This window comes from Microcoleus sp. PH2017_08_TRC_O_A (genome assembly GCF_020738665.1).
Lineage (GTDB): Bacteria > Cyanobacteriota > Cyanobacteriia > Cyanobacteriales > Microcoleaceae > Microcoleus.
In genome coordinates this window covers 955-91,068 of record NZ_JAEQCE010000042.1, presented here as the reverse complement: position 1 = coordinate 91,068, position 90,114 = coordinate 955, and the positions used below count along the sequence as shown (strand labels likewise).

General features: G+C 45.5%; 76 protein-coding genes. 33 read left to right on the top strand and 43 right to left on the bottom strand.

Features of this window, described 5'->3' with window-relative positions; all coding sequences use genetic code 11:
* Positions 1-322 precede the first annotated feature (322 nt).
* The 3 genes from JGK22_RS16695 to JGK22_RS16685 all read right to left on the bottom strand — a co-directional run bounded on the left by JGK22_RS16695 (position 323) and on the right by JGK22_RS16685 (position 2,210).
* A complete protein-coding gene (locus JGK22_RS16695) occupies positions 323-1,138 on the bottom strand; it encodes an alpha/beta fold hydrolase (RefSeq protein WP_293186563.1) in 816 nt (271 codons plus the stop codon).
* Positions 1,125-1,319, bottom strand: coding sequence for a hypothetical protein (locus tag JGK22_RS16690; protein ID WP_293193378.1), 195 nt, complete (start codon positions 1,317-1,319; stop codon positions 1,125-1,127). The genes JGK22_RS16695 and JGK22_RS16690 overlap by 14 nt, the downstream gene beginning before the upstream one ends.
* Before the next feature lie 165 nt (positions 1,320-1,484).
* Positions 1,485-2,210 (bottom strand): lysophospholipid acyltransferase family protein, encoded by a 726-nt coding sequence (locus JGK22_RS16685; RefSeq protein WP_293193377.1) that lies wholly within the window; start codon positions 2,208-2,210, stop codon positions 1,485-1,487.
* Positions 2,211-2,756: 546 nt separating this feature from the next.
* On the opposite strand from JGK22_RS16685, the gene JGK22_RS16680 reads away from it, so the two are divergent.
* The 5 genes from JGK22_RS16680 (at position 2,757) to JGK22_RS16660 (ending at position 5,863) form a co-directional block, all read left to right on the top strand.
* Positions 2,757-3,071 carry a hypothetical protein gene (locus tag JGK22_RS16680; protein ID WP_293186559.1) on the top strand — a complete coding sequence of 105 codons (315 nt, stop codon included), beginning with the start codon at positions 2,757-2,759 and terminating at the stop codon, positions 3,069-3,071.
* A gap of 130 nt (positions 3,072-3,201) precedes the next feature.
* Complete coding sequence (locus tag JGK22_RS16675; RefSeq protein WP_293313230.1) at positions 3,202-4,929, top strand: succinate dehydrogenase/fumarate reductase flavoprotein subunit; 1,728 nt, start codon at positions 3,202-3,204, stop codon at positions 4,927-4,929.
* Between the two features lie 148 nt (positions 4,930-5,077).
* A complete protein-coding gene (locus JGK22_RS16670) occupies positions 5,078-5,323 on the top strand; it encodes a hypothetical protein (protein ID WP_293186555.1) in 246 nt (81 codons plus the stop codon).
* A complete protein-coding gene (locus JGK22_RS16665) occupies positions 5,316-5,660 on the top strand; it encodes a hypothetical protein (protein WP_293186554.1) in 345 nt (114 codons plus the stop codon). The genes JGK22_RS16670 and JGK22_RS16665 overlap by 8 nt, the downstream gene beginning before the upstream one ends.
* Positions 5,657-5,863 (top strand): hypothetical protein, encoded by a 207-nt coding sequence (locus JGK22_RS16660; protein ID WP_293127010.1) that lies wholly within the window; start codon positions 5,657-5,659, stop codon positions 5,861-5,863. Before JGK22_RS16665 ends, JGK22_RS16660 begins: the two co-directional genes overlap by 4 nt.
* Before the next feature lie 78 nt (positions 5,864-5,941).
* Here the strand turns inward: JGK22_RS16660 and JGK22_RS16655 are convergent, their stop codons facing one another.
* Together JGK22_RS16655 and JGK22_RS16650 are read right to left on the bottom strand one after the other, a co-directional pair.
* A complete protein-coding gene (locus JGK22_RS16655) occupies positions 5,942-6,853 on the bottom strand; it encodes a Uma2 family endonuclease (protein ID WP_293186552.1) in 912 nt (303 codons plus the stop codon).
* A 326-nt stretch (positions 6,854-7,179) separates the two neighbouring features.
* Entirely contained in the window at positions 7,180-8,115 is a 936-nt protein-coding gene (locus JGK22_RS16650) for a tetratricopeptide repeat protein (RefSeq protein WP_293313228.1), read from the bottom strand.
* A gap of 796 nt (positions 8,116-8,911) precedes the next feature.
* On the opposite strand from JGK22_RS16650, the gene JGK22_RS16645 reads away from it, so the two are divergent.
* On the top strand, positions 8,912-10,153 hold the full coding sequence (locus tag JGK22_RS16645; RefSeq protein ID WP_293186549.1) for a hypothetical protein: 1,242 nt from the start codon (positions 8,912-8,914) through the stop codon (positions 10,151-10,153).
* Positions 10,154-10,405: 252 nt separating this feature from the next.
* Here JGK22_RS16645 and JGK22_RS16640 read toward each other — a convergent pair whose 3' ends face one another.
* Positions 10,406-11,581 (bottom strand): homocysteine biosynthesis protein, encoded by a 1,176-nt coding sequence (locus JGK22_RS16640; protein ID WP_293186547.1) that lies wholly within the window; start codon positions 11,579-11,581, stop codon positions 10,406-10,408.
* Between the two features lie 422 nt (positions 11,582-12,003).
* On the opposite strand from JGK22_RS16640, the gene JGK22_RS16635 reads away from it, so the two are divergent.
* Positions 12,004-12,630 (top strand): Uma2 family endonuclease, encoded by a 627-nt coding sequence (locus tag JGK22_RS16635; RefSeq protein ID WP_293313226.1) that lies wholly within the window; start codon positions 12,004-12,006, stop codon positions 12,628-12,630.
* A gap of 255 nt (positions 12,631-12,885) precedes the next feature.
* Here JGK22_RS16635 and JGK22_RS16630 read toward each other — a convergent pair whose 3' ends face one another.
* Both JGK22_RS16630 and JGK22_RS16625 read right to left on the bottom strand, forming a co-directional pair.
* A complete protein-coding gene (locus JGK22_RS16630; protein ID WP_293313224.1) occupies positions 12,886-14,070 on the bottom strand; it encodes an AI-2E family transporter in 1,185 nt (394 codons plus the stop codon).
* A 128-nt stretch (positions 14,071-14,198) separates the two neighbouring features.
* Positions 14,199-14,816 (bottom strand): Uma2 family endonuclease, encoded by a 618-nt coding sequence (locus tag JGK22_RS16625; RefSeq protein ID WP_293313222.1) that lies wholly within the window; start codon positions 14,814-14,816, stop codon positions 14,199-14,201.
* Positions 14,817-15,230: 414 nt separating this feature from the next.
* Here JGK22_RS16625 and JGK22_RS16620 point away from each other — a divergent pair, with 414 nt between their 5' ends.
* The gene (locus JGK22_RS16620; protein WP_293313220.1) at positions 15,231-15,815 is read left to right on the top strand and encodes a Uma2 family endonuclease; all 585 of its coding nucleotides are present in this window, start codon (positions 15,231-15,233) and stop codon (positions 15,813-15,815) included.
* Positions 15,816-16,118: 303 nt separating this feature from the next.
* Here the strand turns inward: JGK22_RS16620 and JGK22_RS16615 are convergent, their stop codons facing one another.
* Positions 16,119-18,329, bottom strand: coding sequence for an O-linked N-acetylglucosamine transferase, SPINDLY family protein (locus JGK22_RS16615; RefSeq protein WP_293313218.1), 2,211 nt, complete (start codon positions 18,327-18,329; stop codon positions 16,119-16,121).
* Between the two features lie 365 nt (positions 18,330-18,694).
* On the opposite strand from JGK22_RS16615, the gene JGK22_RS16610 reads away from it, so the two are divergent.
* The 3 genes from JGK22_RS16610 to JGK22_RS16600 all read left to right on the top strand — a co-directional run bounded on the left by JGK22_RS16610 (position 18,695) and on the right by JGK22_RS16600 (position 23,121).
* Positions 18,695-20,017 (top strand): class I SAM-dependent methyltransferase, encoded by a 1,323-nt coding sequence (locus tag JGK22_RS16610; RefSeq protein WP_293205930.1) that lies wholly within the window; start codon positions 18,695-18,697, stop codon positions 20,015-20,017.
* A gap of 129 nt (positions 20,018-20,146) precedes the next feature.
* Positions 20,147-20,716, top strand: a complete 570-nt coding sequence (locus JGK22_RS16605) for a type IV pilin-like G/H family protein (RefSeq protein WP_293205927.1) — start codon at positions 20,147-20,149, stop codon at positions 20,714-20,716.
* Positions 20,717-20,880: 164 nt separating this feature from the next.
* Positions 20,881-23,121, top strand: a complete 2,241-nt coding sequence (locus JGK22_RS16600; RefSeq protein ID WP_293205925.1) for an O-linked N-acetylglucosamine transferase, SPINDLY family protein — start codon at positions 20,881-20,883, stop codon at positions 23,119-23,121.
* 33 nt (positions 23,122-23,154) lie between these two features.
* On the opposite strand, the gene JGK22_RS16595 is transcribed toward JGK22_RS16600, so the two are convergent.
* The 12 genes from JGK22_RS16595 to JGK22_RS16545 form a co-directional block, all read right to left on the bottom strand.
* Positions 23,155-24,873 (bottom strand): FkbM family methyltransferase, encoded by a 1,719-nt coding sequence (locus JGK22_RS16595; RefSeq protein WP_293205922.1) that lies wholly within the window; start codon positions 24,871-24,873, stop codon positions 23,155-23,157.
* Positions 24,874-24,889: 16 nt separating this feature from the next.
* On the bottom strand, positions 24,890-31,777 hold the full coding sequence (locus tag JGK22_RS16590) for an FkbM family methyltransferase (protein ID WP_293205947.1): 6,888 nt from the start codon (positions 31,775-31,777) through the stop codon (positions 24,890-24,892).
* A gap of 122 nt (positions 31,778-31,899) precedes the next feature.
* Positions 31,900-32,424 (bottom strand): tetratricopeptide repeat protein, encoded by a 525-nt coding sequence (locus tag JGK22_RS16585; RefSeq protein WP_293205919.1) that lies wholly within the window; start codon positions 32,422-32,424, stop codon positions 31,900-31,902.
* Between the two features lie 64 nt (positions 32,425-32,488).
* Positions 32,489-33,220, bottom strand: a complete 732-nt coding sequence (locus JGK22_RS16580) for a Uma2 family endonuclease (protein ID WP_293205916.1) — start codon at positions 33,218-33,220, stop codon at positions 32,489-32,491.
* 195 nt (positions 33,221-33,415) lie between these two features.
* Positions 33,416-33,568, bottom strand: a complete 153-nt coding sequence (locus tag JGK22_RS33295) for a hypothetical protein (protein ID WP_363319134.1) — start codon at positions 33,566-33,568, stop codon at positions 33,416-33,418.
* 39 nt (positions 33,569-33,607) lie between these two features.
* Positions 33,608-34,003, bottom strand: a complete 396-nt coding sequence (locus JGK22_RS16575) for a Uma2 family endonuclease (protein WP_363319133.1) — start codon at positions 34,001-34,003, stop codon at positions 33,608-33,610.
* 44 nt (positions 34,004-34,047) lie between these two features.
* The gene (locus tag JGK22_RS16570; protein WP_293205914.1) at positions 34,048-34,809 is read right to left on the bottom strand and encodes a Uma2 family endonuclease; all 762 of its coding nucleotides are present in this window, start codon (positions 34,807-34,809) and stop codon (positions 34,048-34,050) included.
* Positions 34,810-34,891: 82 nt separating this feature from the next.
* Positions 34,892-35,686 (bottom strand): Uma2 family endonuclease, encoded by a 795-nt coding sequence (locus tag JGK22_RS16565; protein ID WP_293205911.1) that lies wholly within the window; start codon positions 35,684-35,686, stop codon positions 34,892-34,894.
* Positions 35,687-35,859: 173 nt separating this feature from the next.
* Complete coding sequence (locus JGK22_RS16560) at positions 35,860-37,383, bottom strand: MlaD family protein (RefSeq protein ID WP_293205909.1); 1,524 nt, start codon at positions 37,381-37,383, stop codon at positions 35,860-35,862.
* A 125-nt stretch (positions 37,384-37,508) separates the two neighbouring features.
* Positions 37,509-37,883, bottom strand: coding sequence for a four helix bundle protein (locus JGK22_RS16555; RefSeq protein ID WP_293182666.1), 375 nt, complete (start codon positions 37,881-37,883; stop codon positions 37,509-37,511).
* A 118-nt stretch (positions 37,884-38,001) separates the two neighbouring features.
* Positions 38,002-38,160, bottom strand: coding sequence for a hypothetical protein (locus tag JGK22_RS16550; protein WP_293313216.1), 159 nt, complete (start codon positions 38,158-38,160; stop codon positions 38,002-38,004).
* Positions 38,153-38,935 (bottom strand): ABC transporter ATP-binding protein, encoded by a 783-nt coding sequence (locus tag JGK22_RS16545; RefSeq protein WP_293192047.1) that lies wholly within the window; start codon positions 38,933-38,935, stop codon positions 38,153-38,155. Before JGK22_RS16545 ends, JGK22_RS16550 begins: the two co-directional genes overlap by 8 nt.
* Before the next feature lie 168 nt (positions 38,936-39,103).
* Here JGK22_RS16545 and JGK22_RS16540 point away from each other — a divergent pair, with 168 nt between their 5' ends.
* Together JGK22_RS16540 and tsaE are read left to right on the top strand one after the other, a co-directional pair.
* Positions 39,104-40,504, top strand: a complete 1,401-nt coding sequence (locus JGK22_RS16540) for a gluconeogenesis factor YvcK family protein (RefSeq protein WP_293205905.1) — start codon at positions 39,104-39,106, stop codon at positions 40,502-40,504.
* Between the two features lie 282 nt (positions 40,505-40,786).
* Positions 40,787-41,236: a tRNA (adenosine(37)-N6)-threonylcarbamoyltransferase complex ATPase subunit type 1 TsaE gene (gene tsaE / locus JGK22_RS16535; RefSeq protein ID WP_293205902.1), complete on the top strand. Its 450-nt coding sequence runs from the start codon at positions 40,787-40,789 to the stop codon at positions 41,234-41,236.
* Positions 41,237-41,275: 39 nt separating this feature from the next.
* Here tsaE and JGK22_RS16530 read toward each other — a convergent pair whose 3' ends face one another.
* From JGK22_RS16530 to JGK22_RS16520, 3 genes are all read right to left on the bottom strand, one after another.
* Complete coding sequence (locus tag JGK22_RS16530) at positions 41,276-41,617, bottom strand: DUF5615 family PIN-like protein (protein ID WP_293192040.1); 342 nt, start codon at positions 41,615-41,617, stop codon at positions 41,276-41,278.
* Positions 41,618-41,620: 3 nt separating this feature from the next.
* Positions 41,621-41,944 carry a DUF433 domain-containing protein gene (locus tag JGK22_RS16525; RefSeq protein WP_293182674.1) on the bottom strand — a complete coding sequence of 108 codons (324 nt, stop codon included), beginning with the start codon at positions 41,942-41,944 and terminating at the stop codon, positions 41,621-41,623.
* Between the two features lie 131 nt (positions 41,945-42,075).
* The gene (locus JGK22_RS16520) at positions 42,076-43,398 is read right to left on the bottom strand and encodes a dihydroorotase (protein WP_293182676.1); all 1,323 of its coding nucleotides are present in this window, start codon (positions 43,396-43,398) and stop codon (positions 42,076-42,078) included.
* Between the two features lie 245 nt (positions 43,399-43,643).
* Here JGK22_RS16520 and lepB point away from each other — a divergent pair, with 245 nt between their 5' ends.
* On the top strand, positions 43,644-44,252 hold the full coding sequence (gene lepB, locus JGK22_RS16515) for a signal peptidase I (protein ID WP_293182678.1): 609 nt from the start codon (positions 43,644-43,646) through the stop codon (positions 44,250-44,252).
* A 348-nt stretch (positions 44,253-44,600) separates the two neighbouring features.
* Here lepB and JGK22_RS16510 read toward each other — a convergent pair whose 3' ends face one another.
* Together JGK22_RS16510 and JGK22_RS16505 are read right to left on the bottom strand one after the other, a co-directional pair.
* Positions 44,601-46,127 (bottom strand): peptide ligase PGM1-related protein, encoded by a 1,527-nt coding sequence (locus JGK22_RS16510; protein ID WP_293182680.1) that lies wholly within the window; start codon positions 46,125-46,127, stop codon positions 44,601-44,603.
* Positions 46,128-46,510: 383 nt separating this feature from the next.
* A complete protein-coding gene (locus JGK22_RS16505) occupies positions 46,511-48,331 on the bottom strand; it encodes a glycosyltransferase family 39 protein (protein ID WP_293182682.1) in 1,821 nt (606 codons plus the stop codon).
* A gap of 350 nt (positions 48,332-48,681) precedes the next feature.
* Here JGK22_RS16505 and recA point away from each other — a divergent pair, with 350 nt between their 5' ends.
* The 4 genes from recA (at position 48,682) to JGK22_RS16485 (ending at position 51,289) form a co-directional block, all read left to right on the top strand.
* Complete coding sequence (gene recA / locus JGK22_RS16500) at positions 48,682-49,821, top strand: recombinase RecA (protein ID WP_293182686.1); 1,140 nt, start codon at positions 48,682-48,684, stop codon at positions 49,819-49,821.
* 736 nt (positions 49,822-50,557) lie between these two features.
* Positions 50,558-50,767, top strand: a complete 210-nt coding sequence (locus JGK22_RS16495) for a hypothetical protein (RefSeq protein WP_293182688.1) — start codon at positions 50,558-50,560, stop codon at positions 50,765-50,767.
* Positions 50,768-50,863: 96 nt separating this feature from the next.
* A complete protein-coding gene (locus tag JGK22_RS16490; protein WP_293182690.1) occupies positions 50,864-51,031 on the top strand; it encodes a hypothetical protein in 168 nt (55 codons plus the stop codon).
* Positions 51,032-51,061: 30 nt separating this feature from the next.
* Complete coding sequence (locus JGK22_RS16485) at positions 51,062-51,289, top strand: helix-turn-helix transcriptional regulator (protein ID WP_293148388.1); 228 nt, start codon at positions 51,062-51,064, stop codon at positions 51,287-51,289.
* Between the two features lie 632 nt (positions 51,290-51,921).
* On the opposite strand, the gene JGK22_RS16480 is transcribed toward JGK22_RS16485, so the two are convergent.
* From JGK22_RS16480 to JGK22_RS16470, 3 genes are all read right to left on the bottom strand, one after another.
* Positions 51,922-52,818, bottom strand: coding sequence for an alpha/beta hydrolase (locus JGK22_RS16480; RefSeq protein WP_293182692.1), 897 nt, complete (start codon positions 52,816-52,818; stop codon positions 51,922-51,924).
* Positions 52,819-53,154: 336 nt separating this feature from the next.
* Positions 53,155-54,627: a D-alanyl-D-alanine carboxypeptidase/D-alanyl-D-alanine-endopeptidase gene (gene dacB / locus JGK22_RS16475; RefSeq protein WP_366025952.1), complete on the bottom strand. Its 1,473-nt coding sequence runs from the start codon at positions 54,625-54,627 to the stop codon at positions 53,155-53,157.
* Positions 54,628-55,059: 432 nt separating this feature from the next.
* Positions 55,060-55,386 carry a (2Fe-2S) ferredoxin domain-containing protein gene (locus JGK22_RS16470; protein WP_293196226.1) on the bottom strand — a complete coding sequence of 109 codons (327 nt, stop codon included), beginning with the start codon at positions 55,384-55,386 and terminating at the stop codon, positions 55,060-55,062.
* Positions 55,387-55,634: 248 nt separating this feature from the next.
* Here JGK22_RS16470 and JGK22_RS16465 point away from each other — a divergent pair, with 248 nt between their 5' ends.
* Both JGK22_RS16465 and nblB read left to right on the top strand, forming a co-directional pair.
* Complete coding sequence (locus JGK22_RS16465) at positions 55,635-56,096, top strand: CBS domain-containing protein (RefSeq protein WP_293182698.1); 462 nt, start codon at positions 55,635-55,637, stop codon at positions 56,094-56,096.
* 126 nt (positions 56,097-56,222) lie between these two features.
* On the top strand, positions 56,223-56,897 hold the full coding sequence (gene nblB, locus JGK22_RS16460; RefSeq protein ID WP_293182700.1) for a phycobilisome degradation protein NblB: 675 nt from the start codon (positions 56,223-56,225) through the stop codon (positions 56,895-56,897).
* A gap of 807 nt (positions 56,898-57,704) precedes the next feature.
* Here the strand turns inward: nblB and JGK22_RS16455 are convergent.
* Positions 57,705-57,854: a hypothetical protein gene (locus tag JGK22_RS16455; protein WP_293182702.1), complete on the bottom strand. Its 150-nt coding sequence runs from the start codon at positions 57,852-57,854 to the stop codon at positions 57,705-57,707.
* Between the two features lie 156 nt (positions 57,855-58,010).
* Between JGK22_RS16455 and JGK22_RS16450 the strand changes: the two genes are divergently transcribed.
* Complete coding sequence (locus JGK22_RS16450; protein WP_293313214.1) at positions 58,011-59,345, top strand: CAP domain-containing protein; 1,335 nt, start codon at positions 58,011-58,013, stop codon at positions 59,343-59,345.
* Positions 59,346-59,739: 394 nt separating this feature from the next.
* On the opposite strand, the gene murQ is transcribed toward JGK22_RS16450, so the two are convergent.
* Both murQ and JGK22_RS16440 read right to left on the bottom strand, forming a co-directional pair.
* The gene (gene murQ, locus JGK22_RS16445) at positions 59,740-60,654 is read right to left on the bottom strand and encodes an N-acetylmuramic acid 6-phosphate etherase (RefSeq protein WP_293313212.1); all 915 of its coding nucleotides are present in this window, start codon (positions 60,652-60,654) and stop codon (positions 59,740-59,742) included.
* Positions 60,655-60,864: 210 nt separating this feature from the next.
* Positions 60,865-61,251 (bottom strand): DUF3110 domain-containing protein, encoded by a 387-nt coding sequence (locus JGK22_RS16440; protein WP_293182710.1) that lies wholly within the window; start codon positions 61,249-61,251, stop codon positions 60,865-60,867.
* A 409-nt stretch (positions 61,252-61,660) separates the two neighbouring features.
* Here JGK22_RS16440 and JGK22_RS16435 point away from each other — a divergent pair, with 409 nt between their 5' ends.
* Positions 61,661-68,305 carry a translocation/assembly module TamB gene (locus JGK22_RS16435; RefSeq protein WP_293313210.1) on the top strand — a complete coding sequence of 2,215 codons (6,645 nt, stop codon included), beginning with the start codon at positions 61,661-61,663 and terminating at the stop codon, positions 68,303-68,305.
* 198 nt (positions 68,306-68,503) lie between these two features.
* Here the strand turns inward: JGK22_RS16435 and JGK22_RS16430 are convergent, their stop codons facing one another.
* Complete coding sequence (locus JGK22_RS16430) at positions 68,504-68,629, bottom strand: hypothetical protein (protein ID WP_293182714.1); 126 nt, start codon at positions 68,627-68,629, stop codon at positions 68,504-68,506.
* A 661-nt stretch (positions 68,630-69,290) separates the two neighbouring features.
* Between JGK22_RS16430 and ltrA the strand changes: the two genes are divergently transcribed.
* From ltrA to JGK22_RS16410, 4 genes are all read left to right on the top strand, one after another.
* Positions 69,291-70,994: a group II intron reverse transcriptase/maturase gene (ltrA, locus tag JGK22_RS16425; protein ID WP_293182716.1), complete on the top strand. Its 1,704-nt coding sequence runs from the start codon at positions 69,291-69,293 to the stop codon at positions 70,992-70,994.
* 162 nt (positions 70,995-71,156) lie between these two features.
* Positions 71,157-71,522, top strand: a complete 366-nt coding sequence (locus tag JGK22_RS16420) for a hypothetical protein (protein ID WP_293182718.1) — start codon at positions 71,157-71,159, stop codon at positions 71,520-71,522.
* 117 nt (positions 71,523-71,639) lie between these two features.
* Positions 71,640-72,662, top strand: coding sequence for an Rpn family recombination-promoting nuclease/putative transposase (locus JGK22_RS16415; RefSeq protein WP_293182720.1), 1,023 nt, complete (start codon positions 71,640-71,642; stop codon positions 72,660-72,662).
* A gap of 462 nt (positions 72,663-73,124) precedes the next feature.
* Positions 73,125-73,340 (top strand): prevent-host-death protein, encoded by a 216-nt coding sequence (locus JGK22_RS16410; protein WP_293182722.1) that lies wholly within the window; start codon positions 73,125-73,127, stop codon positions 73,338-73,340.
* A 104-nt stretch (positions 73,341-73,444) separates the two neighbouring features.
* On the opposite strand, the gene JGK22_RS16405 is transcribed toward JGK22_RS16410, so the two are convergent.
* The 4 genes from JGK22_RS16405 to JGK22_RS16390 are packed head-to-tail and all read right to left on the bottom strand — an operon-like array spanning position 73,445 to position 74,803.
* Positions 73,445-73,687 (bottom strand): YgiT-type zinc finger protein, encoded by a 243-nt coding sequence (locus JGK22_RS16405; protein ID WP_293182724.1) that lies wholly within the window; start codon positions 73,685-73,687, stop codon positions 73,445-73,447.
* A gap of 12 nt (positions 73,688-73,699) precedes the next feature.
* A complete protein-coding gene (locus tag JGK22_RS16400; protein WP_293182726.1) occupies positions 73,700-73,924 on the bottom strand; it encodes a hypothetical protein in 225 nt (74 codons plus the stop codon).
* Positions 73,911-74,393 carry a type II toxin-antitoxin system HicB family antitoxin gene (locus tag JGK22_RS33290; RefSeq protein ID WP_366025930.1) on the bottom strand — a complete coding sequence of 161 codons (483 nt, stop codon included), beginning with the start codon at positions 74,391-74,393 and terminating at the stop codon, positions 73,911-73,913. Before JGK22_RS33290 ends, JGK22_RS16400 begins: the two co-directional genes overlap by 14 nt.
* A complete protein-coding gene (locus tag JGK22_RS16390) occupies positions 74,393-74,803 on the bottom strand; it encodes a hypothetical protein (protein WP_293182728.1) in 411 nt (136 codons plus the stop codon). The genes JGK22_RS33290 and JGK22_RS16390 overlap by 1 nt, the downstream gene beginning before the upstream one ends.
* Before the next feature lie 156 nt (positions 74,804-74,959).
* Between JGK22_RS16390 and JGK22_RS16385 the strand changes: the two genes are divergently transcribed.
* Positions 74,960-75,175, top strand: coding sequence for a prevent-host-death protein (locus tag JGK22_RS16385; RefSeq protein WP_293182730.1), 216 nt, complete (start codon positions 74,960-74,962; stop codon positions 75,173-75,175).
* Positions 75,176-75,246: 71 nt separating this feature from the next.
* On the opposite strand, the gene JGK22_RS16380 is transcribed toward JGK22_RS16385, so the two are convergent.
* On the bottom strand, positions 75,247-76,782 hold the full coding sequence (locus JGK22_RS16380; RefSeq protein ID WP_293182732.1) for a serine/threonine-protein kinase: 1,536 nt from the start codon (positions 76,780-76,782) through the stop codon (positions 75,247-75,249).
* Positions 76,783-77,011: 229 nt separating this feature from the next.
* On the opposite strand from JGK22_RS16380, the gene ispG reads away from it, so the two are divergent.
* The 3 genes from ispG to ctpC all read left to right on the top strand — a co-directional run bounded on the left by ispG (position 77,012) and on the right by ctpC (position 79,925).
* Positions 77,012-78,235, top strand: coding sequence for a (E)-4-hydroxy-3-methylbut-2-enyl-diphosphate synthase (gene ispG, locus JGK22_RS16375; protein ID WP_293182734.1), 1,224 nt, complete (start codon positions 77,012-77,014; stop codon positions 78,233-78,235).
* Between the two features lie 62 nt (positions 78,236-78,297).
* Positions 78,298-78,483, top strand: coding sequence for a hypothetical protein (locus tag JGK22_RS16370; protein ID WP_293182736.1), 186 nt, complete (start codon positions 78,298-78,300; stop codon positions 78,481-78,483).
* 86 nt (positions 78,484-78,569) lie between these two features.
* Positions 78,570-79,925, top strand: a complete 1,356-nt coding sequence (gene ctpC / locus JGK22_RS16365; RefSeq protein ID WP_293208487.1) for a carboxyl-terminal processing protease CtpC — start codon at positions 78,570-78,572, stop codon at positions 79,923-79,925.
* A 123-nt stretch (positions 79,926-80,048) separates the two neighbouring features.
* Here the strand turns inward: ctpC and JGK22_RS16360 are convergent, their stop codons facing one another.
* On the bottom strand, positions 80,049-80,231 hold the full coding sequence (locus tag JGK22_RS16360; RefSeq protein ID WP_293182740.1) for a DDE transposase family protein: 183 nt from the start codon (positions 80,229-80,231) through the stop codon (positions 80,049-80,051).
* A 430-nt stretch (positions 80,232-80,661) separates the two neighbouring features.
* Here JGK22_RS16360 and JGK22_RS16355 point away from each other — a divergent pair, with 430 nt between their 5' ends.
* On the top strand, positions 80,662-83,181 hold the full coding sequence (locus JGK22_RS16355; RefSeq protein ID WP_293196236.1) for a heavy metal translocating P-type ATPase: 2,520 nt from the start codon (positions 80,662-80,664) through the stop codon (positions 83,179-83,181).
* A gap of 92 nt (positions 83,182-83,273) precedes the next feature.
* On the opposite strand, the gene JGK22_RS16350 is transcribed toward JGK22_RS16355, so the two are convergent.
* Positions 83,274-83,621 (bottom strand): hypothetical protein, encoded by a 348-nt coding sequence (locus JGK22_RS16350; protein ID WP_293158409.1) that lies wholly within the window; start codon positions 83,619-83,621, stop codon positions 83,274-83,276.
* Between the two features lie 104 nt (positions 83,622-83,725).
* Here JGK22_RS16350 and tmk point away from each other — a divergent pair, with 104 nt between their 5' ends.
* Positions 83,726-84,370 (top strand): dTMP kinase, encoded by a 645-nt coding sequence (gene tmk / locus JGK22_RS16345; protein WP_293182744.1) that lies wholly within the window; start codon positions 83,726-83,728, stop codon positions 84,368-84,370.
* Between the two features lie 365 nt (positions 84,371-84,735).
* Here the strand turns inward: tmk and JGK22_RS16340 are convergent, their stop codons facing one another.
* Positions 84,736-84,870 carry a hypothetical protein gene (locus JGK22_RS16340; protein WP_293217010.1) on the bottom strand — a complete coding sequence of 45 codons (135 nt, stop codon included), beginning with the start codon at positions 84,868-84,870 and terminating at the stop codon, positions 84,736-84,738.
* A gap of 1,513 nt (positions 84,871-86,383) precedes the next feature.
* Complete coding sequence (locus tag JGK22_RS16335; protein WP_293313208.1) at positions 86,384-87,280, bottom strand: aspartoacylase; 897 nt, start codon at positions 87,278-87,280, stop codon at positions 86,384-86,386.
* Positions 87,281-87,482: 202 nt separating this feature from the next.
* On the opposite strand from JGK22_RS16335, the gene JGK22_RS16330 reads away from it, so the two are divergent.
* Entirely contained in the window at positions 87,483-88,430 is a 948-nt protein-coding gene (locus JGK22_RS16330) for a LysR family transcriptional regulator (protein WP_293192009.1), read from the top strand.
* A gap of 421 nt (positions 88,431-88,851) precedes the next feature.
* Here JGK22_RS16330 and JGK22_RS16325 read toward each other — a convergent pair.
* Positions 88,852-90,114: calcium-binding protein (locus JGK22_RS16325; protein WP_293313206.1), on the bottom strand; the 1,263-nt coding region annotated here is incomplete at its 5' end.

Below are 90,114 nucleotides of genomic sequence, written 5' to 3'. Positions count from 1 at the left end.
TTAAGATAGCTCGCGAGTCTTAAGATAGCTCGCGAGTCTTAAGATAGCTCGCGAGTCTTAAGATAGCTCGCGAGTCTTAAGATAGCTCGCGAGTCTTAATATAGCTCGCGAGTCTTAAGATAGCTCGCGAGTCTTAATATAGCTCGCGAGTCTTAATATAGCTCGCGAGTCTTAATATAGCTCGCGAGTCTTAATATAGCTCGCGAGTCTTAATAATATAGCTCGCGAGTCTTAATATAGCTCGCGAGTCTTAATATAGCTCGCGAGCGGGGACGCTCGCACTAAAAAAAAATACAAAAATGAGATGCTCCCTGACTGCTCACTAATGACTCCTGACTAATGATAAATATTCTTCTGATTCTGCCAAAAAATTGCGAGCTTGCATAATTGCGTAAAGGTCAACATCAGTTTCCAACAAACAAGCATGACCGCTATTAGCCAGCATCACCATTTCAGGATTCGGAATTACCTTGACTAAAAGCTTCGCTTCTGCCATAGAAGGCAGCAGCCGATCGGCTCCGCTAGCAATTACTAACGTCGGCTGTTCGATCGCACGCAACTGATTTTCATCCACATTAAACGATCGCACTAACGCCAATCTCCACACAGACGTATTTTGCGGTACCGCTTGCATCGCTTCCAGCAAAGCTCGCCGATCGTCCCGCCCAATCTTTCCTAAGGATGCTAATATCGGCAACAGACCGATTACCGACAGCGGATAAAGATTCGCCGGCAGCCACTGAGTCAGGTGAGAACCCCACTGCACCCAAGGCTGTTGTCGGAATGAAGAAGCTGGATTAACTAAAATTAGTCGATCGCACAATTGGGGAGCTTCTAAAACAACTTTTATCGCTAAACAGCCCCCAAATGACTCGCCGCACAGATAAACTGGCCGCTGATTGGCTTTCTTTTCTGCTTCAATTAAGGCAATTGTTTCCTTAACCAGTACCTCCCAGCTAGCCATGTCGTCGGCCGGTATAGCTAAGCAGCGAATGTCGAAATGCGGAGCTAATTTAGGAATTTGCGATCGCAGCAGCAAACCTCCCCCGTCCATACCGGGCAGAAATACAAATAAAGGGCGATCGGGTTTGGGCGGTTTCGGGCTGAGAAAACGAACCTTATTGTTAGCAGTTGGCATGATTAAACTTAATCTGGTAATTGGTAGTTGGTAATTGGTAATTGGTAGTTGGTAATTGGTAATTGGTAATTGGTAATTGGTAATTGGTAATTAGTAATTGGTAATTGGTAATTGGTAATTGGTAATTGGTGATTGGTAATCTTGCTCGCGAAGCCGAAGGGTCGCAATTGGCAATTGGCAATTGGTAATTGGTAATTTATTGCTCATTTTTACAACTGTCAACTGTCAACTGTCAACTGTCAACTATCAACTGTCAACTGTCAACTGTCAACTATCAACTGTCAACTATCAACTGTCAACTGTCAACTATCAACTGTCAACTGTCAACTGTCAACTGTCAACTGACTTAAACACACCCTCGCTCGAGTAATTGTGCAATTTCCCCCTGACAGTGTTCTGTAAGTTCAGCCACCACTGCTTTGGCCTTTTTGCCTCGATACTGCTGCTGTCGATCGACTGTAATCCAGTAAGGGCGGCCGATTAAAATATTAACTCGTTGATAAACTATCACAGGATGCCACCCAGCGCGATCGAACAACGGTTCGGAAGGATCGAACAAACTCAGCAACTTCAGCGGTAAACCCGATCGCACCGACTTTTCCTCCATCGAAGCAATCGCCACCGGCAATACCGCCAAATCCCGCACCGGCGCCCGCAAAGCCAAATGAGCAAATCCCCGCTGAAACTTCCCGATGGTATTGGGTTGAGTAAAGTTCACCATCGGTTCTGCACCCTCAGGAAACACCCCCACCATCTCCCTGTCTTGTAGCAGCGCCGTCGCTTGAGCGAAAAAATGTTGCTGTCGGTGCTCCGGTGCTTCCAAGGGGAAAGCCCCAAAACTCGTGACAACTTCCCGAATCACCGGAACTTGACCCATGTAGTGATGACAAGCAAACCGGATCGATCGACCCAACGCTGCTGTCAGCACCAAAGGATCTAAGAAACTGCGGTGATTGCTCACCACCAGTACCGGACTTTCTTGCGGAATCCGCTGCTGGTGGTGTACAAACATCTGCGTTCCCACACCAGCCAGGAAACAGCGCGAAATCATTAATGTGCGATCGGAAGACATGGGCTAAAACACAGGTAAAACGCTTTCAACAGTTGACAGTTGACAGTTGACAGTTGACCGAAGGAGAGCGACCTCTACCCTTAAGTCCGAGGATTGGAGTAATGAATAGTCTGATTTTCATTTCTCCCGCTCCGGGTTCCGGCTTTCAACCAATTCTTTCTGGAAAAGGTTGATTCCATACCCATGCAGCTTAACATTACTTTACAAAAATCGCGATCGGTCAAAAAGTATACTTTCCCCTTGTGCCTTTCTGTCGTAGTCCTGCACGCACGGGGGGTCAGAAACCAGGTTTTTGCGAAAAGACTCGTTACAGGCGCCAAAACAGTAAAAAACCCAGTTTCTTTGTCGGAGTGCCTAAGTCTGGTTTGGTAAAATTTCCCAGTCAGAAGTAAAATTTTATAAAGTCTTGTTGCAAACTTCTATAAAAATGTTTAAAAGAACGCCAAAACCAAGTTGTAGCAGCTAAAATTATAAATTCACAGTGGGCATTGACGCACTGTCAAAGTATTTTTCGACAAGTCGTAATAGCAATCTCCCGAGGCATCAATGGATAACATTCACAACTATCGCCTTAAATGTACCCTCACCTTTGGCGACATTTACGGTCAAATCATTGTTTGGCTGATAGTCATCTTCCTGAGTCTAGCGTCCGCACTCGCCCTCTGGAGCAGCGCCCGCCAAATCTACGCCTTGGCTACAGTTGGCTTGATTTTAGTGCTGTCTCTGCCATTCTTGCTGTTTGCTTTCGTGACAACTCTACTCAATAACATAGAAGTGCTTTCTGTAGACCCCGCCACCGAAGATCAACCTTCTGCAACGGGAAATCAGTCCCATCAAAGGTCTGTCGAAAGCGTCGGCTAGTCGAATTTGAAATTTTAGATTTTGATTTTCGATTAAAATCAAAAGTTAAAAAACTTCCCGATCTTTTGGTAGGAAGTTTTTTTTTGCGTCACCATAAGTTGAGCAGAACACTCAAAATAATTAAAAAACAATGCTAGAACACGACGTGATAATAGTTGGCGGCGGTTTAGCAGGTTGCCGCGCAGCCGTAGAAATTGCCCGGACTGACCCAAGTTTAAAGGTAGCTGTTGTTGCCAAAACTCACCCGATTCGATCGCACTCCGTCGCAGCCCAAGGCGGCATGGCCTCCAGCCTGCAAAATGTCGATCCAGATGACAGTTGGAAAGCCCACGCCTTCGACACAGTAAAAGGTTCAGACTATTTAGCCGACCAAGACGCCGTAGAAATCCTCACCCGCGAAGCACCCGGTGTCATCATCGATTTAGAGCACATGGGAGTCCTGTTTTCGCGCCTCCCAGACGGCAGAATTGCCCAGCGCGCTTTCGGCGGACATTCCCACCGCCGCACCTGCTACGCCGCCGACAAAACCGGTCACGCCATCCTCCACGAATTAGTCAACAATCTGCGCCGTTGTGGAGTTCACATCTATCAGGAGTGGTATGTCACGCGCCTGATTTTGGAAGCAGGCCAAGCCAAGGGCGTAGTTATGTTTAACCTGATAGACGGCGAAATTGCCGTCGTGCGCGCTAAGGCGGTGATGTTTGCTACGGGGGGTTACGGTCGAGTTTACAACACCACCTCGAACGATTACGCCTCGACTGGAGACGGTTTGGCGATGGCGGCGATGGCTGGATTGCCGCTGGAAGATATGGAGTTTGTGCAGTTTCATCCGACTGGTTTGTATCCGGTGGGAGTGTTGATTTCAGAAGCTGTACGGGGTGAAGGGGCTTATTTGATTAATTCGGAGGGCGATCGATTTATGGCGAATTATGCCCCGTCGCGCATGGAATTAGCGCCCAGAGACATTACATCGCGATCGATTTCCTTAGAAATTCGTGCAGGTAGAGGAATTAATCTCGATGGTAGTGCAGGCGGCCCCTTTATCTACCTCGATTTGCGGCACATGGGACGCGAAAAAATCATGAGCAAAATTCCTTTTGCTTGGGAAGAAGCGCACCGCTTGCTAGGAATTGATGCCGTAGACCAGCCGATGCCAGTGCGTCCTACGGCTCACTATTCAATGGGGGGAATTCCAACGAATATTGGCGGACAAGTTCGCAGCAGTGCTGACAGTTTGGTAGACGGTTTCTTTGCGGCCGGCGAAGCAGCTTGCGTCTCTGTTCACGGCGCTAACCGTTTGGGGAGCAATTCGCTCTTAGAATGTGTAGTTTACGGCAAAGTTACTGGCGCGACAATAGCACAATTTGTCCAAAATCGCAAGTTACCCGCAGTAGACGAACAGCGTTACATCCAGGAAGCGCAAGAGCAAATTCAAGCACTTGTAGACCGTCCCGGACAATACCGAATTAACCAAATTAGGCAAAAGTTCCAAGATACGATGACTGAGTATTGCGGAGTATTTCGCAGCGCCGAATTGATGCAGGAAGGTTTGCATAAATTGGAGGAATTGGAAAAACAATATCAAGAAGTTTACTTAGACGACAAGGGTAAATCTTGGAATACGGAAATTGTGGAAGCTTTGGAATTGCGGAGTTTGATAATTGTGGGGAAAATGATTTTAACTTCGGCTTTTAACCGTCAGGAAAGTCGGGGCGCTCATTCGCGGGAAGATTTTTTGCAGCGGGATGATGAGAAGTTCTTGAAGCATACGCTGGCCTATTATTCGCCTGCGGGGATTGATTTGGCTTATATGCCGGTGGCGATTACGATGTTTGAGCCGCAGGAGCGGAAGTATTGATTTATAGGGTGTGTCAGCCCTAAATAAATTTTGTTTGTTACCTAATTACCAAATGGCTGACGCACCCTACTTACTAAATGGTTAGGGCTTGTAGCGTAAGGCTTTTAGACGTTCTAGCTATACCTCACCTCCCCTAGAAGTGCTATATATGAGTAAAACGACACAGACATCTCAATTCCAGCAAGCTCTTGAAGCTGTAGAAGTTTTATCACTAGAAGATCAAGCCATGCTTCTAGATATTCTTCAAAATCGTCTGCGACAACAGCGACGCAATGAATTACTCAAGGAGGTGGCAGAAGTTCGTCAAGAGTATGCTGAGGGAAATGTTAAATTTTGTTCTGCCGCCGATTTTATGGCGGAGTTGGATGATAGTGAGGAGAAAGTTCATGGCTGATTTGCCCGATAGAACTATTACAATTATCCTAGAATTACAGCGCCGACTGGTGCAGCTAATCAATCAAGCGGGAGCGACTGAACTATCTGTTTTTGAAATATTTGGAGAAACGGAGGCAACTGCTTCTGTGCTAGAACAATTGACAAACATTAGAGAACGAGCTACTTCTTCTTATTCTCGCCTTTCTAACCTGCTCCTGCGAATTTCGGAATTTCAGCCGATCGCTCCTACTGCTACCATAGAACTACTGACTCAAACGATAGAACAAGCTGAAGCTACAGCCGAGGCCGGAGAAGCTACTGTCCGAGAAGCTAAAAGTGATTGGAACCTACTATGACTCAACAACCGCAACCAGAACCCGAAAAAGTAAAGCAGACAGTTGCTAAAATGCGCGAAGTCTGTCGGCAGTTTGATAGTCTTAATTTTGCACTTGATGAACTGATTGCCCAGATAGAAGCAGATATTCGGAATAGTCCTCTCACAGCTTATCGTTTAGGGAGAGCCAAGTCTGTTGCTGGGCCTGCGGAGTCAGAAAGTTAGTGCTACTGTCATTGGTTGCGATCGCTTCCTAGCAAATTCAAGATCGATCGCCCTTTTCCCCAATTTCCCTCCACTATCTCACTCTCCACCATCCTCCCTAACTTCTTCGACAGATAAACTTAACGCCTCCGCCACCTGTTCGGCACTCAAACCCATTCCCAACAACCGGGGAATTGCAGCCCTTCTTGCCTGAAATTCAGCTTGTCGTGCCTGCTCTGCACTGTCAGCTCGCAATCTTTCTTGTTCGGCTCGCAATCTTTCTTGTTCGGCTCTTTCCCGTTGTTGTTCCCCTCGCAATCTCTCCAATTGAGCTCTTTCATCGCCAATCAACAGCAAATTACCTTCCTCATCCCACCAACGCAGCCAAAGCATGGTTTGATTTTGATAACTGCCTTGCCAAAGTCCCAATTCTACGCCTAAAGGTGCGATCGCAAAATGACCGCGCTGATTCAGTTCTAAAAGTTGATAATATCCGTCAATCAACCGATAAACTTCTAATCGCCCGCTGTTAATTTCATAGATGCCGTAATAGGGAATTCGCATCACTCGCTCGTAGGCCCAAAACTTGCCAGGTTTCGTGATTACCCCTTCATCAGTGCGAGACAACGGAGTGCGATCGCGCTCTTCATCGCCATTCCCGCTCGCAAATTCTAACGCGATTAACGGTGCTATGTGTTCCCGCCACAGCACGTAAGAACGGCGAATTTGACCGTCAATATTAGGAGGTACATTAGGAACATAAAACCAATCAGGAGCTTCTGCACCTTTTTCCGGTGGCTCGGTTTCTCGCCAGTAAATGCCGCAGTCTTGACCGATCGCATATTGTCCGTCAGGATGCCGCTGCTGCAAAATCGGGCCGATCGAATCTGTTAAAATTAAACTTTGTGGATGCTCCTGGAAATTCTTCACAAAAGTACCATCCGACTCTGGTAATTGAGTGTGGTCTGGAAAAGCAGGAGGTAGAACAACGCGGTCAACGCTTTGGGTCATAATTCCCTCCGAGGTCTGACTTAATTCATAATATCATGTCCTAGGTTCGTAGTGAGGACTTCAGTCCGCATCAATTTCATAAGACTGAAGTCCGAACGATCAGACCTTATAATCATAAGATGATTTCCTAGGTTTGTAGTGAGGACTTCAGTCCGCATCAATTTCATAAGACTGAAGTCCTCACTACAAACCTTATAATCGTTATTTTTGCGGATACTCTCTAATCTGTAATTCGGAATAAAATAAGAAGTTTTGAGTTAAAAGTATCAAATTTTTCACTCAAAATCGTGGGGCGGAAACTCTTCGTACCGCCCCTACAAATGTCCTTAAGGTTTCGGTAGCGCACCTTCTGGACTGGGAGAACTTGACGGTTCTGGACTGGGAGAAGCAGCAGGATCGGGACTCGCTTTTTCTGCCGCAGGAGAAGGCGAAGGAGTGCCGCTAGCTAACTGATTGATTTGATCTTTATAGTTAGGAGGAGCTAACTCAGTCGCTTTATCAAACAGCGTTTTTGCTTCGTCTGTTTTGCCCTGTTCCTTCAACACGATCGCATGAGCTAACGTCGGACGAAAATCTTTCGGATTCGCCTTAGCCGATTCGTCGTAAATCGCGATCGCCTCTGGGTAGCGCTTCTGCACAGCATAAACCTGCCCCAAAATCAACTGCACCGAAGTTACATCAATACTTCCCGGTTTCGCCTGATTCTGCGCCGGAGCAGCCTTGAGCGTATCTTGCAGCAGTCCGATCGCAGCTTCGGGCCGTTGTTGCACCAACAGCAAATTCACCAACCCCTGCAAAGCCTTAATTTCCCCAGGCTTAGACGCTAAAATTGACCGATAGGCCCCAGCAGCCCCTTCGCGATCGCCCGTGCGTTCCTTCGCCTGAGCCAGCAAAATCCCGTATTCCGTAGTTTCAGGATTCAGTTTAGCCAACTTTTCCAACGTCGGCACCACATCCTTGATCGCCCCCACTCCTTGTCCGATCAACTCCAGCCGTACCTGCAAAAGTCCCCGCAAAGCCGTTACATTGTCAGGTTCCCGCTGCAAAACCAATTCATACCCTCTCACCTGATCTTGCAGCAACTGCGATTGCTTATCGTTAGATGCGGCTGTCTGAGTTGGCGTTGGAGTCGATCGACTTTGCGCTTGATTGCCCTTGAGAATACTGTCCAAAATTGGAACCAGAGAAAATCCCACAAAAGCGATGAGCGCAAGCACTACCACTACAGTAATCAACCCGCGACCCTTGTTTGCTTTTTCCATAATTCAACTATCCCAACTTAAAATCTACTATTTTCTAAGAATCAACCCATCGCCTAGGGGCGTCTGCGATTTAACCAGATCTATGCAACCATAAAAGTTCTTAAGTTCAAAGTCCCAATTCACAAACCAGTCTTTTGCTTGCAGCTAATATGGTAACAGACCCGCAACTCCACGCTAGCCAAACTATTTTGGACACAAAGACCCGCAGCCCCAAGGAATGTGGCTTTCGTCCAATAAGAGTGCGGTCAAGCTCAAAATTACCGAAAATATGGCGGATCAGCCCGTTAGGTAATTGGATTAAGTAAAATAGGCAAGCTACTCCAGAGAGATTGGAATGGCGCCTTGGGGATTTTCCTCAAATCATTGCGAGATATTGCCGGGTTGGATGCTCAGGTATTCAACACGCTATGTCGGGATATATCCTAGATTGTCCGGACTTGAAGTATCTGAATATCCTAAACGCTATTAGCCAGCAACGCCAGCTTTCGGGCGATCGACCGATTCTTGGGTTAGCAACTCTCAAACTCTTTGCCAACAAGGATTAGAGCAGCCAGCAAATCCGGGATCGCTCGTAGCGCAGTAGAAAGTTGGCGTTGACGGGTCAAAACCAAACTTTCCGGCGCAAGCCTCAAGTCGGGTGCTAGTAGTTTTTAAATCAGTTTCTTCAGTTTATTCCTAATTTCCCTCAAGGGATGTGTCTCCGCTGCAAGGAGTTTTTATGAACCCCTCTCCCAACCGGTCTTCCAAATCGTCCAAATCTACTTCTGCTCGCAAGGCTCAGCCAACCGAGCCCGCCGTGAATCAGCCCGCAGTTACAGCCTCCGTGCCCGAGACACCAGACGAAAGTCCCGTGTCTTCCGCGTCGGCTGCACCTGTTGACGAAAATCAACCACCAGCGCCAACGGACGCCCCAGCGACAACGGACGCCCCAGCGCCAAATGACGCCCTAGCGCCAACGGACGCCCCAGCGACAACAGACGCCCCAGCGCCAAAGGATACGCTGCAACGACCACGCTACAGTTCTGCCCCCGATGGGGACAAAACAAAGCCAAAGCCCAGCGATGCTCCTGCGATCTCGGAGCCAGCAGCGCCTGCGGAATCTGCTGGTAAGACAACTGAACTCACGGTCGTACCTACCCCAACCCCCAAGCCTCCCACTAACGAAACTCAGGTCGATGATGATGACATACCCTCTGTCATGCGCCAACATCCCATTCCCCCTCCCAGTGAACCCAGACAGTACCGAGCTGTTGGTTTAGTGCGGGGCCGCTACACCCAATCTGAAGAGCAATTCACCCGAGGTATGTTGATAGCTGCCGACGGAACTGCCATCGACGCAGTTTTGCTGGGTAGAGTTATGAGTTTAGTCAAAAATCACCTGGATCTCGAACAAGAACACCTGTGGGTGGTCTATCCCCGCACCAGGCAAGAAGACGGCAACTTGCACGCCCAAATTATGGGTGTTTGGGAGCCGGAAACCCTGAAAAAATCTCCCGAAACTTCCTCTGATGAGGAAAATCAGGAAGCAGGGGAGATTGAGCAGGGCGGCGAACCATCGACTGCATCTTTGCCGCCCTCGGAACCTGATGTTGAAGATGGCTATTTTTCGATTCGAGGCGAGGTGATTTATCAACAATCGCAAGAGGAAGAAAAATATCTCATCGTCAAAATCAAGCAAGCTCCTCGCAAGAATGACGACAAGATGAAGTTTTTTAAGTTGAAACTCAAGGGGGATGTAGGAACAAAGGCGATCGGGTTTTTTTGGGATTTCCACGTCAAATTGCAAGCTGACAGTCTGATGATTGAGCAGGCCAACAATATTGGCGCCCTGCCGATTAAAAAGCGGAAATTCCCCCCCGGTAGCAAGCCGCCCGGTGGTGGCTACAAAGGAGGGGGAAACAAGCGTGCCTTTACTCCTAAGCCCAGCGGTGACGGTACTCCTGTAGGGCGTCCTACTATCAAGTCCGCAGCAGCACCGCCTGTCCCCAAGGAACCTCTTCCTAAGCCTGTGAAGAAGCCTAAGCTTGTTGAGGAATAAGACTATTTTAGATTCTTAGATTTTAGATTTTAGATTTTCGGTGAGTGCATCAGTTTCCCATGGGTGCAGTTTTTCACCAGAAGACTTCAATCTAAAATCTAGAATCCTGGACGCACTCGCAAGGATCGGAAACTGAGTTTCTTGACAACAAACCTCAGCTTTCAAGCAACGCCGGGGACAAGAAACCCGGTTTCTAAGACCTTGTGCTTCCACAAAAAAATCTAAAATCTAGAATCTAAAATCTCAAATTGTTTATTCAATCCTGACTTGGGCTCCCCACAAATCTTGGGGAAGAAATACTCGATCGACAGATAGAGGAGCAACTGGGGCCGTGAGGGTAAATAAACCCGCTTCAATTTGCTGCTTCAATTCCAAAGCTACTTGCCGCGAGAGAAACATACTCGCCAGCGGGGCGGCCCGCACGGGTTTACCCTCGATGAGAATGCGACCAGTTTTTAATTGAGCATAGCTAACTAAACCAAATGTGGGACGAACGCGCCGGGGGATAGAGAAATCTACCACCGGCGCTACTATTTTTTTGTCTGATACTGCACAGTGCGCCACGACTGTTTCGTTTAAAACAGGAAAAGGGATGCCGACTCCCAGCATCAAGGATGGGCCGTAGTTTTTGAAGTAGCAGCCGCGCACCCATTTGGAGTTCATCTGTTTGGCGTCGCCGATGAGTGCCAGGGTGGCGGCTGGGCCGATCGGAGTCCCGTTAGGCTGCCGTTTTTGCAGCGGGAAGTGTTGGGTTCCTTCCCAGGTGATGTAGCCCTGAGCACCTCCTAGGAAGATACGGGTGCCGATGCCGATGAGTTGGAGGTGGGGGTCGTTTAGCAGGGGTGACATGGCTCCCAGGCTCGAATAGACGGCGTTGCCGAGGTTCGGTTGCAGGGGGCCGAGGTAGGTGAACAGCGGGCGATCGCCCCCGTTGACTCCTACAATAAAGTTTTGATAGGCGTTCCGGGGATTGAATAAATAAAACTGGTTGATGGTATCGCGGGTAATCGTGGTTTCAAAGGAGGCGCGGGGATAGCAGTCTGTTACTTGCCCTAAAGCCCGCAACTGCACGGGTTTGCCGGCGATTAAGTCTTCGATGACGTGTCCGCCGCCCCGTTCCCGCGATTCTTCGCCGTCTTCGGCTACTTGGGTGGCTCCGAGGTACAGGTCTACGGCGCCGAAGCCGGAGTAGGCTAAAACGCCGTCCAGCCAGCACTGCCGGATTTTGATCGGGGGATCTGTATGGCCGAGGTTGATGATGGCGCCGGAGGATTCCATGGGCTCGAAGGTGCCGGTGGTAATCACATCGACTTGTTTGGCGGCTTCGGTAATGCTGGTTTCTCTGACTCTGGTTTTGAGTTCTTCGATTGTCCAGACTGTGGCTTTGCCTTGGCTGATTTTATCGTTGATTTCGTCGATCGATCTCATAACACTATTTTATTTGGATTTTAGTTTGATAGATTGGCGATCGGGCGATAGTTTGAGATAAAAGAAATGTATTATAACTGAGATGTTACACCATTCTCAATTAGCCTTTTCTGAACAGGCAAGATGCCTGTTCCACAAAGAGTTAATTTTCTTGTGGAACAGGCATCTTGCCTGTTCTTGATAATGATGCAAGATGTGAGTTATAACGCAATACGGTTCAGTTAACACTGTTAATTCCCCGGATATCCCCCTAAATCCCCCCTGATAGTCGGGGGATTTTGAGCAACTTCTTGTCCCCCCCCTTGTAGGGGCGGTGCCCCCGTTCCCGCCCTCTTGGCTAGGGGGGATCTGTCTTATCTGAACCGTATTGAGTTATAACGGATATAAGAATAATATCATAAATCAAATAAAGGGCGATCGCCATGACTCAAGCGATATTAAAACCAGTCACGTTCGATGAATTTATTGACTGGTATCCTGAAAATTCGATAAACCGTTACGAACTCCATAATGGAACGATTGTTGAGATGCCTAAAGCAACCGGAGAACATTCAGAGGTAGCCGGCTTCATCTGCCTGAAGCTAGGGATGGAAATCGAGAGGCTGCGGTTGCCCTACTTCGTACCGAAAGAATGCGTTGTCAAAGCTGATAACGAGCTATCTGGTTACGAACCGGATGCGATCGTTTTGGACAGACAAGGGACGAACAGCGAACCGAGATGGAAAAAGCAATCTATCATTACAATGGGTAGTTCTGTCCGGCTAATTGTCGAAGTTGTCAGTACCAATTGGCGGGATGATTATGGCTACAAGTTGGTTGATTACGAAGCTTTGGGTATTTCTGAATACTGGATTGCGGATTATTTGGGACTTGGTGGCAGACGCTATATTGGCAATCCGAAACAACCTACTTTTTTTGTTCACCATTTGGTTGATGGCGAGTATCAAGTTAGTCAGTTTCGGGGGAGCGATAGGATTGTTTCGCCCACATTTCCAGAGTTGAATTTAACGGTGCAACAGATTTTCAGCGCTGGACAAGATGCGGTTTAGAGTGCTAGGATAGAAGATAGATATTTAAAAAAATCGGCGATTAAAATCGCTTCTATAAAAACAAAGTCCGCCTTCGCGGACTGAAAAATAAACGGGAGCATCTCAGTTTTTTTACAGTGCTGTCCCCGCTCGCGTGCTTGTACAAGCACGCGAGCTCTTAAGCTCGCACTACCATAAAAAATGCTTCTTGCAAAACTGAGATGCTCCCAAATAAACTGCTATTTAAGCCAGATCTGGGATGAGTACAAACCTGAATTACTGATTTCCAGGAACGTCATTTGCGTCATTCTCTGGATCATCGGAAATGTCTGGTTTGTGTTCGGGTAAATTTTCTGATCGGCTTTGTGTGACTCCTATAGATTCGTACTCTTCATGAATAGCCGAATCAATTGCCGCCAACCTTTTAGGATTGGCGTCCCACTGGTTGAGAATGTCTTTAATTAGCACTTCCCTAATCCAAACTTGAGCGACAACTGTGAGGGGAAGGGCTAGCAATAAGCCTAAAAATCCAAAAAATGTGGCGAAGAATACTTGAGCTATTAAAGTTACTGCTGGCAGCAGCGATACTTGCTGTGCCATGACGTAGGGGGTGAGGATGTTGCTTTCAAACTGTTGAATTAGAAAGTAAAGAATGAGGACTAAACCTGATTTTAAGGGAGAGTCTAAAAGTGCGATCGTCATTGGCGGAATGACGCTAATAGTAGGGCCAATATTCGGAATCAAGTTCAGAAATCCTGCTACTACAGCGTGAGCTAACGGTAGGGGAACTTGCAAAACTGACAAACCAATTAAGCTCAAAAAAGCAATCACACTCATGCTAATTAAAGCGCCGATGACCCATCTACCGAGAGCTATTTCGCATTCATCTAAAATACCCTCGATTCGCCGCCGATAAAAAGAGGGAAATAGTTGTGTAAATGCTTTGCGGTAAGATAGGGGATCTGCTAAAGTCATCAAGGTCAAAACTAAGACTAACAAAAAACTCAGGATAACGCCTAATGTATTGCCGACAAATGCTCCTGCACCGCCAACGAGTTGGTTGAATAAAGGTTGCAGTTGCCGCATAATGTCGTTAACATCAAGATTTGGCAGGCGCTGGCCTAGTTGTCCCGAGAAGCGAGTTTCGATTTGATCTACCCAATCATTTAATCTTGCTATTCCTTGAGGAGCTCTTTGGGTAAGTTGTTGGAATTGCAGGGCGAAGGGCGGTACAATTATCAGGAACAAGCCTATGAATACGAGGAATAAGAAGGTAATTGAGCACAGTACGGCGATCGACCTTTTGAGTCGGAATTTTTTTTGTAAGTAGCGTGCTAGTTTGTTTAAGGCCGTGGCTAAGACGATGGCGGCAAACAGCAGCAGTAGGGCTTGCCTGATTTGCCAGAGGATGTAACAAGATGCGATGAGGGCTAATAAGCCCATCCACTGTCCTAGCTTCATGCGATTTTTAGATATTATAACGGGGAATTGCCGACCTTGCTTTAGATAGACGCTTTTGCAATCGCGTCTCTACAAGATAGCTTAAATGCGATCGCCTCTTTACAATATACTCCTACAACGCAGCCTCTTCAATTCCCTTTAGCTAACACCTGCTGCGCTGTCAGATTCAATTCTGGGAAAGTTGGGGACTCAATCACTTCAGCCCCTCGGAACTGTTTAACTTGGTATTCCCCATCAATTAGTTGGTAAACGGAAAAAGTTGGTTGCTTAGGATTGCCGATAAACCGTCTCCCGCCCAATCCTAGATAGTCTACAATCCAATATTCTTGGATGCCCATTGACTCGTAAGCCTCTAGTTTGCGGGCATAATCATCCGCCCAGTTAGTGCTAGTTACTTCTACGATTAGGGGAACTGATGAACCCATTGTAATAATTGATGATTTCTCCCAGCGCGGCTCGTTTCCAATTGCTTGCTCGCTGAGTACAATAATATCTGGTTCATACCCAGATTGCTCGCTGATAGGTTTGATGACAGATTCTTTGGGGATGAAGTACGGCAATTGTAGCCGTCTGATTTCAAAATTGAGATCGGCTACGAGAAAACCTGTCAGTTTAGAATGTTTGCCTGTTGCTTTTGGCATCTCAACAATCTCTCCATTGTGCAATTCATAGTGGTGTTCTGAGTTTTCAGGATACCAGTCAATGAATTCATCGAATGTTACAAATTCTGGTAGGGCTTGAATCATGGTGATGGCCTCTATTTTGGTTGTAATGGTTGTGCTGGGCTGGGATTTAGTTGCCTTTAGATAAGTGTAGCTCGATCGCGCTTCTCGATCGCGCTTCTCGATTTTGTCTCTACTAATGCCCAGAAGTGCGATCGCTCTTTCGAGGGCAGCCTTGTCCCTAGAATTGACCTTGAGTTGTATAATTAGGCATTGAGACTATGATGACAAGTCGGGCGCTGTGAGGCTTGCTTGGGGTTGGAAGGTAACGAAAGGGCGATCGAACAAATTTAGCAAGCTGGAAGTGCGATCGCACTTGATAAATTTTAACAAAAAATAGGCGATGAATGAGGAGATTGCCGGAAAGATTACAGCTTACCGGAGAGGTAAATGATGATTGTTTAAGATTATTCCAATAGTTTGATAGAGGTTCGCATAATGACACAAACACTTTTACGACCACTAGACCAACGATTCATTCATTCTGGGATTAGCTGGGAACAGTTCAAATTAATTGAACAGGGGTTTTCTGACTCTCCTGGAATCAAGTTGTTTTATTACAAAGGAGAGGTAGAAATCTTGGCAGTTTCCCCGGAACACGAATTTTTTAGTAGAACAATTTGTACGCTGCTGGCTATCTACTGCGCCGACAAGGAAATTGAGTTTGCACCTACGGGAAGCTTTACCCAAGCAGAGGAAGGGGTAGTTTCTCTACAAGCTGATGAATCTTATTTTATTGGCAGACGTATAACCCCCAATTCTCCTCCAGATTTATGTATTGAAGTTGTATTCACTAGCGGTACTGTGAAAAAATTGGAGCGCTATCGAGTATTGGGAGTGTCTGAAGTCTGGTTCTGGGAAGATGGTGTATTGGCTATGTATCGCTTGGGTTCTGAGGGTTATGCAAAAATTTCTGCAAGTGTTGTTTTGCCAGATTTAGATATTAACTTACTGTGTCGCTGCTTGCTGATGGCTTCGAGTGTGGAAGCGATGAGGGAGTTTCGGACAGGAATTGTTGGTTAGGGCGATCGCACTTATTGTTTATTCTTAACTTAATTTTAGTAGCCGTAGCGTGCGGATACATCGATAATCCTCAATCAACAGCAACAATCTCATAGCCACGCACCTGTTCTTTTCAATGCTCAGAAAACAACCCTCCGTTTCACTCCGCCCAACATTATCAAAAACATTTATTAAGATTACTTTAAATTTCAACAGGACTGACATAATAGCCACTCTTATAGAAGTTAATTTCTAGGTACGTAGTTGCGCTTCAGCGCTCTTTACAGATTTTAGCAAAGAGCGCTGAAGCGCAACTACGTACCTTTATTTAATGTGATAATTGGGTAAGTCTTGTGGAAGTCTTTCTCGAACAACTCCTTGATAAAAACTCTCTAAAGCTGTCACACAAACTTTATCATCAAACAGACGATCGTGTCGCTCACTCATGCGTCGTGAAATATCTCGCCGCCACTCTGAATCTAAACCCAATTTGACAGCAATTTCAATGTATTCCTCTTCGTTTTGGGCAATTGTGTCTGTCACTCCCAGCATCTTGAGAAAGCTATAAGCATGAAGTCCCCGCATAAATTCTCCAGGACAGGTTACTATAGGTAAATTGCAGGCGATCGCCTCCAAAGACGTATTTCCCCCCGACCAAGTGAAAGTATCCAAGAAAACATCGGCAAGAAAGTTCATGGCTATATACTCTTGTCGAGTTGCAATCGCTCGGAATAGACAGTAATCTTCGCTGTCGAGATTAACAGCAGCAAAAGCCCGCTTGAGCCGTTTTCGCAACAGTTCACCGCGGGGAAAAATAAACTGAGCTTGCGGAACGCGGCGGGCAATTTCTGCTAAAATAAAATCATATTGCGGTAAGTATTTGAAAGGAGCTTGGCAGCAAAAGTAAATTATTGCATCTTCTCGAAGGTCAAAATCTAAGCGACTATTGTTTAATTCTCCCACGAGTGGTTTTGGGTAGGAAACACCAATATTAGGCAACTTAACTAAGGTTTCTGAGTAATGCGATTGTGCATTTTCCGGTTCCATCAATTGGCTGGAAATAAAATAGTCAACTGTGGGTAAACCAGAGGTAACAGGATGTCCCCACGCCGAACATTGCACGGGTGCGAGGCGCAAAGCTGCTATTTGGATAGTTGGTGCATCCATGCCAATTTCCGGGAATACAAGAATGTGCAATTTGTCATCAATAATTTGTTGGCATACAGCTTCTAAGTTGTGAGGAATGTGGCGGAATACATGGCTATATTCGCGAAATTGTTCTGTAATCAGATCTGGTTCATTACCCGTGTAGTAACAGTAAATCTCAAATTGTTTTGTATCGGCATACCGCAACCAGCCGGTCAACCATAAAGTGCCGCTGTAAGAATGCAAGTAACTAGAAACATAACCGACTCTAATTTTACCATTTTCCGCCAGTTCTGGCATCTGTCGCGGTTCCACCCACTGGGGATAGTTAGCCGCCATGATTTGATGAACTAAATTGGCATATTTTGATTGCGATTCCACAACATTGTGGGCTTGATAGGCTAGGTAGAAATTAGTGAAACTCTGCAAGCCGAAAAAAGCATTTATTTTTTCTTGTGGAGTTTTCACAGATGTTTGCTGAATCAAGCTTTCTAATTCTCTGACAAATCTCAGCCTATAAAGCTGAATTTCTTCTTTATTATCGTAAATAATCGGCAATGTTAAGTGTTTTAAAAGCTGGAAAACGTATTCATTCGGTAGAATCTTTGCCGCTACTTCTGCATTTGATATAGCTGATTTTGTACGTCCACTTTGCTGGCAAATTTTGATAACTTCAAAATGCAGTTGTCCGGCTTTTGGGTGATTGCAAATTCCTTGTTCGAGGATTGCGATAGCTGCTGAGATTTTATTAATTTTTCGCCAGCAATCGCTGAAGTTCAAAAATAGTGATACATCTCCTACCTGGAATTGTGAAAATCTTTGATACTGCTTAATAGCTTCTTCATATCTTCCTTGATAGTAGAGTGTGTTAGCCAAATTCAGGGCCCTTGATGTTGGTGATTCCAGGGTGATATCGCCAAGTCGATCCAGTTCCAATAATGGGATAATTTCTGCGCCGGACAAGGCTAGTGCTATTTGATTTTCCGCAGTCAACTTAATTCTATATTGAATCTGTGGCAGAAGAGTTTGCCACTGGCTTTGAGTGAGGTTTTCTAATAAAATAATTTCTGGTTCGACGCTAGGATCTAAATCTTCTTCCATGCAGAGGTTCATGAGAATCCCGGACAAAATTAAATCAGCGTCTAACTCAGAGTCTTCTGAAATTTCGGTACTATCTATTAAAAGAGCTAGATTGTGGCGATCGCGATGAGTGACAATACTTTTGATAATTGGTGCCAACTCTAAATATAGCAATTCTTCTGGTTGGCTCCAATCGGGGAAAATGAGCAAATTTAAGGGTTTGAGATTCAAGGTGGTTAGATCCATGCGATCGTCTGTCCTGTATTGTTGGGTATTGTGGGGCTTTTGGTGTTTTGTGGGGCTGCTCAACTCCTACCTCGGCTGCTGTTGCCATGCCCGCCAGCCCAGAATCGCAGCTAGGATGATACTGGGGGTAAACACGGCGATGAGGGCGTTGAAGTCGGTTGAGGCTATGGATAGGCTGGGCCCTGCGTACTTGATGGCCAGGGAAAACGCTGCGGAGAAGGAGAATACTTTGAGGATGGGGCTGATGTTGGTGTTCATGGATGTGCTGGTTGGTTGTATAGTTAGGGATTGAGAGTATTATTGCAAGTATTGTGTTGCGGCTGCGATCGCGGGCGATCGTTTTTTGCGAGCGTAGGGTAAGATAAGTTTCGGTATTGTAACAGAGCAATTAGCGCAGCACAATTTAGAAGCATCAGGAGCGATTCAGAATGGATACCCAAGAATCAGAGTTAATAGAGAAAATTCGTCAGCAATTTGACAATGCCCCTTATCCTCGAATTCCCCTCGACCACTCTCCCAAAATTGACTATCAATCTCTGTACATTCATAACTTGGTAACAGCTTACTATTTAAGAAATCAAAAAGTTATACAAACTGACGGAAAAATTATTTTAGATGCAGGATGTGGTAGTGGCTGCAAGTCATTGGTTTTGGCTGAAGCAAATCCGGGATCCAAAATTGTTGGCATCGATTTATCCGAAGAGTCTGTTAAACTCGCTCGACAGCGCTTGCAATATCACGGCTTTGACAATGTTGAGTTTCATGCTCTGTCAATTGAGGATCTGCCTAGCTTAAATCAGCAGTTTGATTATATCAACTGTGACGAGGTGCTTTATCTCTTGCCAGACGCAGTTGTCGGATTGCAAGCCATGCAATCGGTTTTGAAACCGGATGGAATTATTCGGACTAACCTCCACAGTTCTCTACAGAGAAGTTCTTTCTTTGCCGTTCAAAAAGTTTTCAAAGTCATGGGATTGATGGATGATAATCCTAGAGAAATGGAGATAGAGCTAGCTAAAGAAATTATACAAAACCTCAAAGATGACGTGGCTATCAAAGCAAGAACCTGGAGTTCTCCTGCACAAAAAAACGAAGAATGGATGCTGGCTAACTATTTGCTACTGGGGGACAAAGGCTCTACAGTACCGGAAGTTTTTTCAGCATTAAAAGCTGCTGACTTAGAATTTATCAGTATGGTCTATTGGCGGTTGTGGGACTTGACGGATTTGTTCAAGGAGCCAAATGACTTACCTGCGTTTCTGGCAATGAGCTTGCCAGACATTACTGTGGAACAACGGCTGCACCTGTTTGAACTTTTACATCCAGTCCATCGTTTGATAGACTTCTGGTGCGGTCTGCCGAACCAAGCTCACTCGTTTGTACCTGTTTCGGAATGGACTGTGGCTGACTGGCAGCAGGCAAAGGTGCATTTGCATCCTCAGATCCGAACTCCCCAGTTAAAAGAAGAACTGATTAAATCTATCGCTAACCACAGTTCCTTCCAGATTAGCCGTTATGTCACTTCGCCAACCTTAGTGCCGATTTTGATAGAGAGCGGTATGGCAGCTTGCTTGCTGCCTCTGTGGGAGGGCGCGCAGCCTGCGATATCGTTAGCGGAGCGCTGGCTCAAGCTCAGACCCCTAGACCTTGCAACCCTGGAACCTGTTAGTCGGGAGAGGGCTTTCGATGAAATAAAGGAACTCTTGATGAGCCTAGAAGTCTTTATGTACGTGCTTTTGGAGCGTTATTGAGCTATCTGTACCTTTCACTGAGACTGCTAAAAACATTTTTACCAACAGTGATATGAAGTTGAGCAGAAGTGGGTAAGTTACATACAAGAGTTAGAAATCAAGCATCCCACCCTCTAGGAGAAACAACCAATGAAAACTGAATTTAAAGCCAGATTCCTGCAACACCTCAATCAAAAAAGACAAGATAAGGGTTTTACCCTGATTGAACTGCTGGTCGTTATCATCATCATCGGTATTCTGTCTGCTATTGCTTTGCCCTCCTTCCTCAACCAAGCGAACAAAGCCAAGCAGTCAGAGGCCAAGCAGTACGCTGGTTCAATGAACCGCGCCCAGCAGGCAGGGTTTGCTGAAAACGGCAAATTTGTCGGTTTCGTTCCTGCGTTAGGGCTTGGCATTAAAACTCAGACTCAGAACTACAAATATAGTATTGCCCCAGCAGCAACACAGGCAGAGCCAACTCTTGCTACGACTACCACTGCTGTAGGAAATATAGCACACGGTCAAAGCAACGTACTCAAATCTTACATAGGGGCGGTAGCACTAATTGCACAAGGTGGCGCGGATAAAACTAGCACCGCAGTCCTGTGCGAAAGTACAGCAGCAGGCGTTGGTCTGCCGGCGGGTCCAGCAGATGCTGCGGATATTACTGCTGAAAACATAAAATGTAATAATACCAGTTGGACAATAGTGTCCAAGTAGATAGTTTCCGATTTAGAAGTGTGTCAAAGTTGGTGTTGTTCCTGCAAGCCTAATTTGAACATTATCATCAAACAATGGGTAGTGTAGCTGACACTACCCATTGTTATTGAATGATGAATTTGCCTGAGATAGATATTCAGAAAAGATCGGACTGATACGCTACTATGACAATTTATTTGCAAAATATTTCATCAGATAGTCGCGCTCATTGGCAGCAACAGGCTAATCAATATTTAATTCAAGGAAATTACACTCAGGCTGAAAATTTATACGAGCAAGCAATTGCAGCGGAGCCGGAAGTCAAGTCCAACTACTGGTACTTGGGGTTGATGCTGCTGTTGCAGGGGCAAGAGATGGAAGCTCAAACAACTTGGCTGGTGGGCATGGCCGACGGGGAAGCGGAACAAGTTGATGAATGGACTGCTCAACTTTTAGGTGTGCTGCAAACGGAAGCCGACCGCCGAGAGAGCTTGTCAGACTATTCTCTTGCTTGGGCGCTCCGACAGCACATCCGGGAAATAGATCCGGCAGATATTAACAACCTGTTGCGCGCGATCGAGCTTTCGATCGAGCTTGAGACTTTTACACCAGATCAACTGACTTCTACAGGCTTGATTGAAATGCTCGAGGTAGAGCCTGGGATGCTCGCCACCGACACGGTTCTAGTGATGCGAGTGCTGCAAAGGGTTTTGAACTGCGTTTCCGCACACCCGTCCGCTTGGAAGTTGGCAGAGACCTGTATAGCTCATGTCCGCGAGCCTCAAACTTATATTAACATTATTATTGAAACCTGTGTTGAACTTGGGTACATCTTAAAGTTAACTAGATTGGCAATAAACTATATTGAATTGGGTTTGCGTTTAGCTCCCAATCAGCCAGAGTTAGTTCGCCACATGGCTTGTTTTTATCAAAATTTAGGTGAATTCGACGAAGGCATAAAAACAGCGAAGCTTTTCTATTCATTACAACAAGACTTACCCGCCAAAGTTTACGCTACTCACTTAATTTTACGGGGGTTGATGAGTGCTGGCGGATATTGGGCAGAAGCGCTTTCGACGCTCGATTGCCTCCACTCGCTCCTAGAATTGCTAATAGCTGAATATCCGACCTCGCTGTCATCTTCTACAGTCTGCGACTTGTTCGTTACCAGCTTTTTTTCCCCCTATTTTCAGGACGATCCGAAAACTAACAGAAAAATAGGCAACCAATTGGCTCAACTGTGCCAGAGCAACGTTCAAAACTATGCTAAGGAGGAGATAGAGCGATATCGGCAGCGACAGTTAGTTCGCAAGAGCCTCGGTATTTCTGGCAAGCCTCTGAAGATTGGCTACCTATCCCATTGCTTGAGGAGACATTCTGTGGGCTGGCTAGCGCGATGGCTGTTTCAGCATCACGATCGGGATAAATTTCAAATTCATGCCTACTTTATCGGCTACAAAGAGGAAGAACACTTTTTACAAAACTGGTATGTCAATCATGTTGATAAGCCGTATCGCTGCGGGATAGTCAGCACAAATATTGCCGAACAAATTGACAGAGATGAAATTGATATCTTGATCGATCTTGACAGTATTACTTTAGATGTGAACTGTGAAGTGATGGCAATGAAACCGGCACCGATACAAGTTACTTGGTTGGGTTGGGATGCTGTAGGATTGCCTGCAATTGACTATTTTATTGCCGATCCTTACGTTGTGCCGGAATCTGCTCAGGATGATTACAGTGAAAAAATTTGGCGATTGCCCCACACTTACATAGCTGTAGAAGGTTTTGAAGTGGGAGTACCGACTTTGCGCCGCGATATATTGAATATTCCGAGCAATGCAGTCGTATACCTCAGCAGCCAGACTGGCTACAAACGGCATCCAGATACAGCGCGACTCCAGGTGAAGATTTTGAAGCAAGTTCCTAACAGTTACTTTTTGATCAAAGGCGGGGCAGATCAAAAATCGATTCAAAAATTCTTTAACCAGTTAGCAGAAGAAGAGGGCTTGGAGGGCGATCGCCTGCGATTTTTGCCAGGAGTTTCTTCAGAGGAAGTTCACCGAGCTAACTTAGGTATTGCAGATGTAGTTCTGGATACTTATCCCTATAACGGAGCCACAACCACTCTAGAAACTCTTTGGATGTGCATTCCCTTGGTGACGCGAGTCGGGCAGCAGTTTGCGGCGCGCAACAGCTACACTATGATGATGAATGCAGGGGTGACAGAGGGTATTGCTTGGACTGATGAAGAATATGTGGAATGGGGAATTCGTTTAGGGAAAGATGCTGCTTTGCGGCAGCAAATTTCGTGGAAACTTCGGCAGTCAAGGCAAACTTCTCCCCTTTGGAATGCTCAGCATTTTACTCGCGAGATGGAAAAAGCCTACGAGCAAATGTGGGAAATTTATCTTCTAAGCTAGCATTATTGAATTGCCTTTCCAAAGGGGATGATTTTAATGACGTTGCTGCTGCATAGGAATATCTTCAATCAAAAGTTGATTGTTGAGCGGCTGTCTTGAGGCAATAAATACCGATCTTGTCAAAATTTCTGTAGGTGGAGGTGAAATCCAATCTATAGGAAACTCTTCGTGATTGGGTTGAGTAATTGGCATATAAACAAAGTTAAAGTATTGCTTCAGTTGGTTGTATACCCACTGCCTGGTAGGTTGGCATCCCTGACCTGATATTGCTTGTGATGGACTCTCTGCCGGTTCTACACAAGGATTGATCGATTCTTCATCCCCAAATGATACACAGGTCTCCAGCAGTAGCATATCTTTGCAGCACTGAGCCATGAACTCGATCGCCTGAGTCGGTTTTTGTAGGTGATACAACACCCCGTAGCAATAAATGATATCGAACTGCCGATTCATTGTTAAATCGGGTTGATCTAGGTTTAGATGCTTTACCTCTAGATTGGGATAGCGGGCAATCAAAATTTCTAGATTACCAGGTCTTGCTTCTGTCGTGACAACTTGACAGGCCCGGTCTAGAAAAAAGCTTGTATGGTCGCCAATTCCTGCTCCAACTTCCAGTACAGTTTTAGCAGCTATATCTAATCCCAAGCTCGCAAGATGCTCCAATCGTCTTTGGTTGTGTCGCTGCACGAAGAGTTGGCTAGAGCGATCGGATTGAAACATAGCTATTGGAGAAATCGACTGCTGATTTAGCGGTTGACTTGCCTGGAATGAGACAACATCGCGATCACTAATGTAATCTTGAATTCTTGCCACGACAGGCAGGGAACCCAGTCCTTGGCTGACAAGCTCTGGAAATTGAGCCAAACTCTCAACAATATTGTTAGCAAAGTTATAGTTAGGGTTGTTGCCGTACTCCAAAGTTAAATACTCTAGTAACTCCAGGGCATAGTCGGGAAAATTCAGAAGATCCGCGAGGCAAGCTAACTTAAGAATTTTATGCGGTGTTTTTAAGGGGCTGTCAAGGTCATGTTGAATTAAATCCCGAAAATAAAAAGCATCTCCCCAAAGCAATTGACCGTTCCGCACTGCTGAGCCAATAGGTGTTCTAGCGCGAAGCCGATATGCTTGTTCTAAATCAAATAGTGTAAAACCTTGTTTTCTAAGATGGGTGTCAACATCAGCAAATAGGGGCTGATTTGAGTATAAGTGTGAAAATTCTACTTCAGCCTGAACCGCTAGAACACTTAGGTTTAAAATTTCCGCAGCACCTTCTAAAACCTGAAGTTCTGCACCTTGAACGTCAATTTGCAGGAAATCTATTTCATCAATTCCTTCCTGCTGGCAAAACTCATCCAAAGTGGTGGTTTCAAATTCAATACAAAAATCTAATTTTACAAGTTCGGGTAGTCCAGAAAAACGCTCCAAGTAAGGTTCATTAGGTCGATAAAGCGAACTGCACATGGGATGTTGTGTGACATAAAGTGTAGATTCACCTACAGACTTGGCTAAGGCTAAAGGAATATGTTTTTCAGTCCAATTGACTTGTCGTGCTTCAAGGTCAGCATTGGCCGCTTCGCAAGCATCTGCATCTGCATCAAAACCGTAAATAGTCAGCCGAGGTGCAAAAATATTCCATCCCTGGCTGCCGTAGTCATCTTCGCTAGTTAATTTACGACAGCCAATATTACAGAGTGTCATGTAAATCCGGTCTAAATGACCGCTTTTTTTCAAACTGTTGAGAAAAACAGGCATACAGCGTCCTTTTGAATTATGAAAAGTTTTCGGATAGATTTAGAGATTGTAGATCGTTAAGATGGCTAGGTAAAGCGATGACATTAAGATTTCCTTGCAAATCTTCAGAAGAATCTACAGCAAGCAACTTTTGCAGATAAGGTTGATAGATAAATAATCGATATCCTCTACCTCTGAGATAATCAGCAGCAGCTAGATTGCTGCGTTGGCCTACGTCGGTATTTTCATAAAGGATTGCAGGCGAAAATTCAGACAAAATTTTGTCGCTGCCAGTCAATACAGAGAGTTCATGTCCTTCTGCATCTATTTTGATAAAATCTACTGTGGTTAGATTTTCTCGTTCAATGAGGCTGTCGAGAGTAAAGCAGGTAACATCTTCAAAGGTACCTGGCTCCATTTTTTCGGCAGATTCGCCAACCACAATTTTGTTTAGTTCACTGGCCAAAGAAAGAGACAACCGAGCTTTCCCTGCGCGATCGCTCGCAGCGCCGGCGCAGACTTTCACCCAGTCGAACTTGCCAATTTTACAGCTTTCTTGCAAACAGCGAACGCAGCTTGAAAAAGGTTCGACTGCTAAAACACGACCCTTAGATCCTACGCGGCGAGCTGCACTAAAGGTGTATACCCCCACATTCGCACCCACATCTATAATAGTCATGCCTGGTTTAATAGAATTGCGCCAAAATTCCATTTCTTTTTCAAACCAGTCTCCTTCTGAAATCAATACCCCAGTCGCATAACTTTGGAAATTTGATTCAACCGCCAATAAAATTTGGTCTTCAAAGGGCACGTAAGTGAAATAACTTTCCAATTTTAACTCTGTCCATCTCCACTCGAGAGAATGAGGACGATATTTGTATAAATTACGAGCATAATTTAGCCAGTAATTTGCTTTTTCTGTCTGTTCTAAATTTTTGTAGGCGAGGTAAAGCGCTTGCAAAATTGGTGCTGAATCGGGAGCTTTCTGTCTAGCGCGATGCAGGTATAACAACCCTTCCCATAAATTGTTGATCAAGCTCGATATTCCGAGCGTTAAATTAATCGAAATGGAATCTGGGAAAACTTGAGCTGCTAAGTGTTTGATGAAAAGTCCTCTAGTGTTGTAAGAGACAAGCAGTGACCGACAGAGCACTTCAGTCAACAACATAACTGCTTGAGTATAACCCTCTTTTGCTTGTATAATTTGAGTGAGATTTTCGTTCCGGTAGCTTCTAAAACAGTTATATATTTGGGGAAAATATACAATTGCTGGCAAAATTTGAGCTATCGAGCTATCAGCATAGTGTAGAGTATCGATAAATGATGCCAGCGAAATTTCACTGGCTTTTAATATTTCTCCTGTCATGGCAAGCACAACAGCAAGATGAGCGGTACAGAGAGGATGATCGCGCAACTCTACTCCTCTATTTAAAGCTTCTAGTGCCATATTAAAATAGAGTTCTTTGACGGATAAGTCTGGACACCTTTCGGCTTGTATCAATGCCACAACAGCAAAATTATTCAAATCTGCTGCGGATACAGGTTCGTCCCAAGATGTATTTTCAAGACTTGACTTTATGCGCAACCAAGTATTTAAATCTAGAGTCGGACAATTTGTTTTAATATATTGTAAGTAGCAATCTACAGGTGATTGTTCTTGAAAATAATTTTCTGTTTGAGAATCAGTCAGAGATTCTAGCTCTGGAGAAATGAAGTTCCAATCTCCTTCTTTTGACTGAACAACTCGCCTGTTACTGAAGCTATCGAACTCGCAGGAAGGCAGGCTTTCGGCTTTGACGGCTGCGATCGCCTGTTCATTTTCGTTTTCCAAAGCAAGTCTAGCTTGGATGCGGCCGAGCAGAACATCCCACTGCCTTTGCTCCAAATTTCCCACTAAGGATATTTCGGCAGATTCCGTAACCTCTAAATCTTCCTCCATCAAAAGATTCATCGCCACGCCCGATAAAGCCAGATTTGCCTCTTCCTGAGAAATGTTGGCAGTATCTACGAGTAATGTCATCTTCATTCTGTGAGGGTGAGTGGCGATCGCCCTAATCGCTTTTGTCAAATCTGTGCCAAGAGACTCTTCTGATGCTGACCAATCTGGGAAAACGATCAAATTAATTTCCCTCAGCTTTAAAGCTTGAAAAGCAGCATCTATCAAAGTCGTGCTAACTATCCTTGCCATTTTTGACCAAGAAAACTTTTTCGCTTGTTCTAGTCCTTCTGCAATTAAAGCTCTGCGGACATCTGGCTTTTGTACCTCACAAAGTGCCTTTGCAAGCTCGTTAACGTCAGTATCGCTAACAGATAAGGCTGCTTTACCCACAACTTCAGGGATAGAAGCGTTAAGACAAGTAATGACGGGACATCCGCAAGCGAGCGCTTCTAGAAGTGGTAGACCAAAACCTTCATATTTAGAAGGATAAACGAGGGCAACTGCACCAGAGTAGGCGACACTCAACTCGCGATCGCTAAGTTCCAGTATGTGGACTGCGCTGCCTGACGTATATTCTCTAAACTCATCTTTAAATGGGAAGCGTTTCCCCGTACAGACAATATCAAATGCTTGTCTTGTAGGAAGTTGACCAAAAGCTTGAAAGAACAAATCTGTATTTTTATGAACATCTCCAGCACCCACCACAAGGAAATAAGGTTTGAATATCCCATACCTAGTCTTAAAATAGGTAATTTCTTCTTGATTTGCTGGCGAAAAACTGCTGGCGACTCCACAATGAGCTACTGCGATCGACTCCACAGCAATATCTGGGAAAAATTTGACTAGATCGGAAGCGGTATTTTGAGAAATTGCAATATGAGCTGATGCGTGGTTAATAGCGCGATGCTTTTCTCGCCACATAGGCTTGTCGAGGTTAGCCCCCCATATTTCGGGAAGCATATCATAAGCCATGAATACAGAGGTTGTTGTGATCGGGGTTGTGTAGTAAGTGGAGATAAACAAGTCAGCCTCCAATTCGTCGCAAACTTGCTGTAGGATTTTCTGATCGGCATCTGTGCTGTCATAACTATAAGCGGGAACAGGACGGTAATTAATACCGGGTATTTTCGGTGCTGTTCCGGCCCGATCGAGCACAATTATATGCTTGGCAAAATCCTGTGTTACCCACTCTTCTAAGAGCGATCGCCACACGCGAGCAATCCCGGTATTGTAAAGCTGGAAAAACACGCCGTCCACAATAATCCTGAGAGGCTGTTCGGTAAGTGCAGTTTGCCTCTGCACCTTTTCTGGCTTGACAAAATGCCACTCATTACTATCCTTTTCTCGCCGCGCTATCGGTGCTATTCCCAATGCCTCTGCGGTATCAATCATCGTCCCATCTGATACCCAGGAAAAATAATTGCCTAGGCGCACGGGAAAAGTCGTTGCAGCTTGCAGTGACATCCATTCTGCCACTGCATTTTTGTAACCGTAATACCGTTCCTTAAAGCGCAGTTGTTCAGGAGTCACATAAGCAAAATGTTGAAACACCAAACCCAGTCTTTCTGTTTCTTCGTGAAGGAAAGGATTGACAGTAGCAATATCCCTAACTTCACCGTCTGCCAAAGGTTCAACTAATGTGGGGGGCGAATGTCTTTTCCACATCGCTCCCGGTTTATACCTCCAAGTCCGCAACCATTCCTGCTGGGGATGCTGAGAATAACAGTTGCGCGTGCTAACAGCTAGGTTTTCTCCGACAAAAAACCAAGACCAGTAGTAAGCTGCTGTTTTTTCTGGATAATCTGTAAACATCTGCCGGACTGTACAAATCTGCTCAACCGTCCACAGTTCATCTACATCTACTTGCCATAGCAAACACTCCCGATTAATCCTTTCCAAGGGTGCATTGACCATTTCTAGTTTTCCATCCCAGAAAACTCCCGCTCCTTTCCGATAAATTGTTACATTCTCTGGATAGATCTGCGCCAGTTCATCTAAGTATTCTGTTGTCCCGTCCTTGCTGCGGCCGTTGTCGTGAAGCTCATCGGTAATCTGCCCGCCGAATTTAAGCATCCAAGCACTATCGTGTTTTTGCTCAGCTACACCCTCAACAATATGCCAGTGCCACTTGAAGGGCAGTTGTTTAAATACTTCTATGTGGTAGCGGATAAAAGGCTGACCGTTGAGGACTATTGTCAAAAAGTTAATTGGCATAGATTCTCGAAAAATTGGTTCGCTATCCCAGGGGTCAAATGGTATTAATTTTTCCGCCGACAAGTGCGGGCGAAAGAAAAATTTTCCTGTTTCGTTTAGCATACAAGCTGCAAAGGAAAATGAGCTATTTGAAATTGCTACAATATCGCACTGGCTCAATAAATAAAAATCTGGATAAAACTCGCCTTCCGGTAACTCCAAACCTAAATCTTTTGCTGTGATGGGATTGTACTCCGCAAAATCACTTAAAACTTTTTCCGGTTCATCGCTGGCAATAAATAGTATCGGTTCATCAAGAGTTTCCCACAAACCTTTTAGCCATTCTTTGTACCATTCGCTCGGTGCGATGAAGAAATCGCTGTAGCCGTAGTCTCCCCGCCGCAAGTGCAAACCGACGATGGTTTTGCCGCGCGATCGCAAACAATCCAAGACCTCCTTCATTTTATTTTCTATTGCCGGTACCGGTTTGAACAGCGCTCTAAAATACTCCTTGCGCGGTGCATAATACTTTGTATGGTACTGAAAGTAACCCCAGAAATCCACATTTTTGAATGTTTCTTTTGCATTAGGTATGCGAGCTTCTAAAAGGTTATTAGTTGCTTCGCTAACTACAGGTAACTCCTGAGAAATTTGCTGCTCTTTGCAGCCAAAGAGAGCCTGACCAATCCAAGCTGGCGTCTCTACCTTCAAGTTATGTTCTTTTGCATATATTTTCAAGAAGGCATACTGAAATATTTGATTGGCAAACCGCCCGTTTCTACCCAGCGTGGACATTGTAATTACTGGCTTTTTCACATAAAACGCATCGCCCCAAGATGGATGGAACGGTGTTGTAGTTGCTACGCGATCGAAACCGCACATCTCCAGAAACTCATCAATTTCGTCAATTAAAGCACATCCTTCATACAGTTCTTTATAATTAACTTCTGTATTAATTGCCTCAATGTGTTTGAGAACATTGGTTGCTCCCTCCAAAGCCAAAAGCTCTGCACCTTGAATATCAATGTTTAATATATTAAAATCTGCGGCATTAATTTGAAGTTCTTCTAAAAGTGTATCCAGAGTCCTCGACTCCACAACTACACGATCGACTTCCTTTATTTCTGGATAAATATCCTGATGATACTTCAATGGCAATATGGAACTGCTTTGATCCAGAGAAGTCACATATAATGTGCTTGTGCCGTTGATATTGCTAATTGCACAATTCACAGCTAGCACGTTGGGAAAACCACCTATATTCGTTTTCAAACGTTCAAATACAGCAGGGTTGGCTTCAACAAATAGTACCCTTTCTACCCCCATCGTTTGATATGTTGCAATTTCCTTGCCTTCGTGTGCCCCAATGTGAATAACGCCACGCGGTACAACAGAATGTTTTACGCAAAGCTGCTGCAAATCGAGCAGTTTTGGTGCTCCAGTAAAAATCAAAGCTGTGAACCTTTCGTTTACCGCTAAAAAGTTGATATACTCATAATTCTCATGTTCTGGTGAAAACTGGGGTAAGGGTTGTAAAGCATTGGGCAGTATTTTAAATATTGTGTAACGAAATCTTTGTAAATGCTCAAATACTTGTTTTAATGTGATGTTAGCATCGACAAATGTTCCGCCATACTCAAACTGAATATAATCTACTTTGCCTTTCTGTAAAAGGTTAGTTGCTCCGTAAAGAACTTCTAGTTCGCCCCCTTCTGTATCAATTTTTAAGAAATTAATTCGCCTTATGCCCCTTGTTTGGACATAATCATCAAGGGTAGCTGTTAAAACCTGAAATGGCTGAGGCGACTGAATGTTATACTGTTTTTCGATTTCTAATCGGCGGTGAAATGTACTCCACCCTGAAAATTTTTCGTAATAATAAAATTCCCTGATTTCCGGTTGGTGTGCTATTGCCAAGTTGTTTAACACGAGTTGACCGCTTTTAATCGGTTCAGCCAGGTTTTGTAGAAGTGTTTGATATATTGGCGGTGCTGGCTCAAACAAATGGATTTGAACGTCGGGGCATATGTTTAATACTTGATTTGTCCAGCTACCTATGTTTGCGCCAATATCGAAAACTACATTGCCGGAAGCAATAAAATTTTCGATAATTTTCAATTCATAGTTATTTATAGACTCTCCGTTATTAAGATTGTTAACATACACGCCAGCGGTTTGATGATTTTCTTCCTGTTTGCCGCTGCTTGTATTGCCTAAAGTTGCAATCGAATCTTGGCAATACTGAACAATTAGTTCTTTTGTCAGCAGCGGAACAGCAATAATAATATCATCAATAATTACAATATGTCTGCTGTTTTTTCCTAAATTTAGCAAATTCAACACTGCGTTAATATCTGGCCATTGTTGAGATGAATGGGGCTGCGGTGGAGGAGATAAAAACAATCGGGCATCATCAATAAAAATAAAATGTTCGCAGTCAGAGCGGTTGATGATTTCGATTTCGGCGAGCAAGGGACACTCATCCCTTTCCCCATAAGTTAGCCCTCCGCTCCAATGAGCATCAAGCCAGAATAAACTTGAATTTTCAAGTTTTGAAACTGTTTCTTCCAGTAAGTTTCTGGTATCACCGTACAGAAAGTCTATGTTTTTGATATGACCATATTTTTGGGTGACTTTTTGATAAATGTCTTGAGAATACTCTATTGTAAAAACTTGTTCAAATACTTGGCTTGCCCAGTATGCTGTATGCCCTTGATAAGTTCCTGTTTCAATAAAATTATTAATCCCGTAAACTTCTTTCAGTTTGTATATAATTTCGGTCGGCGGCCCCATGCGTACTATGCCCATATTAAATCCTTTATGAAACTAAGTTAGCCATTTGAATTATGAAGAACCATTTAATTTGAAAGTTATAAATCTACTGTTATGATCACGGGTTACCGATCGCCCTTTCCTTACTTCTTCCCCTTCGCCTGCCGCAACAGTGCCTGATAATCAGCCCGATCGCCATTCAACTTCACCAACTTCTCCAAAGGCTCGATCGCCCCTTTCCCATTATTCATCTCCAACCGCACATTTGCCAACCCCTCAAGAGCCGTCTGATTCTGAGGTTCCCGCTGCAAAACCGTTAGATATCCCCGTTCCTGGGCCGCCAGTAGAGACTCCTGAGAAACAGCAACAGCTACAGGTTTTTGTTGGTGCTGGCTGCTCAAACCGCTGCTGAACAGACTCACAATACCAAAAATCGTAGAACCAGCAAAACCAGCCATCGATACAAACGCAAAAATCTGCTTAATTCGATCGCCCTTACGAACCCGACTATCACTAGAACTTTTCTGCGTACTTTCCATCGTCAATCCTTTGCCTAGAAGGTTTCCAGGCACTTCCTGAGTACCTGTATCTAGAATGCCCAAGTTCGATCGCAAAACGATCAGTTTTAAAATGTGGAATTCTTTAACACAAAATTTGAAATTTGTCAACACTATTTAAATAAGAATTATGGAAGTGCGATCGAGAGTGAAGGACGATCGCACTTATAATTCTTTAGCCGTTATCCTGCGGTAATTCTCCAAACTGCGATCGATAACGCTCTAACAAAGCTTCGAGTTCAGCAGCCCGTTGACTTTCAGCTTCAGCCCGTTGACTTTCAGATTCAGCCCGTTCCCGTTCCGCTTCAGCCCGTTCCCGTTCCGCTTGCAAAGCTGAAGCCAATTCATCAGGAATCAATAATTTTTGTCCATTATCTTCCCGATAAAACCCAATCAGTTTGCCTTCTATTTCTAGTCGCAATTGCAATACATCGCTGCGACTATCTCTAATTAATTCATACCCATCTTCTCCCAATCGATACCCACGCAATTGTTCAGAAATCCATTCGCCTCTAGGGTCAAACAACCAATATTCCTCAACTTCTATCCCCTCATACAAGTCTTTTTTATTGATTATATCTTCCGACTTTGTACCCGGTGATGTCATTTCAAAAATCACTTTCGGCACTTGCCCTTCTTCCCAGATTTTGTAATTATCTCTGCCACCTGGTTCTACATCAAAAATCACCATCACATCAGGTGCTACGCGCAGTTTTGGGAATCCTTGAGCGTAGTATAAAAATTGGTTTGCTAAAACAGTAGCTCGACGGTCTGTGAGGTATTGTTTTAAGACTTCTAAAGTGGTTAAAATTGCGTAAAGATGGTCGTAAGTTTCTGCCACTGGTTCTCCATCAGCGCTAGGGTATATAATTTCAGAAGTTTTGAGGGTGGTAACGACTGCTGTCATGGTCGTGCTTCCTGTGAGTTGTAGCTCTATTATAAACTTTTCTGGTGTTAAGCTGGCGCGCATCTAATTTTAACAATCCTGTTTCTGGAAACAACGAGTGGGGCGATGCTCCTAGCTTGCCCCAAAAAATTAAATTTTAATGCCGCAACAGCTTACCAATTCTTCAATGATGCCACATACGCTCAATATTTTTGACTAATAATTGAGCTCGATCGCCCTTTTGAATGCCTTAACTGCCTCAACATGACTCGGCATATTAACACACCTGACAAGTAAATCAATATCGAGTTCTGGGAGCAATTGAGAACTCGCAATCTGTTCGTATCCTTCCTCTCCCAGAGCATACAAAGACAGTCGGCTATTTTCCCAAAACCAGACTTCAGGAATTTACAGGCGTTTGTAAGCCTCTAGCTTATCAATTCCGCCGCTAGTTACGACTACTTCAATAGCTAAATCTGGACGTTCTCTATCAGCACCCAATTCGTAAGATTTGTCTGCTTCACATTTCACTCGTTCCGATTCATTTTCTAAAGTCAGAGACTCCGTAGGGGTGAAATCGATTCCTGTCGCCATCATGTAAGTTTCTACCAACGCACCGATACGTCCCTTGGCTGTTTCGTGTTTTCTTCCAGCTTTTTTCTGAATCTCCAGTATCCCATCTAAAAATGACAGCCGAACTCCGGGAATATCCAGCATCGGTTCTAACCTTTTGAATTGTTCCCAGCTTAACCCAGGAAATAGCAACGGTCGATCTAATTTTTCTTCTAATGTTGTTGCAGTCATGGCGCTATTTTATTCCTAATGTAAAATCTCCAATCGCTCGACCTTCAAATGGCATCAGGATCGATACCTTGACCTATCAAGTATGCCATTAGGCGATCGGCACGCTGGCGTTCCTCATCGGCCCGCTGTTGTTCCTGTTCCACCCGTTCCGCACCCCACAGCAACAAATTGCCATTCTCATCCCACCAGCGCAACCAATAACCCGTTCTCTGAGATTTTTTTCCTGACCAAACCCCCAAAAATAATCCCATTGATTCTATCCAAAATCGGCGATCGGCATCGGGTTCTTCTTGCAGTTCGTACTTTCCAGCAACCAAGCGGTATATGTCCAATTCTCCCGATCGCGGGTCAAAAATTGCATACAGCGGAACCTGCAAAATTTGCTCGTAAAACCGCCACTTTCCATAAGGATATGTCGGTTTCACAGAATACCCAGTCTCGTCATCATCCTCATATATAAATTCCATCACTATTGCCGGTAATTCTCCCTGTGCATTGGGAGTATAACTGCGACGAATTTCTCCCGGTTCTGGAGGCAATACTGAGGAAACATACACCCAATCTGGTGCTTTTACAATTATTTTGTTGTTGACTTTGGCGCACAATCCAAAATTGGAAGCTATCAGCATTGAAGGTTGGATAAATCCTGCGATTTCCAAGGATTCTCTGAGGGCTGCTACTAACAGCGGTTGGTCGATGTTTTCCACAGGATCCTCTGGTAAGTTGAAATCCTCTGGCATTTTTTCCCAAGTTACGTTGTACTCGAACGGGATTAGTTTTATTTCTGGTAATGATTTTTCCGTCATTGGTTTTGATTGTTGTGTTGCAATTAATTTTTGGGAGATTCTGAATTTTTGATTGAGAGTTAAGATCGATCGTCCCACCGCTTCAAATTGCATCGGGATCGATACCCTGACTTCTTAAATATGCCGCAAGTCGATCGGCCCGCTGTTGTTCTTGTTCGGCCCGCTGTTGTTCCTGTTCGGCCCGCTGTTGTTCTTGTTCGGCCCGCTGTTGTTCTTGTTGGACTCTTTCGATACCCCACAGCAACAAATTGCCATTCTCATCCCACCAGCGCAACCAATAACCCCTCCTCTGAGATTTTTCTCCTGACCAAACCCCCAAAAATAATCCCATCGATTCTATCCAAAATCGACTATTAGCATCTGGTTCTTGCTTTGTATACTGTCCTGAAACCAAAAGGTATACTTCTAATTCTCCCGATTTAGGATCGAAGATTGCATAAACTGGAACTTGCAAAATTTGCTCGTAAAACCGCCACTTGCCGTAAGGATATTTTGATATTGTCGAATATTCACTGCCCTTAGTATCCGATAAAAATTCCATCACTACTGCCGGCACTTCTCCCTCTGCATTGGGAGTATAACTGCGGCGCACTTCTCCTGGTTCGGGCGGCAATACTGAGGGAACGTACACCCAATCTGGGGCTTTTACTATTGTTTTGTCGTTGACTTTGGCGCACAGTCCAAAGTTGGAAGCTATTAGCATTGAAGCTATGATAAATCCTGCGAGTTCTAAGGATTCTCTGAGGGCTGCTGCTAACAGCGGTTGGTCGATGTTTTCCACAGGATCGTCGGGTAATTTGAAGTCATCGGGCAATTTTTCCCAAGTTATATTGTACTTGGTTTGCGTTGCGGGCGGTTTTGATAATGTTTGCGTCATTGCTTTTTTTGTTTCGCTTGAAAGAGGTTTTTTTTAATAAGATTTGCACAACTACTTGAATCTCGGGGTGCGCACTGCCAACCTTACTAACTGAAACCTCTACAATGCGCACCTTCCTAACGGTAGGGCGCGCCACGCGCACCTTACCGACGGTTATTCAATGATACCATATTTCAAGGAGTATTTTCGGGAGCAACTGGTTCTGCTGACCTTGAAGTTTGAGAAGGTATAACAGGCAATTTTTGCGGTTTGTGCAAACTGGGAAATCCAGGCTTTACTGATTGATTTATTGCCGTTGTATTTGCATTTACTTTCTCTGAAATAGGAGCTAATGTTTGAGCGACTTTAACTTGCTGCCGCAGTTGTTCTGTCGAGCCCAACAAGCCTCCCAAGCCGTTAAACAACCTGCGAATGTTGTTGCGGAAAGCCGGGTCTCCCGTCACTTCATCCACGTCGGAAGTGATTTTCTGCACGTTCTGAAATGTAGCTCGTGCCGAATCTAGGGTTTGCTGCAATAATAGCAAAGTGGCGGGATTGTTTACCTGGTTGGATAAATCTCGCAAAGTAGCAGAAGCTTGGGCCGCATTTGCTGATAAGACTTCTAAATTAGTTAGCAATTGTCCTTGGTTGATGCGATTAATTGTTGGACTCAAACTGCTGACGGCTACCCGCAATTCTTGACTGCTTTGATTGATGTTATTCAGGGTTGAGACTAAACTGGCGCGGTTGGTTGTTACTAATGAATTGACTTCGTTTGCTGTTAATGTGATTCTATTTGCTGCTTGAGTTACTGAATTGGCTGAATTTATGGCAGCGGCCGATACGGCTTTTGTGGAAGTGTCTGCTGTGGCTGCTACTTTGGAAACATCTGCTGCAACTCCTGATATTTCTCCTTTGAGGGACTGGTTTAAGCTGGATGCTTCTCCTTTTAACGATTGAGTTAAATTGTTGACTTCTACTTTCAAAGATTGATTTAAACTGTTGGCTTCTCCTTTTACTGATTGATTTAAAGTTGCTAATTCGCTTTTTAGTGATTGAGTTAAGTTGCCAACGTCTCCTGTTACTGATTTATTCAATGTTTTGATTTCTGCTTTGGCTGTTTGAGTTAAACTTGATAAATCTTGAGTGAGTTTAGCTGCACCTTTAGCTGTACTGGCTGTATTCTCTGCAATTGATTTAATATTGTTGAACAGCGCGGGGTCGGTGTATAAATTAGATAGGCGGACTGTGGATCTAATTAGTTCGTCGAGACTGACTCCAGCTTGACCTTTTAAGCGCGAATTTTTGCAGATTATCTCAGGGGGACAGTCGGCACTAATGGGATTGGCGGTGAGTAAGGATTCTGGCAAAATTGAGTTTGGGGTAATGTCGATCGACGATTCGCCAATTAAACCCGATTTATTTGCTTCGATCGCCACATCCCGGGGCATGACTAAAGTACCGGGGGCTATCTCCAGCATCACTTCTACGCCGTTAGCGCTGGCTTTGAGGGCGGTAATTTTACCGACGGCGACGCCGCGATACCTGACGGGCGTGCCTATTTGCATTCCCTGGGCGCTGGCAAATTCTACGGCGAATTTGTAGCTGCGGTTGCCTAGCTGCACGCCCTGTAGCCAGAGCACTAAGCCCCCAAATAAACCGATTCCTACTAAAATCAAGAATCCGACAGAACCTTCTCTTACAGTTCGCGATCGCATATTGCCTCCTTTGGCAATTGGCAGTTGGCAGTTGGCAGTTGGCAGTTGATAGTTGATAGTTGATAGTTGATAGTTGGCAGTTGGCAGTTGGCAGTTGATAGTTGATAGTTGATAGTTGGCAGTTGTTAATTTTTATCTGATGTGTTGCCTATAGATTTTAGATAGGCGTTTAGCCGGGGTGACAGTTCGTCAATAATTGGCTTGAGTGTTTCTACTTGTGTAGTTGTTAGTAGTTGCCTAGTATAAGCCCGTCTCAACCAGTGCTTTGTTTCATATAAAGAACCTCTGGCAATCTTGATAAATCTCCGATGATCCTGATAGCTGCCTCGACCATCTCCTTCAGCAATATTAGCACCAATACTATCAGCAGCTCGAATAATTTGCTTGCCGACCGTATCTTTAGCTAGTGCGTCCCATTTTATAACAATATTCCAAATTTCATCAGCTAATTTTTCTGATAATTTATAAACATCTAATTTTTGAAAATTTGTTTGTGACATATCCCATCTCCCAATAATACAAACAATTAACCACTGCCAACCGCTTTCCTAACAACCGCCCACTGTTAACTAACAACTGCCCACTGTCAACTAACAACTAACAACTGCCCACTGTCAACTAACAACTGCCAACTGCCAACTGCCAACTGCCAACTGCCCACTGCCAACTAACAACTGCCAACTGCCAACTGCCAACTGCCAACTGCCAACTGCCAACTGCCCACTGCCAACTGCCAACTGCCCACTGCCAACTGCCCACTGACAATTGACTATCCAATCACTTGAATTGGGCCGGTAACGCTGCCACTAAAAAATTGTTTAATTAACAAATTATCTGTCGATGCAATGTCGCTGACAGTTCCCTCCCACTGCACTTTGCCTTGATAGAGAAACACGATGCGATCGGCAGTCCGGCGAATGGTACTGTCTTGGTGAGTGACGATCGCATAAGTGCTGCAAACTCCCTGAGCTCTCTGCAAATCCCGAATTAAATCTTCAATTACCGTCGAAGCGATGGGATCTAAGCCCGCCGTCGGTTCGTCGTACAACAAAACCTCCGGATTGTCCCTCGCATTATCGGGATTTGCCATGATGGCGCGGGCAAAACTTACCCGCTTCCGCATTCCCCCAGACAACTGCGCTGGATAGCGTTCGCCAATTCCCCGCAAACCCACCATCTCTAACTTTTCCTCGACCAATTCCCGAATCCGGCGGCGTGGCAGCTTAGAATGCTGGTACAGTAAAAAACCGACATTCTCCTCTACCGTAAGCGAATCAAACAAAGCAGCTTGCTGAAATACCATCCCAATCCCGATCGGATCTGCCACGTCGTCCACCCATCCCATCCGCCGTTGTCCCTGAACGAAAACCTCGCCGGCATCCGGGGCCAACAAACCCGCGATTATCCGCAAAATCGTAGATTTCCCCGTCCCGGAAGGGCCAATAATTGCCAGGGCCTCTCCCCGATATATCCTCAGATCAACTCGATCGAGGATCGGGTTATCCCCGAAGGACTTACTTACCCCCTTGAGTTCGATTAGCGGCTCAGCCATAAGATGCGATCGATTATTATGTTGTCAGTCATCAGTCATCAGTCTAGCTAATGACTAATGACTCATGATTAATGAGTAATGACCTAAATTGACTGCCAGAATCAAAACTCTCTTGTATTGTAAATTTGTCAGCTTGAGCTATTCCAATACCATTAAGACTAATTAACCATGTCAATTAGTTCATTTCCTAAAGCCCTGCGAGTCTTTGCCAAAGCTAAGCAGGTTTTTGTCCAATCCAGAAATCCTTACCCTCCCTCTTTGCGGAACGGGCGAGTTCACCAGTGGTTTAAGTGGTTGGCCCCCGGACTGTTGGTGAAACGGTGGCTGCTGATCAGTGCTAGCGGTGTGGTACTTGCCACTTTGGGTTTAGCGATTTGGACTGGGATGACTCCGATCTTTTTGCTGTTGCAATTGTTGAGAAATTTTTTGACTTGGATTGCGGAAGTTATTCCCAATTACGTGTCGGGCCCGATCGTGATTGCGGGCGGGATTTTGTTAATTCTGTGGGGCCAAACTCGCAGTTTGAACTCAATTACCCAAGTGCTGATGCCCGAAGGGAATGAGGAATTGGTCGATCGACTCCTCAACCACCGCCGCTTGCACCGCGGCCCTAAAATTGTCGCCATTGGAGGGGGTACAGGCCTTTCTCATTTGCTTAGGGGATTGAAAGATTACAGTGCCAAAATTACTGCGATCGTCACGGTGGCCGATGATGGCGGGTCTTCCGGGCGACTGCGACGGGAAATTGGAGTATTGCCGCCGGGAGATATTCGCAATTGTTTGGCCGCTTTGGCCGATGAGGAAAAGTTATTAACTGAGTTATTTCAATATCGCTTTCAGGCTGGTGACGGTTTGGTTGGTCACAGTTTTGGGAATTTGTTTTTGACTGCGATGAGCGATATTGCTGGAGATTTGGAACAGGCGATCGCCGCCAGTTCAAAAGTTTTAGCAGTGAGGGGGGAGGTGCTGCCGGCTACTCTGAGCGACGTTTCTTTGTGGGCAGAACTGTCTGATGGCCGGAGAATTGAGGGGGAGTCCAGCATCACCAAAGCTAACGGAAAAATCGTCAAAATTGGCTGCAATCCGGCTAATCCTCCGGCTTTGCCCAGGGCCGTCGAAGCGCTGCGGGAAGCGGATTTTATTATTATTGGGCCGGGGAGTCTTTATACGAGTGTGATTCCGAATTTGTTGGTGAAGGAAATTGCTGATGCGATCGCCAATAGTGAAGTTCCGCGCATTTATGTGTGCAATATTATGACTCAGCCGGGGGAAACAGACGGATACAGCGTTGCCGATCACATTCGGGCGATCGATCGGGCTTGCGGCCGCCCCCTATTCGATGCTGTAGTAGTTCAAGGAAAAGTCCCATCTGCAAAATCTTTGATCCGCTATTCTCAAGAGAATTCCTATCCGGTTGTGCTCGATAGAGAAGCCATAACGCAACTGGGGCGGCGAATTGTGATCGCCAACGTCATGGATGAAGATAAAAATACCGGTTTAATTCGCCACAATTCCCAAAGATTGGCGGGGATGTTGCTGCGTTGGTACGGGCGAGCCCAGAATATTTAAGCTGATTAAGGGGGAGATGGGGAGATGGGGAGATGGGGAGATGGGGAGATGGGGAGATGGGGAGCATCTCATTTTTGCAAAAAGCATTTTTTTTACAGTGCTGTCCCCGCTCGCGTGCTATACAAAGCACGCGAGCGGGGACAGCACTCTTAAAGCAAAACTGAGATACACCCCAACCGATAATGACTAATGACTGCTGTTCGCGAGCGTCCCCGCTCGCACTTCTGACTAATGACTAATGACAACTGACTAATGACTACTGACTACTGACTACTGACTGAAATGAAAACTTTGCTTGCAGATTTTGAGGCTACGCGCCAGTTTGGTATTGCGTTAGGTCGATCGCTCCCACCAGGCACTGTAATCTTGTTACAAGGAGACTTAGGCGCCGGCAAAACCACCTTGGTTCAAGGTATCGCCGAAGGTTTGGGAATCTCCGAATCTGTGGAAAGTCCTACTTTCACCCTGATTAACGAGTATTTTGCAGGGCGGATTCCGCTGTATCATCTAGACTTGTATCGACTCGAACCCGAAGAAGCGGAGGCTTTGCACTTAGAGAGTTATTGGGACGGATTAGAAAGGGATTTGGGGATTGTGGCGATCGAATGGGCCGAAAGATTGCAGTACAAACCCGAAAAATATTTGCAAATTTCTTTGATTTATCTCGATAACGGGCGCCAAATTGAAGTGATGGGAACTGGCGAGTTATTGGATTGGGAATGGGAAAATTGAGAAAATGGCTATTCCCTACGGGATAGCTACAGCGCGTACTTACTGCGGCGGGCGGTTGACTCGAATCAATTTGCCCCTCAAAGTTTCTTCACCAGCAATAGCATCATTAATGCGTGTTGCCAATATTTCTACATTCCGATTTTTAGTGCAGACAATAATACCTGCATGGTCTGGCTTTCGGTTGTGCAGTCCGATAAAATCAAACCGATTTAATGTCAAAATAGCGCGATCGTTACTCACAGCAAATTCTAGCACTTCAGGATCGGGAATGCCCAGATTTGCTTTTCCTGCTTCCTGAACTGTAAGCACATTGTGACCAAAAGCCCGCAGCAATTCCACAACTGGCAAAGGAAATTGTTCGTCTGCATATAATAATGCCATAAGTTATGCTTCCTCATTTTTGCTGATTGCTTGTTCAATTTCCTCTATATGTGAATCAGCATAAGTCCAAACATTGACCAAATCAGCAGCACTTAGATGGGGATAAAATTGGAGAAGTTCGGAATCGCTTGAACCTTCATTGCGAAAACCAACAAGCAGCCACACTGGAATGCGAGTTTTGGCAATACAAGCATCGCCGCCGCACACTTCGGGAGTCTTGGTAATTCCCGGCCAGCTATTGCTTAAACTTTGGGTTAACAGCCGTATTGCTTCAGATTTCTCGGTCGGAGTTAAGGCAAGAAGTTGTGTTTCTAGTTCTTGGAGCATAGGTAATATCGCCTCGATCGTAAGGGAATATACTCTGATAATTTTAGCACAACTTTTGCTGTAATGTTTTAGGTATGTAGTTGCGCTTCAGCGCTGAAGCGCAACTACATACCTTTGTTTATATAAATTGACTACTCAACGTCAAATGTCAAGGCTTTACCCCTGACATTTGTATCTAATTTACCGTTCTCAAAAACAACTTTTCCTCCCACAACTGTCACCACGGGCCATCCAGTTAAATTCCAACCTTCAAAGGAACTCCAGCCGCACTTACTCGCCATTTCTGCTCCGATCACCGGGCGGTAGTTGTCCAAATCAACTAAAACTAAATCGGCGTCAAAACCCGGAGCGATCGCCCCTTTGTTCGGAATCTTATAAGCCTTCGCAACAGCCGCAGACATCCAATTAGCAACTTGTGCAACTGTACACCTTCCCTCGACTGCTTGCGTCAACATCAAAGGCAAAGAAGTTTCAACTCCGGGCATTCCCGATGGGCTATTTGGATATTCTTGAGCTTTTTCTTCTAACGTGTGCGGCGCGTGATCGGTGGCGATAAAATCAATTACGCCATCGAGTAAAGCTTGCCAAAGTATTTCGTTATCGCGGGTGTCCCGCAACGGCGGATTCATCTGGGCTAAACTGCCAATCTTCTCATAGGCGCTGGTATTTAACAGTAAATGCTGCGGCGTTACTTCTGCTGTTACCCAACTCGGTTTTTCTTGTCGCAAAAACTCGGCTTCGTCGCCAGTTGAAAGATGCAGAATGTGCAGTCGGCGCTGATATTTTTTAGAAAGTTTTACGGCTAGCTGAGTTGCTAACAAGGCTGCTTGATTGTCTTGAATTTGCGAGTGTACAGCTAAATCGGTACTGCCGGCAAATTCCTGACGACGCTGATTAATTCTAGTTTGATCTTCGGCGTGTACTGCAATTAATCGATCGCCCTTTGCGAAAACTCGCTCTAAATTTTCCTCTCCATCCATCAACAACTGTCCGTGCATCGAACCCATAAACACCTTAATCCCCGGAGTCGGATTCGCATCCAACAAATCCGGTAAATTCTCCGGCGTCGCCCCAATAAAAAAGCCGTAATTGACCAAACACTTGTCAGCAGCGCGCCTTAGCTTGTCATCTAAGGCCGCTTGGGTTGTGGTTAGGGGGCGGGTATTCGGCATTTCCAAAAACGATGTCACGCCGCCCTTAGCGCACGCACAGCTAGCCGTAAACAAATCTTCCTTGTGTTCCAAACCCGGTTCGCGGAAGTGTACCTGCGGGTCAATTACTCCGGGTAAGAGAGTTAAGCCGATCGCATTTATTTCGCGATCGCCGGACATGGCAATCTCCGGAGCAACCCGAACAATTTTGCCATCGCTAATTTGCACGTCCCCTACCAAAAATTCGCCGTCAGGTAACAGAATGCGAGCGCGACGGATTAACAAACTTGATGTGGTCGGCATAAGCTATAATTAAATAGGTAATGTACGTAGAAGCCCAGACAAATTTTATCCTCAAAAGAGTTAGAAAAATACTAATAAATATAACTAGCTTTCAGGAAAATTGTAATTTTTACGATCGACCTCGGCGCACTTTACTCAACCAGATAGTACAAAAACTCACGTCTGGGGCGCAGATTTTGCAGATTTCCTCAAAAAACCCCGAAATAAGTTTATAATTTGTATCCAGCCCAGTGACTTAAATACTTATGACTCGTCTAGACAAGTCAGCCGACCCAAAACCCCCGCAAGATACCGAAAATCCTTGGATAGAAGGAATTAAGACGATCGGCTTAGCAGCATTCTTAGCCTTTGGTATCCGCACCCTGGTTGCTGAAGCTCGCTACATTCCCACCGGCTCGATGCTCCCAACCTTGCAAATTAACGATCGATTAATTATAGACAAGGTGAGCTATCGACTTCAAGACCCGCAGCGAGGAGATATTATCGTGTTTATGCCTCCCGATCCGGCGAGTTTGTGCACGGGACAGCCGCCGCCGATCAAAGATGCCTACATCAAGCGAGTGATCGGACTTCCGGGCGATACTGTGGAAGTCAAAGATGGAAAAGTTTATATCAACAAGCAGCCGCTACAGGAAAAATATATTGAAGAAATTCCGCAGTATCCCTACGGGCCTGTAGTTGTATCTCAAAATTCTTACTTGGTACTCGGGGACAACCGCAACGCAAGCTGTGACAGCCATTATTGGGGCTTTGTACCCAGACAAAATATCATCGGTAGGGCGATCGTCCGTTTTTGGCCTCTCAACCGCACAGGCTCGATCGACCCCACACCGATTTATCCCGCTAAAAAATAGCTACCATTCAAATCCTCGGCGGTTGGAAACCGCGTCTATACAAACGATTCAAATCCTCGGCGGTTGGAAACCGCGTCTATACAAACGATTCAAATCCTCGGCGGTTGGAAACCGCGTCTATACAAACAATGTCCGCCTCCGCGGACTAAGAAATATGGAATTTCAGAGCAATGTGCGATGGCTTACGCCCCGCTACGCTACGACTCTTCAACCCGCGGAGGCGGGTTTTGTTGGTATAGACGCGGTTTCAACCGCCGGGTTTGTGGGTTGATCGGTGATATCAATTCCCGTTGCATCAGTATTGTTCAAACCGTCAACTGTCAACTGTCAATTGTCAACTGTCAACTGTCAACTGAATGACGTTTCGCGATCGAGAACTTTCACAACCTTGTTATACATATCCTCAGCTTCTTGTGGCGAATTGCCAATACTCGTCAATCCCAATTTGCCAAACTCCGACAAACAACCCATTAAATGAAACACGCTCCCCGTCTCAGTACCAGTGTCAAAATGCAGTTGATTGTCAGCAATAATATCCATCAAATCATTCGGCAACAATCCCCGATACCGCTCCTTTTTCAAATTATCCGAAGCCACATAATATTTCGGACGCCCCTGCTGGCTGTAAAATAATCCCGTAGTTCGCTCGTACCGACCGTTTGTTAACAGCTTCAAAGCCATAAACGGATGAGTTGTACCTCCTTTACGCAAGTTAATTTCTATTGCTTGAATATCCCATTTCCCGTCCGATTGCTTGACAGCAACATAATCCACTCCAAATCGCTCCAAAGCACCTTTTGCTGCTAAATTTTTTCCCACTTTCCATCCCAATTCTTGCAACGCCAGCCGATAGGATTCATCCGCCGGAAATCGGCAACCCAAGAAAATTTGACCGTCTGGGCCGCCTAAAATCTGGTCGTGGGTTGACAGAATTTCAACTTCGCCACTGGGGACAATTCGACCTTGAACGCTGGGCGATCGCTTTTCTTCTCCTTCGATAAATGCTTCCGCAATTGCCCCTAATTCGGGAATGCGGCTGCTGAAATTTTTCCAGGTTTCGCCTGTTGATTGAAAGCGCAAATTGTGGAAGCAATCGCCAATTGCTTTAACTCTTTCTTGAGGTGCTTTACCTGCGATCGGCTTCAAATCTAAAATTGCATTTCCTTCCCCCGAAAAACCTTCATTTAACTTAATTACCATCCGCTGCAAATCCGGCTGTCTTTCCCACAACGCAGCCGCAGCTTGGGCCAAATCTTCTGCATTCCAAACCAACTCGGAACCGTCAGGATAAGGTACGCCAGCTTCTTGAAAAATTTGCCTGCTGCCGCTTTTTGTTCCCCAATAAAGCAAATCCGGATCGCTAGCCCACAAAGGAATTCCCAATTTAACAGATAACTCGCGCTCTAAGGGCGTCGAGTTGTAACAAACCATATAAGATTTTGTCGGGCGTACTGCTTGGCGAATTCGCTCCATCAAGCGAGGACGTTCTAAAATTTTCTGGGTGAGGGATTTCGCCGATGCATCGTAAGCCGAGAACAGCAAAAGGCGATCGCGCGCGTGAGAAAATGGAATACCTGGGAGCAATTGCAGGTAATAATCTATAATCATGGGGTGCAGCGGCTCCGAGGTGATGTAAATTAAGCGCGTGCGAGGATTTCGCAGGCGAATCAATGAAAATAAATGCCGCTCTTCGTAGTGGTAAGCACCCTCAACTTTCAGAATTTCTTGCTGATCTAAGCTGAGAGAAGGAATGACGATAATATCACAATCTCCGCTGTCAAATTCTTCTATCTCTCGCCAACGTTCGCGTAATTCTGTCTGAAGATTGCGAAATTTTTGCGAGTATTCGGAAGATGAATTGTTTGACTCTTGCATGGCGTTTTCTCCTAATTATTCAAATAATTATTGCTAATGATGTAGGGTGCGTCAGCCCAAATAGTTGAGACAACTCAACTGGCACTCTTATAGGGGTTAATTTTTAGCTACGTTGTTGCGCTTGGGCGCTTACATATATAAAGAGCGCTGAAGCGCAACTACGTACCTTTGAGCGCTGAAGCGCAACTACGTACCAAGATGGCGCTGAAGCGCAACTACGTACCAAGATGGCGCTGAAGCGCAACTACGTACCAAGATGGCGCTGAAGCGCAACTACGTACCTTTATTTAAATTGACAAAATTCTCAAATAGTGACTTAAGGTGCGTCAGTTCAAATATTTGAGGCAAATCAAACAGTTTTTTTCAGCGCACCCTACCGGGAACTAAGAAGTTCGCCGCACTCGAAAAAGTTTGGCGTATGCCAATATCGGCTCTAGGCGGCGTTGATTTTGCTTGAGTGCCGATCGCAATTTTTCCGAAGGGCGGAACACCAGAGGAGCCGAATATTTGTTCAGCATCTCGATATCGGGCGACTGACTCAACAGCATAAGTCGTACATCTTTGTCGAGCAAATAACTTAGGGAGAGCAAATCTCCCATGTTAGTAAAGTCATTACCGCGATCGCTAATTACAATTGTATCTTTAATCGAGCGATTAGCCATCGCCTCTTTGTTAATATTTCTCGCAACTTCAGCATTAAAATAGCTCAAGTCTTTGCTCCACCAAGTATCAGCAACACCGCTGACTGTACAGGATGCTATGCTTGCTGTAAATACCCCGGCTAAAACGACTTGCCAAAACCGCTGCTGAGTTTTCACATTATTGGCCAGCAAGCAAGCAACTGCTAGCTGCACCCCCGGAAAGCAGGAAATCAGATACCGACTGACGGCGGAGCGTTTGCCACCTAGAATTATATCCGGTAAAACTAGCATCAAAAACGGGACGAAAATTGATGTTATAATAAACATCAAAGTTGAAATATTTGTGCGGCGGCAGATGTTGTAAACGGCTGCCGCAATTAACAGCAAAAATGGCAATCTTAGCAGATAAGTCCAGATATTGTCAAAGCCGAAGTCGAAGTCAAAAAATAAGGCTGTAAAGCTGAGCGTCCACAATTTTGCCAGGTACAGCCAACCAGGAGATATTCGCGTCCAATCTGTCGTTGCTGAGGCTCGTTCCAGGTTGGTCGCCAGCACGTAAATCCACGGCAGATACAAGATTAAAGCTGCTGTTACTGCTAAGAAAAATTGCGAATTAGTTAAGTGACCTCGCAATTTTCTTTTTTTGACAAACAGCCAGCAAGCAATTATAAAAACTCCATGTCCGACAAGTGTTAACGTGAAGAAAGGGTGAGTGTAGCAACCGATCGCGATCGCGATCGAGTAATACGCCCAATTTTGCCACCCCCGCAACCGCAATGCTCTCAGCAGCAGCCAACTGCTGCCAATCACCGTTGCAGTCAGCAAACTGTACTGCCTTGCTGTCTGAGCAAACAAGATATCAAAGGGAGATAAAGCCAAAAGTGTTGTTGCTACTAAGGCTGCCAAATTTGAAGCGAAAAGTTCCTGGGCTAAAGCGTACATCAAAGGCAGCGACAGCAAACTCAATATTGCTGGCAAACTGCGGGATGCTGCAAGAGAACTGCCAAATTGCTGCATCCACAAACGAGCCATCAAAAAGTACAAAGGCGGATGCTGCGGGTCTTCTAGTGCTAAGGAACGTATTGTGTCTGCTGCTGTACTTCCCGGTTTTATCCGCTGATATTTCTGCAATTCTGGTGCGGGAATAATGCGGTTTTGAAATAGTTCGTCGTCGATTTCTTGCCTGGTGAAACCAGCGGCGCGGATTGATGTGTAAGCTTCGTCGTGCCAGTAAAGTTTGCGATCGATCTCGAAGAACCGAAATCCGATACCTAGTAAAATGCCGATCGCCAATAACCAGATCAGCAACCGCGAATTTTGAGGATTTTTGGGATTAACAGATGTGTCTTGATGTGTTGTAGATGCCATGCTTGTCCTAATTGTAGCGATCGTCCCAGATGCGTACCGATCGACTCCGGGGACGATCGCACCACTACGCTCAGAAACCGGGTTTTTTACCGGGTTCGCCTGCTGCAACCTGTGTATTGCTGTGGAAAAACCCGGTTTCTCTCCACCCCCGTTTGGGCCCTGTAAAAGATCGATCGATACCTGTACAGATCCCAACCGACCATTATTCTACCTTCTGCCGAAAGCCTTCTACCTTCCAAGCAAGAGCCACCTTCAACAGTTGACAGTTGATAGTTGACAGTTGACAGTTGACCGAAGGAGAGCGACCTCTACCCTTAAATCCGAGGATTGGAGTAATGAATAGTCTGATTTTAATTTCTCTCTCGAAGGCGGGCGGGCTTTCAACCAATTCTTTCTGGTGAGGGCGCGATCGGGCCCAACCACCGCAAAATCAAGAATTCTAAACCAAATCCCCCCAGAACCTCCAGACCCCAAAAATAACTGCTAACATACGTGTTGTACAGTTAATCAACAAGCTCCGCAAGGGGTCTACCCGCGTACCGAAAATGGCAAAAAAAGAAGCTTCTACAAAAACTACTGAAAACACAGAAAAGCAAAAAGCCCTAACTTCCGTACTGTCCCAAATCGAGCGCAGCTTTGGCAAAGGAGCGATCGTCCGATTGGGAGACTCCACTCGCATGAGGGTAGAAACCATCCCCACCGGAGCTCTGACACTGGACATTGCTTTGGGCGGCGGTTTGCCAAAAGGCCGAGTAATTGAAATTTACGGCCCGGAAAGTTCCGGTAAAACTACTCTAGCGCTCCACGCGATCGCCGAAGTCCAAAAAACCGGCGGCATCGCAGCCTTCGTAGATGCCGAGCACGCCCTCGATCCCACCTACGCCTCAGCATTAGGCGTCGATATTGAAAATCTCTTAGTTTCCCAGCCGGATACCGGCGAAATGGCCCTAGAAATTGTCGATCAACTCGTGCGATCCGTCGCCGTCGATATCGTAGTCATTGACTCCGTAGCCGCCCTCGTCCCCCGCGCCGAAATCGAAGGCGACATGGGCGACTCCCACATGGGTTTGCAAGCCCGCTTGATGAGCCAAGCACTGCGGAAAATCACCGGCAACATCGGCAAATCCGGCTGTACCGTGATTTTCCTCAACCAATTGCGGCAGAAAATCGGCATAACTTACGGCAACCCCGAAACCACAACCGGCGGTAACGCCCTCAAATTTTACGCCAGCGTGCGGCTCGACATTCGCCGCATTCAAAGCTTGAAAAAAGGTACCGAAGAATACGGCAACCGCACAAAAGTTAAAGTTGCTAAAAATAAAGTTGCTCCGCCTTTCCGCATTGCCGAATTTGACATTGTATTTGGTAAAGGCATTTCTACCTTAGGCTGTCTGACTGACTTGGCAGACGAGATGGGAGTAATCCTGAAAAAAGGTTCTTGGTATAGTTACAACGGCGAGAACATCGCTCAAGGACGAGACAAAGTGATTCAACACATGGAGAAAAATATCGATTTCAAAAATGAGATCGAGCGGCTAGTACGGGAAAAACTTGATACTGGGGCAGTGGTTTCTGCTAATTCTGTCGCTCCTGTGGATGTCGATGCTGATGATGTCGATGCTGATGATGATGAGGTTGTTGATAATGATGACATTCAAGATGTAGGAGACATGGAAGAAATTTAAATTTTGTCGCGATCGGTCATTAGTTCTGTCCGCGAAGAGCGTATTGTATAATACGCTCTTCGCGGACACCACTAAAATCAAAAATGCTTGTTACAAAAATGAGATGCTCTCAAATTAAATGGGTGCATCTCATTTTTGCATCAATACTAGCTCGCTTCGAGTGCGTAGGCGCAAGCCGGGACGTAGCCATCGCCCGGGGAAATTTCTGTCACCGAGAGCTATTGAGGTGGGTCGCTACTCGAAAAGTCGATTTTAATTCAGTTTAATGGCGACACACCCTACGAATAATATTGCTACAGGGCAAGCTGTCAAATGTTTACTTCACCCTGCTTCTGGTCTCTTCACCTTGATTCACTTGGTAGCACTCGCATCACTGCGTTTACACGCTTCAGCTTCTGACTCATTGCAGGTGCAAATACTTAGGAGCAGAATAGATTCATATACGTAAGTAAAGGAGTTCCAATCACCGCTAAATACTGTGGAGTTTACGGTTACTTCCCTCTGGGTCAAGCTGCGGTAACTAACACTAGCCAGATTTTGACAACTGACAGATTTCACCTCTGAGGCTGTTTGTAAAGAAATGTAAAAGCTCCTGAAAGTTAATTGCTGTTACAGAATGTAGGATTTCTGAGCTGAACTGTAAAAAAAAGTTGTCTTGATTCATCGCAAAAATGAACTGGACAAACATGAATTTCATTTTTCAGGAACTTAAATTCTTATCCCAGGAGAATCAATCATGACTGACGGTCAATTAGGAGTTATATTAAAGATGGCTCAAACAATTAATCCTCAAATTGAGAGCGATCGACATTTTGAAATAGACTTGGAAAAATTGCGTCAACTGCCAGCAGGAACATTAGGGTGCGAAGTGGCGCGATTTCTAGACGAACAAGGGTTTGAGCCGATCGCATCTGGAGACTGGATTCAACGAAACCACGACGTTTAACCGGTTCTCACTGGTCTTTCACCTTCTGCCGAAGATGAATTTGTACTTCAAGCGTTTACTCGCGCTCAAGTATTTCGCCCTTCCTGTGCGATTTTAGTGTTAGTTGGATTGCTAAGTGGCAAATGCCCGATCGGACAAATTATCAAAGGTTTAAAACATGGAAAATTAGCCGAGCGGCTAATTGACTGGGACGTTGCATCTGATTGGGAAACTCCCTTATCTGAAGTCCGAGAGAAACTGGGGATTCTACCATTAATTGATTAATTTTTTAACTCGTCACTGCACTGCAAAACTATGCAAAGCACAATTTACAAACCGGTAATCAGCCTGAGCCCGCGAGAAAGAGCGATCGCCCAATTAGTAGCGCAAGGTCTGCCCAACAAATGTATTGCCAAAAATTTAAATATCAGTCACTGGACGGTTGCTACTTACGTGAGGCGGATTTTTATCAAACTCGGTGTTTGTTCTAGAACTGCGATGATTGCACTGTTGATGCAAGAAAATATGCTCTGGGACTCATGAGTCGATTTAAGATTTTAGATTTTACGTTGACTCACCTTGATGAATCAGGGAACTTGAACTATGGTCTAAAATTTGGGAATCGATTTTGACCCTCGTGTCGGGCATTTATACCTGTTTTTGAGGCGGAATAAGTTAGATATAGCGGTTCTTAGAAAGATGCGGTACGTAGTTGGGCTTCAGCCCTCTTAGTTTAATGGTTATAGAAGCTGTCAACAGTTGACAGTTGACAGTTGACAGTTGACAGTTGACAGTTTGAGAGCGACCTTTACCCTTAAGTCCGAGGATTGGAGTAATGAATAGTCTGATTTTAATTTCTCCCTCAAAGACTTGGGGCTTTCAACCAATTCTTTCTGGTCAATCATACCTCATCTCTTTGAGAAAGGCTATAGTAGGGTGCGTCAGCCTGATTTAATTCTCTGGTAACTCAGAAATTCTCTACTGACAAGCGAACCCAAATCGAAAATCGAAAATCCTCTCTTCCCCCGAATTTATCCGTGGGGTCGCCTCTAAAATCTAAAATCTAAAATCTAAAATCTAAAATCGATTGACGCACCCTACAGACATACTCGGAGAAAAATAAAAACCCAGTTTCCGTGTGAAACCGGGTTTTTATTTGCAATATTTAAAACCTTTTATGCCAAAGCCAAAGAACGAGAAGAATTTCTCAAAAAATTCAGCAATTCTCGATTCACCGTTTGCGGCGCTTCCTGCTGAATCCAGTGACCACAATTAGGGATTAATTTTAACTTAAACGGAGCGCTAATTAACCGATCCAAACCTTCTACAAGTGTGTGGCTCAAAAACGCATCTTCTTCTCCCCAAAGCACCAAAGTAGGCACTGTCACAGGATCTAACTTCTGCCCCCAATGCCAAAGACGCTGCGGGTGAAACATCTGCTGGTAATAATTCATCGCCGCCGCTAACACTCCTGGCTTTTCTAAAGCGGTTTGATAAATCTGAGTTTCCTCAGCGCTAAAAGCTCCTTTGCGAACAGCTTGTCCTTGCAAGATATTTTGCACAAAATCTTTCAAATTTTGCCGGATCAACCATTCAGGAATGCCGGGAACTTGAAATGCCAAAATATGCCAACTGCGGCGGAGTTGGTCTAAATTGCTTGCCATTTCCTGCACGAATCGCTGCGGGTGCGGAGCGTTTAAAATTGCCAAGCGGTTGAGTTTTTCGGGGAATTTTTGAGCTAAATGCCACGCGATCGCACCACCGCAATCGTGACCGACAATGTGCGCTTTTGTATAGCCCAGCCGATCGATCAAACCGCGAATATCAGCACTCAGCGTATCCAAATCATAACCGCTTTCCGGCTTGTCCGAATCGTTGTAGCCCCGCAAATCCGGCACCACAACCTTGAAATGACGCGCTAAGGCAGGAATTTGATGGCGCCAAGAGTACCAAAACTCAGGAAACCCGTGCAGGAGGATCACGAGCTCGCCTTCTCCTTGGGAAACGCAGTGCAAGCGGATGTTGTTGGTTTCGACAAAGATGTGTTGCTGTTCGGAATCTAAAGACTTCATAGTTGGAAAGTTAGACTTATTTTCGGGCTGTACAGAACTCGCCGACTGATAGCAGGTTCAAACAGCCCAATGGTTTTAATTCTTCTGTTTTTATTCTAGCTGCTTTTCGATCCCCGCCGCTGCAATCTCATTAAACTTAAAACTTGTAGAGTTTTTCGCCGAATAGCAAGGGTTTGAAGCCCTTACTCAGGTCGGCAGATTGTGATAAGAACGGAGTTTAAATCTATGTTCTTATCACTTCGCACTCAACTGTCAACTGTCAACTGTCAACTGTTTAACGTCTTGTTTTTTAGGTGTAACTACTTAGATAAACTTTCTCACCTTAAATCTGTGGTTTTAACAGCGGCGCAGGCGGTTTAATAATAGCACAATTTCGTCCGTTGCCGATCGCATTTTTGAAGCAGACAGATCGGATTGATTGATGATAATACTAAACACCAGCGGCTCGTAATTGGGAACTTCGATATATCCCGACAGCGCCGAAACTCCGCTCAAAGTTCCAGTTTTTGCTTGCAAAATTACGCGGTTTGGTGTAGAGTTTATGCGATTTTTCAAAGTACCGCTATCGCCAGCCACGGGCAGTGATGCGCGGTAGATAGATCCAGTAGGTGAATTCGCCATCAATCTCAAAGTTTGCACCAAGGCTTCTGGACTAATTAAATTGTGGCGGGAAAGTCCGGAACCGTCGGCTAATATGTAGCTGTTTGGATTTACACCTAATTGAGTTAAAGCTATTTTTAACTCCTTCAAACCAATTTCACCTGTATCCTCTTGTGGCACAGGCATCTTGCCTGTGACTGCTTGTGAAACAGGCATGGAGCCTGTGACTTTTCCCAACAATCTCAATAAAACTTCTGCATAAAGATTGTTACTTTCCCGATTAGTTTCTTTCACCAATTCGGCCAGCGGTGGCGATTCAACAAACGCTAATTCCTGATTTAAATTGCGAGGAACAGGGGCAACCAAAGCTTGTTTGACAGGGATTCCCTCAGCTACTAAAACTTGCTGAAAATGCTGTAAAAAATTATTAGCGGGATTGACAACTGCGACATAAGCTGATTCAGATTCCGCACCAACTTTCAACTGCCCGCCAACTCGAATGACAGGCCGATCGAACTCCCTGCCAACTTCAATAAACTCCGATTCGTTTTGAGAGACTGTGACTGAATTGTTCAGAATTTGCCACTGATTGGCTAACTTTGGTTCGGCAAAAGTGACTTTCAGAGGTTGCCCGATCGCCTGTGGGGACAAAACAAGCTCGATCGCGTTTTGATTGAAAATTAAACTGTTAACCGGCGCGCCATAGCCAGCTTGGGCGTCTTCCCATTCCCAATTCGGATTGACTGCACTGCCTTGAAAATAGCTGTCATCGCCAATCAACTCATTTATGCGATCGACTCCGCGGCGTTTCAACTGCTGCGCCAAGTCCTTCAACTGAGCCTCCACAATGCTCGGATCGCCCCTACCGGCAACATACAAACTCCCATTTGCGCCGCTGTAAACCGATGTCTTAATCCGAAAATCGGCACCGAGTTTCTGCAAAGCAGCCGCTGTGGTTAGCAGCTTGACATTGGATGCTGGAATAAAATATTTGGTGGCGTCACGGCTGTAGAGAGTCGCCGCAGATGATAGCGGTTGAATCAAAATGCCCCAGCGCGATCGGCTAAATTCAGCACGATTGGCGATCGCATCTACCTTCGCCCCCAATTCCCCAGGACAAATATCCCCAGCAACCGCAGGCGTTTGAGCGACTACCGCCGACGTGCGCCCCAAAATTAGGACTAACAAACTAACCGCAATTCCTTTAATTCTCAAAGCATCACTTCCATCACAATAGACTTCTTAGAAAAGTCCTTTAAATCAAATTTTCGGACGGGCAAGAAGCCCGTCCCACCAAAAAAATCTTTTCTTGTGGAACGGGCATCTTGCCCGTTCCAGGTATTTTTGCAAGAGGTGCGATCGCCATTCAAAATACTTTTTATCAAAATCGTATTTCTCTCTAAAAAATAGGGTACATCGGCGAAGCATGACCGCATATAAGTTATTAGTTATCATCTCATATTGACTGCGGTCATGCTTCGCCCCTACGGATATATTCGCTTGCATTGAGATGCACCCGAAAAATATCTGCGTTCATCTGCGCCTCTCTGCTTTAAATCTGCGGTTAACCACCAATCAAAGACTTAAGAGAAAAGTCCAAATTAGATGCAAACATATCTGATAAAAATCACCGAGTCAAGACTAATAATAATAACGCATATGAATTCTCGGATTGAACAGCGCCTCTACAGGTTTTCCGCCTTTGAGGTGCTGTTCCACGATCGACTCTACATCACTCGGTTTAACTCGACAATACCAAATTTGGTCTGGGGTGACTCGCACAGTCGGGCCCGTGTTGCACTGTCCCTGACAGCTAGAAGCTTCAACTTTTACTCCTGGGACTGGTTGGGCTTCAAAGGCAGCTAGCACTGCTGCTGAACCATGTCTCAGGCAAGATTGATACTGGCAAACTAATACACAGCGCGTTTCTGGTTGGGTATCTGCTTCTGCGGCGGTAGATTCTGGCATCGCTAAGAATTTATCGGCTGTTTAATTTATCTTAACAATGTTGTGAGGTCGATCGCCCGCGCGCTTGACTGACAAACGGCAGAATTCGTGAGTGCGATCGCAAAAACCTTGATAAATTCTGGCATTCAAACTATTTGAGTCCTTCTAGCTTGTCACGAATCCCTTCTCCCCGGCTGCTTTTCTTCAGTCTGTGTCACGCTTTCCCTATATGATCGGATGTAGAGCAACAACTAAATCAACCGCCAATCATGCCCAAAACAGTAGCCGATGTGATGAGTCGCGATCCGATTTTGGCGCGCCCCGAAACGCCCTTAAACGAAGCGATTAAAATTTTAGCCGATCGACGTATTAGCGGCCTTCCCGTTGTAGATGAGAATGGTTTATTGGTAGGAGTCATCTCCGAAACCGACTTGATGTGGCGGGAAACCGGCGTTACTCCGCCCGCTTACATCATGGTACTCGACAGCGTGATTTATCTAGAAAATCCCTCGCGTTACGAGCGAGAACTCCACAAGGCTTTAGGGCAAACAGTAGGAGAAGCGATGAGTCAAGAACCCGTTACCATCGAACCAGACAAATCTGTCCAAGCAGCAGCCAAACTAATGCACGATCGCAGCATCCACCGATTGCCGGTAGTCGATAGTGCTGGCAAAGTAATCGGCATCCTCACTAGGGGAGATATTATCCGATGGATGGCAGCCGAGTCTTAATTAATTGTTGCAGTTGAAGGATTGTATCAGAAAATGAGCCGATCGCTCCTTCAATCTCTAAGCTTTTGGCAATCACCAATTACCAATTACCAATTACCAATTACCAATTACCAATTTTAAAATCGCATGAGTATTACCCCTGAATCTGTCGAACAATTGCTAAATTCCGAGGATTTTGGCGAAAGGTTGCGGGCTGTCAACCAACTGCGACAGCTAGAACCAGCGATCGCCTATAATTTGATTCAAATTGCGATCGGCGACAAAAACGTCCGCGTTAGATACGCAGCCGTCAGCCAAATGTCAACCCTCGGCGAGCAAAATCTGCCGAACGCTTTAGAGGTACTGCTTCACAGCTTGCGAAACGATCCCGAACCCGACGTGCAAGCAGCCGCAGCCGATGCTTTGGGCGCCTTGAAATTAACCGCTGCTTTAGAAGATTTGCAGCAAGTTTACAGCAGTACATCTGAATGGTTGGTGCAACTCAGCATCGTCGCAGCTTTGGGAGAAATGGGCGATCCAAAAGCATTTCCGATGTTAGAAAATGCCCTGGGTTCTGAAAACGAATTGATCCAAACTATTGCCATCAGTGCATTAGGAGAATTAGGGGATAAACGGGCCCTGCCGCTGCTGCTTCCCTACGCTTCCAATGCAGATTGGCAGATTCGTTATAGAGTCGCCCAAGCTTTGGGGCGGTTGGGCGGTGTCGAAGCAGATGCAGCTTTGGAAATTCTTGCCAAAGATGAGGTTGAGCAAGTGTCTCAGGAGGCTAAAGTCGGACAAGATAATATTTTGAAATTGTGAGTTTTGAGCGGTGAATTTTGAATTAATTGAGAATTTTTTGTGAGGATTCTACTAAAAAATTAGTTGGCGCGCGATCGCTAACAAGAGTGAAACCCGGTTTCTTCGTAGATTTTTCGTAACTAAACGCAAAACTCGAAGAAACCGGGTTTCTAGCCCCCAGCCCGCGAACTGGGCGCGCAATATGAACCTTAGTGACGCTCCTACATCAACCGCAAGCGGTATATTGTAGGCATCTGAGTCCTGTTAAGGATATCGAGATCTTCCTTCCCGCGGACTCCAATGGTTTCCCTTTACGGCGTTTTATAGTGAGGAACACGTCCCGCCCCACTTGTCACCTGAATTTTTTGGACTTAGACCCAGATTGTTATTCTTTGATCCAAGATCTAAGTATTTTACCACGACTATTGAACTTTTGTTCATCTCGTCATCCACCCGCCCACTGCTCAAAGCTGCGCTTTGAGATTATGGACAGGTGGAATCGGAGTCTCACACGCCTCTCATCCCACACTAACCTTCGATCGGTATAGTGTGGGGATTCCCGTCTGTTAAGCTAATCAGGAAAAATCTCAAATCTCAAGCTCTATCTCAGATTCCGCACAGGGCGGTTTTATTGTCGTCAGACAAGTTAGGTACGTAGTTGCGCTTAAGCGCTCTTTCCTAATATTATAAAGAGCGCTTAAGCGCAACTACGTACCTCGATCCAGATGCGAGCCGATCTTTGAGCGATACTTAGGGCATGGGGCATACCTCACTTTTTTTGAGAACCGCTATAAATTGTATTGTTGTACGTATATTAACGGTTAAACCTTAAAAAGCAAGTATAATAAATGACTTTAAAAATAATGTTGTGGGTAATTGTTCTGCGTGACGCGCTCGTGGCTGCGGAATCTCGGTTGTATTGATTCCACGGGCGATCGCACTCTTGGCTTTTTTCAACCAGAGTCCGGATATTGACATCCGCAGTTGAAGAATAGGTATAATAACAATAGATACAACAGTGGCAGGGATTAAGACAATTGTTGAAGCCTGCCCAGCCTGCGATCGGGGAAATTATCGTTAAGACGGTAAGCCATCTACCAGCTCAGCCCAGTCTTAAACATTTTTATCATCCCCATGCTTGAACAACTACAAAATTCCGATTCTCAGTCTGCGGACATTTTAACAGGAGAGCGATCGGCTTCTCAACTGTCACAACCCGCACCAGCCACAACCAATCAAAACTTTATTTATAAAGTTTTAGAACTTACGAACATAGAGCGCAGCAAATTGAGTTTGTCCCCCCTAACCTTAAATACTCAGTTGTTGAATGCGGCGCAAAATCACACCCAAAACATGGCAGTGCAAGACTTTTTCGATCACACCGGAAAAGATGGTTCGTCAATGGGAAATCGGATTACTGCAACGGGCTATAAATTCAGCTCGGCAGCAGAAAATATCGCTGCGGGATCGTCTACACCCGACCAAGTTGTATCATCATGGATGAACAGCAGTGGCCACCGGGCTAACATTCTTAATCCGAATCTGAAAGAGATTGGCATTGGTTACTATTTCTTAGCCAACGATACTGGCAGCGTCAATTACAATCACTATTGGACGCAAGTTTTTGCTACTTCGCTTGATGGTAGTGTCAATCCCGCACCACCTCCAACGCCAACTCCAACTCCAACTCCCACACCAACTCCCGTACCAACTCCAACTCCAACTCCAACACCCAGCACATTAGTCTCCATTACTTCCCCAATACCCAATGCTACAGGGGACGGCACCCCGACGACAGCACCCAAGAATATAGCCAGCGGTGGCAATTATTTCCTATCAGATGCTGCTGATACTCAAATACCTGCCAGCGCTGTGGGATTGCAAATTTTTGCCCTTTCCGGGAAAGACAATCTCACTGGAGGAGCAGGCGCTGATACGATTAATGGAATGCAAGGCGCGGATACAATTAACGGCGCAGGTGGTAATGACATCTTATCCGGCGGTAAAGATTCGGATTTAATTGATGGCGGTGTTGGTAATGATTTTATCAGCGGCAACAATGATAACGATCGACTGATCGGAGGAGATGGCAACGATACTCTCCGGGGCGGCAAGGAAAATGATATCTTGATTGGCGGTAACGGCGATGATTTGCTGGGGGGCGATCGCGGGCAAGACATTCTGACCGGCGGTGCTGGTAATGATACGTTTATCCTAGCAGGAGGTTTGTCTGTTTCGGCTACGTTAGTTGGTGCCGATGTGATTACCGATTTTGTCGCCGGGGATAAGATTGGTTTAACCGACGGGATCGGATTTGCCAACTTGACTTTTGAATCTGTGAGTTTGAAGTTGGATGCAGGTGCAAGCATCGCTTCTACGGCGATTAAGTCGGGGGCTAATTATTTGGGAATCGTGCAGGGTGTAAGTCAAAGTCAGCTTACATCTTCTGTTTTTGTGAGTGCAATTTAGGAAGTAGATCGGGCAGTTGAAACCGCGTCTATACAAACTAAACCCGCCTTCGCGGGTTGAAGATTACTCGTTACCAGGTACAGCGACAAGAACGAGTTAATCTTCTTTCTTCAGTCCGCGGAGGCGGACTTCGTGTGTGTAGACGCGGTTTCAACCGCCGAGTCTTCTCGTATTCTTCTTTCTTCAGTCCGCGGAGGCGGACTTCGTGTCTGTAGACGCGGTTTCAACCGCCGAGTATTCTTCTCGTATTCACGTAAAATCTACAATTGTATTGATGCTACAGCCGATCGCAAATTGCCTTGAAATTCGCCTAACAACAGGTGCGTCGCTTTGAGATTTTCGGTATGCAAGGTGAGGAATTTTCTGTGGCGACGCACCCTACGATCGCAAAAATCTACAATTGTATTGATGCTACTGCCGATCGCAAATTACCATTAAACTCTCCCAAAATTCGATCGCACTCTTCCTTGTCCAAACCAGTCCAGTGCATCATCAAAGCTAATTTTACAGATTTGCCGCTTTTTTCCAACAAAAAACCCGCTTCATCCCGGCCCAAATCAGTTAAATCTTGTAACATCCGCACCGCCCGATCGCGCAATTTCTTATTAGTCACCGCCACATCAACCATCCGATTGCCGTAAACCTTCCCCAGCTTGACCATTACGCCAGTCGAAAGAATATTCAAAGCCATTTTTGTCACAGTACCAGCTTTCAAGCGCGTCGAACCCGCGACTATCTCCGGGCCAACCAACAACCGAATATCCACATCAGCCTCAAAATTCACCTGTTCGACGGGTACGCAGGCGATAAACACTGTTTTCGCCCCCCGCTGGCGCGCCGCGTGTAAAGCACCCGCTACAAAGGGTGTAGTGCCCCCAGCCGTAATCCCGACAACCACATCGAGATTGTTAATATGACGGTGGGCGATCGACTCAGCGCCATCTTCAGCCCGATCCTCCAAATCCTCCGAACTCCGCACCAAAGCCCCCGCACCCCCGGCAATTATGCCCTGTACGAGTTCTGGCGGCGTGCAGAAGGTGGGGGGACACTCGGCGGCATCGAGTACCCCCAAACGCCCGGAAGTGCCCGCACCGACGTAAAATAGGCGGCCTCCTTGACGTAGAGATTCGGCAGCAATGTCGATCGCCCGGGCTAACTGTTCGCGGGCACGGGCGATCGCATTTAAGGTTTGGGCGTCTTCTGCGTTGAACAAGTCCACCAATTCGATCGAGCTAAGTTGGTCTAAATTCGCGCTGTTGGCATTCACCTGTTCCGTCAGCAGATGCCCCCGTTCTTCCAAATTCTTCATTTTTTGTCAGTTATTAACGATCGGTTGGCAATTTTTGCTTCTGGTGGGCATAGTCAGGAGACATACAGAGTCCCAGCTTCAGCCTAGAAGCCTGTATCTAGAAATCGAGTCTAGGATTGAGAATGCTGGAAGATATCAAATTTATCCTTCTTCCTTCTTCCCTCTTCCTTCTTCCTTCTTCCCTCTTCCTTCTTCCTTCTTCCTTCGTGATTACAAAAGTCCTTCGAGTCGGCGGCGCATAGAATCCAGTTCGTCTTGAGAAACCTCAGAATCCGACTCCGGCTGTGACTCCGGTTCCGACTGCCCCTCTGCCTGCCACTGAGTCTGTGTTACATTGTCTTCTGGCGGAATCGCTAGTGCGCCCGCCGGCACAAGTTCCCAATCATAATCAACACTGTCGCAGAACTCCTTAATTTCCTCATCGTCGATCGCCTCGACAGCGGGTTCGGGAAAATCCTGAGCTTCCAACATCACGCCAAAGCGTGTGGCGTCGTCTTCTGACTCAAACATCAGAACTTTGTTGCGATCGCCGAGTTGAATGGTGTGAATTCCCTCATTCTCGGTGCGGGCATTGAAGAGTAAGACGAACACTCGCATAAGTTTTAAAGACCTTCTTAACCACCGTTTTTTTATCTTAGAAGCGATCGGGCGATTTTAGATTTTAGATTTTAGATTGACTCTCGGTGGTAGGAGGTGTGGCGATTTTAGATTAAGTTTGGTAAAGATTTCTGGAGTCTGTGCGACATGGGAGGGGGTGAATATTGAAGTTTGATTGTACGATCGGCACTTCCAAGGTCAGTTCTGAGTCTAGCAAAGACAGAAAGCCTTCGTCAGAATCCCAGATTTTTTCAGCTCTACGGCATTTAAATTGTATATTTCACTTCTCGACCAAAACTCGTCAAATCCTCTCCCTGTCCCTCTCTCCCTCTCCCCCTCTCTCCCTCTCCGTCTCTCAAACCGGCTGATTTCCTCAATTCCTGAATTCTCACAACCTTGAGAAATAAGCATGACTAACTCGGACGATGACAAAAAACAACTCGCACCCCGTTCTGGGCGCCACTGGTGGCGTATCTTGCTGCTTAGCGGTACGGGAGTGGGCATTCTCGGCTTGGTTGGGGCGGTAGCCGCACGGGAGTGGGTGCAGAAAAAGTTAGCTCCTTTGGTGGCATCTGAGGTCAGTCAGACACTGAAGCGGCCAGTGCAAATCGGACGTTTGGAGCGATTTTCTCCGATCGGGTTGCGGTTTGGTCGATCGACTGTACCCGCAACTGCGATCGATCCAGATTACGCTTCCACAGAAGCAGTGGAAGTGAAATTTTCAATTTGGCCGCTGCTGTTCAACCGCACTCTCAAATTAGATATTACCTTAGTTAAACCTAGCGCTTATATCGAACAGGATGCAGAAGGCCGCTGGGTTGATATTCCCACCCAGGACAAAAAACCTGCGGGTTTATTTAAAACGGAAATTGAAGCAATTCGAGTTGAAAATGCCGGTGCAGTTTTAGTGCCTAGTCCCGAAGTCGGACAGAAAACTTCGGCGCCGATTTCGGTAACTCTCAAAAATGGCAGCGCTTTGTTTCGCGAGCAAAATCAGCGCGTTCTCTACGAACTTAACGGTCAGTTTACCAATAATGACAATTTTGCAGTCAAGGCTGATTCTCTGTTGCCTGCGGCTCAAACTAACGTGCTACTGCAATCGCAAAACTTACCTTTGTCCGACATCACTCGCTTGCTGAAAGTTTCCGGCATTTCTCTACAAAAAGGTCTGGCAAATAGCAATTTAACCGTGCAAGTGCGAGACAATAAATTATCTGGAATTACTGGAACAGCAAGTTTTGCCGGAGTGCAAGCAAGTATCAAACCGCTGAAACAGATTATCCAAAATGGTAGCGGTCAATTGCGGTTTCAGGGAACTAATTTAATTGTCGATACTCTCACAGGTAATTACGGTTTAATTCCCGTTCAAATAGCCGGAACAGTTGCGACTGGAGCTAATTTTAATACCGAACAAGCGAGTTTCAATCTGATAACTAACGTGCAACCGGTAGCTGTGGCAAGTGTTATTAGTGCGGTGGAGGCAGAGTTAGGGCAGAAAGTAGTATTGCCGATCGCAGTTGCCGGAGAAGTGAAGGCGGATGCTAAACTGACTGGAACCGTTGCAAATCCAGTGCTGACAGGTACGATCGCCTCGACAAAACCCGCTACAGTCGATCGCCTGCAATTAAACAATATTAGCACTAACTTTAAATTGGAACGCGGGAGAACAGCTCAAACTCCAACGCCGAATTCTCCACCGTCAACTGTGCCGTTGTCCTCTTTAGCTTTGACATTGAGCGATATATTAGTTGTGCCGGCGGCGGGCGGTAAAATTGGTGGCAAAGGTGAAGTCGATATAACGTTGGGAAGTGAGAATTCGCGATCGGGTTTGGTGTTCGATTTGCAAGCGGAAAATCTGCCCGGAGATGCGATCGCCCAAATTTACGCTCTCCCGATTCCCGCTGCTGTTAAAATTGGCAGTGTGTCCGCCAAAGCTCAAGTTTTCGGGCCGTTAAATAATATCCAAGCTAGAGCTAAATGGCAAGCACCACAAGGGACTTTTCCGGCTAGCGGCGAAATTCGCGCCGGAGGTAATACGGCGGATTTGCAAAATACCGTTGTCAAAATTGGCGATGCTACGGTGAATGTGGATGCGGCGATCCAAGACCGTCAGTGGGAAGCTATAATCAAGGGCGATCGCGTGGCAGTCAAAAGTTTGCAGCCACTGATTCCCCGACTTAATTTACCTCCAGAATTAGCAGGTTTGTTCAGCGGCACCGCCGAAGTTGCAGGAACTCTGGACGATTTGAGTTTAAATGGTATTTATGCTAGCGGCAAAGGAACGCTGAATGTTGTTGATAGTATTGTTGATGTTAATGCCAAACTAGAATCAGGCCGCTGGCAAGCTTCTGGCAAAACCGAAAAAGTTGCCATCAATCCCTTACTTGATATTGGCTTGCCATTTTTGGCGATCGCAAATTCTGCCAATCTCGACAATCTAAAATCCAAAATCCAAAATCTAAAATCATTGGATGGCCAGCTAGCAGGAGAATTTCAAGCTGCGGGAAATCTTGACAATTTAACCGCTAGCGGCATCAATCTTAGCACCAACGGTAAACTCAATATTGCCGACAGCAGTGTCAATCTCAAAGGAGAATTGACAGACGGAAATTGGCAAGCAACCGCAGAAACAGATCGCACTTCCATCAGCCGCTTGGTAGATTTAACACTGCCTATTTTAGATGTGGCTTCCGCATTCAATCCCGAAAATCAACCAGATAGCAATCTAAGATCCAAAATCCAAAATCTAAAATCGATCGACGGCCAGTTATCGAGTCAATTTACAGCTTCTGGAAGTCTGGAAAATTTGACGGCTAGCGCAATTAATCTCAACGGTAGCGGCAAACTCAATCTGGGCGGCAACAATGTCAATTTCAAAGGAGAATTGGCAGCGGGAAATTGGCAAGGAACCGCAGAAACAGATCGCACTTCTATCAGCAGCCTGGTAAATTTAGGATTGCCGCTGTTAGATGTGGCTTCGGCATTCAATCCCGAAAAGCAAGAACAATATAGCAATCTAAAATCCAAAATTCAAAATCTAAAATCGCTTGACGGACAAATATCGAATCAAATTCAAGCGGCGGGAAGTCTTGACAAATCAAGCGTCGCCGATGTTTCTGTTAACAGCAGTGGCAAATTAAATATTGCCGACGGTACGGTTGATTTTAAGGGAAAATTAGATGCTGGACAATGGCAAGCTGTTGCGGATCTCGATCGAGTTATTCTCAGTCGCTTAGAAAAAACAGTCCGCAATCTCCAACTGTTTCCGCTGACGGCGACTTTGCCTAAAGGATTTGACGGCAGAGTTAACGGCCAATACCAAGCAGCGGGAAGTTTGGATAATTTGACAGCTAAAGGAATTCGTGCTAGTGGGGAAGGACGGATTTTGGTCGATCGACTCGGGGCGATCGATACTACGGCAAAATTGGAAAACGGCAACTTGGAAGCATCGCTAGCAACCAACGGAGTTACAGTCAGCAATTTAGAACAAACCCTCAAACAAACAGGTTTGCTGACAACCAATTTACCGCGAGAAATTGCCGGAACCCTCGACGGCAAAATCAGAATAGTGGGAAATACAGATAATTTAACCGCCAACGGCATCACAGCCAACGGCGACGGACAAATTCGACTCGCCAACGGTGGCGGAGTTGTCAACGCCAAAGGTAGCGCACAATCGGGGAATTGGCGCGCGTCAATTGAAGGCGACCAAATTGCCCTAAGTCGCTTCCAGAAAGCCTTTGAAGCCCAGCGGCAAAGCTTGCAAGGCAGCGGTTTAGTCTCCCAAGCCCAAAATCTCCCCCTACTGCGGGGACTATTTAACGGGAATGTTGATTTATCCGGCCCGATTGCTGCTGCTTCCCCGCAAAATGTTCGCGCCGGCGGCAGTTTCCGCATCTCGGAATTGCCCTTTCTCAAACAACCTTTTGATGCAATATTTAACTGGGATGGCAAACGGATAGAAGTAGAAAAAGCTGCAACTCGCGGTTTGACAGCCAGCGGATTTGTCGGCGTTGAGTTAGCTGGGAAAGGATTACCGTCAATTTCCAATCTAGATTTGGATGTAAAACTCTCCAACTTTAACCTGGAAGCCTTGCCAGCAGAACAGTTGGCATTTTTGACACCCATGGGTGCCAAAAAGTCTTCAGAGAAAAATCAGCCTGTGCGCGGCAATGTCGATTTCACGGGGCGCCTCACCGGAACATTGGCCGCCCTGAGTTTAGTTGGCGACGTGGAAGTGCGGAATTTAGCAGTAAATCAAGTCGCTTTCGATCCTGTACTGGCAGGAAAAGTGACGGCGAGTTCCGATAAAAGTGTAGATTTGCGTTTGGCTGGCCCCCAAGACAAAATCGAAGTCGCTTTAAATCAGTCGTTTCTGCCGACATCATTCTTAGTTAAACGCGGGGAATCTGTAGCCCGCGGCCAAGCTGAGGGCGAAACTTTGCGAGTTAATTTAAGCGATTTCCCGCTGGCTGCATTGAATCTCTCACCGGGAGAAGAGGCAGGTTTGGGGCCGATAACCGGTACTGTTTCAGGACAAGTCAACGTGCCCGGTTGGAAGATGCCGTTAAATCCAGCGACTTTGCAAGCAACTGGACAAATTGCGATCGCCCAACCGGCGATCGGCTACATTAAAGGTGACAGTTTCCAAGCCGAATTCAGCTATGCTAACGGCAGTGCCACTCTCACAAACGGCATCTTCCGCCAAGGTACCGGTCAATACTCCATTTCTGGCAATGTGAAAGCAGGCGCAAACCCCGAATTTGCCGGGAAAGTTAACATCCAGCAGGGGAATTTGCAGCAAGTTTTAGCAGCTTTGCGGTATTTCAATTTAGGAGATTTCGCGAGAGGCTTGAAACCTCCCGTTTACGGTAACAGCGGTGACGTGAAAACAGTCGCAGTCGGAGAACCGGAAGCGCCGTTAATCGAACAGTTGCGCCGCTTGGCAGAAATCGAAGTAATCTTGCAGCAGCAGCAAGCTGTGAAATCATCGGAAAAATTGCCTGCCTTATCTCAATTGCAGGGAACTTTTGGTGGCGAAATTGCAGTGGCAGGTTCTCTGCGAACAGGCGTGCAAGCTCAATTTAACGTCAAAGGCGATAATTGGCAGTGGGGAAAATATGTCGCCGAACAGTTCAGCATTGAGGGCAGTTTTCAGGACGGGATTTTAACCGTGTTGCCGCTGGAAATTCGATCGGGCAAAAGTGCGATCGGATTTTCGGGACAACTCGGACAGAAAGCTCAATCCGGGCAGTTGCGGGTAGAAAATGTACCCGTAGAAGAGTTAGCAAAACTAATCGAATTACCCTTTGTAGACGTAACCGGAAACTTAAATTTGCGGGCAAACTTAGCCGGAAGTTTAGAAAATCCGCAAGCCACCGGCGAATTAAGTTTGCTGGACGGGACGCTAAACGGAGAACCGATTAAAAAAGCCGACAGCAGTTTCAGTTATAGCAACGCCCGCCTGAATTTTGGAGGCAGCGCTTTGGTAACTCAAACCGAACCAATTGAAGTACAGGGAAGTTTGCCTTTCGAGTTACCCTTTGCTGCGGTAAAACCCGACAACAATCAAATAGATTTAAGGGCGAATTTGCAGAATGAAGGATTAGCAATTATTAATGTCTTAACTCCCCAAATTGCCTGGGTCAATGGCAAGGGACAGGTGCAAATTCGCATCGGAGGGACGCTGCAACAGCCTGTAGCGCAAGGAATTGCGAATTTTGAAAATGCAACCGTCCGGGCGAGAGCTTTCCCAGAACCGCTGACAGGGCTGACTGGGACAGTGCGCTTTGAGGGCGATCGTATTCGGGTAGAAGGAATTCGGGGACAATTGAGTAAAGGGGAAGTTGTAGCCCAGGGCGTGATTCCGCTGTCTGTCCCTTTTGCGGAGGGCGATGTCGATGCAGCGAATCCTTTGGCTGTCAATCTAGATAAATTGGGATTGAATCTCAGAGGATTGTACCGCGGCGGCGCAGTCGGTCAAGTCCAAGCAAGGGGAACAGCTTTGCGGCCGCAGTTGAGCGGTAAAATTGAACTGTACGACGGCGAAGTATTTCTCCCCAGCGCCGGAGGTGGCGGAACTCGGTTAGCTTCTTCCGATTCCCCTTCCACTACGACATCTTCCCCTACGACTCCGACTGAGGTTTCTACTTCTCCTGCGACTCCGACTTCGCCGACATCTTCCCCTTCCTTTGAAGTTGGATTAAACGATTTGGCGCTGAAATTAGGCCGAGGAGTGCGGGTAACGAGTGCGCCGATATTGAATTTTCAGGCGACAGGGGCTTTGACGGTGAATGGAACTTTAGACGATATTCGCCCTGCGGGTACGATTCGGTTGACTTCGGGTGCGGTGAATTTGTTTACCACGCAGTTTAAGCTTGACAAAGGATACCCACAAACAGCTACCTTTGTACCAACACAAGGACTCGATCCGACATTGGACGTGAGATTAGCAACATCGGTACAAGAAGTCTCGCGGTTTCGCACTCCAGGAACATCTGTCGCCTCTGAAATAGCCGATGAACCGACAAGTTTCGGCAGCGTGCGGAGTGTCCGAATTCAAGCATTAGTCAAGGGTAAAGCCTCCCAGTTGGCCGAAAATATCGAGTTGAGGAGTTCTCCAGGGCGATCGCAAACAGAGATTGTAGCGCTATTAGGCGGCAGTTTCGTGCAAACATTAGGACAGGGAGATAGTACACTGGCGATCGCCAATTTAGCCGGTGCAGGATTATTAAACAACCTGCAATCCGTAATTACCAACGCCACCGGATTGAGCGAATTTAGGTTATTTCCCACACGAATTAGAGGAAACGAAGGACAAACAGCCAGTTCCAGTTCAGGGGCCGCATCCGGTGCAGGTTCCCTCGGTATAGGCTTAGAAGTCGGGGCCGATATCACGCGCAATCTTTCAGCATCAATCATTCGAGTATTATCAGCAAATCAGCCAACAGAATTTAACGTGCGGTATCGTTTAAACGACAAAATATTGCTCAGAGGTTCAACCAATTTCCAAGGAGACAATCGCGTCACCGCCGAATACGAATTAAGATTTTAGTCATTAGTCATTAGTCAACAGTCAACAGTCATTAGTCATTAGTCAGCAGTCATTAGTCATAGTGCTGTCCCCGCTCGCTTTCCAACAGTCATTAGTCATAGTGCTGTCCCCGCTCGCTTTCCAACAGTCATTAGTCAACAGTCATTAGTTTGTAGATGCCCACTGCACTTAGTCTTAAGTTTTACACCCAATTCCCAATTACCAATTACCAATTCCCAATTCCCAATTACCAATTCCCAATTCCCAATTCCCAATTCCCAATTCCCAATTCCCAATTCCCAATTCCCAATTCCCAATTACCAATTCCCAATTACCAATTACCAATTCCCAATTCCCAATTCCGCATTAATTTGCTATAATATAAATAGCAAGTGCGATTCGTTTAGTCGAAACTGAGTAGCAATACTTAGGGGATGGCTAGGGTGACTACATAGTCATCATAACTGGATACACATCTGGGTGCGGTTCATCCCAAGTCCCAGTCCGCAAGTGCAGCGGTAAAAGCATATCCCCTACCTTGTTAAGTAGCAACTAGCAGCGTAAAGCGGGGATAAAAGGCAGACTACTGGTAGCCGAAACTGGTAACTGTTGAGCAAGAGTTCATGTATAGCGAAAGCAAAGATGTGTCTGAACCATCGATAGTATAGATGGTCTAACGGCTGAATCAAGAATAAACCCGTTGAGAAACACGGTAAAGACTGATTAAGACCAAGCCAAAATGGCAAGGCTAGGGCATAGGCGATTTTGCACTCGACCTATAAGCACCGCCCATAAACCCGGTGGATAGCATCACACTAAAAACTCAATCAATGTATATCTGGAACGAAGTAACTCTCGTATATTTCTGGAATCAGGTCGATTATCGGTAAGTAGCTAACGAATAGTATATGGGAGAGGGATTGTATCAGAAGCCAATGCTCTGTTGTAATAACAGGGATATGCTAACGGATACACGGTAACTTCAAGGATAGGAACAAGAATAGCAATGAACAAGTCTAAAACGCGGGATAACCCGACGGTGGAATGGAATCAAATCAATTGGCGGAAAGCCGAAAGATTGACATTCAAGTTGCAAAAACGTATCTATCGAGCAAGTGAGCGTGGCGATGTAAAAGCAGTGAGGAAGCTTCAAAAGACCTTGATTAATTCGTGGTCTAATAAGGTTCTAGCGATACGACGGGTCACACAAGACAATACTGGCGTGCGTACAGCAGGTGTGGATGGTATTAAATCACTAACCCCGAAGCAACGCTTTGAGCTAGTAGGTCAACTCAAAACAACTGGTAAATCACAACCGACACGTCGGGTAATGATACCAAAACCAGGCACTAATGAGTCTAGACCATTAGGTATACCCACAATGTACGACCGCGCCTTACAAGCAGTTGTAAAAGCAGCTCTTGAGCCAGAATGGGAGGCAAAATTTGAGCCAAACTCTTATGGTTTTAGACCCGGTAGGTCGTGTCACGATGCGATTGGAGCTATTTTTGACAACATCAGATATAAAGCCAAATATGTGCTAGACGCTGATATTGCCAAATGCTTTGACCGCATTAATCACAAAGCATTGCTTGACAAAATCAATACCTATCCACGACTGAGAAAACAAATTAAGTCGTGGCTTAAAAGTGGGGTATTAGACCAAGGTGAAATCTTTCCGACCGTAGAAGGTACGCCACAAGGAGGGGTCATTTCCCCGCTATTGGCTAACATAGCCCTTCATGGAATGGAAGAACGGGTTAAACAGTTCGTAGGTAACAACATAAACCAACGAAGAGAAATCAGTTTAATCCGATATGCCGATGATTTTGTGATTATACACAAAGACATTGAAGTCATATTAGCCTGTCAGAAGATAATTGCAGAATGGTTGAGTGATTTAGGCTTAGAATTGAAGCCAAGTAAGACAAAATTAACCCACACCCTCAATAAATACAATGGAAATGTTGGGTTTGAGTTTTTAGGATTCCATGTACAACAACATAAGGTAGGTAACTACCGAAGTGCCAAAAATACACATGGAATACCACTCGGCTTTAAGACATTAATTACTCCGTCTAAACCCAAAATCAAAGCTCATCTTGGAAAAATTGAAGAAATAATAGATACCCATAGCCACTCCCCCCAATACGCCTTAATCCAAAGGTTAAATCAAACCATCCGGGGATGGTCAAACTATTATTCAACAGTAGTAAGTAAGGAAACCTTCTCAAAGATAGATAGGCTTACTTATGACAAGTTAAGAGCATGGGCTAGAAGACGGGGAAAAGGTAGCATCAATAAAGACAAATACTGGAGGACAGTAGGCGATAGAAATTGGTGCTTCAGTACAGAAGAAGGTTTAGAGCTAGCCCAACACTCAGCAACGCCTATCATAAGGCACGTAAAAGTAAAAGGCAATGCAACACCTTTCGACGGTAACTGGATTTATTGGAGTTCCAGACGTGGAGAATACCCTGAAACGCCGACAAGAGTGGCAACACTCCTTAAAGCACAAAAAGGTAGATGTACCCACTGCGGTCTGTATTTCACACCTACAGACATCGTAGAAGTTGACCATATCCAACCCCGCTCATTAGGCGGAAAGGATGAGTATAAAAACTTACAACTGCTACATAAGCATTGTCACGACACAAAAACGGAAAATGACGGCTCCCTTAGTAAGGACTATCATAGCAATCCGTTTTGAGTTGTATCCTTAAAAAAAGGATGAAGATATCGAGGAGCGGAATGAAGCGAAAGTTTCACGTTCCGTTCTGAATGAGAGGTAGGGGTAGAAATGCCCCTATCGACTCTAACAACCAAAACGGTACTGCAAACCCCGCACACAAGGTTATAGGAGTTAAGTCAAATGGCAAACAAACTCCAAGTGAACACACAGGCGATCGGCTACAGCGACTTATACTGGAACCGATTTAGTCCGAGAGTAGCGACTATCAGCAGCATCCGCAACGCCAACCACTGGGACGGCGGATTTATCACCTACATTGCATATCCCACAAAAGTAGAAGCCACAGCAGCAATGAAACATTTGCTACTGAATCAAAAAGCTGCGGATGTTGATATGCGGAAAGCCAAGCGGATGAAAGCAAAAGGCATTCGGTGGGAACTCAAAATTCGGGGTTTAGCTTTTAATGAAGTGTTGAAACTGGCAACAATGGATATAACTGGAAAGCTAGTTATGTCATCTGTAACAACTACTCAAGCCACAGGCTGATAGCTGAATTTAGATAATTTGTAAGGGCGGTGCCCATGCCCGCCCTAACTCCAGATTTTTCTCTTACCTCTACATCTTCCTCAGTGTCATCTGCTGTTCACGAAAAACTATAACTATATGCGTTTCATCAGCCCCAAAACAGACTTTGCATTCAAAAAAATCTTCGCATCTTCAGAACATCCAGAAATTTTAATCAGCTTCCTAAATGCAATGCTGTATAACGGAGAATCCACAATCGAAGAAATAGAAATAATTGACCCTTATTCAGCCGGAAGCGTCACAGGATTAAAAGACACCTACCTGGATGTCAAAGCCAAGATTACCGGAAACAAAACCGTAATTGTGGAAATGCAGGTACTCAACGTCGCCGCCTTTGAAAAACGAGTCGTGTACAACGCAGCCAAAACCTATTCTACTCAACTCAAAGCCGGAGAAGGTTATTTAAGATTAAAACCAGTCATTGCCTTAACCATCACCGACTTCATCTTGTTTGAAAACAGCGACAAACTAATTTCGCACTTTGAATTCACAGAAACCGAAGAAAAATTCGTCTATCCCAACTGCGAAATCAAATTAGTGTTTGTCGAATTACCGAAATTCAAAAAAGAATTGAATGAACTCACAACTCTGCCTGAAAAATGGATTTACTTCATGAAAAACGCACCCTCATTGGAAGTAGTACCAGAGACATTGGGGTCAGTTGCAGAGATTAATGCCGCGATGGGAATTGCCAACCGAGCAAATTTGACCCTCGACGAATTAAATGATGTAGACAAGCGAGAAATGTTTATCCAAGACCAACTAGGTTCTGTGACAAAAGGGATAGAGATTGGTATTCAAAGGGGAATACAACAAGGAATACAACAAGGAATACAACAAGGGATTGAACAAGGGATTGAACAAGGGATTGAACAAGGGATTGAACAAGGGATTGAACAGGGAATCGAAAGGGGTAAAATTGAGGGGGAAATAGGATTAATTATGCGTCAGATTGTGCGGCGGGTGGGTGATGTTACAATGGAAATTCAAACTCGCATCCAGGGGTTATCTGCGGCACAGTTAGATGATTTGGGAGAGGCTTTGTTGGATTTTACAAGTGAAGAGGATTTAATTGCGTGGTTAGATTCTGCGGTTGGATGAATAGCAGTTTGTAGATACCGTAGTTCAGCGGTAGGGTGCGTCAATCGATTTTAGATTTTAGATTTTAGATTTTAGAGGCGATCCCACGGATAAATTCGGGGGAAGAGAGGATTTTCGATTTTCGATTTGGGATTGATTCCACGGATAAATCCGGGGGCTTGTAGCACCTTTGAAATTCTCGATGAGTTTGGTAGTTCTCAATTATCACTAAAAATCTCATTCTGACGCACCATTTATTCCGGGCGTGCGTCAGAATGAGATTGTGAGGAAAGTAGCGAAAATCTCACTCTTCTGACGCACCCTAATTCTAAATAAATCGTATTGAGATATAGCCTTTCTCAGAAAGATGAGGTATGACTGGGAATAGGGCATAGGGCATAGGGCATAGGGCATTAGGGCATACCTCACTTTTTTGAGAACCGCTATATAATTGAGTTTTAACAGAACACAAATTATTGTCCTATGAAAATCGTTGACAAAAGTCAATTAACTGCTCAATTACTCGAATTATTGCAACTTGTCGAGATTGAAGGCGAAGAGATTTTAGTGATGGATGGGAATAAACCAGTTGTGAGAATTTCTCAGTATGAAAAGTCTCTTTCAACTGAAGAATTATTTAAGGATATGCGCGGGAAAGTAAAATATTTTGAAGATTTAACTACGCCAACATTTATTTGATCGAGTATTTGGTAAGGTGCGTCGCTATGAGATTGTCGATTTTTGTTTAGGAATTTTCGAGGCGACGCACCCTACGACTCAAACCATAAATTCGATCCTATAATTTACCCAACTCGAAAAGATTGCCCCATCGCTTGGAATTCTTGAGTCTCCTCTCGCTGCAATTGCTGTCTAATTTTGGCAAATTTCCTAACTGTTTCGACAGAGTACAACCGTTCTCCACAGCTTAGGCAAACTTCAGCCGATACTTTTAAGATAGCAGTATGCTTGCCGCCCCGTAAAAGTTTATCGACTTCTTTGATAACTATTTCACCGCTGCAAATAGGGCATTTTTCTACAGATATCATTGTTAATTTATCCTATGCAAATACTGCTTCTACGGCTTTCGGCAATTCAATCGGCACGAAATACGCAACTGGATACAAATAATCTTCACCTGATTCATCAATAACTCGGATAAATAGATGTTCCGCAGCGCGATTATCCGGTATGATTCGATAGATTTTTCGGACTTCCAAGGATGCTGGATAATCTTGATTGTTAATGCAAACTACAAAATTGGTTTCTAAGTTAAACTTCAACATATTTGCACAAAGTCCTCGGTTCAGGAATAGACGAACCAGCTTGTCGCAACTCTTCCAAGTGTAAGACTATTGCTTCTTTAATTTGCTGTTCTACCTCTTCGAGAGTTGTACCTGTTGCCGCACATCCCGGTAAATCTAGAACGTAAGCAGAATAATTGCTGTTGGCTTTTTCAATCGCAATTGCATAACGTATACTTTCGCGCTGCCGATTTGCGGTGGCGTCAGTCAGCAAAATCGACCCTTCCCTCGTCAATTCCCATCTGTCGCGCGGCGAACCTGTTTCGATATATCGTTTAACCAAGCCATCAGCAGCAAGTTTTTTTAAGACAACCATCATGTCAGGTTCTCGCGGTACATCTCGACGGGAAAGTGCATTCGCAAGTTCGTACCAACTCCACTTTCCTTGACCTTTAGCTACTAATTCAAGGAGCACTAATTCAAGCTGAGTTAATTGAGTTAAGTTTTGCATTAAAAGTCCTCCACGCTAGGATGAAATAAAACGCCAAATCCTTCTTTTAACTTATAATCCTCAAGAGTCGCTGTGTGAGCGTTGTTCCAGAGTTCATAAGCTTCATCGGGATTTTCTGGTTGTCTTGTGGGATAGCCAAGTTTTTTATACCTCAGATACTCGCGCAATTCATGAGTGTAGAAGCGCAAATCAACAGGCTCAGCTACAAGGGTTTGTGCGACTATACTTCTTAACCTTTCTACCATTTTTAGTTCTGCTTCACCCACAGGATTAAATCTGCGAACATGAGCTTCAACTAAGCCAATCCCTTTATCAGTAATTTTAACATTTTGATAAGATAAGTTGAGAATCTTTCCGCCAGCTTTCGAGGGATTGAAGGGTCTGCCACTTATTGCACCTTTTTCTAGCATTGCATTGATATTCCACTGCGCGATTATCCCGTCGTATCATATGAGTTTATAGCGACAATCTCCCTAGCTATCGATCTTAGCTCGCAATGACACGTTTTGCTAAGTGAACCGTATTGAGATATAATAGAGTTTTAACACAACACAAATCATTGTCCTATGAAAACCATAGACAAAAGTCAATTAACAGCTCAATTACTAGAATTTTTGCGACTTGTCGAGCTTGAAGGCGAAGAGATTTTAGTAATGGATGGGAATAAACCAGTTGTGAGAATTTCTCAGTATGAAAACTCTCTTTCAACTGAAGAATTATTTAAGGATATGCGGGGGAAAGTAAAATATTTTGAAGATTTAACTACGCCAACATTTGTTTAGTCAAGTAGTTTGTAAGGTGCGTCGCTATGAGATTGTCGATTTTTGTTGAGGATTTTTCGAGGCGACACACCCTACGACTTGACGTGAGAAAGAAGAGCCCACAACTTGTCGTGGCTAACACAATGTCTTAGAATATCCGCTAAAATCCATGCGAAGCAAATAATAATCAATGCGAAGCAAATAATAACCCCTGCGATACCAACCCCTTCCCATAACGACCATTTAAGGTAGGAATTCAGATGAAAATTCCACGCCAACCACGCCAACCACACAAACCCCACCATCCAACCAGACATACATACTCGACCCCAAAACGAACTATAAATCTTAACTGCGGGGAGGTGTCCTGATGGTGCTTTGATGTTGAATTTTAGATCATTATAAGACAACCAACTTTCTTTCACGCGCCACCCTACGCCATCGCCAAAAGCTTCCCAAATTTTACCATCATATTCCCTGGTTCCCCCCAGACTTTGATAGATGCGTTTCTGCACCGAAAAGCCGAAACGTCCGTTACTGTATTTTACCCAAAGTTGGTCAATAGTTCGTAAGTCTTCACAGGGGAATTGATCAATCTCTTCAATGCTGAGCCACCTCTCCTCTGTTCTGCCTGCTGCTTCCAGCATCTTATTCGTCGTTTCCTTATCTGCCTTTTGCCATTCTCCGCCAGCCAACAGCCGATCGAGGTTGCGATAATCGACTCCTTTTGCTGAAATCAAATTTACACGTTGTGGCGCGGGCTGTGGGCTAGGAATCGTTGGCAAAACACCCCCTATTTGCCCCCAATTACCAAGGGTAGGTTGTGGAAGCATAGCCAACCATTTTTGAACCGACTGAGGGCGCTTTGTTGCATCCATTTCCATCCCTTTCATAATTGCCCGATGCACCGCATCGCTAATATTAGGATTAATCTGAAACGGCGGCTTTAAAGGATGATTTAAAGCCCTCAAATATGCAGGAGTTGGCGGTGTCCTCGTTAGTAAATAGTATAGCGTTGCCGCCAGAGCATAAACATCTGTATACTCAGCAAATCTGCCAATCTCCCCGTACTGTTCGGGAGGTGCAAAACCGTGTGTTAGCCCCAAAGTCATTTGCTGAGTGCGATCGGGAATAAAACCCCGCGCCAAACCAAAGTCAATCAAAACTGCATCTTGATTGTCGCGAACCATAATATTTTGTGGCTTGATATCCCGATGTAGCAAACCTTTTTCGTGAACTACCATTACGGCTTCTCCCACTTTGCGGATGTAGTTTAAAGCTTCGGTTTCCGATAGGATGCCGCGCTTTTCTACTAATTTCCACAAATCTTCCCCTGCCACATATTCCATCGCAATACAGGGCAAATTACCATCAATGAAATAGTTGTCTATTTGCACAATATTGGGATGTTTGCACAAAGATAGCAGTAGCGCCTCATCCCGGAATCTGTCCCGATACCGGGCAAAATTTCGATCGCTCAATAATTCATCTTTCAGCGTTTTGATGACAACCCGCCCCCCGTTTTGCGCCTTCTGCGCTAGGTAGGTGATGCCAAAGCCGCCCTCACCTAACTTGGCTTCAATAATATACCGATCGCCATTTAAGCCCTGCCCCGGTGTCCAAACCATTCCCCTCACCGCCAACCAATATCAAGGTTTATCTCAGCCTAGCCTGTATCTTAACTGTATTTTGTAGGTTGGGTTTAGTTCCACCGGCTCAACTTCAGTTGGCTTTCCCGGTGATGGTTGGCTTTTAGTTCGATAAACCTGTTTGTCCAAACAGGTCATTTCTATGGCAACCTAAAAAACAGCAGACACAATTTTATAAACTTTAATTAGAGAACACCAGCCATCAATTATGCAAACTCTGCCCAATCCAACTAAAACCGCATCTAGCCAACCAGTATTCGACACCAGCATCAAACGCCGCAAAACCCGTCCCGTCAAAGTCGGCAGTATCACGATCGGCGGAGGCAACCCAGTCGTCGTACAATCGATGATTAACGAAGACACCCTCGACATCGACGGATCGGTCGCAGGAATTCGGCGACTGCACGAGATTGGCTGCGAAATCGTCCGCGTTACGGTGCCCAGTATGGCCCACGCCAAAGCTTTAGCCGAAATTAAGCAAAAATTGCACGAAACCTACCAAGCCGTGCCCCTGGTTGCTGATGTCCACCACAACGGGATGAAAATTGCGCTGGAAGTGGCAAAACACGTAGACAAAGTGAGAATCAATCCCGGACTTTACGTGTTCGAGAAGCCGAAAGCCGACAGAAGCGAATACACTGACGCGGAATTCGCCGAAATTGGGGATAAAATCCGCGAAACCCTGGAACCTCTGGTGATTTCCCTGCGCGATCAAGGTAAAGCTTTGCGAATCGGCGTCAATCACGGTTCCCTCGCCGAACGGATGCTGTTTACCTACGGCGACACCCCGGAAGGTATGGTGGAATCGGCCCTGGAATTTATTAGAATTTGCGAATCCCTCGACTTCCGCAACATCGTGATTTCCCTGAAAGCCTCCCGCGCGCCGGTGATGGTGGCTGCTTACCGCTTGATGGCGCACCGGATGGACGAATTGGGGATGGATTACCCGCTGCATTTGGGCGTTACGGAAGCTGGCGATGGCGAATACGGGCGCATCAAATCCACTGCTGGTATCGCACCGCTGTTGGCTGACGGTATCGGCGATACTATCCGCGTCTCGCTGACTGAGGCGCCGGAAAAGGAGATTCCTGTCTGCTACAGCATTCTGCAAGCCTTGGGATTGCGGAAAACTATGGTTGAGTATGTGGCTTGTCCTTCCTGCGGCCGCACTTTGTTTAATTTGGAGGAAGTGTTACATCAAGTGAGAGAGGCGACGAAGCATCTCACGGGTTTGGATATTGCAGTGATGGGCTGTATTGTCAATGGGCCGGGCGAAATGGCTGATGCTGATTATGGCTATGTCGGGAAGCAACCGGGTTATATTTCTCTGTACCGCGGCCGGGATGAAATTAAGAAGGTTCCTGAGTCTGAAGGTGTGGCAGAATTGATTAATTTGATTAAGTCGGACGATCGCTGGGTTGAACCTGAGTAGGCTTTACTGGATATAGTTTTCAGGTTTGGGGCGGGCAAGATGCCCACCCCACAACTCTTGTGGTGGCACAGGCATCTTGCCTGTTGCTTTTGGGGCGGGCAAGATGCCCACCCCACAACTCTTGTGGTGGCACAGGCATCTTGCCTGTGGCTTTTGGGGGCGGGCAAGATGCCCACCCCACAACTCTTGTGGTGGCACAGGCATCTTGCCTGTGGCTTTTGGGAATACAACTCGGCAAAGTTGAATAAATATGTATCCAAAATCCGACCAAGCCTTGCCTGTGTTAGATTGGGCGTGATTATTCTGAACTCTTTTCCTCCCGCGCGTCAGACAAATGGTTATAACAAAACGAGGGCTTGTTCTAAGTGCAGCAGCGGTGTTACTCACTGCTGCAACTCTTGCCAACACTGGTTGCAGTTCTAAATCCCTGGCTTCTTTTAGGGGAAGTCCTAAAGAATTGGTTGATGAAGTTTGGCAGATTATTGACAAAAGTTATGTTGATGGCACTTTTAACCAGGTTGACTGGAAAGCGGTGCGGAATGATTATTTGAACCGGACTTATACTAGCGATGAGGAAGCTTATAAAGCAATTCGAGAAATGCTGAAGAAGCTGGACGATCCTTATACGCGGTTTATGAACCCGGAAGAGTTCAAAAATATGCAGGTTGAAACTTCTGGTGAACTCACAGGAGTTGGGATTCAGTTGACTCAAGATGAGAAAACTAAGAAGTTGGTGGTGATTTCTCCCATTGAGGATACTCCTGCTTTTACTGCTGGTATTCTAGCAAAAGATATCATTACTAAGATTGATGGCAAAACTACTGAAGGGATGGATACGAATCAAGCGGTAAGTTTGATTCGCGGCCAGGCTAATACTGAGGTGACTCTGACTATTTTGCGGGACAAAAAGGAAATAGATTTTAAGCTGAAACGCGCTAAAATTGAAATTCATCCCGTGCGGAAGTCGGTGCAGAAAAGCCCGATCGGCGAAATCGGCTATATTCGCTTAAATCAGTTTAGCGCGAACGCTGCATCGGAAATGCGATCGGCAATTAAGGATTTGGAACAGAAAAAGGTGACGGGTTATATTCTAGACTTGCGTTCCAATCCGGGTGGGTTGCTCTACGGCAGTATTGAAATTGCTCGGATGTGGCTCAAAGAAGGTACGATCGTCTCTACGGTCGATCGCGTCGGTGAAGCCGATCGACAAACCGCAAACAAAGGAGAGATTACCGACAAACCTTTAGTTGTCCTCGTAGACGGCGGTTCAGCAAGTGCTAGCGAGATTCTATCCGGCGCTTTGCAAGACAACAAGCGCGCGGTTTTGGTGGGAACCAAGACGTTTGGTAAGGGTTTGGTTCAGTCAGTACGCGGTGTGGGAAATGGTGCCGGTTTGGCGGTGACAATTGCCAAGTATTTTACTCCCAACGGCACTGATATCAACCACATGGGAATTAAACCTGATTTTCAGGTTGAACTCACTGACGCTCAAAAACAGGAGTTGCGGCGCGATCGCGATAAAATTGCTACGACGGCCGATCCGCAGTACGCCAAAGCTTTGGAAATTTTGACCAATAAAATTACTGGTAAAACAGGGAACGATAAGGCGGAGTCGAAACCGCAGGCGACGCCTTCTAAGCCCGCTGCTGCACAGGCTAAACCCAGTGCGGCACCTGCTAAATCTAAGTAGTTTTTAGTCACAAAAACTTCAGTAAAGAAGGACTAAAGTCCTCACTACGAACCTGCAAAGAAGGACTAAAGTCCTCACTACGAACCTGGTTTGTAGTGAGGACTTTAGTCCTTCCAAGTTCGTTTATTGCGGTTGACATTTACCAGCGCGAATTAAACCGATGCGTCGGGCGATCGCATCTTCAGCAGAATCGTAAGGGCCCCACTGTTCTATAATAGTGGGGCTTTGCTGTGCGATTTGAGCCGGCAAAATCTCGCAATTACCAGCAGGACGTTTGACAATATAAAATTTATCTGATTCTGTCATAGCTAAATTTCTCACCTAAAAGTTCAATACTAACTAATCGTACCGTTGAAACCGCGTCTGTACAAACGATGTCCGTGCCAATCGGACTAAAGACAATTACCGTCTAATCTTCAACCCCCTCTTAGAGTGCGTGAGTGTCTGTATAGATACAGTTTCAACCGTACATCCAATCTTCAGAATTAAGATAAGAATTAAAAAAAACTAACACTTTCGGAAGATGCCAGAAATTTTATCTATGATAAAAATATAGACATTTGTCTAAACTGTGCATTATATCAATTCTGGTTGTATCGGAATTATTTAACCGCAGAGAACGCAGAGGACACAGAGGGAGAGAAGAGAGAGATGAATAATTACTCGGCTAGACGGAATTGATATAATGCACTTTCTGTTCTCACCAAAATATTCTAATCAATACCGAAAAAAACCAATGCAATTTATTCCCAAAACAGTCCCCGAAAATCAATCACAAATCATCCCAGTTAAAGAATCTCCCCCGCCAGAAGTTGTTACTTTCGATGTCGGTGGGATGAAATGTGCGGGTTGCGCTGCATCAGTTGAACGCCAACTCATGCAGCATTCAGGCGTAATTTCGGCTTGCGTTAACTTGGCCGTAGAAGTCGCAACAATTGAGTGTCAACCGGGGGCTGTCGATGCAGAGGCTTTAGCGAAAAAGTTGACTGATAACGGATTTCCTTCTCAGTCTCGCTTAGGTGAAAATCAGCGGGAAGCAGAAGCGGCGGCAATTGAACGGCGGCGGCAAGAAATTCGACAGCAAATCAATCAATTGTCGATCGCCCTTATTCTAATTATTCTATCCGGTTTAGGACACATACTCGGCACCAAAGCCCCAATTCTCAGCAACATTTGGTTTCACTGGGGACTCGCCACCCTCGCATTGCTGCTACCTGGCCGCCCGATTATCGTTGACGGCTGTCGCAGTTTGTGGCGAAACGCACCAAACATGAACACTTTGGTAGCTTTAGGCGCAGTCACGGCTTACACGGCTAGCAATGCGGCGCTGCTGTTTCCACGCATGGGATGGGAGTGCTTTTTTGACGAACCCGTGATGCTTTTGGGCTTTATCTTGTTGGGCAAAACTCTCGAACAGCAAGCCAGACGGCGCGCTGCATCAGCTTTGCAAGCTTTAATCGCACTACAACCAGCGACAGCCCGCTTAGTTGATTTTAAACTGCCGATTTTAGATTTGGACTCTCAAGAATTGCCTGCAAACTCGACATCTGCGGTCTACAATCCACAATACATTGAAATTCCAGCCGATCGCGTCCGAGTCGGAGAATGGCTGCAAGTTTTACCCGGTGAAAAATTTCCGGTAGACGGCGAAGTCTGCGAAGGTAAAACAACCGTAGATGAATCGATGCTGACTGGCGAATCGATGCCAGTTTTGAAGCAACCAGGAGATACAGTCGCAGCGGGAACTATCAATAAATCCGGGGCAGTTGTGATGCGGGCAACTCGCACCGGTCAGGAAACAACTGTAGCTCAAATGGTGGCTTTGGTACAAGCCGCCCAAACTCGCAAAGCGCCGATTCAACACTTAGCTGATACTGTCGCCGGATATTTTGTCTATGGCGTAATGGCGATATCGGCTTTAACTTTCCTATTTTGGTATTTCGCCGGAACTCATATTTGGCCTTCTGTGCTTTTAGGACACAATATGGGGCATGGGGCATCGGGCATGGGGCATGGGGCATTGGGCATGGGAAATCAATTATCAATTACCGATTACCAATCGCCTTTGCTGTTAAGTTTGAAATTGGCGATCGCAGTTTTAGTCATTGCTTGTCCTTGTGCTTTGGGACTGGCTACCCCAACTGCAATTTTAGTCGGTTCTGGCATCGGGGCGGAGCGCGGACTTTTAATTCGCGGTGGCGATGTTTTAGAACGAGTGCATCAATTAGATACTGTGGTTTTTGACAAAACTGGGACTCTGACAACTGGAAATCTCACACTCACTGATTATTTGCCGATTTTCCAGAATTCAGAGTTGGATTTGAACTCGGATATTAATGTGGGAAACAAACAAGATATCTGTTCCACAATTTCCACAATTTCCACAATTGACTCAAAACTGCTGCAAATTGCCGCAGCAGTCGAAAGAGGCGCTTGTCATCCCATCGCCGCGGCGATTTTGCGGGAATCTCAACAGCAAGGTTTGCCGCTGCTACCTGCTGATGATTTCTACACGGAACCGGGCTTCGGGGTTTCTGCTTTAGTGGAGGGCCAGCGGGTGTTCGCGGGGAATGCTGAGTGGATGAACCAGCAGGGCGTCGCTGTGGCTGCGGAACTTTTGGAGTCTTGCCAAGGCAAAACGGCGGTTTACGTGGCTTCTGGGGGTGTTTTGCTGGGGGTAATCGGGCTAAAAGATACTCTGAGGCCAGATGCTAAGGCGGCAGTCGATCGCCTGCGGGGCATGGGATTGCGGGTAATCATGCTGACGGGCGATACGGCGTCGGCGGCGTTGGTGGTGGCGCAGCAGCTAGGTTTGGCGGCTGCTGATGTTTTGGCCGAAGTGCGACCGGAGGGGAAGGCTCGGGCGATCGCCAGTTTGCAAGCCCAAGGCTGTAAAGTGGCTGTAGTGGGAGATGGAATCAATGATGCCCCGGCTTTGGCTCAAGCTGATGTCGGTATCGGTTTGCACTGCGGGACTGATGTCGCGGTTGAGACTGCTCAAATTGTGCTAATGCGAAATGCTTTGATGGATGTTGTTGAGTCGATCGACCTTGGTCGCGCTACTTTTAATAAGATTCGCCAAAATTTATTCTGGGCTTTTGCTTATAATACTCTGGGAATTCCAATTGCGGCCGGTCTCTTGCTGCCTGCAACTGGAATTTTACTCAGTCCTGCGGCAGCAGGCGCATTTATGGCGTTTAGTTCTGTTAGCGTTGTTACCAATTCTTTGCTGCTGCGCCGGAAGTTTCGAGGTTAAATTTAGACCTTCCAAATAAAAGTCATCAGTAATTAGTCATTAGCCAGGAACTAATGACTGATGACTGATGACTGATGACTAATGATTTATGGCTACAGTGCCATACTCTCCAAAAGCCGCCAGTTATTGTTTTTCATAACTGAACGACTGACTAGCTCGAACATTTGACGGCAGTGGTTATTGGTTTGCAGGGGCAATTCCTCGTTTTTGATTACGAAGTTCATGCGAACTTCTGAGTCACTAGCCGTGTTTTTCTCAATTAGGACTTCGGCGGTGACCAGTTTCGGAATCGAAACTTGACCCGGAAGTTCGCGAGCCATCAGGGAATCTCCTGTATTGTAGATAATATCAAGATTGCATGACTCTAAAATTTCAATCAGGGATTGACGGAGACGGTCGATCGGAACTGCAACGATAAAAAAACCAGTATAGCGAGCCATAGAAAACTCCAACCATGAGGCACTGAGACTTTATTATCATACCGAACCTAGAACAGATATACGGGAGGATTCATATTTATTTTATTGAGGTGCAAAGTTAGGCAATGAAGGGCAAACTTATCGTATTTGAGGGGGTAGAAGGTGCTGGAAAAACTACACAAATGCAGCGATTGATACATTGGCTGCAAGTAAGTTATTTTCAGAAAGTCCGGTTGGTGGCTACTCGCGAACCGGGGGGTACGGAGTTGGGAAAAGGACTGCGGCATTTGTTACTCAAACAAGATCCGGGTGAATCTGTATCTGATGTAGCAGAATTACTCATGTACGCTGCCGATCGCGCTCAGCACGTCGAAACTTTTCTTAAACCCGAGTTATCGAAAGGAACGATTGTTTTATGCGATCGCTTTACAGACTCCACGATTGCTTATCAGGGCTACGGCCGCAATCTTAATTTAAATTTAATTAAGCAGTTGAATGCAATTGCCACCGGCGGCTTGGAAAGCGATCTGACTTTGTGGCTGGATATTAATGTGGAGGCGGGTTTGACAAGGGTAAGGGCCAGAGGAGAGCGCGATCGGATCGAGCAAGCTGATTTGCAGTTTCACAAGCGCGTACAGCAAGGTTTTACGGAGTTGGCACAGGAACATAAATCTCGAATTTTCCGGATCGATGCCGATCGCCCTGAAGATGCGATCGCCCAGCAAATTCAAGGTATCGTAAGTCACAAGTTAGAAGTTTGGGGATACTAAATAATCCCAATTCGGAAAATTAGAATGACATAGGCGGCCAGAAACCGGGTTTTTTAGGAAATATTTCCTAAAAATTCTCAATATCGATGAAAAACCCGGTTTCTTCCTTTTGTCCCAGCGCCGTTAACTGTAATTAACCGAAATTAACCGAGAAAAAATCCCAGCACTTTACTCGTTAAAACCTGGATACAGTCCAATAAGCTTGGGTTAAGCTTTTTTGATGATTGCGCTGCCCAGAGATCGATCGCAGTGTATCTTTTTCACATCCTTGTTATCCGCAAGACAGTCTTATCCCAAGCGTGTTGTCTTATATACAAGATTCGCCAGTGGGGACAGCACTACCGATTTTTTTGCTAACCAGATCTCTAAACAGAGAAGAAATCTCCAGGGGCGATCGCCCGATCGCCGCCTTCGCCTACAGAAACGCGAGTAATTGTCATAAATCCCCAAGCTAAAAATACCAGTTTAATAGACCAGTATTTGGTCGATCGGGCTCCCAAAGCCTCCCAGAAGACAGATTCGTGGGGTTGTAGGGCGATCGGCTAATAGACTTCTTGCAAAAATATTTAGGACGGGCTAGAAGCCCATCCCACAAAAATCTTTTTTCTTGTGGGATGGGCTTCTAGCCCGTCCCAAAATTTGATTAATAAGGACTTTTGCAATCTTGTCTAATGTTTCGGAATAGTTGCTGCTGTGGTTTCTAGACTGTTATCCCATTTGGGTTGGCTGTTGTTGTCAAAATGTACTCAACTTGCTAACAACCTGCTATACTCATACTATAACCTACATATGTACATTAAATATTGACTATCAGGTGGGAATAAACAGCTAGTTTGATAGAAGCCTGATAGAAATTTAAGCCCTTACAGAACGTTGAAAACTGAATATGCAAGCAAAAAGCAACCACGTCCCTGAGACCATAGGAATTCAATAAAGAATGGTATTAAGTACGTCTACCCTGGTATTGTTTCGGGATTGGCTGATTCTGGCGCGATAAGTTCTCGCTTATCTATCTACCATACCCGCCATACGTTCATCACCCTACAAGCCCACGCTGGCACTGACTTACTTCTGTTAGCTACCGCCTGCGGTAACAGCGTAGAGGTCATCCAACGCCATTACCTAGGGATTGACACAACGGTTCAACTAACTGACATCTAACCCCCCCCAATCCAGCCCGCCCTAATAAGGCGGGTTTTTTATTGTCTATATTCCCATTCGATAGTCCATATGTAATCTGCATATGGGGTTTTCACCCTGAATAAACAGCCAAAACAAACCTACCTACCGCTTCCTGTAGTACACATTCCCCGCAGTAATACAAAATCATTCATTTCCGATAGCATCTCGCGTTTATTAGCCCCGGAAAAGGGTAAAAACAGCCCCTTAAAGCCCGATTACATCGCCAACATACTTGGGGGGGGGGATTTGCTCACTACCTCTCACCCTACCTACCCACCATCTACCCACACCTTTTTGCCTACATTTACCTAATACTTATTGACTTGAAGTTAATTAACATTATTACACAGGCGAGATGATACGTCACTTCATAAATTCATTGTTTGAATTCATAAAAGTCATAACCCTAATGTCATAAAAGTCATATTTTGAATCATTGGGGAGTTATATCTATCATGCCCGATCGAAAGATGAGGTATGTAGTTGGGCTTTAGCCCTCTTAGTTTCGTCGTTATATAAGCTTTCAGTCATACCTCATATTTTTGAGAAAGGCTGTCTATCATGTCCGCTCGAATTACCTTAGTAAGATTGGTTCGATAGTTGGAAATTCTGTCCTGGGATGGATGCGGACTGAAGTCCTCACTACAAACCTTAGTAAGATTGGTTCGATAGTTGGAAATTCTGTCCTGGGATGGATGCGGACTGAAGTCCTCACTACAAACCTTAGTAAGATTGGTTCAATAGTTGGAAATTCTGTCCTGGGATGGATGCGGACTGAAGTCCTCACTACAAACCTTTTTTGTTTCTGGTAATTGACGATGGGATAGGATTTTATGCAGTTTTAAGCTGAAGCTGTTGTTTTTTAGTCAAAAGCATCGCTATGTGCTTTTCATAATAAGCAGCTTCGTTAATGAATACAGGGAAAACTGTAGATTCTCCTTGATAGGGGAGCGATTCTCCCGTAAATGTGAGAAACATCGGTTCACCGGGATGTAAGGGTTCGTAATCTTTAAACTGAAGTTGGGGATGGATAGTGGCTTGCATTTCACCTACAGCATTTCTCGGGTAGTCTACGGAAACGATCGCCTGATATGCAGTTAAATATGATGGTATAACTAGCGGATTGCCCCGATTTGTGGCATCGAGATAATCTACAATGGTGCGAACCAGCCTTTCGGTTTGCTGAAACAGATGGGCATTAACGACTCCCTGGGCGATGGGCCCAACTTCTATCGTGCAACCAAAAGCAGATAGCGATCGCAACATTGGCGAATCCTGACCATCCTCATCTCGGAAACAAACTCGAACTGAGCGATCGAGCTCGCTTAAATAGGCTAATAATTGTAAATTGAATGGATGTTTGCTAGACGGTAAAATTGTCAGCCCCATGTTCGCCGTTGTGCTGTGGAGGTCGATAATAAAATCAGCCCCATGATGGTATTTAGGACATAGTTGGGCGGAGATTTCCTTAGCGCGTATGTCTTCGTAACCCGTCAACTCTGGGTTAGCCAAATCTGCGCGGCTAAAGCAACGGTTCAAATCGCGATCGACATAACGCCGATTCAGCGCCACCGCTTTCGGGTTGGCTAATAAGGCAACTGTCTCAAAGGTCGATCGTTTCAGCAAGTCTGGGAATTGTTGAAACTTCTTAATCAGGTAAACTCCTGTTAACTCATTTCCGTGGGTTCCTCCGACAACTGCAACTCGTCGAATTACGTGCGACAACATAAATAATCCTCGTTTTGTGATAATTAAAATCGTAATTGCTCGCCAAATTTTCTAACTATTACTTCCAAAATAAACAAGTTATTATTAGATGTCAAATACTTTTTTTAATATAAGAATATACTCAAAAAGTATGGCAGTATCTACTCAATAACCGCTATAGTAATTATTCATTTCCAAGTTTAAAGTTTAACATCTAAAATCTATGGAACTTCGCCATCTCCGTTACTTCATTGCAGTGGCAGACGAACTGAGCTTTACCAATGCGGCAAAGCGATTGCACATTTCGCAACCGCCCCTAAGCAACCAAATTAAAGATTTGGAGACTGAATTGGGCGTGCAACTATTCGATCGCAAAAGTCACCCAATTGGGCTAACTCCAGCAGGACAGGCGTTTTTAGAAGAATCTCGTGCAACTCTGGCACTGTTAGAACAAGGGGTACATAAAACCCAGCGCATTCATCAAGGTGAATTGGGTCACTTGACGGTGAGTTTTACGAGTTCGATCGCGAATGGTGTCTTTCCAGAGATGCTGCGAACGTTTCGACAGCGATATCCAGAGGTAAAACTGATTTTACAGGAAGAAAATAGTGCTTTTCTAATTCAGAGATTGCGCGATCGCCAAACTGATATCATTTTTCTGTATCTCTACCACGAAATCTCGGAAGACAATGATTTAGAAACGATGTCTATCACGGAAGAACCACTTGTCGCCGTTTTACCTAAAAACCATCCGCTGGCAGCCAAATCCCAAATTTCGCTTGCTGACGTAAAAAATGAAGAATTTGTCATGCCCCTGCATCAAGTTGTGGCGGGTTTGTCTGAACAAATTTACCATCTATGTTCGCAAGCAGGATTTGTGCCGAAAGTTGTTCAAACAGCCGTCTTTATGGTCACGATTTTGGGGTTGGTTGCAGGCGAAACTGGTATTAGCATTCTGCCATCTCACGTCCAGAATCTTCAACGCAAAGGAGTGGTGTATCGTCCGATTCTGGAACAAACGACAACCACTAACTTAACTGCGGTTTGGCGGCAGAATGATTCATCGACTATTTTGCAGCAATTTCTGGAGATTATTAAAAGCCTCTCAATTTATCAGCCGGAAACATCGATTATTTCAGCGTCAGAATTAGAAGTAGAGTGTGTCAGCTAGAGAGATTTTTGCGACAAACTGATATCGTTTCCGGTTGCATAGGAATTATTATTAATCTCTCTATTCTCTCTCTGTGTCCTCTGCGCCCTCTGCGGTTAAATCATTCCCATACAACCGGAAACGATATGACAATCTAAAAACTGACGCACCACAGAATAAATGGTGCGTCAGAATGGGATTTTTTGTATGTGAGAATGCTCTTTCCTGACGCACCCTACGGCTAATTTTATCGCCCAAACAGGATAAAATCACTGCGCTCGATCGCACTACCAGCCACTGTATTCGTAGAAGTAGGGTGTGTCAGAAGCGTGAGATTTTCGCGACCAATTCATCATCTCGGAACTGACACACCATTTATTCCATGGTGCGTCAGTTCCGAGATTGTCCGTGATGATTGAGATTAAACTGACGCACCCTACGGCTAGTTCGATCGCCCAAACAGGATAAAATCACTGCGATCGATCGCACTACCAGCCACTTTATTGACCGTAGCCAACAGTTGACCGTTCTGAGAAATCGCGATCGCACCTGCATTAGGGCTTTGGGTAATAGTGAGTTGAGCAAAAGTTAAACCGCCCGCTAACACTAGCAAATCTTCACCTTTAGTGAAATCAGCAATGACATCGCTGCCTTCACCTGCGGTTAAAATAAAGCGATCGCGCCCAATGCCACCACTGAGAATATCGTTACCTAAACCCCCAGTCAAAGTATCATCACCCTTACCGCCGTACAGAGTATCATTGCCGTCATCACCGCAGAGGTTGTCATTACCGCCGTTACCAAACAGCAAATCGTTACCCGCACCGCCACAGAGGGAATCTGGAGATCCGTTTAAGTTGATCGCGCGACCGCCGAAAATAGTATCGTCCCCATCGGCGCCGCAAATGCTATCAGTACCGCGATCGCCCAGCAGCAGATCGTTGCCCGTACCCCCCACCAGAACATCATCGCCCTTACCGCCGTTCAGCGTATCGTTGCCCTCTCCACCGCCCAGAGTATCCGCAGCATCTCCTCCATTCAAGAAGTCGTTACCAGCACCGCCAAACAGCAAATCGCGTCCGGTAGAGTCCGGGCTAGACGGGTCAAAACTGCCTCCAAACAAGCAGTCGTTACCCTCAGCCCCCACCAGAGTGTCGTTTCCCTTGTCACCCCAAATCAAGTCATCGTCTTTGCCACCGATCGCCACATCATCGCCTTTACCACCGAAAATGAGATCGTCGCCGGCATCCCCGTTGAGGTAATCATTACCTCTGCCGCCAAATAACAAGTCTTTGTCTGCATTCGGGCCAAGAGGGATATTGCTGGGCCGCCCGCCATAAATATTGTCGTTACCGCTTCCGCCCAGCAGAATGTCGTTCCCGTTGAAACCGTTGATAGCGTCGTTGAGATTGCTACCGATGAGGAAATCGTTGCCCTCAGTGCCGTTGAAAGTGCGATCGACTGAATTCGGCCCTGGAATTGAATCGATCGCAGGTAAGGTAATTTCGTCGCAAGTGCGATCGTCGGCATTACCGCCACCAATGCTGTCAGAGTCAACAGGATTTGGAGTCGGAGTCGGAGTTGTCGCCGGAGTTGGACTTTCCGCCGGAGTTGTTACCGGAGTCGGAGTTGTTACCGGAGTCGGAGTTGTTACCGGAGTCGGAGTTGTTACCGGAGTCGGAGTTGTTACCGGAGTCGGAGTTGT

Bases quoted from the DNA above. Each gene is read 5' to 3' on its own strand.
- JGK22_RS16695 (WP_293186563.1), bottom strand. From the start codon at position 1,138: ATGCCAACTGCTAACAATAAGGTTCGTTTTCTCAGCCCGAAACCGCCC.
- JGK22_RS16685 (WP_293193377.1), bottom strand. From the start codon at position 2,210: ATGTCTTCCGATCGCACATTAATGATTTCGCGCTGTTTCCTGGCTGGT.
- JGK22_RS16680 (WP_293186559.1), top strand. From the start codon at position 2,757: ATGGATAACATTCACAACTATCGCCTTAAATGTACCCTCACCTTTGGC.
- JGK22_RS16675 (WP_293313230.1), top strand. From the start codon at position 3,202: ATGCTAGAACACGACGTGATAATAGTTGGCGGCGGTTTAGCAGGTTGC.
- JGK22_RS16670 (WP_293186555.1), top strand. From the start codon at position 5,078: ATGAGTAAAACGACACAGACATCTCAATTCCAGCAAGCTCTTGAAGCT.
- JGK22_RS16665 (WP_293186554.1), top strand. From the start codon at position 5,316: ATGGCTGATTTGCCCGATAGAACTATTACAATTATCCTAGAATTACAG.
- JGK22_RS16660 (WP_293127010.1), top strand. From the start codon at position 5,657: ATGACTCAACAACCGCAACCAGAACCCGAAAAAGTAAAGCAGACAGTT.
- JGK22_RS16655 (WP_293186552.1), bottom strand. From the start codon at position 6,853: ATGACCCAAAGCGTTGACCGCGTTGTTCTACCTCCTGCTTTTCCAGAC.
- JGK22_RS16650 (WP_293313228.1), bottom strand. From the start codon at position 8,115: ATGGAAAAAGCAAACAAGGGTCGCGGGTTGATTACTGTAGTGGTAGTG.
- JGK22_RS16640 (WP_293186547.1), bottom strand. From the start codon at position 11,581: ATGAGATCGATCGACGAAATCAACGATAAAATCAGCCAAGGCAAAGCC.
- JGK22_RS16635 (WP_293313226.1), top strand. From the start codon at position 12,004: ATGACTCAAGCGATATTAAAACCAGTCACGTTCGATGAATTTATTGAC.
- JGK22_RS16630 (WP_293313224.1), bottom strand. From the start codon at position 14,070: ATGAAGCTAGGACAGTGGATGGGCTTATTAGCCCTCATCGCATCTTGT.
- JGK22_RS16625 (WP_293313222.1), bottom strand. From the start codon at position 14,816: ATGATTCAAGCCCTACCAGAATTTGTAACATTCGATGAATTCATTGAC.
- JGK22_RS16620 (WP_293313220.1), top strand. From the start codon at position 15,231: ATGACACAAACACTTTTACGACCACTAGACCAACGATTCATTCATTCT.
- JGK22_RS16610 (WP_293205930.1), top strand. From the start codon at position 18,695: ATGGATACCCAAGAATCAGAGTTAATAGAGAAAATTCGTCAGCAATTT.
- JGK22_RS16605 (WP_293205927.1), top strand. From the start codon at position 20,147: ATGAAAACTGAATTTAAAGCCAGATTCCTGCAACACCTCAATCAAAAA.
- JGK22_RS16600 (WP_293205925.1), top strand. From the start codon at position 20,881: ATGACAATTTATTTGCAAAATATTTCATCAGATAGTCGCGCTCATTGG.
- JGK22_RS16595 (WP_293205922.1), bottom strand. From the start codon at position 24,873: ATGCCTGTTTTTCTCAACAGTTTGAAAAAAAGCGGTCATTTAGACCGG.
- JGK22_RS16590 (WP_293205947.1), bottom strand. From the start codon at position 31,777: ATGGGGCCGCCGACCGAAATTATATACAAACTGAAAGAAGTTTACGGG.
- JGK22_RS16580 (WP_293205916.1), bottom strand. From the start codon at position 33,220: ATGACAGCAGTCGTTACCACCCTCAAAACTTCTGAAATTATATACCCT.
- JGK22_RS16575 (WP_363319133.1), bottom strand. From the start codon at position 34,003: ATGACTGCAACAACATTAGAAGAAAAATTAGATCGACCGTTGCTATTT.
- JGK22_RS16570 (WP_293205914.1), bottom strand. From the start codon at position 34,809: ATGACGGAAAAATCATTACCAGAAATAAAACTAATCCCGTTCGAGTAC.
- JGK22_RS16565 (WP_293205911.1), bottom strand. From the start codon at position 35,686: ATGACGCAAACATTATCAAAACCGCCCGCAACGCAAACCAAGTACAAT.
- JGK22_RS16560 (WP_293205909.1), bottom strand. From the start codon at position 37,383: ATGCGATCGCGAACTGTAAGAGAAGGTTCTGTCGGATTCTTGATTTTA.
- JGK22_RS16555 (WP_293182666.1), bottom strand. From the start codon at position 37,883: ATGTCACAAACAAATTTTCAAAAATTAGATGTTTATAAATTATCAGAA.
- JGK22_RS16545 (WP_293192047.1), bottom strand. From the start codon at position 38,935: ATGGCTGAGCCGCTAATCGAACTCAAGGGGGTAAGTAAGTCCTTCGGG.
- JGK22_RS16540 (WP_293205905.1), top strand. From the start codon at position 39,104: ATGTCAATTAGTTCATTTCCTAAAGCCCTGCGAGTCTTTGCCAAAGCT.
- tsaE (WP_293205902.1), top strand. From the start codon at position 40,787: ATGAAAACTTTGCTTGCAGATTTTGAGGCTACGCGCCAGTTTGGTATT.
- JGK22_RS16530 (WP_293192040.1), bottom strand. From the start codon at position 41,617: ATGGCATTATTATATGCAGACGAACAATTTCCTTTGCCAGTTGTGGAA.
- JGK22_RS16525 (WP_293182674.1), bottom strand. From the start codon at position 41,944: ATGCTCCAAGAACTAGAAACACAACTTCTTGCCTTAACTCCGACCGAG.
- JGK22_RS16520 (WP_293182676.1), bottom strand. From the start codon at position 43,398: ATGCCGACCACATCAAGTTTGTTAATCCGTCGCGCTCGCATTCTGTTA.
- lepB (WP_293182678.1), top strand. From the start codon at position 43,644: ATGACTCGTCTAGACAAGTCAGCCGACCCAAAACCCCCGCAAGATACC.
- JGK22_RS16510 (WP_293182680.1), bottom strand. From the start codon at position 46,127: ATGCAAGAGTCAAACAATTCATCTTCCGAATACTCGCAAAAATTTCGC.
- recA (WP_293182686.1), top strand. From the start codon at position 48,682: ATGGCAAAAAAAGAAGCTTCTACAAAAACTACTGAAAACACAGAAAAG.
- JGK22_RS16495 (WP_293182688.1), top strand. From the start codon at position 50,558: ATGACTGACGGTCAATTAGGAGTTATATTAAAGATGGCTCAAACAATT.
- JGK22_RS16485 (WP_293148388.1), top strand. From the start codon at position 51,062: ATGCAAAGCACAATTTACAAACCGGTAATCAGCCTGAGCCCGCGAGAA.
- JGK22_RS16480 (WP_293182692.1), bottom strand. From the start codon at position 52,818: ATGAAGTCTTTAGATTCCGAACAGCAACACATCTTTGTCGAAACCAAC.
- JGK22_RS16470 (WP_293196226.1), bottom strand. From the start codon at position 55,386: ATGCCAGAATCTACCGCCGCAGAAGCAGATACCCAACCAGAAACGCGC.
- JGK22_RS16465 (WP_293182698.1), top strand. From the start codon at position 55,635: ATGCCCAAAACAGTAGCCGATGTGATGAGTCGCGATCCGATTTTGGCG.
- nblB (WP_293182700.1), top strand. From the start codon at position 56,223: ATGAGTATTACCCCTGAATCTGTCGAACAATTGCTAAATTCCGAGGAT.
- JGK22_RS16455 (WP_293182702.1), bottom strand. From the start codon at position 57,854: ATGTCAATATCCGGACTCTGGTTGAAAAAAGCCAAGAGTGCGATCGCC.
- JGK22_RS16450 (WP_293313214.1), top strand. From the start codon at position 58,011: ATGCTTGAACAACTACAAAATTCCGATTCTCAGTCTGCGGACATTTTA.
- murQ (WP_293313212.1), bottom strand. From the start codon at position 60,654: ATGAAGAATTTGGAAGAACGGGGGCATCTGCTGACGGAACAGGTGAAT.
- JGK22_RS16440 (WP_293182710.1), bottom strand. From the start codon at position 61,251: ATGCGAGTGTTCGTCTTACTCTTCAATGCCCGCACCGAGAATGAGGGA.
- JGK22_RS16435 (WP_293313210.1), top strand. From the start codon at position 61,661: ATGACTAACTCGGACGATGACAAAAAACAACTCGCACCCCGTTCTGGG.
- ltrA (WP_293182716.1), top strand. From the start codon at position 69,291: ATGAACAAGTCTAAAACGCGGGATAACCCGACGGTGGAATGGAATCAA.
- JGK22_RS16420 (WP_293182718.1), top strand. From the start codon at position 71,157: ATGGCAAACAAACTCCAAGTGAACACACAGGCGATCGGCTACAGCGAC.
- JGK22_RS16415 (WP_293182720.1), top strand. From the start codon at position 71,640: ATGCGTTTCATCAGCCCCAAAACAGACTTTGCATTCAAAAAAATCTTC.
- JGK22_RS16410 (WP_293182722.1), top strand. From the start codon at position 73,125: ATGAAAATCGTTGACAAAAGTCAATTAACTGCTCAATTACTCGAATTA.
- JGK22_RS16405 (WP_293182724.1), bottom strand. From the start codon at position 73,687: ATGATATCTGTAGAAAAATGCCCTATTTGCAGCGGTGAAATAGTTATC.
- JGK22_RS16400 (WP_293182726.1), bottom strand. From the start codon at position 73,924: ATGTTGAAGTTTAACTTAGAAACCAATTTTGTAGTTTGCATTAACAAT.
- JGK22_RS33290 (WP_366025930.1), bottom strand. From the start codon at position 74,393: ATGCAAAACTTAACTCAATTAACTCAGCTTGAATTAGTGCTCCTTGAA.
- JGK22_RS16390 (WP_293182728.1), bottom strand. From the start codon at position 74,803: ATGCTAGAAAAAGGTGCAATAAGTGGCAGACCCTTCAATCCCTCGAAA.
- JGK22_RS16385 (WP_293182730.1), top strand. From the start codon at position 74,960: ATGAAAACCATAGACAAAAGTCAATTAACAGCTCAATTACTAGAATTT.
- JGK22_RS16380 (WP_293182732.1), bottom strand. From the start codon at position 76,782: ATGGTTTGGACACCGGGGCAGGGCTTAAATGGCGATCGGTATATTATT.
- ispG (WP_293182734.1), top strand. From the start codon at position 77,012: ATGCAAACTCTGCCCAATCCAACTAAAACCGCATCTAGCCAACCAGTA.
- ctpC (WP_293208487.1), top strand. From the start codon at position 78,570: ATGGTTATAACAAAACGAGGGCTTGTTCTAAGTGCAGCAGCGGTGTTA.
- JGK22_RS16360 (WP_293182740.1), bottom strand. From the start codon at position 80,231: ATGACAGAATCAGATAAATTTTATATTGTCAAACGTCCTGCTGGTAAT.
- JGK22_RS16355 (WP_293196236.1), top strand. From the start codon at position 80,662: ATGCAATTTATTCCCAAAACAGTCCCCGAAAATCAATCACAAATCATC.
- JGK22_RS16350 (WP_293158409.1), bottom strand. From the start codon at position 83,621: ATGGCTCGCTATACTGGTTTTTTTATCGTTGCAGTTCCGATCGACCGT.
- tmk (WP_293182744.1), top strand. From the start codon at position 83,726: ATGAAGGGCAAACTTATCGTATTTGAGGGGGTAGAAGGTGCTGGAAAA.
- JGK22_RS16335 (WP_293313208.1), bottom strand. From the start codon at position 87,280: ATGTTGTCGCACGTAATTCGACGAGTTGCAGTTGTCGGAGGAACCCAC.
- JGK22_RS16330 (WP_293192009.1), top strand. From the start codon at position 87,483: ATGGAACTTCGCCATCTCCGTTACTTCATTGCAGTGGCAGACGAACTG.